The sequence below is a fragment of the Streptomyces sp. SDT5-1 genome (assembly GCF_052245995.1).
Classification (GTDB): Bacteria; Actinomycetota; Actinomycetes; order Streptomycetales; family Streptomycetaceae; genus Streptomyces.
Map to the genome: position 1 here is coordinate 2795716 of NZ_CM125963.1, position 110602 is coordinate 2906317.

At 70.7% G+C, this 110602-nt stretch carries 105 protein-coding genes and 2 pseudogenes (1 of these 107 cut by a window edge); 67 read left to right on the forward strand and 40 right to left on the reverse strand.

Annotated elements, in window-relative coordinates; genetic code table 11:
• The 4 genes from aceE to ACTWJ8_RS13060 all read left to right on the forward strand — a co-directional run.
• Positions 1-223: the 3' end of a pyruvate dehydrogenase (acetyl-transferring), homodimeric type gene (gene aceE, locus ACTWJ8_RS13045; protein ID WP_356388647.1), read on the forward strand. It extends 2480 nt beyond the left edge of the window; only the last 223 of its 2703 coding nucleotides appear in the window; its start codon lies beyond the left edge, outside the window; the stop codon is at positions 221-223.
• A 128-nt stretch (positions 224-351) separates the two neighbouring features.
• Positions 352-1116 (forward strand): VOC family protein, encoded by a 765-nt coding sequence (locus ACTWJ8_RS13050; protein ID WP_356388645.1) that lies wholly within the window; start codon positions 352-354, stop codon positions 1114-1116.
• A 39-nt stretch (positions 1117-1155) separates the two neighbouring features.
• On the forward strand, positions 1156-2136 hold the full coding sequence (locus ACTWJ8_RS13055; RefSeq protein ID WP_443263882.1) for a helix-turn-helix transcriptional regulator: 981 nt from the start codon (positions 1156-1158) through the stop codon (positions 2134-2136).
• A 96-nt stretch (positions 2137-2232) separates the two neighbouring features.
• On the forward strand, positions 2233-2748 hold the full coding sequence (locus ACTWJ8_RS13060; protein WP_443264881.1) for a DUF4240 domain-containing protein: 516 nt from the start codon (positions 2233-2235) through the stop codon (positions 2746-2748).
• 22 nt (positions 2749-2770) lie between these two features.
• On the opposite strand, the gene ACTWJ8_RS13065 is transcribed toward ACTWJ8_RS13060, so the two are convergent.
• Positions 2771-3658, reverse strand: coding sequence for a TIGR01777 family oxidoreductase (locus ACTWJ8_RS13065; RefSeq protein ID WP_443263883.1), 888 nt, complete (start codon positions 3656-3658; stop codon positions 2771-2773).
• A 32-nt stretch (positions 3659-3690) separates the two neighbouring features.
• On the opposite strand from ACTWJ8_RS13065, the gene ACTWJ8_RS13070 reads away from it, so the two are divergent.
• From ACTWJ8_RS13070 to ACTWJ8_RS13080, 3 genes are all read left to right on the forward strand, one after another.
• Positions 3691-4191, forward strand: coding sequence for a GNAT family N-acetyltransferase (locus ACTWJ8_RS13070; RefSeq protein ID WP_356388639.1), 501 nt, complete (start codon positions 3691-3693; stop codon positions 4189-4191).
• Positions 4192-4281: 90 nt separating this feature from the next.
• On the forward strand, positions 4282-5430 hold the full coding sequence (locus tag ACTWJ8_RS13075) for a PP2C family protein-serine/threonine phosphatase (RefSeq protein WP_356388637.1): 1149 nt from the start codon (positions 4282-4284) through the stop codon (positions 5428-5430).
• 17 nt (positions 5431-5447) lie between these two features.
• The gene (locus ACTWJ8_RS13080) at positions 5448-6785 is read left to right on the forward strand and encodes a hypothetical protein (protein ID WP_443263884.1); all 1338 of its coding nucleotides are present in this window, start codon (positions 5448-5450) and stop codon (positions 6783-6785) included.
• An 11-nt stretch (positions 6786-6796) separates the two neighbouring features.
• Here ACTWJ8_RS13080 and ACTWJ8_RS13085 read toward each other — a convergent pair whose 3' ends face one another.
• The gene (locus ACTWJ8_RS13085; protein WP_356388633.1) at positions 6797-7588 is read right to left on the reverse strand and encodes a peptidoglycan recognition protein family protein; all 792 of its coding nucleotides are present in this window, start codon (positions 7586-7588) and stop codon (positions 6797-6799) included.
• 93 nt (positions 7589-7681) lie between these two features.
• Here ACTWJ8_RS13085 and ACTWJ8_RS13090 point away from each other — a divergent pair, with 93 nt between their 5' ends.
• Positions 7682-8878, forward strand: a complete 1197-nt coding sequence (locus ACTWJ8_RS13090) for a MarP family serine protease (protein ID WP_356388631.1) — start codon at positions 7682-7684, stop codon at positions 8876-8878.
• A 3-nt stretch (positions 8879-8881) separates the two neighbouring features.
• Here ACTWJ8_RS13090 and ACTWJ8_RS13095 read toward each other — a convergent pair whose 3' ends face one another.
• Entirely contained in the window at positions 8882-9475 is a 594-nt protein-coding gene (locus ACTWJ8_RS13095) for a cysteine hydrolase family protein (protein ID WP_443263885.1), read from the reverse strand.
• An 85-nt stretch (positions 9476-9560) separates the two neighbouring features.
• On the opposite strand from ACTWJ8_RS13095, the gene ACTWJ8_RS13100 reads away from it, so the two are divergent.
• Positions 9561-10562 carry a GlxA family transcriptional regulator gene (locus tag ACTWJ8_RS13100; protein WP_443263886.1) on the forward strand — a complete coding sequence of 334 codons (1002 nt, stop codon included), beginning with the start codon at positions 9561-9563 and terminating at the stop codon, positions 10560-10562.
• On the opposite strand, the gene ACTWJ8_RS13105 is transcribed toward ACTWJ8_RS13100, so the two are convergent.
• Positions 10556-11350 carry an SDR family NAD(P)-dependent oxidoreductase gene (locus ACTWJ8_RS13105; RefSeq protein ID WP_356388625.1) on the reverse strand — a complete coding sequence of 265 codons (795 nt, stop codon included), beginning with the start codon at positions 11348-11350 and terminating at the stop codon, positions 10556-10558. The two genes, ACTWJ8_RS13100 and ACTWJ8_RS13105, sit on opposite strands and share 7 nt — an antisense overlap.
• A gap of 120 nt (positions 11351-11470) precedes the next feature.
• Here ACTWJ8_RS13105 and ACTWJ8_RS13110 point away from each other — a divergent pair, with 120 nt between their 5' ends.
• Positions 11471-12103: a TetR family transcriptional regulator gene (locus ACTWJ8_RS13110; protein ID WP_443263887.1), complete on the forward strand. Its 633-nt coding sequence runs from the start codon at positions 11471-11473 to the stop codon at positions 12101-12103.
• Positions 12104-12276: 173 nt separating this feature from the next.
• Entirely contained in the window at positions 12277-13608 is a 1332-nt protein-coding gene (locus ACTWJ8_RS13115; RefSeq protein ID WP_356388621.1) for an NAD(P)/FAD-dependent oxidoreductase, read from the forward strand.
• A 1216-nt stretch (positions 13609-14824) separates the two neighbouring features.
• Here ACTWJ8_RS13115 and ACTWJ8_RS13120 read toward each other — a convergent pair.
• A complete protein-coding gene (locus ACTWJ8_RS13120) occupies positions 14825-16291 on the reverse strand; it encodes a regulator (RefSeq protein WP_443263888.1) in 1467 nt (488 codons plus the stop codon).
• A gap of 298 nt (positions 16292-16589) precedes the next feature.
• Here ACTWJ8_RS13120 and lipB point away from each other — a divergent pair, with 298 nt between their 5' ends.
• From lipB to ACTWJ8_RS13140, 4 genes are all read left to right on the forward strand, one after another.
• Positions 16590-17393 (forward strand): lipoyl(octanoyl) transferase LipB, encoded by an 804-nt coding sequence (gene lipB, locus ACTWJ8_RS13125; RefSeq protein WP_356388617.1) that lies wholly within the window; start codon positions 16590-16592, stop codon positions 17391-17393.
• Positions 17394-17505: 112 nt separating this feature from the next.
• Complete coding sequence (gene lipA, locus ACTWJ8_RS13130) at positions 17506-18471, forward strand: lipoyl synthase (RefSeq protein ID WP_356388615.1); 966 nt, start codon at positions 17506-17508, stop codon at positions 18469-18471.
• A 234-nt stretch (positions 18472-18705) separates the two neighbouring features.
• Positions 18706-18900 (forward strand): SCO2195 family GlnR-regulated protein, encoded by a 195-nt coding sequence (locus ACTWJ8_RS13135; RefSeq protein WP_356388613.1) that lies wholly within the window; start codon positions 18706-18708, stop codon positions 18898-18900.
• Positions 18901-18970: 70 nt separating this feature from the next.
• Positions 18971-19681: a DUF4191 domain-containing protein gene (locus tag ACTWJ8_RS13140; protein ID WP_356388611.1), complete on the forward strand. Its 711-nt coding sequence runs from the start codon at positions 18971-18973 to the stop codon at positions 19679-19681.
• Between the two features lie 98 nt (positions 19682-19779).
• Here the strand turns inward: ACTWJ8_RS13140 and ACTWJ8_RS13145 are convergent, their stop codons facing one another.
• Positions 19780-20247 (reverse strand): RDD family protein, encoded by a 468-nt coding sequence (locus ACTWJ8_RS13145; RefSeq protein ID WP_356377875.1) that lies wholly within the window; start codon positions 20245-20247, stop codon positions 19780-19782.
• A gap of 165 nt (positions 20248-20412) precedes the next feature.
• Here ACTWJ8_RS13145 and glnA point away from each other — a divergent pair, with 165 nt between their 5' ends.
• A complete protein-coding gene (gene glnA, locus ACTWJ8_RS13150) occupies positions 20413-21822 on the forward strand; it encodes a type I glutamate--ammonia ligase (protein ID WP_356377872.1) in 1410 nt (469 codons plus the stop codon).
• A 168-nt stretch (positions 21823-21990) separates the two neighbouring features.
• Complete coding sequence (locus ACTWJ8_RS13155) at positions 21991-22503, forward strand: DUF1269 domain-containing protein (RefSeq protein WP_356377870.1); 513 nt, start codon at positions 21991-21993, stop codon at positions 22501-22503.
• A gap of 22 nt (positions 22504-22525) precedes the next feature.
• Here ACTWJ8_RS13155 and ACTWJ8_RS13160 read toward each other — a convergent pair whose 3' ends face one another.
• From ACTWJ8_RS13160 to ACTWJ8_RS13185, 6 genes are all read right to left on the reverse strand, one after another.
• On the reverse strand, positions 22526-23248 hold the full coding sequence (locus ACTWJ8_RS13160) for an ANTAR domain-containing protein (protein ID WP_443263889.1): 723 nt from the start codon (positions 23246-23248) through the stop codon (positions 22526-22528).
• Between the two features lie 12 nt (positions 23249-23260).
• Positions 23261-24115 (reverse strand): ANTAR domain-containing protein, encoded by an 855-nt coding sequence (locus ACTWJ8_RS13165; RefSeq protein ID WP_356377864.1) that lies wholly within the window; start codon positions 24113-24115, stop codon positions 23261-23263.
• A 24-nt stretch (positions 24116-24139) separates the two neighbouring features.
• Entirely contained in the window at positions 24140-26008 is a 1869-nt protein-coding gene (locus ACTWJ8_RS13170; protein WP_443263890.1) for a CheR family methyltransferase, read from the reverse strand.
• 13 nt (positions 26009-26021) lie between these two features.
• Positions 26022-26618, reverse strand: a complete 597-nt coding sequence (locus tag ACTWJ8_RS13175) for a chemotaxis protein CheB (protein ID WP_443263891.1) — start codon at positions 26616-26618, stop codon at positions 26022-26024.
• A 72-nt stretch (positions 26619-26690) separates the two neighbouring features.
• Positions 26691-28037 carry a DUF2252 domain-containing protein gene (locus ACTWJ8_RS13180; protein ID WP_443263892.1) on the reverse strand — a complete coding sequence of 449 codons (1347 nt, stop codon included), beginning with the start codon at positions 28035-28037 and terminating at the stop codon, positions 26691-26693.
• Between the two features lie 18 nt (positions 28038-28055).
• Positions 28056-28532 carry a hypothetical protein gene (locus tag ACTWJ8_RS13185; RefSeq protein WP_356377854.1) on the reverse strand — a complete coding sequence of 159 codons (477 nt, stop codon included), beginning with the start codon at positions 28530-28532 and terminating at the stop codon, positions 28056-28058.
• Positions 28533-28657: 125 nt separating this feature from the next.
• Between ACTWJ8_RS13185 and ACTWJ8_RS13190 the strand changes: the two genes are divergently transcribed.
• A complete protein-coding gene (locus ACTWJ8_RS13190; protein ID WP_443263893.1) occupies positions 28658-29860 on the forward strand; it encodes a winged helix DNA-binding domain-containing protein in 1203 nt (400 codons plus the stop codon).
• Between the two features lie 18 nt (positions 29861-29878).
• On the opposite strand, the gene ACTWJ8_RS13195 is transcribed toward ACTWJ8_RS13190, so the two are convergent.
• Positions 29879-30160, reverse strand: a complete 282-nt coding sequence (locus ACTWJ8_RS13195; protein WP_443263894.1) for a hypothetical protein — start codon at positions 30158-30160, stop codon at positions 29879-29881.
• A gap of 137 nt (positions 30161-30297) precedes the next feature.
• Between ACTWJ8_RS13195 and ACTWJ8_RS13200 the strand changes: the two genes are divergently transcribed.
• Positions 30298-30660, forward strand: coding sequence for an arsenate reductase family protein (locus ACTWJ8_RS13200; RefSeq protein ID WP_356377849.1), 363 nt, complete (start codon positions 30298-30300; stop codon positions 30658-30660).
• Here ACTWJ8_RS13200 and ACTWJ8_RS13205 read toward each other — a convergent pair.
• The gene (locus tag ACTWJ8_RS13205; RefSeq protein ID WP_356377975.1) at positions 30657-31484 is read right to left on the reverse strand and encodes an alpha/beta hydrolase; all 828 of its coding nucleotides are present in this window, start codon (positions 31482-31484) and stop codon (positions 30657-30659) included. The two genes, ACTWJ8_RS13200 and ACTWJ8_RS13205, sit on opposite strands and share 4 nt — an antisense overlap.
• A 135-nt stretch (positions 31485-31619) precedes the next feature.
• Here ACTWJ8_RS13205 and ACTWJ8_RS13210 point away from each other — a divergent pair, with 135 nt between their 5' ends.
• From ACTWJ8_RS13210 to ACTWJ8_RS13230, 5 genes and pseudogenes are all read left to right on the forward strand, one after another.
• Positions 31620-32234 carry a hypothetical protein gene (locus ACTWJ8_RS13210; RefSeq protein ID WP_443263895.1) on the forward strand — a complete coding sequence of 205 codons (615 nt, stop codon included), beginning with the start codon at positions 31620-31622 and terminating at the stop codon, positions 32232-32234.
• 133 nt (positions 32235-32367) lie between these two features.
• The gene (glnII, locus tag ACTWJ8_RS13215; protein WP_356377843.1) at positions 32368-33399 is read left to right on the forward strand and encodes a glutamine synthetase; all 1032 of its coding nucleotides are present in this window, start codon (positions 32368-32370) and stop codon (positions 33397-33399) included.
• Between the two features lie 83 nt (positions 33400-33482).
• Positions 33483-33611 carry a hypothetical protein gene (locus ACTWJ8_RS13220; RefSeq protein WP_356377840.1) on the forward strand — a complete coding sequence of 43 codons (129 nt, stop codon included), beginning with the start codon at positions 33483-33485 and terminating at the stop codon, positions 33609-33611.
• A 111-nt stretch (positions 33612-33722) separates the two neighbouring features.
• A pseudogene (locus tag ACTWJ8_RS13225) lies at positions 33723-34016 on the forward strand (winged helix-turn-helix domain-containing protein); the annotation flags it as partial.
• Positions 34017-34071: 55 nt separating this feature from the next.
• Complete coding sequence (locus tag ACTWJ8_RS13230; RefSeq protein WP_443263896.1) at positions 34072-35592, forward strand: DUF1996 domain-containing protein; 1521 nt, start codon at positions 34072-34074, stop codon at positions 35590-35592.
• A 34-nt stretch (positions 35593-35626) separates the two neighbouring features.
• Here the strand turns inward: ACTWJ8_RS13230 and ACTWJ8_RS13235 are convergent, their stop codons facing one another.
• Positions 35627-36088 (reverse strand): hypothetical protein, encoded by a 462-nt coding sequence (locus ACTWJ8_RS13235; protein ID WP_356377834.1) that lies wholly within the window; start codon positions 36086-36088, stop codon positions 35627-35629.
• 73 nt (positions 36089-36161) lie between these two features.
• Between ACTWJ8_RS13235 and ACTWJ8_RS13240 the strand changes: the two genes are divergently transcribed.
• The 6 genes from ACTWJ8_RS13240 (at position 36162) to ACTWJ8_RS13265 (ending at position 44757) form a co-directional block, all read left to right on the forward strand.
• On the forward strand, positions 36162-39290 hold the full coding sequence (locus tag ACTWJ8_RS13240) for an alpha-N-acetylglucosaminidase (RefSeq protein ID WP_443263897.1): 3129 nt from the start codon (positions 36162-36164) through the stop codon (positions 39288-39290).
• Between the two features lie 54 nt (positions 39291-39344).
• A complete protein-coding gene (locus tag ACTWJ8_RS13245) occupies positions 39345-39851 on the forward strand; it encodes a tetratricopeptide repeat protein (RefSeq protein ID WP_356377828.1) in 507 nt (168 codons plus the stop codon).
• Positions 39852-39930: 79 nt separating this feature from the next.
• Positions 39931-41859 carry a hypothetical protein gene (locus ACTWJ8_RS13250; RefSeq protein WP_443263898.1) on the forward strand — a complete coding sequence of 643 codons (1929 nt, stop codon included), beginning with the start codon at positions 39931-39933 and terminating at the stop codon, positions 41857-41859.
• An 87-nt stretch (positions 41860-41946) separates the two neighbouring features.
• Positions 41947-42852, forward strand: a complete 906-nt coding sequence (locus ACTWJ8_RS13255; protein WP_356377823.1) for a metal-dependent hydrolase — start codon at positions 41947-41949, stop codon at positions 42850-42852.
• A complete protein-coding gene (locus ACTWJ8_RS13260) occupies positions 42849-43928 on the forward strand; it encodes a PDR/VanB family oxidoreductase (protein ID WP_443263899.1) in 1080 nt (359 codons plus the stop codon). Before ACTWJ8_RS13255 ends, ACTWJ8_RS13260 begins: the two co-directional genes overlap by 4 nt.
• A gap of 79 nt (positions 43929-44007) precedes the next feature.
• Positions 44008-44757, forward strand: a complete 750-nt coding sequence (locus tag ACTWJ8_RS13265) for a TetR/AcrR family transcriptional regulator (protein ID WP_443263900.1) — start codon at positions 44008-44010, stop codon at positions 44755-44757.
• Here ACTWJ8_RS13265 and ACTWJ8_RS13270 read toward each other — a convergent pair.
• A complete protein-coding gene (locus ACTWJ8_RS13270; RefSeq protein ID WP_356377814.1) occupies positions 44733-45080 on the reverse strand; it encodes a 5-carboxymethyl-2-hydroxymuconate Delta-isomerase in 348 nt (115 codons plus the stop codon). The genes ACTWJ8_RS13265 and ACTWJ8_RS13270 overlap by 25 nt on opposite strands.
• A 71-nt stretch (positions 45081-45151) precedes the next feature.
• On the reverse strand, positions 45152-46786 hold the full coding sequence (locus tag ACTWJ8_RS13275) for a SpoIIE family protein phosphatase (protein ID WP_443263901.1): 1635 nt from the start codon (positions 46784-46786) through the stop codon (positions 45152-45154).
• Positions 46787-46987: 201 nt separating this feature from the next.
• Between ACTWJ8_RS13275 and ACTWJ8_RS13280 the strand changes: the two genes are divergently transcribed.
• Together ACTWJ8_RS13280 and ACTWJ8_RS13285 are read left to right on the forward strand one after the other, a co-directional pair.
• Complete coding sequence (locus tag ACTWJ8_RS13280) at positions 46988-48034, forward strand: LacI family DNA-binding transcriptional regulator (RefSeq protein ID WP_356377808.1); 1047 nt, start codon at positions 46988-46990, stop codon at positions 48032-48034.
• A 75-nt stretch (positions 48035-48109) separates the two neighbouring features.
• Complete coding sequence (locus ACTWJ8_RS13285) at positions 48110-48946, forward strand: phosphatase PAP2 family protein (RefSeq protein WP_443263902.1); 837 nt, start codon at positions 48110-48112, stop codon at positions 48944-48946.
• Positions 48947-48997: 51 nt separating this feature from the next.
• Here ACTWJ8_RS13285 and ACTWJ8_RS13290 read toward each other — a convergent pair whose 3' ends face one another.
• Positions 48998-50572, reverse strand: coding sequence for an amidohydrolase (locus ACTWJ8_RS13290; protein WP_443263903.1), 1575 nt, complete (start codon positions 50570-50572; stop codon positions 48998-49000).
• A gap of 88 nt (positions 50573-50660) precedes the next feature.
• The gene (locus ACTWJ8_RS13295; protein ID WP_443263904.1) at positions 50661-52100 is read right to left on the reverse strand and encodes an APC family permease; all 1440 of its coding nucleotides are present in this window, start codon (positions 52098-52100) and stop codon (positions 50661-50663) included.
• A 148-nt stretch (positions 52101-52248) separates the two neighbouring features.
• Between ACTWJ8_RS13295 and ACTWJ8_RS13300 the strand changes: the two genes are divergently transcribed.
• Positions 52249-52863 carry a TetR/AcrR family transcriptional regulator gene (locus ACTWJ8_RS13300; protein WP_356377796.1) on the forward strand — a complete coding sequence of 205 codons (615 nt, stop codon included), beginning with the start codon at positions 52249-52251 and terminating at the stop codon, positions 52861-52863.
• Positions 52864-53084: 221 nt separating this feature from the next.
• On the opposite strand, the gene ACTWJ8_RS13305 is transcribed toward ACTWJ8_RS13300, so the two are convergent.
• Positions 53085-56111: a bifunctional [glutamine synthetase] adenylyltransferase/[glutamine synthetase]-adenylyl-L-tyrosine phosphorylase gene (locus ACTWJ8_RS13305; RefSeq protein ID WP_443263905.1), complete on the reverse strand. Its 3027-nt coding sequence runs from the start codon at positions 56109-56111 to the stop codon at positions 53085-53087.
• Positions 56112-56242: 131 nt separating this feature from the next.
• Between ACTWJ8_RS13305 and ACTWJ8_RS13310 the strand changes: the two genes are divergently transcribed.
• The 3 genes from ACTWJ8_RS13310 to ACTWJ8_RS13320 all read left to right on the forward strand — a co-directional run bounded on the left by ACTWJ8_RS13310 (position 56243) and on the right by ACTWJ8_RS13320 (position 57737).
• On the forward strand, positions 56243-56770 hold the full coding sequence (locus ACTWJ8_RS13310; RefSeq protein WP_443263906.1) for a pyridoxamine 5'-phosphate oxidase family protein: 528 nt from the start codon (positions 56243-56245) through the stop codon (positions 56768-56770).
• A 62-nt stretch (positions 56771-56832) separates the two neighbouring features.
• Positions 56833-57264 carry a VOC family protein gene (locus tag ACTWJ8_RS13315; protein WP_356377787.1) on the forward strand — a complete coding sequence of 144 codons (432 nt, stop codon included), beginning with the start codon at positions 56833-56835 and terminating at the stop codon, positions 57262-57264.
• A gap of 56 nt (positions 57265-57320) precedes the next feature.
• Positions 57321-57737 carry a VOC family protein gene (locus tag ACTWJ8_RS13320; RefSeq protein WP_443263907.1) on the forward strand — a complete coding sequence of 139 codons (417 nt, stop codon included), beginning with the start codon at positions 57321-57323 and terminating at the stop codon, positions 57735-57737.
• Positions 57738-57755: 18 nt separating this feature from the next.
• Here the strand turns inward: ACTWJ8_RS13320 and ACTWJ8_RS13325 are convergent.
• Positions 57756-57842 (reverse strand): annotated as a pseudogene (locus ACTWJ8_RS13325) (glutamine synthetase); the annotation flags it as partial.
• Positions 57843-58244: 402 nt separating this feature from the next.
• Here ACTWJ8_RS13325 and ACTWJ8_RS13330 point away from each other — a divergent pair.
• Together ACTWJ8_RS13330 and ACTWJ8_RS13335 are read left to right on the forward strand one after the other, a co-directional pair.
• A complete protein-coding gene (locus ACTWJ8_RS13330; RefSeq protein ID WP_443263908.1) occupies positions 58245-59105 on the forward strand; it encodes a DUF6551 family protein in 861 nt (286 codons plus the stop codon).
• A 144-nt stretch (positions 59106-59249) separates the two neighbouring features.
• Positions 59250-60374 (forward strand): hypothetical protein, encoded by a 1125-nt coding sequence (locus ACTWJ8_RS13335; RefSeq protein WP_443263909.1) that lies wholly within the window; start codon positions 59250-59252, stop codon positions 60372-60374.
• On the opposite strand, the gene ACTWJ8_RS13340 is transcribed toward ACTWJ8_RS13335, so the two are convergent.
• A complete protein-coding gene (locus ACTWJ8_RS13340; RefSeq protein WP_443263910.1) occupies positions 60371-61177 on the reverse strand; it encodes a DUF6602 domain-containing protein in 807 nt (268 codons plus the stop codon). The two genes, ACTWJ8_RS13335 and ACTWJ8_RS13340, sit on opposite strands and share 4 nt — an antisense overlap.
• Before the next feature lie 256 nt (positions 61178-61433).
• On the opposite strand from ACTWJ8_RS13340, the gene vsr reads away from it, so the two are divergent.
• Complete coding sequence (gene vsr, locus ACTWJ8_RS13345) at positions 61434-62846, forward strand: DNA mismatch endonuclease Vsr (RefSeq protein ID WP_443263911.1); 1413 nt, start codon at positions 61434-61436, stop codon at positions 62844-62846.
• Positions 62847-62887: 41 nt separating this feature from the next.
• Here vsr and ACTWJ8_RS13350 read toward each other — a convergent pair whose 3' ends face one another.
• Positions 62888-63751: an ATP-dependent DNA ligase gene (locus ACTWJ8_RS13350; protein ID WP_443263912.1), complete on the reverse strand. Its 864-nt coding sequence runs from the start codon at positions 63749-63751 to the stop codon at positions 62888-62890.
• Positions 63752-64159: 408 nt separating this feature from the next.
• Positions 64160-64531, reverse strand: a complete 372-nt coding sequence (locus ACTWJ8_RS13355; RefSeq protein WP_443263913.1) for a hypothetical protein — start codon at positions 64529-64531, stop codon at positions 64160-64162.
• 186 nt (positions 64532-64717) lie between these two features.
• On the opposite strand from ACTWJ8_RS13355, the gene ACTWJ8_RS13360 reads away from it, so the two are divergent.
• Positions 64718-64870, forward strand: a complete 153-nt coding sequence (locus ACTWJ8_RS13360) for a hypothetical protein (protein ID WP_443263914.1) — start codon at positions 64718-64720, stop codon at positions 64868-64870.
• Positions 64871-64894: 24 nt separating this feature from the next.
• On the opposite strand, the gene ACTWJ8_RS13365 is transcribed toward ACTWJ8_RS13360, so the two are convergent.
• From ACTWJ8_RS13365 to ACTWJ8_RS13375, 3 genes are all read right to left on the reverse strand, one after another.
• Positions 64895-65374, reverse strand: coding sequence for an NUDIX domain-containing protein (locus ACTWJ8_RS13365; protein ID WP_443263915.1), 480 nt, complete (start codon positions 65372-65374; stop codon positions 64895-64897).
• A gap of 19 nt (positions 65375-65393) precedes the next feature.
• Entirely contained in the window at positions 65394-66617 is a 1224-nt protein-coding gene (locus ACTWJ8_RS13370) for a helix-turn-helix domain-containing protein (RefSeq protein WP_443263916.1), read from the reverse strand.
• Between the two features lie 214 nt (positions 66618-66831).
• The gene (locus tag ACTWJ8_RS13375; RefSeq protein ID WP_443263917.1) at positions 66832-67215 is read right to left on the reverse strand and encodes a GntR family transcriptional regulator; all 384 of its coding nucleotides are present in this window, start codon (positions 67213-67215) and stop codon (positions 66832-66834) included.
• A gap of 1024 nt (positions 67216-68239) precedes the next feature.
• Here ACTWJ8_RS13375 and ACTWJ8_RS13380 point away from each other — a divergent pair.
• The 16 genes from ACTWJ8_RS13380 (at position 68240) to ACTWJ8_RS13455 (ending at position 82268) form a co-directional block, all read left to right on the forward strand.
• Positions 68240-68506: a DUF6284 family protein gene (locus tag ACTWJ8_RS13380; RefSeq protein WP_443263918.1), complete on the forward strand. Its 267-nt coding sequence runs from the start codon at positions 68240-68242 to the stop codon at positions 68504-68506.
• Positions 68503-69612: a hypothetical protein gene (locus tag ACTWJ8_RS13385; RefSeq protein ID WP_443263919.1), complete on the forward strand. Its 1110-nt coding sequence runs from the start codon at positions 68503-68505 to the stop codon at positions 69610-69612. The genes ACTWJ8_RS13380 and ACTWJ8_RS13385 overlap by 4 nt, the downstream gene beginning before the upstream one ends.
• 34 nt (positions 69613-69646) lie before the next feature.
• The gene (locus ACTWJ8_RS13390; protein ID WP_443263920.1) at positions 69647-69889 is read left to right on the forward strand and encodes a hypothetical protein; all 243 of its coding nucleotides are present in this window, start codon (positions 69647-69649) and stop codon (positions 69887-69889) included.
• Positions 69882-71558, forward strand: coding sequence for a hypothetical protein (locus ACTWJ8_RS13395; protein WP_443263921.1), 1677 nt, complete (start codon positions 69882-69884; stop codon positions 71556-71558). Before ACTWJ8_RS13390 ends, ACTWJ8_RS13395 begins: the two co-directional genes overlap by 8 nt.
• 148 nt (positions 71559-71706) lie before the next feature.
• Complete coding sequence (locus ACTWJ8_RS13400) at positions 71707-72696, forward strand: C40 family peptidase (protein ID WP_443263922.1); 990 nt, start codon at positions 71707-71709, stop codon at positions 72694-72696.
• A 16-nt stretch (positions 72697-72712) separates the two neighbouring features.
• Positions 72713-72976, forward strand: a complete 264-nt coding sequence (locus ACTWJ8_RS13405) for a hypothetical protein (protein ID WP_443263923.1) — start codon at positions 72713-72715, stop codon at positions 72974-72976.
• A 2-nt stretch (positions 72977-72978) separates the two neighbouring features.
• Complete coding sequence (locus tag ACTWJ8_RS13410) at positions 72979-73347, forward strand: hypothetical protein (protein ID WP_443263924.1); 369 nt, start codon at positions 72979-72981, stop codon at positions 73345-73347.
• A gap of 1 nt (position 73348) precedes the next feature.
• Positions 73349-74518 (forward strand): hypothetical protein, encoded by a 1170-nt coding sequence (locus tag ACTWJ8_RS13415; RefSeq protein WP_443263925.1) that lies wholly within the window; start codon positions 73349-73351, stop codon positions 74516-74518.
• Positions 74442-75764, forward strand: a complete 1323-nt coding sequence (locus ACTWJ8_RS13420) for a hypothetical protein (protein WP_443263926.1) — start codon at positions 74442-74444, stop codon at positions 75762-75764. Before ACTWJ8_RS13415 ends, ACTWJ8_RS13420 begins: the two co-directional genes overlap by 77 nt.
• Positions 75758-77182, forward strand: coding sequence for a hypothetical protein (locus ACTWJ8_RS13425; protein WP_443263927.1), 1425 nt, complete (start codon positions 75758-75760; stop codon positions 77180-77182). Before ACTWJ8_RS13420 ends, ACTWJ8_RS13425 begins: the two co-directional genes overlap by 7 nt.
• Before the next feature lie 84 nt (positions 77183-77266).
• Positions 77267-77491 carry a hypothetical protein gene (locus ACTWJ8_RS13430; protein ID WP_443263928.1) on the forward strand — a complete coding sequence of 75 codons (225 nt, stop codon included), beginning with the start codon at positions 77267-77269 and terminating at the stop codon, positions 77489-77491.
• A 21-nt stretch (positions 77492-77512) separates the two neighbouring features.
• Positions 77513-77776 (forward strand): hypothetical protein, encoded by a 264-nt coding sequence (locus ACTWJ8_RS13435; RefSeq protein WP_443263929.1) that lies wholly within the window; start codon positions 77513-77515, stop codon positions 77774-77776.
• A gap of 89 nt (positions 77777-77865) precedes the next feature.
• Positions 77866-78729 carry a bifunctional DNA primase/polymerase gene (locus ACTWJ8_RS13440; RefSeq protein ID WP_443263930.1) on the forward strand — a complete coding sequence of 288 codons (864 nt, stop codon included), beginning with the start codon at positions 77866-77868 and terminating at the stop codon, positions 78727-78729.
• 2 nt (positions 78730-78731) lie between these two features.
• The gene (locus tag ACTWJ8_RS13445) at positions 78732-80207 is read left to right on the forward strand and encodes an ATP-binding protein (RefSeq protein ID WP_443263931.1); all 1476 of its coding nucleotides are present in this window, start codon (positions 78732-78734) and stop codon (positions 80205-80207) included.
• Positions 80208-80695: 488 nt separating this feature from the next.
• Entirely contained in the window at positions 80696-80941 is a 246-nt protein-coding gene (locus tag ACTWJ8_RS13450; RefSeq protein WP_443263932.1) for a helix-turn-helix domain-containing protein, read from the forward strand.
• An 88-nt stretch (positions 80942-81029) separates the two neighbouring features.
• Positions 81030-82268, forward strand: a complete 1239-nt coding sequence (locus ACTWJ8_RS13455) for a tyrosine-type recombinase/integrase (protein ID WP_443263933.1) — start codon at positions 81030-81032, stop codon at positions 82266-82268.
• A gap of 265 nt (positions 82269-82533) precedes the next feature.
• Here the strand turns inward: ACTWJ8_RS13455 and ACTWJ8_RS13460 are convergent, their stop codons facing one another.
• From ACTWJ8_RS13460 to ACTWJ8_RS13470, 3 genes are all read right to left on the reverse strand, one after another.
• Positions 82534-85011, reverse strand: a complete 2478-nt coding sequence (locus ACTWJ8_RS13460) for a tetratricopeptide repeat protein (protein WP_443263934.1) — start codon at positions 85009-85011, stop codon at positions 82534-82536.
• Positions 85012-85022: 11 nt separating this feature from the next.
• The gene (locus ACTWJ8_RS13465; RefSeq protein WP_443263935.1) at positions 85023-85442 is read right to left on the reverse strand and encodes a hypothetical protein; all 420 of its coding nucleotides are present in this window, start codon (positions 85440-85442) and stop codon (positions 85023-85025) included.
• Between the two features lie 488 nt (positions 85443-85930).
• Positions 85931-87292, reverse strand: a complete 1362-nt coding sequence (locus ACTWJ8_RS13470; RefSeq protein WP_356377782.1) for a glutamine synthetase family protein — start codon at positions 87290-87292, stop codon at positions 85931-85933.
• 415 nt (positions 87293-87707) lie between these two features.
• On the opposite strand from ACTWJ8_RS13470, the gene ACTWJ8_RS13475 reads away from it, so the two are divergent.
• The 3 genes from ACTWJ8_RS13475 to ACTWJ8_RS13485 all read left to right on the forward strand — a co-directional run bounded on the left by ACTWJ8_RS13475 (position 87708) and on the right by ACTWJ8_RS13485 (position 91898).
• The gene (locus ACTWJ8_RS13475; protein ID WP_443263936.1) at positions 87708-89642 is read left to right on the forward strand and encodes a S53 family peptidase; all 1935 of its coding nucleotides are present in this window, start codon (positions 87708-87710) and stop codon (positions 89640-89642) included.
• A 116-nt stretch (positions 89643-89758) separates the two neighbouring features.
• Positions 89759-90235, forward strand: coding sequence for a DUF6153 family protein (locus tag ACTWJ8_RS13480; RefSeq protein WP_443263937.1), 477 nt, complete (start codon positions 89759-89761; stop codon positions 90233-90235).
• Positions 90236-90293: 58 nt separating this feature from the next.
• The gene (locus tag ACTWJ8_RS13485; RefSeq protein WP_443263938.1) at positions 90294-91898 is read left to right on the forward strand and encodes a multicopper oxidase family protein; all 1605 of its coding nucleotides are present in this window, start codon (positions 90294-90296) and stop codon (positions 91896-91898) included.
• 62 nt (positions 91899-91960) lie between these two features.
• Here ACTWJ8_RS13485 and ACTWJ8_RS13490 read toward each other — a convergent pair whose 3' ends face one another.
• From ACTWJ8_RS13490 to ACTWJ8_RS13505, 4 genes are all read right to left on the reverse strand, one after another.
• Positions 91961-93178 carry an MFS transporter gene (locus tag ACTWJ8_RS13490; RefSeq protein ID WP_356377770.1) on the reverse strand — a complete coding sequence of 406 codons (1218 nt, stop codon included), beginning with the start codon at positions 93176-93178 and terminating at the stop codon, positions 91961-91963.
• Positions 93179-93350: 172 nt separating this feature from the next.
• Positions 93351-94370 (reverse strand): endonuclease/exonuclease/phosphatase family protein, encoded by a 1020-nt coding sequence (locus ACTWJ8_RS13495; RefSeq protein WP_443263939.1) that lies wholly within the window; start codon positions 94368-94370, stop codon positions 93351-93353.
• 211 nt (positions 94371-94581) lie between these two features.
• A complete protein-coding gene (locus ACTWJ8_RS13500) occupies positions 94582-95193 on the reverse strand; it encodes a TetR/AcrR family transcriptional regulator (RefSeq protein ID WP_356377972.1) in 612 nt (203 codons plus the stop codon).
• A gap of 133 nt (positions 95194-95326) precedes the next feature.
• The gene (locus tag ACTWJ8_RS13505) at positions 95327-96934 is read right to left on the reverse strand and encodes a DHA2 family efflux MFS transporter permease subunit (RefSeq protein WP_443263940.1); all 1608 of its coding nucleotides are present in this window, start codon (positions 96932-96934) and stop codon (positions 95327-95329) included.
• Positions 96935-97115: 181 nt separating this feature from the next.
• Between ACTWJ8_RS13505 and panB the strand changes: the two genes are divergently transcribed.
• The 3 genes from panB to ACTWJ8_RS13520 all read left to right on the forward strand — a co-directional run bounded on the left by panB (position 97116) and on the right by ACTWJ8_RS13520 (position 100209).
• Entirely contained in the window at positions 97116-98012 is an 897-nt protein-coding gene (panB, locus tag ACTWJ8_RS13510; protein ID WP_356377761.1) for a 3-methyl-2-oxobutanoate hydroxymethyltransferase, read from the forward strand.
• A gap of 326 nt (positions 98013-98338) precedes the next feature.
• The gene (locus ACTWJ8_RS13515) at positions 98339-99373 is read left to right on the forward strand and encodes an ATP-binding cassette domain-containing protein (RefSeq protein WP_443263941.1); all 1035 of its coding nucleotides are present in this window, start codon (positions 98339-98341) and stop codon (positions 99371-99373) included.
• Positions 99370-100209, forward strand: coding sequence for an ABC transporter permease (locus ACTWJ8_RS13520; protein ID WP_443263942.1), 840 nt, complete (start codon positions 99370-99372; stop codon positions 100207-100209). Before ACTWJ8_RS13515 ends, ACTWJ8_RS13520 begins: the two co-directional genes overlap by 4 nt.
• Positions 100210-100271: 62 nt before the next feature.
• On the opposite strand, the gene ACTWJ8_RS13525 is transcribed toward ACTWJ8_RS13520, so the two are convergent.
• Complete coding sequence (locus tag ACTWJ8_RS13525) at positions 100272-103658, reverse strand: AfsR/SARP family transcriptional regulator (RefSeq protein ID WP_443263943.1); 3387 nt, start codon at positions 103656-103658, stop codon at positions 100272-100274.
• Positions 103659-103662: 4 nt separating this feature from the next.
• Complete coding sequence (locus ACTWJ8_RS13530) at positions 103663-104040, reverse strand: DUF6578 domain-containing protein (RefSeq protein ID WP_356377749.1); 378 nt, start codon at positions 104038-104040, stop codon at positions 103663-103665.
• Between the two features lie 105 nt (positions 104041-104145).
• Here ACTWJ8_RS13530 and ACTWJ8_RS13535 point away from each other — a divergent pair, with 105 nt between their 5' ends.
• Complete coding sequence (locus ACTWJ8_RS13535; RefSeq protein WP_356377746.1) at positions 104146-104946, forward strand: site-2 protease family protein; 801 nt, start codon at positions 104146-104148, stop codon at positions 104944-104946.
• Here the strand turns inward: ACTWJ8_RS13535 and ACTWJ8_RS13540 are convergent.
• Both ACTWJ8_RS13540 and npdG read right to left on the reverse strand, forming a co-directional pair.
• Entirely contained in the window at positions 104936-105127 is a 192-nt protein-coding gene (locus ACTWJ8_RS13540) for a hypothetical protein (RefSeq protein ID WP_356377743.1), read from the reverse strand. The genes ACTWJ8_RS13535 and ACTWJ8_RS13540 overlap by 11 nt on opposite strands.
• Positions 105128-105218: 91 nt before the next feature.
• Positions 105219-105932: an NADPH-dependent F420 reductase gene (npdG, locus tag ACTWJ8_RS13545; RefSeq protein ID WP_356377740.1), complete on the reverse strand. Its 714-nt coding sequence runs from the start codon at positions 105930-105932 to the stop codon at positions 105219-105221.
• Between the two features lie 93 nt (positions 105933-106025).
• On the opposite strand from npdG, the gene ACTWJ8_RS13550 reads away from it, so the two are divergent.
• Positions 106026-106637, forward strand: coding sequence for a hypothetical protein (locus tag ACTWJ8_RS13550; protein ID WP_356377737.1), 612 nt, complete (start codon positions 106026-106028; stop codon positions 106635-106637).
• A gap of 31 nt (positions 106638-106668) precedes the next feature.
• On the opposite strand, the gene ACTWJ8_RS13555 is transcribed toward ACTWJ8_RS13550, so the two are convergent.
• Positions 106669-106893, reverse strand: a complete 225-nt coding sequence (locus ACTWJ8_RS13555; protein ID WP_356377735.1) for a hypothetical protein — start codon at positions 106891-106893, stop codon at positions 106669-106671.
• A 57-nt stretch (positions 106894-106950) separates the two neighbouring features.
• Here ACTWJ8_RS13555 and map point away from each other — a divergent pair, with 57 nt between their 5' ends.
• Both map and ACTWJ8_RS13565 read left to right on the forward strand, forming a co-directional pair.
• On the forward strand, positions 106951-107823 hold the full coding sequence (gene map, locus ACTWJ8_RS13560) for a type I methionyl aminopeptidase (protein WP_356377732.1): 873 nt from the start codon (positions 106951-106953) through the stop codon (positions 107821-107823).
• A gap of 119 nt (positions 107824-107942) precedes the next feature.
• Positions 107943-108593 (forward strand): biliverdin-producing heme oxygenase, encoded by a 651-nt coding sequence (locus tag ACTWJ8_RS13565; protein WP_443263944.1) that lies wholly within the window; start codon positions 107943-107945, stop codon positions 108591-108593.
• A 20-nt stretch (positions 108594-108613) separates the two neighbouring features.
• Here ACTWJ8_RS13565 and ACTWJ8_RS13570 read toward each other — a convergent pair whose 3' ends face one another.
• On the reverse strand, positions 108614-109267 hold the full coding sequence (locus ACTWJ8_RS13570; protein WP_443263945.1) for a PhzF family phenazine biosynthesis protein: 654 nt from the start codon (positions 109265-109267) through the stop codon (positions 108614-108616).
• Positions 109268-109425: 158 nt separating this feature from the next.
• Between ACTWJ8_RS13570 and efeO the strand changes: the two genes are divergently transcribed.
• The gene (gene efeO, locus ACTWJ8_RS13575) at positions 109426-110568 is read left to right on the forward strand and encodes an iron uptake system protein EfeO (protein ID WP_356377724.1); all 1143 of its coding nucleotides are present in this window, start codon (positions 109426-109428) and stop codon (positions 110566-110568) included.
• The last annotated feature ends 34 nt before the right edge of the window (positions 110569-110602 follow it).

Sequence of the window (110602 nt, forward strand, 5' to 3'; positions counted from 1 at the left end):
CTACATGCGCCAGGTCCCTGACCAGATCGCGCAGTGGGTCGAGCAGGACTACACCTCGCTCGGTGCCGACGGCTTCGGCCTCTCGGACACCCGCGAGGACGCCCGCCGCCACTTCGGCGTCGACGCCGAGTCGATCGTCGTCGCGGCCCTCGCCCAGCTCGCCCGCCGCGGCGAGGTCAAGGCGACGGCCGTGAAGGAGGCGCGCGAGCGCTACGGCCTGTAGTACCTGGAGTTCATGGGCTCCGCGTGCCCCGTCCCGATTGCCGGGGCGGGGCACGCGTGCGTGAATGGACGCGTCCGCTCCGGGGACCCGTTCGCGTCCGTTCGCCGTCTTGGGAGGCGTACCTCCACATGAAGATCTCCAAGACCCCCTCCGCGCCCTGCTGGGCCGAGCTGTCGACCACCGAGCCGGAGGCGGCCAGGTACTTCTACGAGGCCCTGTTCGGCTGGCGCACGCGGTCGAGCGACGACCCGACGGTGGGCGGGTACGGCAGGTTCTCGCTCGACAGCCCCGACGGCCCGAAGGTGGCGGGGGTGGGTCCCGTACTGCGCCCCGGGCAGCCCGCGGCCTGGTTGCCGTACTTCCAGTCCAGCGGCATCGACGCGGTCACCGCGCGGGTGAGCGGGAACGACGGGCGGGTCGTGTCGGGGCCGATCGGCGTCGAGGAGGAGGGCAGGCTCGCGGTCTGCCAGGATCCGGCGGGCGCGGCGTTCGGCCTGTGGGAGCCGCAGGAGCACGCCGGGTTCGAGGTGGTGAACGTGCCGAGCAGCTTCTGCTGGTTCGAGCTGCTCACGCGGGACGGGCCGGGATCGGTGGACTTCTACCAGTCGGTGCTCGGCTGGGGCGCCCAGCGGCGCGAGGGCCACACGGAGTGGAGCGTCGCCGACGAGCCCTTCGGCGGCATGGTCGACATGTCGACCGGAGAGTTCCCGCCCGCGGTCCCCTCGCACTGGAATCTGTACGTGGCCGTGGACGACCCGGACGCGGTGGCGGAGCGCTGCACGGAGCTGAACGGGCAGGTCCTGGTGGCGCCCACGACGATCACGCCCGGCCGGTTCGCGATGCTCGCCGACCCGCAGGGCGCTGCGTTCTCGGTGATGCGCTTCGCTGCCTGAGCGGGGTCCGTTGTCAGTGGGGCGGTTCATGATGGCCGTATGCGTGCTGCCCGCCTGATCAAGATGGTGCTGTTGCTCCAGTCCCGGCCGTCCATGACCGCGGCCGAGCTGGCGCGCGAGCTCGAGGTGTCCGAGCGGACGGTCACGCGGGACGCGCAGGCGCTGTCCGAGGCGGGCGTTCCGGTGTACGCGGACCGGGGGCGGACCGGTGGGTACCGGCTGATCGGCGGGTACCGGACGCGGCTCACGGGGCTCGCGCGCGGCGAGGCGGAGGCACTGTTCCTCTCGGGGGTGCCGGGGGCGCTGCGCGAGATGGGGCTCGAGGACGCGGTGTCGGCGGCGCACCTGAAGGTGTCGGCGGCGCTGCTGCCCTCCTTGCGGGACGCGCCGCGGACGGCGGCGCAGCGGTTCCATCTGGACGCGCCGGGCTGGTTCAAGGAGCCGCAGACGCCCGAGCTGCTGCCTGCGGTGGCGCGGGCGGTGTGGGAGGACCGGGTGGTGCGGGTGGCGTACCGGCGCCAGGACACCGAGGTAGAGCGGGAGTTGGAGCCGTACGGGCTCGTGCTCAAGGCGGGCGTCTGGTATCTGGCGGCGGCGGTGCGCGGGACCGACACGTTCCGGGTGTACCGGGTCGACCGGTTCACCGCGGTGACGCCGGGCGACGAGCGGTTCGAGCGGGCCGAGGGGGACGGCGCGTTCGACCTGCCGGCGTTCTGGGAGGAGCGGGCGGCGCAGTTCGCGCGGGCACTGCTGCGGGCGGAGGTCGTCGTGCGGCTCACGCCGTCGGGCGTCCGTCAACTGCCGTACGCGACGGATCCGGCGTCCGCGCGCGAGGCACTGGAGTCGGCGGGGCCGGCGGACGCGGAGGGGCGGGTGGAGGTGACGCTGCCGGTCGAGTCGGAGGACGTGGCGTACACGCAGCTCATGGCGCTCGGCCCGGAAGCGGAGGTGGTGGCTCCGGAGGCGCTGCGGGAGCGGTTCGCGGTGGCGGCGCGGCGGATGCGGGGGTGGTACGGCTGACGGGGCGTGCCCTCGGCATGTGCATGCATAACGAAGTGGGGCAGCTCGTGCGCTCGGCGTGCGCCCTGTCGGTACAGGGCCGATGCTGGTCCCGTGATGGACGAGACGGAGTTCTGGGAGATCGTGGACAGCACGCGTGAGGCCGCGGGTGGCGACCCCGAGGATCACGCCGAGCTGCTCGTCGAGCGCCTGCTGCGCTCCGATCCCGACTTCGTGCTCGACTTCGCCCGGCACTTCGAGTCCCGGTACAACCGGGCGTACCGGTGGGACCTCTGGGGCGCGGCGTGGGTGCTGCTCGACGGGGCGAGCGACGACGCGTTCGACTACTTCCGGTGCTGGCTGATCGGTCAGGGCCGGGAGGTGTTCGAGGGCGCGCTGCACGACCCCGACTCCCTCGCCGAACTCCTCGACGACTTCGACGACGAGGTCGACGGGGACGGCGAGGAGATCGGCTACGCGGCGGACGAGGCGTACGAGCAGCTGACGGGCGTGGTCGCCCCCGACCTCGGCATCTCCCCCGCGCCGCCGGAGCCGGAGGGCACCCCGCTGGACTTCGAGGACGAGGGCGTCCTGGCCCGCACGTATCCGCGTCTGACGGCACGGTTCGGTTAGCTCAGGCCGCCCGGATCGTAGCTCAGGCCGCCCGGATCGCCTGGTCCACTCCCGGGTGGGCGAACTCGAAGCCGGACTCCAGCAGCCGCGTGGGCACGGCTCGGGTCGACCCGAGCACGTCCCCCGCCATCTCGCCCAGGACCACCTTCAGCGCTGCGGCGGGAACCGGAAGCAGCGTGGGCCTCCGCAGCACCCGCCCCATCGCGGCCGTCACCTCACGGTTCGTCGCGGGCTGCGGCGCCGTCAGGTTGACGGGCCCCGCCACGTCGTCCGCGTCGAGCAGGTGCCGCAGCGCCGCCACGTGGTCGGTGAGCGCGATGAACGACCAGTACTGCCGCCCGTCCCCCATGCGCCCGCCGAGCCCCGCCTTGAACAGCGGGAAGAGCTTGCCCCACGCTCCCCCGCCGCGGGCCACGACGAGCCCCGTGCGCGCGAACACCGTGCGGATGCCCGCCTGGTGCGCGGGCGCCGCCGCGGCCTCCCACTCGACGCACACCGACGGCAGGAACCCGTCACCGGCGGGTGCCGTCTCGTCGACGGTGCGGGCGCCGGTGTCGCCGTAGTAGCCGACCGCGCTGCCGTTGAGGAAGACGCGCGGCGGGGTGTCGAGGGAGGCCGCGGCCCGCGCGAGCGTGTCGGTGCCGCGCACCCGGCTGTCCCGGATCTCCCGCTTGTACGCCGCCGTCCACCGGTGGTCCCCGACCCCGGCCCCGGCGAGATTCACGACGCCCTCGCACCCGGCCAGCCGCGCCGTGTCGACGTACCCCTCCTTCGGGTCCCACCGCGCCTCGTCCGCCGCCCGCGGCTCACGCCGCACCAGGCGCACCACGTCGTGCCCGTCGTCGGTCAGGGATCGGACGAGGGCCGACCCGATGAGTCCGGACGCACCCGCCACCGCGAAACGTGTCATACGCCCATCCTGCCCGTCGTACAGTCGCCCGCATGTCAGCCCCCGAGGGCTCGGAGCCCCGCATACGTTCCGCCGTGGCCGAGGACGGCGCCGCGCTCGACCGCATCGACCGGGACACCTGGTCGCATCTGCACGCGGTGAAGCCGCTCGCACCGGAGCCCGCGCCGTTCTTCAACGAACGGTTCGGCCCGCGCGACCACCTCGTCGCGGAGCTCGACGGCCGGCTCGTCGGCTACGTCCGCCTGGGCCTGCCCACACCACTGGAGTCGAACGCGCACGTCCGCCAGATCATGGGGCTCGCCGTCTCCGACGAGGCCCGCGGACGCGGCGTCGGCCGGGCCCTGGTGCGGGCCGCGGTCGAGCTGGCGCGGCGGCAGGGCGCGCGCCGCATCACCCTGCGCGTCCTCGGCCACAACACCCCGGCAAGGAGGCTGTACGAGGCGGAGGGCTTCGTCGTCGAGGGCGTGCTGCCCGAGGAGTTCCGCCTCGACGGCGCGTACGTGGACGACGTGCTGATGGGTCGGGCGCTGTAGCGCGAGGCGGTCCTGTCACGGCGTGCGACGGGTGGCGAGTCATAGCAGGCTGAAGTGACACCGCTGTCGCGCGAAGGGAGGCAGGACCGGATGTCCTGGCCCGTCGCGCGTCGTACGGACGAGTCGCAGCGTGCCTGGCTGCGTGGGGCCCCGCCGCCGCGGTGGGTGCGGTGGCTGCCCGTGGTGCTTCTCGTGGCGTTGTACACGCTGCAGGCCGTGACGCGGCACCGGTTCGAGCTGGCGTTCCTGCTCGGGGCCATCCCGCCGCTCGCGGCCCTGACGTACGGTCCCGCCGTCACCGCGCTGTTCGGCGGCTGCGTGGTGCTGCTCCTGAACCTGCCGCGGATCGGGTTCGGGCGGCCGGGCAACAGCGACGTGCTGACCGTGACCTTCGTCGCCGTGCTCAGCGTCGTCATCGCGTGGGTCCGCAGCCGCAGGGACGAGCAGTTGGTCACGGTGCGCACGGTCGCCGAGGCCGCCCAGTTCGCGGTGCTCCCGCCGCTGCCGGAGCAGGTGGGCGGCGTGCGCTGCGCGGGCCTGTACCGGGCGGCGCACCGCGGCGCCCTGGTCGGCGGCGACCTCTTCGACGTGCGCAAGGGCCCGACGGGCGTACGGGCCGTCGTCGGCGACGTACAGGGGCACGGTCTGTCGGCGGTCGGCACGGTGGCGGGGCTGCTCGGCGCGTTCCGGGAGGCGGTGCTCGACCAGCGGGATCTGGAGGGCGTGGCGGCGCGTCTGGACCGGCGGCTCGTCGTGGACACGGCGCAGGACGAGCACGCGGAGCTGTTCGCGACGGCGGTGCTGCTCGAGTTCCCGGACCCTGAGCCCGGTGAGCCGCCCGTCGTGCACGTCGTCAGCTGCGGCCACCCGCACCCGTTGCTGCTGCGCGAGGGCCGGGTGACCGAACTCGACGTGCCGTCCGGTGCGCCGCTGGGGCTGGGCCTCGCGGAGGTGGCGCCGCCGCAGCGGCTCACGGTCGAGCTGCGGCCCGGTGACCGGCTGATCGCCGTGTCGGACGGGGTGACGGAGGCGCGGAACAAGGACGGCGCGTTCTATCCGCTCGGTGAACGGCTCCCGCAGTTCGCGGCGGAGGAACCGGCGGCGCTGACGGACGCGGTGTGGCGGGACGTGCTCCGGTTCGCGGGCTCCGTGCGGGACGATCTGACGCTGCTGGTCTTCGCCCCGCTCGTGCGCTCTCCCGACGCCACGCGGACCCCGGGCGTGCCTCGCGGGACGTGAGGTGTGAACGTAGGCGCATGAAGAACCCGGGACTCCCGCGCCGCCAGGGACACCGCCGTGCCGCGGCCACCGCCTCCGTACTGCTGCTGCCGCTCGTCCTCACCGCCTGTTCCGACGACGACGGGGCGACCAATCCGCCGCCCGCCGCGTCGCCCGCCGCGACGGCGACCGGCGCGCGCTGTGTGACGGACCGGCCGGCCGACGACCACGGCCCCGACGCGAAGCCGCGCGCGTGGGCCGGGTACACGGTCGACGACAAGTCCGTGGAGACGGAGGCCCAGGAGCGGTTCAAGCGGACCTCGCGCGACAAGTCGGTGCTGCTCGTCTCCGGATCCGGGAAGCTCACGACGCGCGACGCGAAGATCATCAAGCACGGCGGCACGTCGTCCGTCACCGCGTCCGACGGGCACGGCCTGAACGCGGCGGTGCTCGCCCGCGACGGCGGCACCCTCACGATGTCCGGCGGCCGGATGTCCACCCAGGACAAGGGCTCGACCGGCGTGTTCGCCTCCGGCAAGGACACGAGGGCCACGCTGCACTCGGGCGGCATCAGGACGCACGGCTCCTCCGCGCGCGGCGTCACGGCGGCGCACGGCGGCGAACTCGACCTGACGTACGTGGAGATCGACACGGCGGGCACGCAGGCGGCGCCGGTGGCCGTCGGGCCCGGCGGCGGGAAGGTCACGGTGTCGGGCGGCACGATGACCTCGGCGGGCTGCGGTTCGCCCGGCGTGCAGACGGCGGGCGAGGTGTCCCTCTCGCAGACGCTGTTCGACCTGGCGAACTCGGAGGCGTTCACGGTGGAGGCCGGGGGTTCGCTGAAGCTGAAGGACGTACGGGCGTCCGCCGCGGCGGGCGGCGTGGTGCTGCGCGGCGACGGCCGGGCCTCGTACCGGATGACGGGTGGCGCGCTCCAGGCGTCCGACGGCGACATCTTCTCCGTCCAGGGCGCCGACGCCGACATCACGCTGGACGGCGGCGCGGACGTGCAGACGAAGGACGGCAAGCTGCTGCGGGTCTCGGACGGCGGGAAGGCGGCGTTCAGGGCGAGCGACGAGAAGCTGAAGGGCAGCGTCGCCGTCGCGAAGGGCGGCTCCGCGACGCTCGACCTGACGGGCTCGACGAAGCTGGACGGAAAGATCGTCGGCGCGGCGTCCCTGACGCTCGGCCCGAAGACGGAGTGGTCCGTGTCGGGCGACTCGCCGCTCAAGAGCATCGGTCTCGCGGACGGCGCGAAGGTCTCCGACGTGATCGTGGGCAACGGTCACACGGTGACGTACGACAAGGCGTCGAGCCCCGATCTGCGCGGCAAGAAGTACCAGCTGGCGGGCGGCGGCGTGCTCAAGCCGGCGTAGGCGGACGGCGGCTACCCGCGGTCCTGGAGCGCGGCGGCGCGCTCCCTGATCCGGGGCAGCTCGCCCATCAGGGCCAGGCCGGGGCAGAACGTCTCGTAGCCGTCGCGGTGCCCGGACACGGCGAAGAACTCGTGGGCCTGGCCCGTCCGGTAGCGGGCGAGGTCGTTGGTGGACACGAGGCGGACGTGGGAGCGCGGGTCGATCCCGGACAGGCCCAGCTTCCAGGCGGCGACGGCGGCGATCGCGTCGGTCATCTCCTTCGGCACGGGGGTGCCCTCGGTGAACGTGCCGATCGCGGCGATCCCCGCCGTGTTCCGGTTGAAGCCCTGGGTGTGGGCGCCGATCACGGGACGGTCGGTGCCGCCCGCGCGCCCCTCGTAGACGGTGCCGCAGCGGTCGACGAGGAAGTTGTAGCCGATGTCGTCCCACTCCTTGCCGCCGGCCTGGCCCGCGTACAGGTAGCGGATGATGCGGGGCGCGTCCGCGCAGTCGTAGTCGTTCGGCGAGTCGGTGTGGTGCAGGAAGACGGCCTCGACGCGGTCGCCGTAGCGGATCGGGTCGCGGTGGTACGTGTCGGCGTCCTTCAGCCACCGGGAGCGGGGCACGATCCGGGGGCGCACGGCCGATGTCCGCCCCGGGGTCGCCGCGGCCTGCTTCACGGGCACGGCGGCCGGCAGCTCGCCGCGTGCCGTCGCCGCGAAGCGCTGCGGTCCCGGTCTGTCGACCGCCGCCGCGCACACCACGAGGAGCCCCAGGGCCACGGCCCCGGGCAGCCAGCACACCAGTCTTCGTACGACGCGCACGCCTCCAAGACTCCGCCCGGCGCGGCCTGTGCGGTCAGCCACAGTGGGCCAGGTGGCGGAACCATCGGGGTCCGGTGGGCGTTTCTTACCGGTATGGACCTCCACCTGCTCGACGTGCTGCTGGTCGTGGTGGCCCTCGCCCACGCCGTCTCGGGCTACCGGCGCGGACTGCTCGCGGGCTGCGTCTCGCTGGCCGGGTTCGTGGGCGGCGCGGTCGTCGGCGTCTGGCTGCTGCCGTTCCTGATGGAGACGGTCACGCCGGGCACCACCTCGGCCACGGTCGTCGCCGTGCTCACGGTTCTCGTGCCGGCCGTCGCCGGGCACGGGCTCGCCGGGCTGCTCGCGGCACGGGTGCGCGGCGGCATGTCGCACGCGCCGGGGCCGCTGCGGGTGGCCGACGGGGTGGGCGGCGGCGCGGCGAGCGCGCTGGCCGTCCTGGTGGTGGCGTGGGTCGCGGGCAGCGTCCTGGTCGCCTCCTCCTCGACGGTCCTCAACCAGGCGATCCGCAATTCGACGGTCCTCGGGGCCGTGCAGGACACCATGCCGTCGACGACGCCCTCCTGGTTCTCGCAGGCCACGGGCGCGCTCACGTCGGCGGGCTTCCCGCAGGTCTTCGACCCGTTCGCGAGCGAGCCGCCCGCCGAGGTGGCCGAGCCGTCGGGTGACAACGTGACGGCGAGGGCCACCAGCGCGGCACAGCGCAGCAGCGTCAAGGTGGAGGGCGCGTCCGGCACGCAGGGCCGCGAGGGCAGCGGCTTCGTGTACGCGTCGCAGCACGTCATGACGAACGCGCACGTGGTCGCGGGCATCGACGACCCGACGGTCCGGGTGGGCGGCACGGGACGCGCGTACGAGGCGAAGGTGGTTCTCTTCGACCCGGACAAGGACGTCGCGGTCCTCTACGTGCCCGGGCTCGACGCCCCGGCCCTGCGCTTCGACGACTCCGCCGCGCGCGGCGACGCCGCCGTGGTCGCGGGCTACCCGCAGGACGGCGGCCTCGACCTCCAGGCCGCCACGGTCGACGACACGATCAAGGCGGCCGGGCAGGACATCTACGGCTCGGGCAATGTCACCCGCGACATCTACTCGATCCGCTCCACGGTCCTGCCCGGCAACTCCGGCGGCCCGCTCCTGGACACCGACGGCGAGGTGTACGGGGTGGTGTTCGCCCGGTCCACGACGGACGACGGGACGGGCTATGTGCTGACCGCCGACGAGGTGGCGCCCGACGCGCAGCGGGCGGCTTCGGCGACGGCCCCGGTGGACACCGGCCGGCTGGTCGAGTCGTAGGGCTCAGGAGAGGTCGGCGCCGGTCGGGACGACGACCCCGTACAGGTCGGTGATCGTCGCCATCGCCCCGAGGTGCACCTGCTCGGCGGGCAGCTCGACGCCGCCGACCGAGGTCAGGGGCCGGGTCGCGCAGGCGTCGGCGACGACGGTCGGCCGGTTCCCGCGCAGGAAGGCGCCCTGCGCGGTGAACTGCACGCACATGTGCGACATGAAGCCGATGACGACGACGTCCTTGTGGCCCGCGGCGTCGACGAGCTTGCCGAGGTCGGTGCCGACGAAGGAGTCCGGGGCGGGCTTGACCACGACGGCCTCGCCCTCGACCGGCGCCACGTCGGGGTGGATCGCCCCGATCTCGGCGCGGACGTCGTACGCGGAGCCCTCGCCGCCGTCGTGCTGGACGTGCACGACCGTCGAACCGGCCGCGCGGGCGCGGGCGAGGAGCTCGGCGGCGTTGTCGAGGGCGGTCCGCCAGCCCTCCAGCTCCATCACGCCGCGGGTGTAGGTGTTCTGGTAGTCGACCAGGATCAGCGTCGCGTCGGCGAGCGAGGCGGGCGTCTCGTCGAGTCCGTTGAGGGTGCGCAGAGTCGTTGTTGGCATGTCTGGAACGCTACGAGCGGCGCCGCCATGTCGGCAATGACGCCTAACATGCAGATCCGGACATGCCACCGTGAGAGGGGCCCCTGTGAGCGCGACCGACGCGACCGAACGACTCGTCGTCATCGTCCTGTTCGACGGCGTCGACACGCTCGACGTCACGGGCCCGCCCGAGGTGTTCGCGCTGGTCCGACGCGAGGGCGACGCCGACTACCGGGTGCTGCTCGCGGCCGAGACCCTGGACCCGGTCACGACATCGGCGGGCGTACGCGTGCTGCCCGACGTCACCTTCGACGACGCGGCCCGCCTGTCCATCGACACGCTCCTGGTGCCGGGGTCGGTGGAGGCCGACGCGGAGCGCGGGGTGCGGGCGCTCGCGGAGCCCGCCGTGGTCGACCGGGTGCGGACGCTCGCGGGGCGGGCGCGGCGGGTGGCGTCGGTCTGCGTCGGGGCACATCTGCTGGCGGCGGCCGGACTGCTCGACGGGAAGCGGGCGACCACGCACTGGTCGACCGCGCGCCAGCTGGCCGAGGAGCACCCGGAGATCGACGTCGACCCCGACCCGATCTTCATCCGTGAGGGAGACATCTGGACGGGGGCGGGCATCAGCTCCTGCCTCGACCTGTCGCTCGCGCTGGTCGCGGACGACCTCGGCGAGCGGACGGCGCTGCGGGTGGCGCGGCAGCTGGTGATGTACCTGAAGCGGCCGAGCGGCCAGAGCCAGTTCAGCGTGCCGCTGGCGCAGGCCGCCACGACCCGGCGCGTCGACGACCTGCGCCAGCACATCACCCGGAACCTCGCGGCGCCGCTCACGGTCGCGGAGCTCGCCGCGCACGCCCACGTCAGCGAGCGCCAGCTCACCCGGATCTTCAAGTCCGAACTGGGCACGACCCCGAGCGCGTACGTGGAGTCGGCGCGCGTCGAGCGGGCCCGCCAGCTCCTCGAGTCCGGCGACGACACGCTCGACCGGATCGCCTCCGCGTGCGGCTTCGGCACGACGGACACCCTGGTGCGGGCGTTCCGCCGCCGGCTCGACACGACACCGACGGCGTACCGGCACCGCTTCAGGGTGGTTCCCGCGGCTCAGTAGTGCGTGCCGCCATCGATACGGATCTCCGTACCGGTGATGAACTTGCCGTCGTCCGAGGCGAGCATCGCGACGACGCCGGCCACGGACTCGGGCCCGGCGAACCCGTCGCCGAGACCGGGCGCCAGCTTCGTGAACAGGCTCCAGTCGGTGTCCTCCGGCAGACCGGGGCCCTGGCTCTGCTTGCTCTCGCCCGAACCGTCGGTCATGCCGGACGAGATCGAGCCGGGCTGCACGGCGGTGAACCGGATGCCCTGCTTGCTGTACTCGGCGGCCAGCGCGTGCGTCATGGACTGGATGCCGCCCTTGCTCGCCGCGTACGCCGCCATGTACGGGTGGGCGAACATCGCGGACGTCGAGCTGAAGTTGACGACGGCGGGGCCGTCGCCCTGGAGCAGGGCGGGTATCGCCTCGCGGATCATCAGGAAGGTGCCGGTGAGGTTCACCGCGATCACCTGGTTGAACTCGGCGAGCGTGGTCTTCTCGGTGTGCGAGGAGCGCAGGATGCCGGCGGCGTTGACGAGCACGTCGAGCCCGCCGAGCGTCTGCACGGCGGCGGCGACGGCGTCGCGCACGGAGGCCTCGTCGGCGATGTTCACGACGACCGTGGTGAGGCGCTCGGCGGCGGCGCCGGCCTTGGCGACGGTGTCCTTCAGGCCGGCCTCGCTGACGTCGGCGGCGACGACGCGGCCGCCCTCCGCCAGCATGCGCAGCACGGTGGCCTGGCCGATGCCGGAGCCACCACCGGTGACCAGCGCGCGGCGCCCCTCGTAACGGTTCAGGTGGTTCATGGCGTCTCCTCACGTTCCTGTGTGCGTCCTCGCACGCTGCTCACCGTACGCTTCGGTGGCACGTTTTGCCATAACGGCGTTCCGTGCCAATTCATTCCCGGTGCGGCTACGCTACGTCGGGTGAACGAGTCCAGAACGCCCTCTTCGTCGCCTTCGCAGCCGTCGCTCACCGAACGCCGCAAGGCGGCGACCCAGCTCGACATCGCCCGCGCGGCGATGGAGCTGTTCACCGAGAAGGGGCCCGACGGCACCACGGCCGAGGAGATCGCGCGCGGCGCGGGGGTCGCGCTGCGCACCTTCTACCGCTACTTCCGCAACAAGCAGGACGCCGTCGGCCCGCTCCTCGCCTCCGGCGGCGCCCGCTGGCGCGAGCTGCTGGCCGCGACGGAACCGGGCACGCCCCTCCTCCAGGCCCTCGAAGCGGCCGCGGTGACCTCCCTCTCGCCGCAGGACGCGGCGGCGGAGGAGGCCCTGCACGGCACGCGGACGCTGCTGCGGGCGGCCCAGGAGGACCCGGCGCTGCGGGCGGTCTGGTACCGCGTGAACCAGGAGTCGGAAGAGCAACTGCTCCCGGTGATCGCCGACTTGACGGGCCCCGGGGCGGACCCCCTGGAAACCCGCCTCACGGCTGCGGCCGCCACGGACGCGATCCGTGTGGCCCTGGAGCTCTGGTCCACGACCGACTCCCCCACGTCGGGGCCGGGTTCGCCGTCCGCGTTGGCGGCGAGGGGGTTGCGGCATCTGGTCGGGTAGACCCTTCGCGGGGTGTGCGACCGGTGTGCCTCCGTGCCGCCCCCGCGCGCGACTGACCGGGGCGGTGGGCGGGCCTAGTCTCGAGTTCCCTGAGGCCGAACTCAGGTATCCCGAAGGCGCGTTGAGGGCATGAGGCCCCCGGACGCCAGCCACCGACTCGCCGGAGGCACACCGTGCTCGACCCCGCAGACACACCATCGGGAGCCATCGTCGTCGTGGGCGCCGGAGTCGCGGGACTCGCGGCGGCCCAGCACCTGACCAGGGCGGGCCTGCGCCCCCTGGTCCTGGAGGCCGCCACGGGCATCGGCGGCCGCATGACCACCGAGAAGGTCGACGGCTTCCGCCTCGACCGGACCGGCCGGCCGCTGTGCACCGCGTACCCCGAACTGCGCCGCACGCCCGCCCTCGCGCCCCTCGTTCTGCGCCCCTACTCCCCCGGCGCGCTCGTGCACAGCGGCGGCCGACGCCACCGGGCCGGCGAACCCGGCGGCCCCCGGCGCACAAGGGGCGCACTCAGTGCGGCGCGCGCCATGGCGAGCGCCCCCAGAGCTCCGCGCGGTACGCGCCCCACCCTCGGCACCCCGCTCGACCACGCCCGCCTCGGCGCGGCACTGGCACGCATCGCCTCGACCTCGCCGCCCCGCCTCCTCACCCGCCCCGAACTCCCCGCCCACCAGGCCCTGCTGGACCGCGGGATACCGCCCGCCACCCTCCACGGTTTCGTACGCCCCCTGCTCTCGGCCCTGCTCTGCGACCCGGACCTGACGACCTCCAGCCGCTGCGCCGACCTGGCCCTGCACGCGTACGCCGCCGGCCGGCTCGCCGTGCCGGAGGGCGGGGCGGACGCGCTGCCGGAGCTCCTCGCGGCGGGGCTCCCGGCGGGGACGGTGCAGACCGGCGTACGGGTGACGGCGATCGCCACGACGTCCGTCACCACCGCCGAACTCGGCGAAATCCCGTGCCGGGCCGTGGTGTTGGCGACCGGGGCGCACGAGGCGGCGGCGCTCCTTCCCGGACTGCGCCTCCCCGACTTCCACGAGGTGACGGTGGTGCACCACGCCGTGCCCGAACCACCGCTGGCGGAGCCCGCGTTGCTGCTCGACGCCGACCGTGGCGGGCCGGTCGCCCACACGTCGGTGATCAGTCAGGTCGACCCGAGCCGCGCCCCCGCGGGCCGTTCCCTGGTCTCCTCGACGATCCTCGGACCGCCGCCCACGGACCGCGAACTCCGCGCCCACCTCGGTGTCCTCTACGGGACGTCGACGGCGGGGTGGGAGACCCTGTCCGTACGTCACGACGCCCACGCCGTCCCGGCGATGCGACCCCCGCACGACCCGCGCCGTCCGGTGCGGCTCCTCGACGGCCTCTACGTGTGCGGGGACCACCGGGACACCAGCACGGTGCAGGGCGCCCTCCACTCGGCCCGCCGGGCGACCCGGGCACTCCTGAGGGACCTGGGCGTCTCCACCCCCACGTCGCCGCACGCCCTCCCGAACGCGGCCTGACCCCCTCGACCGCGCCCGCCTCCGTGGCCCATTCCGGGGGCGGGCGCCCCCACCCTCCGGGCCCCACCCGCCCGCTCCGCCGGTCCCCCGCCACCTACGGCCTGTTGCCCGGGGGAGCCGAGGCCCCCGGCACCCCCGAGCCAAGGCACCCAGCCGCCCCGAGCCGAGCCGCTCGACTCCCCCGCGCCAGTCCGCTCGGCGCCCCGCACCGGAGCGCCCTGTCACCCTGCCCACCCGGGCCCCGGCACCCACCCATCTCCCACCCACCCGCCCCCTCCGGAGGCTCGGCCCGTCGGCTGGGGCTCGCATCGGCGCGCGGCACCGCGACCCTGAACTTCACCAGGGTCGACGCCTGCCGTCCCAGTTGCACGGCACCCGCCCTGCCGTCCTGGGCTCCACTGACGGTCGGGAAGCCGTTCCGGCGGCCGCCTGCCCGGGGCGTGGCACGGTCTGCCGCAACAGGTAAGGAGAGCCGTGTTGGCGACGCTTGCCGGAGGCGGGTTGTTGCGGCCATCCGCAGCCGTTGCGGCACCCCCGTGAAGGCCGGCGGGTTCTCGGGCGGCGGGCGGCCCGAGACGGGTGGGGGTGACCGCAACGGGGGCGAGGCGCCCCAGCGAGAGCCGCCTCGCGGCGGGGCAGTCGGCCGTGCCAGGTAGGGAGGCGTGTCAGTAACAGGCCGCCCAAGGCGGTCTTGCAGACAACCGCAACGGCAGCGAGCCGCCGGGACGGGTGCGGACGACCGCAGTGGGTTGCGGCACCCCGCGGGGCCTACGCCCCCGGAGGGGGGCGGTGGGCGGGACATTGGGCGGCGGCAGCGGCCCCAAGGCGGGCCGAGGCGCGATCGCAACGGGTGGCGGGGCGCCCCGGCGAGAATCGCCTCTCACCAGGGGCGGTCGGCCATGCCAGGTCGGGAGGCGGCGGCAGGTTGTGCGAACGGCCCCTGCTGCGGCGAGCCGTCTCCCGGGGCGCGGGCGACTGCATTAGGTTGCGGCACCCCGCGGGGCCTACGCCCCTGGAGGGGGCGGGTGGGTGGGAGATTGGGCGGCGGAGCCAAAGGGCCAGGCGGCGGGGTACCTGGTGGGGACGGTGCGGCAGGTACATCGAGCCCCTGCGGCGATGGAGCAGCGGGGACCGGGGCGGAGCCCCGAGGCGTAGGGGTGGGTAGGCCAGGAGGGCGGCCCGCCGACGTCACACGCTCAGCCGCCCCACCGCAACCTCACCCCAGTGCCGCCACCCGCTCCCGGTACCCCCGGACGGGCCCCGCGTCGCGGTACGGCTCCAGGCGGCGCTCGAAGTCGCGGACGTACTCGTGCGCCCGCACCGACCTCATCTCCGCCGCCGCCACCGCCGCCTCCGCCCCGATCGCACACGCGGTGTCGAGTTCGCCGAGGCCGAGTCGTGCCGACGCCAGGACCACCCGGCAGAAGAGGCGGCTGCGCGCGAAGCCCGGTGACCGCAGCTGCAGGGACCGCTCCGCGTGCTGCGCCGCCGCCCGGTACTGCTGAAGATCCCGGTGGCAGTGCCCGAACTCGTCCGCCAGCTGCGCCTCGTCGAAGAACCGCGCCCACGGCGGCACCTCGTCCCCGGGCCGCACCGCCCCGAGCGCCCGCTCGGCCCGCACGAGGGACGCCGTGCACGCCCGCACCTCGCCCAGCACCCCGTGCCCACGCGCCTCGACGGCGTGCAGCAGCGCCTGCACGGTGGGCGGCGCCGCCGCGCCCACCCCCTGCTGCGCCACCCGCGCGAGCTGCACCGCTTCCCGCCCGTGCCCGAGGTAGACGGCCTGCCGGCTCATGGTGACCAGCACGTACGACCCGTACATCCGGTCCCCGGCCGCCTGCGAGAGCCGCAGCGCCTGTACGAAGTACCGCTGCGCGAGGCCGTGCGCCCCGATGTCGTACGAGGTCCAGCCCGCGAGCCGGGTGAGGTCGGCGACGGCGCTGAACAGGCGCCGCCCGTGCTGCTCCCCGTACGCCCCGCGCAGCATGGGTTCCGCCTCGTGCTCCAGGTACCGCACGAGGGCCTGCCGCGCGTGCCCGCCCCCGTACGCGTGGTCGAGGGCGCGGAAGAGTTCGCCGACGGAGCGCAGCGCCGCGATGTCACCGCTCGTGACCCGGTGACCCGGGCCGCGCTCGGTCTGCCCGCGCTGGCGCGGCACGGAGGCGACGGCCGCCTCGACGGTCGCGCCCGCGGCCCGTCCCTGTACGGGCACCCGCTGCGGCTGCTCCCCGTGCGCGACCCGGTCGTCGGCCCGCCCGATCAGCCAGTCGCGGCTGGGCACCACGAGTCCGGCCGGGGTGAACGCGATCTTGCGGAGTTCGGCGTGGCTGCCGGAGTCCTTGCGCCACAGGCCGCTGACGATGTCGACGGCCTCCTCGGGCGAGCCCGCGAACTCCAGGCCCGCGTACACCGGCGCGCACGCGTCGAGCCCGAGGTCCTGTGCGGAGAGCCGGCGGCCGAGGCGGCGCGTGAAGACCTCGGCGATCAGCGCGGGCGTGGTCCCTCTGGGCTGCTGCCCCCGCAGCCACCGGGTCACGGATGTCTTGTCGTACCGCAGGTCGAGCCCGTGCTCGAGCCCGAGCTGGTCCACGCGGCGCGCGAGGCCCGCGTTGGAGAACCCGGCCTCCGCGATGAGCGCGGCGAGCTGGCGGTTCGGGGTGCGCTGCGGAGGTCGTTCCGTCATGCTGTGCGATTGCCTTCCGGGCCCTGGGAAGCGATAAAGGGGGGCCATGGACTGCCCCCCTTTGGTCGCGGCTCCTTAATGGAACGGCGTGTGCCGTGACCGGTTCCCGCTCACGGACGGCGCCGAAATTATCACGGAGCGCACACGGCGTCCCCCAATCAGCCGAGCCGAACCCCTCCTTCATCCGATCGTGTGACAAACCGCGTAAGGGGTGGACGGCGGCGGCGTCACCCCGGAGCCGTACAGTTGCTCCGGGCGCGCTATATGCACGGTGAAGGTTCTTAGGGAGGCACTTGCCGTGAGTGAGTTCCGGTTCGTCCGCATGGGTTTCGGTGCGGACATGGTCGATTACCAGGTCGCCTGGGACGAGCAGCGCCGGGTGCACGCCGCCCGGTTCGCGGACGAGGTGCCGGACACCTGTCTGCTGCTCGAGCACCCGCCGGTCTACACGGCGGGCCGCCGCACCTCCCCCGAGGAGCGCCCGCTGGACGGTACCCCGGTCATCGACGTGGACCGCGGCGGCAAGATCACCTGGCACGGTCCCGGGCAGCTCGTCGGCTACCCGATCCAGAAGCTCCCGCGCCCCGTGGACGTGGTCGCGCATCTGCGCCGCCTTGAGGACGCGATGATCGCGGTCTGTGCCGAGTTCGGCATCGAGGCCGCGCGCGTGGAGGGCCGGGCCGGGGTGTGGGTGCTCGGTGACCCCATCGAGCAGCGGACGAACCTCGGCGGGCTCTCGCTCGACTTCAACCCGCGGCTGAGCAGTGAGGACGAGGAGTTCGACCACCGGCTCGTCGGCCCCGAGTACGCGCCGTCGAACGCGGGCCAGCGGCACGAGGACCGGAAGATCTGCGCGATGGGCATCCGCGTCGCCAAGGGCGTCACGATGCACGGCTTCGCGCTGAACGTGAATCCGGACACCTCGAACTTCGACAAGATCATCCCGTGCGGCATCCGCGACGCGGGCGTGACCTCGCTCTCGTACGAGCTGGGGCGCGAGGTCACCATGGACGAGGTGCTGCCGATCGCGGAGAAGCATCTGCAGGACGTCCTGGGGAACGCGGACCTGAAGCCGCGCGTGGTCGAGAAGGCCTCGGTCTAGCCCGTACGGGGAATGCACCCCGCAGGCCACCGGTTGGCCACCCGTGAGGGCCATGAACATCACGGGCGTACCCTGATGTACGCCGAGGAATCAAAGCTTTAGGGAGCCGGTCGTGTCCGCAGTCGCACCCGACGGACGCAAGATGCTGCGCCTGGAGGTCCGCAACAGCCAGACCCCCATCGAGCGCAAGCCCGAGTGGATCAAGACCCGGGCGAAAATGGGTCCCGAATACACCAAGATGCAGAACCTCGTGAAGTCCGAGGGCTTGCACACGGTCTGCCAGGAGGCGGGCTGTCCCAACATCTACGAGTGCTGGGAGGACCGCGAGGCCACGTTCCTCATCGGCGGCGACCAGTGCACCCGGCGCTGCGACTTCTGCCAGATCGACACGGGCAAGCCGGAGCCGCTGGACCGTGACGAGCCGCGCCGCGTCGGCGAGTCCGTCGTCACGATGGACCTGAACTACGCCACGATCACCGGCGTCGCCCGCGACGACCTGGAGGACGGCGGCGCCTGGCTGTACGCGGAGACGGTCCGCCAGATCCACCGCCAGACCACGAACCGGCCCGAGGGCCGCACCAAGGTCGAGCTCCTCGCCCCGGACTTCAACGCGAACCCGGAGCAGCTGGCCGAGGTCTTCTCCTCCCGCCCCGAGGTCTTCGCGCACAACGTCGAGACGGTTCCGCGGATCTTCAAGCGGATCCGTCCGGGCTTCCGCTACGAGCGCTCGCTGAAGGTCATCACCGAAGCCCGCGACTTCGGCCTCGTCACCAAGTCGAACCTGATCCTCGGCATGGGCGAGACCCGTGAGGAGATCAGCGAGGCGCTGCGCCAGCTGCACGACGCCGGCTGCGAGCTGGTCACCATCACGCAGTACCTGCGCCCGTCCGTGCGCCACCACCCGGTGGAGCGCTGGGTGAAGCCGCAGGAGTTCGTGGAGCTGAAGGACGAGGCCGAGCAGATCGGTTTCTCCGGTGTCATGTCGGGCCCGCTGGTCCGCTCCTCGTACCGTGCGGGCCGCCTCTTCCAGATGGCCAAGGAGAAGCGCGGCTCGTTCAGCGCCACGCAGGCCGTGTGAATTCGCGCACAAGAGATTACTGACCGGTAGTGGCCGGTATGACGCGGCCCCGGCCGTCCCCGCAGATGAGAGGGACGACCGGGGCCGCTTCCTCGTTCAGGACCCGCGCATCGGGGCTTCATGGGTGTTTGACCGTCCGGTCACGCCCTGGTAACACCAATCAGTGACTCTGGAATCACGCCCCGTACATCCCGTGCCACTGCCGTGATCAGCCTTCTAGGGGGGACCCCGACCATGCAGGCCGCGCCCGTCCGCGCCACCGCCATCCCGACCGTCACCGACGCGCTGCGCGCCGTCGAGTCGCTGCTCATGAGCGGCGGCCAGCGCACCGCCCGCCGCAACGCCTGGACGTCCGTCCTGGAGGACCGCCGCCGCGCCAAGGATCGCGTCGAGGCCCAGCGCGTCCTGGAGGCCGTCTCTCAGGGCTGAGCGAACCTCTGAACGAACCGGAACCCGATGCGGGTTCTTCCCGCCTCCCCGGCCACGTAGACTTCAAGACATGGCGAGGAAGGAAACTGCAGCGGACGCTGCTAACACCGGGCGACTCAAGCAGATCGCCCAGACCTACAAGATGACCCGCAGGGTCGATCCCAAGATCGGTCTTGTACTCGCGGCTGTGGGAATCGTCACCCTTGGTGTCTTCCTCGCGATCGGCTTCTTGATCGGTCACCCCATCTACCTCGGAATTCTCGGCCTCCTGCTCGCTTTCCTCGCGATGGCGATCATCTTCGGGCGCCGGGCCGAGAAGGCGGCCTTCGGGCAGATGGAGGGACAGCCCGGCGCGGCGGCGGCCGTGCTCGACAACATCGGACGTGGCTGGACGACGACCCCCGCGGTCGCGATGAACCGCAGCCAGGACGTGGTGCACCGCGCGGTCGGCAAGGCCGGCATCGTGCTCGTCGCGGAGGGCAACCCGAACCGGGTGAAGTCGCTCCTCGCGGCCGAGAAGAAGAAGATGGCGCGCATCGTGGCGGACGTCCCGGTGCACGACTTCGTGGTGGGCACGAGCCAGGGTCCCGAGGGAACGGTTCCGCTGAAGAAGCTCCGCACCACCATGCTGAAGCTGCCGCGCGTGCTGACCGGTCCCCAGGTGACCGCGACGAACGACCGGCTGAAGGCCATGGGCGACCTCATGTCGAACATGCCGCTGCCGAAGGGCCCGATGCCCAAGGGCATGAAGATGCCGAAGGGCGGCGGCCGCATGCGGTGACGCTCCGCTGTTGCCACGTCAATGAGGCGGGCCGGAACCCGAGGGTTCCGGCCCGCCTCATGTGTGTACGGCTCGCTGCGCGCCCGCGCCCCCAGTGCCTAGATGCGGACCTCGACCGACTTCGCGAGGCGGTCGTGGAGGCCGCGGCCGTCGCGGTCCCAGATGAGAGCCGGGATCGCGACGCAGAGCAGGACCGTGCGGACCAGGACCCGGCCGGGGCCGATGCGGCCGCCCGCCTCGGAGACGACCCGCAGGCCGAAGAGGCGCTTGCCGGGGGTGCAGCCGATGGTGCCGACCGTGAGCACGCTCAGGACGAAGAAGATGAGCAGCGCCCAGTTCCCCGTCGCCTGGTTGTAGCCGTGCGTGAGCAGGCCGTACGCAATCAGCATGCACAGCGCCCAGTCGACGGCGATGGCCCCGATGCGGCGCCCCGGGCGGGCGATGGAGCCCGGCCCGTGCTCGGGCAGACCGAGCTGTTCACCGCGGTAGCCGAAGTCGGCCCCGGCCCGTTCCATGGCCTCGCGGGGCCCGGACAGCCACGATCCCATTGCTTCCCTGTTGTCCACGCATCAACGGTACTGCGCCGCGCCCCTGGCCCCGTCCCGGCCCCCGCTCCGGTTAACTTGGGCGAAACAAATGGGTCATGCTTGAGAAATCACGCCTGCATATCGTCGTGCAGAACCGAGCTGCAACCCCGCCCCTCCCCAGGGTGTGGGAGTAGGAGGAGTTGGATGTTCCAGAACGCCGATGACGCCAAGAAATTCCTCGCGGACGAGGACGTCAAGTTCGTAGACGTTCGCTTCTGCGACCTGCCGGGCGTGATGCAGCACTTCACGGTTCCGGCCGAGGCGTTCGACCCGACGGAGGAGCTGGCCTTCGACGGCTCGTCGATCCGCGGCTTCCAGGCCATCCACGAGTCCGACATGGCGCTGCGCGCGGACCTCTCCACCGCCCGCGTGGACCCGTTCCGCCGCGACAAGACGCTGAACGTCAACTTCTTCATCCACGACCCGATCACGGGCGAGCAGTACAGCCGTGACCCGCGGAACGTGGCGAAGAAGGCCGAGGCGTACCTCGCCTCCACCGGCATCGCCGACACCGCGTTCTTCGGCCCCGAGGCCGAGTTCTACGTCTTCGACTCGGTGCGCTTCGAGACGTCCGCCAACAAGTCGGTCTACGAGATCGACTCCGAGGCGGGCGCCTGGAACACCGGCGCCGTCGAGAACAACCGCGGCTACAAGGTGCGCTACAAGGGCGGCTACTTCCCGGCCCCGCCGGTCGACCACTTCGCCGACCTGCGCGCCGAGATCTCCCTCGAGCTGGACCGCCAGGGCCTCAAGGTCGAGCGCCAGCACCACGAGGTCGGCACGGCCGGCCAGGCGGAGATCAACTACAAGTTCAACACGCTGCTCGCCGCGGCCGACGACCTGATGCTCTTCAAGTACATCGTGAAGAACGTCGCGTGGCGCAACGGCAAGACCGCGACCTTCATGCCGAAGCCGATCTTCGGTGACAACGGTTCGGGCATGCACGTCCACCAGTCGCTGTGGCAGGGCGGCGAGCCGCTCTTCTACGACGAGCAGGGCTACGCGGGCCTGTCGGACACCGCCCGCTACTACATCGGCGGCATCCTCAAGCACGCCCCGTCGCTGCTCGCCTTCACGAACCCGACGGTGAACTCGTACCACCGCCTGGTCCCGGGCTTCGAGGCGCCGGTCAACATGGTGTACTCGCAGCGCAACCGCTCCGCCGCCATGCGCATCCCGATCACGGGCTCGAACCCGAAGGCCAAGCGCGTCGAGTTCCGCGCTCCGGACCCGTCCTCGAACCCGTACCTCGCCTTCTCGGCGCTGCTCATGGCGGGCCTCGACGGCGTCAAGAACAAGATCGAGCCGGCCGAGCCGATCGACAAGGACCTGTACGAGCTTGCTCCCGAGGAGCACGCCAACGTCCAGCAGGTCCCGACCTCGCTCCCCGCGGTCCTCGACGCCCTCGAGGCGGACAACGAGTACCTGCAGGCCGGCGGCGTCTTCACGTCCGACCTGATCGAGACGTGGATCGACTACAAGCGCACGAACGAGATCGCCCCGATCCAGCTGCGCCCGCACCCGCACGAGTTCGAGCTGTACTTCGACATCTAAGCCGTCCCGTACACCCGGACGCGCTCGTGACCGAGGGCCCGGTCTCCCGACAGGGAGGCCGGGCCCTCGGCGTGTGCGGGGTGGGTGGGGCTCGCCGGGCACAATGCGGGCAAACGACTTAAACTCGGGCAGATCGCACACGCTTTCCCGTCTCGGAGGAGTGCCGCCATGAGCAATCTGTTCGTCGTCGCCTACAACGATCTCGCCACCGCCAACCAGGTCCGCGAGCGGCTTCTCGAGATGTCGAAGGAGCACCTCGTCGAGCTCGAGGACATCGTCGTCGTCGAGCGCCGTGAGGGCGACGGGAAGATCAAGCTCCACCAGGCCGTGAACCACACGGCGATGGGTGCCACGGGCGGCGCGCTGTGGGGCAGCGTCATCGGCATGCTCTTCCTCGTGCCGTTCCTGGGTGCCGCCGTAGGCGCCGCCGCGGGCGCCGCGGGCGGGGCCGTCACGGACACCGGCATCAACGACAACTTCATGAAGGAGCTCAGCCAGAACCTGCGGCCCGGCGCCGCCGCGCTGTTCGTCCTCGTGAAGCAGGCCGCGAAGGACAAGGTCGTGCCCGAGATCGCCACGTACGGCGGCCAGCTGGTGCAGACCTCGCTGAGCAACGACGACGAGGAGGCCCTGCGCGAGATGCTTCAGGAGGGCCAGGCGAAGGCCCAGGCCTCCGCGTAACCCCCACGCGGCCGAAGCGAGGTCAGGCGGGCAGCTCCAGGCCGCCCTCCGTGACCTCGCGGGCCACGTCCGCCAGCTTGCGCTGGTGCGAGCGCGCGTAGCCGCGCAGGGCGTTGAAGGCCTCGTCGAGGGAGAGGCCCCGGCGGGCCGCGAGCATGCCCTTGGCCTGTTCGACCACGATCCGGCTGGACAGAGCGTGCTCCAGCTGGCCCGTCAGCACGCGTGAGGCGCTCAGCTCGTGCTGGAGCGCGAGCGTGTGCCCCGCTGTCTCCGTGAAGATGCGCGCCATGGCGAGGGCCTCCTCGTCCAGGGTGCTCCCGGGTGTGCAGAACAGCACGAGCGCCCCGGTCGCCCTCTCCCCCGCGCGCAGCGGCAGCGCGGTGATCCGGCCGTGGCCGAGGGCCCTGGCGCGCGGCGTCCAGCGCGGCCAGCGCTCGTGGGCGGCCGGCGCAGTGATGTCCACGTCGATGAGGGCACAGCCGGTGGTACGGGCGTCGTGCCCCGGCCCCTCCTGCCAGTGGACCCCCGCGTCGGCCAGGGCGCGCAACTGCGGATCCGTACCGCCGCACCGCACCGGGGTGCGGACGTCGGGCGCGTAGTCGACCTTCGCCCCGCTCGCGCCGAACAGACTGCGGCCGCCGCGCGCGAGGGTGGCCAGCAACGCGCCCACGTCGCTCGGCTCCCGGGCGGCGTCCGCGGACAACCGGGCGAAGAACGCCGCGACTTCCTGCTCCTGCAACGCCACGGTGGAGACCTCTCAACCGAGTTTCAGATGGCCCTCGACGATATCGCGGGCGATGTCCCCGAGGGGACGCCCGTCGGCGAAGGACCGTGCTTTGACCAGTTCCAGTGCGTCCACGACGCGACAGCCGAGCTGGACGGCCACCATTCCGGCCGCCTGATGGACCTCGGCCCGGTGGTCGACGTCGCCGAACAGGTCGAGTACCGCGTCCTGGCCGAGGAACACGGTGCGGGTCAGCGCGGCGGCCACATTGCTGACGATCGGGGTGGACGCGGTCTCGGACACGGGGGTGAAGACGGCGAGGGCGCCGATGCAGGCCTCGGCCGTCCGCAGCGGTACGGCGACCACCTGGCCGAATCCGAGCTCCTCGAAGGCCGGGCCGAAGCCGGGCCAGCGTTCGCCGACGTCCGCCCCGGCCGCCGTGACGGGGGCGAGGTCCCGCACCGAGTCGTGGGCGGGGCCCTCGCCGAGCACGTACTCGAGATCCTGCGCCGCACGGGCCGGCTGGTCGGAGGAGGCGGTCGCCAGCTGATTGCGCTGGGAGTCGACGAGGGTGACGGCGACACTGTCGAAGCCGCAGGCCTCGGCGACGCCGGTCATGAACAGCGGTGACAGTCCGCCCGACCGCACCGAGTCGGACGCGCGTCGGGCGTGCCCCGCGAGCAGTTGCGCCGCGATCTGATGGCGCGTGGCGGTGGACCGGTGCAGCGCCGCCAGCCTGACGTGGGTGTCGTCGCCCGAGTACGCCGCGAGGTCCTCGTACCTTTCCGCGAGGCGGAACTCCCGGTCGGCACGCTCCTGCGCACTCACCGAGCGCTGCCAGGCGGCTGCCGCCTGTTCCGGCGACGGCGACCGGCCCCTGGGTTCCATGTCTCTCAGCGTACGCCCGCCGGGTCAGGCCGCGCCGTCGCTCCGGCCTTCTTCCATCAACAGGACGACTCCGCCGCGGTGTCCGTCGAACGGGCTGCACTGCACGGTGCAGCTGATGCTGCGGCCGAGCCGGTTCACCGCGGCGATCACCACGGGGGCGCCCCGCTTACGGTCCCTGATGCACGCCTCCACAGCCTCCCGCAGCTCCTTGGTGGGCAGCCCGAAGTCGAGTCCGAAGAACGCCTCGTTCAGGACCTCGTCCTGGCGCAGGCCCCACAGGTCGGCGGCTCCCCGGTTCCAGCTCTTGACCCTGAGGTCCTTGTCGAGGACGACGACGGCCGCGGCGATGGAGGTGAGCACGCCCTCGAGGAAGGCGCGGGTCTCGTCCAGCTCCTCGCTGCGGATCCGCATCTCCTCGTTCATGGTCTCCAGTTCCTCGTTCCCCGACTGGAGCTCCTCGTTGGTCGTCTCCAGTTCCTCGTTCGTGGACTGGAGTTCCTCGTTGGTGGTCTCCAACTCCTCGATGGAGGACTGGAGTTCCTCGTTGGTCGTCTCCAACTCCTCGTTCGTGGACTGGAGTTCCTCGTACGCCGTCTCCAGGTCCTCGCGTACGCGCTTGACCTCGGCCTTGAGCTGGGTGGCCACGGTGACGTCGGTGAACGTGATGTTGGTGGCGGCGGGCATGCCGCCCGCGCCCACGAGGGGCTGGACCAGGATGTCGTAGAACTGGACGTCGTCGCCGACCCTGCGCTCGGCGCCGTTCACCCGCAGGGAGCGGCGCTCGTGCGTGGCCTGGTCGATCAGAGAGCGCAGCTCGACCGGCCGGTAGGAGATCTCCAGGTCCTGGAAGGGCCGCCCGATGTCGCTCGAGGTCAGTCCGAACTGGACGCGGGCGTGGTGGTTGATGAGGACGACGACGCCTTCGGCGTCCACCGCCACGGCAGCGCCGGGCGAGGCGTCCAGGATCAGGTCGCGCAGCTGCCGGTTGCGCGCCATGTTCTGCATCTCGCCGCCGATGTTGGCGCGCAGCTTGACCGGGGCCGGCTGGTAGGGGGCCTGCGCGTCGCCGGGGCGGCGGCGGAAGATGCGCTGGCGCATGCTGATGACGTCGAAGCGGTCGGCGTCGTTGAGCAGCATCTCGGCCTTGCCGAGGAAGAGGAAGCCGCCCTGGCGCAGCGCGAAGTGGAACCGGTCGACGATCTGGGTCTGCGCCTCGACGTTGAAGTACATCAGGGTGTTGCGGCAGAGCAGCAGGTCGAGACGGGAGATGGGGGCGTCGCGGGTGATGTCGTGGCGGCCGAAGATGACGCGGCGGCGCAGGTCGGAGCGGAAGCTGTACTGCGAGCCGTTCTGCTCGAAGTACTTCTCGCGCAGCTCCGGGGAGAGCGGCTCCAGGGTCTTGGCCGGGTAGAGGCCCGAGCGGGCGTCGCGCAGCGCCTCGTCGTCGACGTCGGTGCCGTAGATCTTGACGCGGTTGAGTGCCTCCTGGAGGCCGAGGGCCTCCGCGAACATGATGGCGAGGGAGTACGCCTCCTCGCCGCTTGAGCAGCCCGCGCTCCACACCCTGATGTCCTCCTCGGGGCCGAGCTGGGCGAGGATCTCGGGGATGACCTCGCGCTGGAGGTACGTCCAGGCGTCGGCGTCGCGGAAGACGGAGGTGACGTTGATCAGGATGGTGTTGAAGAGGGCGCTGAACTCGTCGGCGTTCGTCTCGAGCTGGTCCCGGTAGTCGGCGTACGAATCGATGCCGACGTCGGTCATGCGCTTGCGGATGCGGCGGCCCAGGGACGAGCGCTTGTACCCGGTGAAGTCGAATCCGCGGGCGTCCCTGAGGAACCGGAGCAGCTCCTCCAGCTCCTCGTCGGTCTCCACATCGCGCGGCGCCTCGCTCATCGTCTTTGCCTACCTACTGCCTCTTGCTGCCGACAAGTCCGCGGAGGACCGCGGGGATTTCTTCCAGAGGTAGCACGAAGTCCACCGCCCCCGTACCCACGGCCGCCTCCGGCATGCCTTTGAATTCCGCGGTGCGGGGGTCCTGGGCGATCACGGTACCGCCCCGGGACTTCACGGCGTCGACACCCATGGCCCCGTCGCTTCCCGTGCCGCTCAGGACGATGGCGATGGTGCGCTCGTCGTACGCCCCGGCGACGGACTCGAAGAGCAGGTCGGCGGAGGGGCGCAGGAAGTGCACGAGTTCGCTGCGGGTCAGGGTGAGGGTGCCGTCGGATCCCACGAGGAGGTGGCGGTCGGGCGGGGCGATGTGGGCGGTGCCGGGGCGGGCCGTCTCGTCCTGCTCGGCGAGCTTGACGCCCAGATCCGTGCGGCGGTCGAGGATCTCGGCGAGGACGGTGCGGTGCCGGGGGTCCAGGTGCTGGACGACGAGGACCGGGACGGGGAAGTCGGCGTCGAGTCCGCCGAGCAGCGTGGCCAGGGCGTGGATGCCGCCTGCGGACGCGGCGACCGCGACGACGGCGTAGCTGTCCGGGGGCGCGGGGTGCGGCATGGCGTCTCCCTCGGGAGTGGGGTGCCGGGTCCGGTCATTGTCGTCGACTGGGGCGGCGGACGGAGCCGTCGCTCACGCACCCGGCGCGGCGGTCAGGACGCCGGAGGCGATGGCTCTGCGCAGCGCCCGGTGGTCGTCGAGGGTCCGGTCGGCGTAGTGCAGGGCGAACGCGGCGACGGCCCGGTCGAAGCCGTCCTTGCCGCCGAGGTAGGCGGCGATGGCGATGCGGTCGCCGGAGCGGGCGTGCGCGCGGGCGAGGGCGGTGCCGCAGAGGCGGGCGTAGGCGAGGAGTTCGTCGGGCGGCATGGTGGTGACGTCGGCTGAGCCCTTCATGTCGCGCAGTTGGCGCCAGTAGAAGGAGCGGCCCTGCGGCCCCGTCATCCAGCCGAGGAAGATGTCGCCCGCCGCCTGGAGCAGGCGCTGGCCGGACACGACGCGGTGGCCGGGGTGGATGTACGGGCCGTGGTACGGGACGTGCTCCTCGACGACGGACCGGCCGGCCTCCTTGATCTGGAGGAAGAGCGGGTCGTCGGCGTCGCGGCCCGCGAGCAGCACGATGAAGCAGCGGGTGCCGACGCTGCCGACGCCGACGACCTTGCGGGCGGCGTCGACGAAGCGGTAGCGGTCGAGCAGGCGGCGGCGTTCCTCGGCGAGCGTGGAGCGGTAGTCGCCGAACATCTTGCGGACGGCCGCGGCGTCGGAGATCCCGGCCGGTTCGAGGAGCGGCGGGTCGTGGGCGATGCGGCGGCGGCCGTCGGGGGTGGTCTCGGTGAGCTTGGCGAGGGCGTGCAGGCTGGTGCGCCGGGTGGCCTGGGCGAGGGTGTTCTCGGCGCGGTGGCGGGAGCGGGACGAGCGGATGAGCGGGAGCAGCGCGTGGGCGTCGATGCGCTCGTACCAGACGGCGAGTTCGCCGAGCCCCGCGAGCCTGCGCATGTTCGTGCGGTACGCGGTGACGGCCGTGCGGGCGGCGCGGTGGGCCTGCTTGTCGGAGTGGCCGTTGTCGCGGGCGGCGACGGCTATGGAGGCGGCGAGCCGTTTGACGTCCCACTCGAAGGGGCCCGGGTACGTCTCGTCGAAGTCGTCGAGGTCGAAGAGGAGGGCGCGGTCCGGCGCGGCGAACAGGCCGAAGTTCAACAGGTGCGCGTCGCCGCAGAGTTGGACGGTGAGTCCGGTGTGCGGGACGGCCGCGAGGTCGCCCGCCATCACGGCGGCGGCGCCGCGCAGGAACGCGAAGGGGCTCGCCGCCATCCGTCCGTAGCGGATCGGCAGCAGGTCGGGGAGCCGGTCGGCGCCCTGCCGTTCCAGGGTGACGACGGGGTCGGGGCGGTCGGCGGCGGGGATCCACGGGCCGTGCGAGGAGCGGGGGCTGTGCTTGCGGGCCCTGCGGCCCTGGGCGGCGCGTTCGGCGGGGCTGCTCATGGCGGGGCGCCCCGTCGGTCAATGGCGCAGGGCGCGGGAGACCTCGGCGGTGATGTCGCCGTCGAGGGAGTGGGTGCTGCGGGCGGTGGCCTTCTTGGAGTCGCCGCCCTTCACGTCGTCGACCTTGAGCACGGCGGTGTCGACGAGCTTGCCGTCCCCATTCTTGAAGTCGACCTCGATCATGTACGACTTGGTGTCCGACGCGCCGTTGCTGACGGTGACGGGGACCGTGCTGCGGTCGCCGTCGGCCTTCACGTCGCCGACCTCGACGTCGCCCTTGGCGTCGACGCCGTCCTTGAACTCGTCGAACTTCTTCTGCGCCTCCGCGGTCGCCGACGCCACCACGTCCGACGCCTTCGACGCGGCCTTCGACGCCACGCCGGAGGGGGTGTCGCCGTCGTCGCCGCAGCCGGCGGCGGTCAGGGCGAGGGCCGCCACGCACAGCGCCGCGCCCACCGCCCGGACGCCCCGCGCGCCTCGTCGTACGTCCGCCATCGCCGGCACCTCCGCTCGACCGCCACTCCAGGTCGCTTCAGTCAACGGTGCGCGCGTACGGGCCCGCATGCCAAGGGGGCCAAACAGGTGACCGGTCCCGCGGGGCGGTGGGCATGATGAGCAGCATGACCTCGAACACCACAGGGACCGTCCGGCACATCGGTGACGACGAGCGGCGGCTGCGGCTGGCCCGCGCCCACCTCCTCTCCCCCGCGGACCGCGCGGCGGCCGCACAGGACGTGGCGCGGGCCCTGGTGGCGCTGCACGGCACGGATCCGGCGACGGTGTATCTGGCGGTGGGGGCGCGGCTCGCGGACGCGTCGGGGACCGTCGCCGACGTCGAGCGGGCGCTGTACGAGGACCGGACGCTGGTGCGGATGCACGGCATGCGGCACACGGTGTTCACGTTCCCCACGGAGCTCGCGGCGACGGTCCACGCGTCGACGGGCCTCGCGGTGGCGGCGAAGGCGCGGGCCGCCCTGCTCAAGGACATGGTGAGCGGGAGCGACGGGCGGCTCACCCCGGAGTGGCTCGCGGAGGTGGAGGCGTCGGCGCTGGCCGCGCTGGAGCGGCGCGGGGAGGCGACGGTGTCCGAACTGACCGTGGACGAGCCCCGGCTGAAGGAGCGGTTCACGTACAGGCGGGGCAGGAGCTACGAGGCGCCGCACACGGTGTCGTCGCGGCTGATGCGGGTGCTCGGGGTGGAGGGGCGCGTGGTGCGGGGCAGGCCGCTCGGCTCGTGGACGTCGACGCAGTTCCGGTGGGCGGTGGCGCCGCCGCATCCGGAGCTGCCGGTCGCCGAGGCGCAGGCGGAGCTGCTGCGGCGCTGGCTGGGGGCGTGCGGTCCTGCCACGGAGGGGGACCTCAAGTGGTGGACGGGGTGGAAGGTCACGGACGTGCGCAAGGCGCTCGCCTCGGTGGGGGCGGCCGCGGTGTCGCTCGACGGGGGCGGCACGGGGTACGTGCTGCCGGACCGGGTGGACGCGCCGGACGGCGGCGTGGAGCCGTGGGCCGCGCTCCTTCCGGCCCTGGACCCGACGGCCATGGGCTGGCAGGAGCGCGACTGGTACTGCCCGCCGGAGCTGCGCCCCGCGCTCTTCGACGGCAGCGGGAACATCGGTCCGACGGTGTGGTGGAACGGCCGGATCGTGGGCGGATGGGGTCAGGGGGCGGACGGCGAGGTGGTGTGGCGACTCCTGGACACGTCGGGCGGCCGGAAGGCGGAGCGGGCCGTCGCCGCGGAGGCGGAGCGCCTCGCGGCGTGGCTCGGTACGACCCGTGTGACACCGCGCTTCCGTACGCCCCTGGAGAAGGAGTTGAGCAGCTAGGGGGCGCCGAAGCCGGGCCTACCGGCTGTAGCGCATCAGCGCCCGCACCATGTGACACGTCGTGTCGGACGGCGGGTGGATCCCGACGAGCTCGGCCGTGGCGCGGATCCGCCCGTTGTGGGCCTGGTTGGGGAGGTAGACGCCGGAGTCGAGCAGGGCTATCGCGAGCCGCATGGCCTTCAGGCGGCGGTTGTGGGTGATGTACCAGTCGCGGGGCCGCCCGGCGGGCAGCGGCCTCTTCGCGAGTGGCGTGTACGGCAGATCGATCAGCATCGGAGCGGCGGCAGCGGGCACAGGCATCCTCCTGTCGCGAACGTCCGAGAGCCCCCGTAGCCCTCGAACACTGCTTCTATTCTACTGCCGACCACTGACAAAAGCCGCTGGCCAGACGCCGGTTGAGGGGCTTCGCGCGGCGTCACTCGCGTACCGTTGTCCCCATGGAGATCTGGATCAACCCGGCCTGCTCGAAGTGCCGCAGCGCACTCACCCTGCTCGACGCGGAGGGCGCCGACTACACGGTGCGCCGCTACCTGGAGGACGTCCCCTCCCCCGACGAGATCCGCGCCGTGCTCGACCGGCTCGGCCTGGAGCCGTGGGACATCACGCGCACCGGGGAGGCCGACGCGAAGGAGCTCGGCGTCAAGGACTGGGCGCGGGACGCGGACAGCCGGGAGCGGTGGATCGAGGCGCTCGCCGCGCACCCGAAGCTGATCCAGCGCCCGATCATCACGGCCGACGACGGCACGGCGGTGGTGGGCCGCAGCGAGGAGGCCGTACGGGAGGCGCTGAAGCGCGGCTAGACCATCAACTCGGCGAGCCCGGCGCCGAGTTGCACGGGCATCGCGTGGTGCGAGACGCCGGGGACGGTGAACGCGGCCGACCCGGCCCGCTCCGCGATCCGCCGCACGTCGTGCGCCCTGCTCTCCCCCGCGAGCACGACCCGGACCCGCGTAGGCCCCTCGTGCAGGGCCCGCAGCGTCTCCCGCGACGGGATCCGACCGGTCACCGGGCGCGCCGCGGGGAAGCCGGCCGCCGCCTCCTGCAGCGCCAGCCAGTCGCCGTCGAGCGCGGCGCCGCCGGACTCCCACGCCAGGAACCGGCGGGTCCTGGCGGGCGAGGGCCGCAGCAGGGTCGGCAGGGCGTGCAGCAGATATCCGGGGCGCAGCCCCGCGTAGCAGCGGGTCGGGTCGAGCAGGGTGAGCCGGCCGACCCGCTCCGGTGCGCGCAGCGCGCAGTGCAGCGCGATCCAGGCGCCGTACGAGTGTCCGCACAGGTCGACGGGTGCGGTGATGTCGAGCCCTGCGAGGAGCGCGGTCAGCCAGCCGTCGAGGTCGGCGACGGTGCGGATCGGGCGGGCGGGCTCGGCGACGCTGCGGCCCGGTTCGCCGACGAGGTCGACGGCGTGCACCCGGCGGGAGACGGCGAGCGCCGCGACGTTCGCGAACCAGCTCGCGCTCGTGGCGCCGCCGCCGGGCAGCAGGAGCAGCGGCGGGGCGTCGAGCGGCCCGAGGCTGTGGACGTGGGTGGAGCCGTACGGGGTGGGGACGTCCCGGTGCTCGGTGGTGTCCGGCCACTTGGCCAGCACTTTGTCGTACGCCTCGTAGAACCCGCCGTCCGCGGCCATCACGCCCCCGTATGCCGTCAACTCTCCTGTGAGACACGTTACTTGAGTCGCCCGAGTGGTCGTTGAGCGCACCGGTTCGGTCGCTCGTACGTAACGGCGTGCGCAACAACGTGCATCTCACGACAGGAGGCGCGCATGTCACGCAGGAGGACTCTCGGCCCCGGCAAGCGTCTTGCCCTGACGGCGGCGGCCGCGGTGCTCGCGGGCGGCGGGGCGTTCGCCCTCGCGGCGACCGGAAACGCGGCGCAGGCGGGGGACGCGACCGTGTGCGAAGGGCTCGCCACGGCCGCGGCCAACAACCAGAAGTTCATCGACGCCCAGCGGGCCGCCCCGGACGCCCGGTCCGAGGCCCGTATCGCCAACCGCGAGGCGGTCCTGGCGGAGATCGGACGCAAGCAGGAGGCGTCGGGCTGCGCCACGGGCGCGACCGCCCCTGCGGACGACGCCGCGCCGTCGGAGAGCGCCGCCGCGGAGGCCACCCCCGACGCCCCGGCGGACGCCGGCTCCCAGGTCTGTGCCGGGCAGCAGGTGACGCTCTCCGGTGAGGGCGGGGCCCCTGCCGCGTCCAGCGACCGGTTCCCGGCGGGCACCCGGCTGAAGGTGACCAACCTCGACAACGACAGGTCGACGACCGTCGAGGTCACCTCCACGTCCGGTTCCTGCGTGCTGCTCAACAACGCCGCGTTCGAACAGGTCAGGGAGCCCGGGAAGTTCCTGATCCGCAATGCGCGGGTCGAGAAGGTGGGGTGAGGGGCCGATTGCATACGGGATCACGGGCCACGCCCCTCAGGTAACACGGGGTTCACAAACGAGCAACGGCCGAGAAATGCCCTGGTGACAGGCTTCCGGTCAGTTCGAGACCCGCGTGATGAGGAAGTGGCCCGTGACCTTCAAGGCTGAGTACATCTGGATCGACGGCACCCAGCCGACGGCCAAGCTCCGTTCGAAGACGAAGATAATCGCGGGCACCCCGCAGGGCCTGGACACGCTGCCGCTCTGGGGCTTCGACGGCTCCTCCACGAACCAGGCCGAGGGCCACGCCTCCGACCTCGTGCTGCGCCCCGTCGCCCAGTACCCGGACCCGATCCGCGGCGGCGACGACATCCTCGTCATGTGCGAGGTCCTGAACATCGACCTGACGCCGCACCGCTCCAACACGCGTGCCGCGCTCGCCGAGGCCGAGGAGAAGTTCGGCTCCCAGGAGCCGATCTTCGGCATCGAGCAGGAGTACACCTTCTTCGAGGGCGAGCGCCCGCTCGGCTTCCCGGTCGGCGGCTTCCCCGCCCCGCAGGGCGGCTACTACTGCGGTGTCGGCGCCGACGAGATCCACGGCCGCGAGATCGTCGAGAAGCACCTCGAGCACTGCCTGACCGCCGGTCTCGCCATCTCCGGCATCAACGCCGAGGTCATGCCGGGCCAGTGGGAGTTCCAGGTCGGCCCCGTCGGCCCGCTGGACGTCTCGGACCAGCTGTGGATCGCCCGCTGGCTGCTCTACCGCACCGCCGAGGACTACAACGTCTCCGCGACCCTCGACCCGAAGCCGGTCAAGGGCGACTGGAACGGCGCGGGCGCGCACACCAACTTCTCCACCAAGGCCATGCGCGAGGGCTACGACGCGATCATCACCGCGTGCGAGTCGCTCGGCGAGGGCTCCAAGCCCCTCGACCACGTGAAGAACTACGGCGCCGGCATCGACGACCGCCTCACCGGTCTGCACGAGACCGCCCCGTGGGACGAGTACAAGTACGGCGTCTCGGACCGCGGCGCCTCCGTCCGCATCCCGTGGCAGGTCGAGCGGGACCGCAAGGGCTACATCGAGGACCGCCGCCCGAACGCGAACGTCGACCCGTACGTCGTGACGCGGCTCCTCGTCGACACCTGCTGCTCCGCGCTCGAGAAGGCCGGCCAGGTCTGATTCCGGCCAACCGCCGTCCGGGAGGGTGTCCACTTCGTGTGGGCGCCCTCTCGTTCGCGTTGCGCATCTGTTTCAATGAGGACATGGCCAGCATCGACCGGAACAGCAGCTCGTGGGGGCGCCCCCACGACCTCGAGCCGTTCTGGCCGTCCCGGCAGCACCACGACTTCGACCGGGTGTGTCGCCGCGTGAGGAACGCGCGGGCCCTCTAAAGCCGTCACGCCGAAGCCGTCCCGGCCTTCGGTCCGCGCGCACGACGTACGTCCTTCTTCCGACGACTCCTCGCGCGAAAAGAGCCGACCATGGCGCACGCCCTTCTGACCGATCCGCTCGTCTCCGTCGACACCGCCTGCCGCACCGTGCACGTCGCGGGCCGCCCGCTCGACCTCACGTACCTGGAGTTCGAGCTGCTCGCCCATCTCGTCGCGCACCCGCACCGGGTGCACACCCGCGATCAGCTCGTCCACACCGTGTGGGGCTACGGGCACGTGGGCGACGGCCGCACCGTCGACGTGCACATCGCCCGGCTGCGCCGCAAGCTGGGCGCCGAGTTCCGCGACACCATCCGCACGGTGCGCCGCGTCGGCTACAAGTACACGCCGCCCACCACCGGTTGAGGTGAAATCCGGGGGCCGATTGAACGGGGTCGGCCCCCGTTGCGTACGTAGTCCCATGGGACGCACCTCACGGAAACGGCGTTCAACGCTGGCGACGCGCATGACCATCGCGTCGGCCGCGCTGCTCCTGGGCGGAGGTGGGCTGGTCGCGGTCAACGTGTACGCGTCGGCCCACGAGGACTCCGCCGAAGGACAGGGCGCGGGCAGCGGGACGCAGACACAGCAGACGCAGCAAGTGGCCACCATCGACTGCCCGGACGTCGGCACACAACTGTCCGACGTGCCGGACGGCGCGCGCGACGAGGTCGACGGTGAACTGGCCACCCTGGACAGCCAGGTCACGCAGGCCTATCAGCGGCTCGCCGCCTCGCGGGACGCGGCGGCGCGGGACCCCCGGTTCGTGCAGAACAGCATCCTGGACCCGCTGAAGAAGAACCGGTCCGCGATCCTGGACCGCATCCGCCTGGAGATGGAACGCCGCGGCGGACAGGCCCCCGACGGCATGAACGACATGGCGGAGTGCACCGCGCAACCGCCGAAGGACCAGCCGCCGCAGGAACAGCCGGGCGGCGACGGCTCGCAGCCCTCCCCCTCGTCGTCCAGCGGCGACGGCGGTCAACAGCCCGGAAACGGCGGACAGCAGCCCGGAAACGGCGGGCAGGCGGGCAACGGCCCCGTCGCCGCCGACTTCGCCGACATCACCAAGGTCCAGCCGAACGTCCAGAAGCCCCGCAACGGCCGCGGCGCCTCCACCGGCACCTTCACCACCCGCTGCGGCGTGAACGACAACAAGAAGTTCAACACCGACAACATCATCGTGGCGCCCGGCGTCGCCAACGGCGCCCACCACCTGCACGACTACGTCGGCAACCAGGACAACGACGCCTTCTCCAGCAACGACGACCTGGCCAACGCCGACACCAGCTGCCGCAACCAGAAGGACAGGTCGACCTACTACTGGCCGGTGCTGCGCGTCCAGGACGGCTCGCAGGACTTCGACGCCGACAAGGACGGCGGCGGCAAGGAGGGCAACGTAGGAAAGATCCTTCAGGCGGAGAAGGCCCAGATCAAGTTCGTCGGCAACCCGCGCGGCAAGGTCGTGGCGATGCCGAGGTTCCTGCGCATCATCACCGGCGACGCCAAGGCCTTCACCAACGGCACGGCGAACGCCAACGCGCACTGGAGCTGCACCGGCTTCGAGGACCGTCAGCTGACGGACAAGTACCCGCTGTGCCCCGACGGGTCCAAGGTGGTGCGCAGCTTCGCGTTCCAGAGCTGCTGGGACGGCCAGAACATCGACAGCGCCAACCACCGCACCCACGTGGCGTTCGCCGACGGCAACGGCAATTGCCCGGCCAACTTCAAGGCGATTCCGCAGCTGACGATGCGCCTGGTGTACGACGTGCAGGCGCCGACGATCGAGAACGGGCAGGTGAAGAACCCGTTCGCGGTGGACGGCTTCCCCGAGCAGCTGCACAAGCCGATCACCGACCACGACGACTTCATCAACGTCTTCGACGACGCCGAGATGAAGCGCGTGGCGAACTGCCTGAACCGGGGCGATCGCTGCAGCTGAGCGACCGCCCCGCCCCGGCCGCTGCGCGGCCGGCTCAGCGGCGACCCTCGTGCCCGGAGAGCGCACCGTCCTCGTGACCCCCACCACCGCTACTCCCCGAGTGGTGCGAGGCCGGCCTCTCCAGGGTCCCGCCGAGCCGGCCGCGCAGCTTCGTCAGCTGTGCGGCGCCGCCGACGGCGATCCATTTGGGGCCGACGAGGTAGACGCCGCCGTAGTCGTTGGCCTGGTCGAACCACTCGGCCTGGCCCTTGTCGGTGGTGAAGGTGGCCAGTACGTAACGGCCCTTGCCCGTTCCGCAGTTGGCCTGGCGGATGTCGGCGGCGTCGGTCTGGATGTCGGGACGGCAGCCGGCGCGGTCCGCCAGGTGTTCCAGGCTTCCGGAGGCCGTTCGGGGGATCTTCGGTGTGTCGTCCTTCGGGGCCTCGTCGGCGCCTCCGGAGCCGCAGCCCGTCGCGGCGGCGACCAGCAGGGCCCCCGCCGCCAGCAGTTTCCTCATGCGCGCTCTCCTGTCGCGTCGCTTCCGTTGGTACCGTGCGCCGCACGATCCGCCGACGCAGGGGGGTACACGTATGTCCGCACCATCGCGACGCACGGTTCTCGGTACGACGGGCGCCATCGGGCTCGGCACGGCCCTGGGGGTGGGCGTGCCGGCCGCTCAGGCGGCTCCGCGCGCGGTGGCCGCGCGTCCTGTGGCTGTTGTTGATACGGCTGCGGCCGACGCGGCGCTCAAAAGACAACTGCCGCACCACGCGGACCAGTTCCGGCTCAGACTGGAGGCCGCGAGCGGCACGGAGGACCGTTTCCGGGTGACCGGGACGCCGGGCCGCATCACGGTGTACGGGACGACCCCGGCGACGCTGCTCGCCGGGGTCCACTGCTATCTGAAGTACGTGTGCGGGGCGCACATCGCCTGGAACGGCTCGCAGCTCGACCTGCCGGACCGGCTCCCGGCGCCCTCGGCCCCGCTGGAGCGCCGCACCGCGCTCCCCCACCGCTTCGCCCTGAACGACACGAACGACGGCTACACGGCGCCGTTCGCCGACTGGTCGTACTGGGAGCGCGAGATCGACATCCTGGCGCTGCACGGCTGCAACGAGGTGCTGGTCATCGCCGGCATGGAGGCCGTCTACCACCGGGTCCTGAAGGACTTCGGGTACAGCGACGCGGAGGCCCGCTCCTGGCTGCCCGCCCCGTCCCACCAGCCGTGGTGGCTGCTCCAGAACCTGTCCGGGTACGGGGGCCCGCTCTCGCCCGAACTCATCGCGCGCCGCGCCGCGTTGGGGCGCAGGATCGTGGACCGGCTGCGGGCGCTCGGCATGAAGCCGGTGATGCCCGGCTACTACGGGCATGTACCGAAGGGCTTCGTGGAGCGCAACGGCGGAGACGCGCACGTGGTGCCGCAGGGGGTGTGGCACGGTTTCGAGCGGCCGGACTGGCTCGACCCGCGCACGACCGCGTTCGCGCAGGTCGCCGAGGCGTTCTACGGACACCAGAAAGACCTGTTCGGTGAGGTCGACGCCTTCAAGATGGACCTGCTGCACGAGGGCGGCACCGCGGGCGACGTGCCCGTCCCCGACGCGGCGCGCGGTGTCGAGGCGGCGCTCCAGAAGAACCGTCCCGGCGCGACGTGGGTGATCCTCGGCTGGGAGGCGAACCCGCTGCCCGAGCTGATCGACGCCATCGACAAGAAGAAGATGCTGATCGTCGACGGCGTGTCCGACCGCTTCACGTCGGTCACGGACCGCGAGAAGGACTGGGGCGGCACCCCGTACGCGTTCGGCACGATCCCGAACTTCGGCGGCCGGACCACGATCGGGGCCCGCGCGCACATCTGGCAGGAGAAGTTCTTCGCGTGGCGCGACAAGCCGGACAGCGCGCTGGCCGGTACGGCGTACATGCCGGAGGCGACCGACCGCGACCCCGCCGCGTTCGAGCTGTGGTCCGAACTCGCCTGGACCGAGGGGACGTTGGACCGGGCCGCATGGTTCGCCGGGTATGCCGACTTCCGGTACGGGCGCCGCGACAAGGGGGCCCGCGCCGCCTGGCAGGCGCTGCACGAGACGGCGTACCAACAAAAGGCGGCGGAGCGCTCCGACCCGCACGACTCGCTGTTCGCGGCCCGGCCCGACCTGTCGGCCGACCGCGCCGCCTACTACGCGCCGCGCGCCCTCACCTACGACCCGGCCCGCTTCGACGCGGCGTTCGCCGGGCTGCTCGCCGTGTCGGGGAAGCTGCGGGGCAGTGCGGCGTACACGTACGACCTCGTGGACGTGGCACGGCAGGCGCTCGCGCACCGCAGCCGGCAGCTGCTGCCGCAGCTCGAGGCGGCGTACGCGGACAAGGACCGGGACACGTTCAAGGCGCTGTCGGCGCTGTGGCTGAAGCTGATGCGGCTCTCGGACGACGTGACGGGCACGCACCCGGCGTTCCTGCTCGGGCCGTGGATCCGGGACGCGAGGAACCTCGCCACGAACGACGCCGAGCGCGCCGAGTTCGAGCGCTGCGCCAAGACGCTGATCACGGTGTGGGGCGACCGGGCCACGTCCGACCCGGGCAACCTCCACGAGTACGGCAACCGGGAGTGGCACGGCCTCATGGCCGACTTCTACCTGCCGCGCTGGCAGAAGTGGCTCGACGAGCTCGACGACGCGCTCGCGGCGGGCCGGGAGCCCGCGAAGGTCGACTGGTTCGCCTTCGAGGAGCCGTGGACCCGCGAGCCCAAGGACTATCCGCTGCGCCCGTACGGTGACCCGTACCGGACCGCGTCGAAGGTGCGCGACGTCCTCGCCCGCGCCCCGTACCAGGGCGCGGTCACGGTCACCGCGGAGCCGCCCGCCTTCCCGCCGGGCGGGCACGCGCGCGTGACGGCCACGTTCCGCAACGTCAACGGCCTGCGCGCCACGGGCCGCGTCGACTTCGCGCTCAAGGGCATCACCGCCGAACCGGAGGGCGCCACCCGCCTCGACAGCGTGCCGCCGGCCGGCGAGGGCGAGGTCGCGTGGCGGGCGAGCGCGCCCGGCACCCCGCTCGACGAGCCGCTGCGCCCGCTGCCGTACACGATCGACGTGCGGTACGGCCCGGCGGGCGAGGAGCGGGTCACGTACGTCCACAAAGGCACGCTCTTCGAGGCGGGGCCGCTCGCCGACAGCTGGCGGACGTACAGCAACAACGCGGCCGTCTTCGGGCAGCTCGACGACCGGTACGCGATCGACGGCGGCGGCGCCGACCTGTGGAAGGGCACGGCGGAGTTCGGGGCGCTCTACCGGGCGAACGCGTTCCGGGACGGTTCGGTGGCCACGGTCCGCGTGGACACGCAGGCGGTCACCGGCCCGTGGGCGCGCGCAGGGATCATGGTCGCCAACTCCATCGGCGGCTCCGGCACGATGGGCTTCGCGAACCTGGCGGTCACCCCCGCCAACGGCGTCGTCCTGTCGTACGACAGCAACGGCGACGGCACCCTCGACACGTACAAGCGGATCACCGGGATCAAGGCGCCGGTGCTGCTGCGGCTCTCCCGGGCGGGCGACTCGTACACCGGGGAGTGCTCCACGGACGACGGCGCGACGTGGCGGACCGTGGCGACGGTGCCCGCGATGCGGCTGGCCTCCGCGCAGGGCGTCGGCATGTTCATGAGCGCGACGAACGGCGGGAACGGTACGCGGGGCACGGTGGAGTTCAGCGGCTGGAAGCTGAGCTGACCCCGTCCCCGTATCTCCGGTGACACCGGGGCGCGGCTGTGTGAGAGTGCCCCGGTGAGCACCGAGAGCAGTGACTGGGAAGAGCGGATCGCGGCCGCCTGGGCGACGATCGACGACTACGACGAGGCGACGGCCGGCGAGTTCCGGGCGCTGATCGACGGGCTTGCCGCCGAGCTGCCCGCCGACAGCCCCGTCGCCGCGTTCGAGCGGGCCTGCGCCTTCGACTCGACCGGGCACTCCGACAAGGCGGTGCCGCTGTACGAGGAGGCGCTGCGGCTCGGCCTGAGCGGGTACCGGGCCCGCCGCACGAAGATCCAACTGGCCAGTTCACTACGGAACATCGGGCGCCCCGAGGACGGCGTGGCCCTGCTGGAACCGGAATTGACCGCTCCCAGCGACGAGTTGGACGACGCGGTGCGCGGCTGCCTCGCGCTGTGCCTGTCGAGTCTCGGCCGCGACCGGGAGGGCCTCGCCCTGGTCCTCGGCGCGCTGGCGCCGCATCTGCCCCGCTACCAACGGTCGATGGCCAACTACGCGAAGGCGCTCCTCGTGGCCGAATAGGGCCGTGCGGGCCGGCCGTGGCACGGGGCGGCTGTGACCATCCCACCATTCGCTCGTTCTGCTGAACGTGCAGTCAAAGGTGCAGCAGCAAACCCCGCCCCCGTCCGAAGCGCCGGCCGCCGTCATCGACGTCGAGCAGGCCGAGGCCGCCCTGGTCGAGCACTACCCACGGCTGGTCCGACTGGCCTATCTCGTGCTGCCGCCGGGCCTCGGCCGCAACCGCCGCGTGCTGACCGCCCACGCGATCGCCCAGCGGGCCCTCCCCCGCGGCCGCACCGCCGACGCGCCGACGCGCGTCCCGGCCCAGCGCGGCGCCGCCGACCCGGGCTACGCGTACGTACGCCTGAAGGTGCTGCGCAGCGCGCTGGAGGCGGGGCTGCCGCTCAAGCGCCTGGCCTGGCCCAAGCGGGCGCAGCTGCCGCCGCTGCTGCCGCAGGTGTGGGGCCTGCGGCTGTTCCCGAAGTCCGGGGGCGCCGACGAACTCGCCCTCGACCAGCGGCTCTCCGCGCTCGACGGGCCCGCCCGTGCCGCGTACGTGCTGCGCGGCCTGGAGCGGCTCGATGAGGCGGCCGTCGCCGCGGTCCTCGTCGAGGCGGGTTGCTCGGAGGAGGACGCGACCGCCGCGCTCGTCGAGGCGCGGGTGACGGCGGCCGACGACAGCACGGCCGCCGAGGACGACGCGGACGGAACGTCACTGCTGGAGTCCCCCGAGTTCGACCCGTGCTCCCTGCACGCACGGCCCACCGATCTGATGCGCCGCCGCCAGCACCTGAAGGCGGCGATCGCCGCGGTCGCCGCGACCCTCGTGTGCGGCGCGCTGCTCGGACTGCCGGGCGACGGCTGGGCCCCGGACGGCGCGGCGGCCCCGCCGTACGCGAAGAACCCGGCGGCCCAGGCCGCCCTGAACCCGGCGAAGCTGCGGAAGGCGTCGCCGACCGCGTGGAAGACGTCGGACCGCGAGGACTTCTCGGTGTGGCCCGCGCGCGGCTCGCTCACCGGCGACAAGGAGCTGCTGCGCAGGGCGCTCGCCGTGTGGGCGCGGCCCGGCGGCTCCGTCAAGGTCTCGGCGACCCCGGGCACCCCGGCGGGCGCGCCGCCGGGACCGCCACAGCTGCTGTACGCGGGCGACCTCGACCAGGCCCGTGTCGTGCTGCTCTACGACGGGATGCGGGTGGTGCGCTACGCGGAGCCGAAGAGCGGCACGAGCGGCGCCGCGCTCGACTTCGCGCGGGTCGACGGCGCGTCCGGCGCGAACGCCGGGGCCCTGGTGATGGACAGGGCCGACGGCAACGTCCGCTATCTGACGGCGCCTTGGGTGACCTCGGCCGCCACCCGGGACCTGCTGAAGCCGGAGGCGGGCGCGCGGACCGTGTCCCGTACGAAGGACGGGATCACGGCTCCGTTCCCGAGCCCCGCGCTCGCCACCTCCTGCACGTCGTGGAACGCGCTCGCGCTCACCGACGCGAGCGGCACCCGGCTCACCACCGACCTCGGCGAGCTGGTGCCCGCGCACCTCACCGCGGGCAACCCCCGAGCGCCCCGCGAGGCGCGGCCCACGGACTGGGCGTCGAGCGCCTGCTCGCTCGCGGCGGCCCGCTCGCACGGCGTCAGCACCGTCAACTCCTGGGCGTACGCGCGCCAGCAGCTGCCCGAGGCGAACGGGATCGCGCAGTGGTCGTGCACGCGGGCGCAGACGTGGCGGGGCACGGGGCCGCGCACGCTCGCCCTCTTCCAGGCCTCGGGCGCCGACGCGGCGGTCGTCGCGTCGACGTCGCAGTCCTCGCCCGCGTGCGGGCCCCGGGAGCCGCGGGTCCTGTCGGGCGTGCGATGGAAGTCCCGGGCGGGCACGTGGTACCTCGTGGCGGCGGGCAGCTCTCAGGTGAACTCGGTGACGGCGGCGGGCCGTTCGGTCACGGGGAACGTGCTGGCGGTGCCGGTGGAGCGCGGGACGAAGGTTTCGCTCAGCGGCCGGACGGCGCGGGGCGCCGCCGTGCACACGCTGCGGTAGCCCGCGCCCGGCCGCCCGGGTCGGGCTGATCCACAAATTCGTGCACAGGGGGTGTCCAGCGCACCTACTCGTCAGTACATTGACGCCATGTCTAATACGCGCGTCCCGTTGAAGGCACGCCAGGTCTCCTTCGCCTGGGACAGGACACCCCTGCACTGGCTGCCGGACGACCCCTTCACCACGCACACCATCAACGTCCTGCACCTCCTGCTGCCCGCGGGAGAGCGCTGGTTCGTGCACGTCTACAAGCAGGTCCTGCCACTCATCACGGACGAGCGGCTGCGCGAGGACGTCATCGGGTTCATCGGCCAGGAGGCCATGCACTCGCAGGCGCACGACGAGGTCCTTCCGCACCTGCGCGAACAGGGCCTCGACCCGACGCCGTACACCGCGCAGGTCGACTGGTTCTTCGAGAAGCTGCTCGGCGACCGGACGCTGCCGCCGGGCAAGGCGCGGCAGTGGTGGCTGATGGAGCGGGTCGCGCTGATCGCGGCGATCGAGCACTACACGGCGTTCCTCGGCAACTGGGTGCTGAACGCGGACGAGCTCGACCGGCGCGGCGCCGACCCCACCATGCTGGACCTGCTGCGCTGGCACGGAGCGGAGGAGGTCGAGCACCGGGCCGTCGCCTTCGAGCTGTTCGAGCACCTCGACGGCAGCTACCGGCGCCGAGTGCGCACCTGGGCCACCGCGTTCACCGCGCTCGTCTTCCTGTGGCAGCGCGGCGCCCGGTTCTTCATGGAGAACGATCCGACGCTCGTCGACGGCAGGGCCTCCTTCAAGGAGTTCTACCGGGGCGGCAAGCGGGGCGTGCTGCCCGCGACCGGCGACATGGTGCGCTCCATCCCCCGTTACCTGAGCCGGAGCTACCACCCCGACCAGGAGGGCGACACCGACCAGGCCGTTGCCTACCTCGCCTCGTCGCCGGCCGCGACCGCCGCGGACGCGCGCTCCGCCGCCCGTACGTCCGCCCGCGCGGAGGCCGGCCGATGAGCGCGCGGGCCGTGCGCAAGGCGGTACTGGTGGCAGGGGCAGCGGTCGTCGTGCGGCGCGCGCTGCGCCGGCGGGTGCGGCGCTCGCCGCTGTGGCCGATGCCCGCGCTCGAGGAACCGACGTCGGGCCGCCCCCGGGCCAGGGCGCTGCGCCTCCTCGTCTCCGGCCACGAGACGGTGGCCGACGGGGTGGTCCAACTCCGCCTGGAGGGACACGACTTGCCGTCGTGGCGCCCCGGCGCCCACCTCGACCTCGTACTGCCCTCGGGCCTCGTCCGCCAGTACTCGCTCTGCGGCGACCCCGACGACACGTCCTCGTACACCGTCGCGACGCGGCTGATCCCCGAGGACGAGGGCGGGCGCGGCGGTTCGCGGGAGGTGCACGAGGCGCTGCGCGCGGGCGCGGAGGTCGAGGTGCGCGGGCCGCGCAACCGCTTCCCGCTCGACGCGGAGGCGCCTGCGTACGTCTTCGTCGCGGGCGGCATCGGGATCACGCCGATCCTTCCGATGCTGCGGGAGGTCGCGGCGCGAGGAGCGGACTGGCGGCTGCTGTACGGGGGCAGGACGCGGGCCTCGATGCCGTTCGTGGAGGACGTGGAGAAGGTGGGCGGCGAGGTGCCTGGCCGGGTCACGGTCGTCGCCGAGGACGAGTCCGGGCGGCCCGACCTGGTCGCGGCGCTCGCGGACACGACGCCGGGCACGGCCGTGTACTGCTGCGGGCCGGAGGGGCTCATGGCTGCCGTGGAGGCGGCGCTGCCCGAGCACTGCGCGCTGCACAGCGAACGGTTCACGCCACGGAATTCGGCCGAGGGCAACGGGCCTTTCGAGGTCGAGCTGCGGCGCAGCGGGGCGGTCGTGGACGTCGCCGCCGACACGACGGTGCTCGCGGCGGTGCGCTCCGCGGTGCCGGGGATCTCGTACTCCTGCGAGCAGGGGTTCTGCGGAACGTGCCAACAGCGCGTCCTGGAAGGGGAGATAGAGCACCGCGACGAGTTGCTCACGGACGCGGAGCGCGCGGACTCGATGCTGATCTGCGTCTCGCGGGCGCGCGGCGAGCGGATCGTGCTCGACCTGTAGGGGCGACGTCCGGGGCGCTGTACGGGGCGCTGTGCGGGGACCGGTTGGCAGGCCGGTTTCGCTCGGTAGAGTGTTCGGCATGACTACCGGGGTGCGGCGCAGGATGGGAGTCGAGGAGCGTCGGCGGCAGTTGATCGGGGTCGCACTCGAACTGTTCAGCCACCGCTCCCCCGACGAGGTCTCCATCGACGAGATAGCGGCCGCCGCGGGCATCTCGCGGCCGCTGGTCTACCACTACTTCCCGGGCAAACTCAGCCTGTACGAGGCCGCGTTGCGGCGGGCGGCGCAGGATCTGGCGGAGCGGTTCGAGGAGCCGAAGGAGGGGCCGCTCGGGGCGCGGCTGCTGCGGGTGATGGGCCGCTTCTTCGACTTCGTCGACGAACACGGCCCCGGGTTCTCGGCCCTGATGCGCGGCGGCCCCGCGGTCGGCTCCTCCACGACCAACGCCCTGATCGACTCCGTGCGCCACGCCGCGTACGTCCAGATCCTCGGGCACCTCGGCGTGACGACACCGTCCGCGCGGCTCGACCTCGTGATCCGCTCCTGGATCTCGCTGGCGGAGTCCACGGCGCTGATCTGGTTGGACGGCCGGCGCATCCCGCGCGAGGAGCTCCAGCTCCAACTGGTCCACGACTTCGCGGCGCTGGCGGCGGTGAGCGCGACCCACGACGAGTCCCTCGCGTCCCTCCTCCACACCCTCCTCCGCGACGAACCTCCGTCGGGCCCCTTCACATCCCTCGTGAACCGCCTGACGGAGCTTTCGCCTGCGGGGGCGGGTGGCGGAGGAACGGTGCGGCAGCCGGGCTACGACGTGACCGTCGACCGGTAGGACGGGGTCAGGTCGCGGATCTCCGTGGAGAGGTGGACCGGCGTCGCGGACTTGATGTGGTGCGGCAGCGCCGCGAGGACCGCCTCCGCCAGAGACGCCTTCGCCTCCTCCGTCCGGCCCGCCAACAGCCCGATCTCGACGTGGACGAGGGACGCCGCCCCGTCCCCGACCACCGTGGCGTCCACCCGCCGGAACCGCGTCTTGCACGCCGGGATCCGCGCGGCCACCGTGTCCACCGCGGCCTGGTGCACCGCCGCGGCGAGCCCGTCCCGGTCGATCCGGTCGTCGAGGTCCGCGGAGTGGTCGACGGTGATCTGAGGCATGGGCCCTCCCAAGGGACGTAGGTGACGTATGACGTACGCGTGCCTGTCGGCGATCACACCCTCGCCCGGAGTCACCCCACCGCACAATCACGTTCCGCCCAGCGGACACCGCGTCTCACGGCGAGCAGCGCGATGTCGTCGGCCCGGTCGAGCCCGAACCGTTCGAGGAGCGCGTCGCACAGCTTCCCCGGCGCGGCCGGCGCCGCCCCCGCCGCCCGTCGCAGCTCCTCGAGGGACACCGCCAGATCGACGCCGCGCGTCTCGACGAGCCCGTCCGTGACCATGAGCAGCCGGTCCCCGACCCCGAGGTCGACCGGGGTCGGCTCGGGCCGCGGCAGCCCGAGCCCGAGCAGCGACCCCGCCGCCTCGACGTACCGCCCCGCCCCGCCGACCGGCACGACGAGCGGCGGAATGTGCCCGGCGTTGGCCACCTTCGTCCGCCCGGTCGCCGGGTCGACGAGCGCCAGGCACAGCGTCGCCGTGAGCTGCGGGTGGTAGTGCTGGAGCAGCCGGTCGAGCCGGGCCACGAGGTGCGCGGGGCGCGGGTCCTCCAGGCAGTAGGCGCGGAGCGCGTGCCGGAGCTCGACCATGACCGTCGCCGCGTCGAGCGAGTGCCCCACGACGTCCCCGACGCCGACGAGCACGCCGTCGGGCGTGGGCAGCGCCGCGTAGAAGTCGCCGCCCATCTCGGCCTCCTGGGAGGCGGGTTCGTAGCGGAAGTCGATGTCGAGGCCGGGGAAGCGGGGCAGTTCGGAGGGCAGGAAGTTGTGTTGCAGCGTGTGGGCGACATGGCGTTCCTGCTCGTACAGGACGAGGGGTTCCGCGGCGAGCGCGGTGGCGCGGGCGAGCTGCGCGACGAGCGGCCCGATCCGCCCCTCGGGGTCGGCGAACCCGGGGGTGGCCAGGCACACGGGCAGCCGCCCGTCGCGGGTCCTGGCGAGCGTGAGCCGCGCGCCGCCAGGACCGAAGTAGGCGCGCGGCCATACGGCGGCGGGCTGCAGCGTGGTGCGGACGCCGCCAGGACCGCAGTTGACCTGCCGCACCAGCTCGACGGCCCGCTCGCGCGCCGCGGCGTCCGGCGCGTGCGCCGTCGGGGAGCGCCGGGACAGTCCGGTGTGCACCGCGCCGTTGTCCCCGAGGACGAAGACGGCGGCGTCGCCGTCGGTGAGCCGGGCCGTCGCGGTGGCGGCCGCCCGGGCGAGTTCGGCGAGTCCGCGGGCGCCCTGCACATCGACGACGGCCCGCGAGAGCAGCGTGAGGTGCTCGAACTGGCTCTGCGCGTCGGTGAGTTCGCGCACGCCGCGCAGCGCGGCCCGCACCACCGCGTGGATCTCCTCGGGTTCGGCCGGCACCGTCAGATACGCCTCGCCGCCCGCGTCGAGCGCCCGGCAGCGGTCCGCGGGCACGGAGGGCCGCGCGGAGAAGTGCACGACGGGGATCCCGGCGAGGGTGGGCAGCGCCTTGACCCGGCGGCACAGCTCGAACCCGCTGAGGTCGGGCAGCCCCACGTCGACGAGCGCCACATCGGGCAGCTCCCCCGCGCGCAGCCGTACGTCGAGTTCGACGAGGGCCTCGCCGGCCGAGCGGACGGGCACGACGACGTGTCCCGCCCGGCTGAGGACGGCCCCGAGCGCGTACCGGTTGGCGGCGCTGTCGTCGACGACCAGGACGGTGCATCCGGTGCCGGTCGCTGTTCCCTGAGCCATGGCGTCCACGAGAGGCCCCTCGCTGCGACGGAGCTGGACGAGCCCCCTCGGCCCGCCGCACCACGCTACCGCCGGGCACCGGTGCGGCGACTCGCGCTTCGCCCGGTTCACCGTCCCGGGTGGCCGACCCAACCGGGCTTGCCGGTACGGCACTTCCCGCTCGGTGGGCAATGCGGCGAGTGACGGGTAAGGTCGCGTTTCGTGACCGCACGCCTTGCCGACATCGCAGCACAAGCGGGGGTCAGCGAAGCGACCGTCAGCCGCGTGCTCAACGGGAAGTCGGGGGTCGCCGCGGCCACCCGTCAGTCCGTCCTCGCCGCCCTCGACGTGCTCGGCTACGAGCGCCCGGTGCGCCTCAAGCAGCGCAGCGCGGGCCTGGTCGGCCTGATCACCCCGGAACTCGAGAACCCGATCTTCCCCGCGCTCGCCCAGGTCGTGGTGCAGGCCCTGACCCGGCAGGGGTACACGCCGGTGCTGGCCACGCAGACGCCGGGCGGCTCCACCGAGGACGAGCTGACCGAGATGCTGGTCGAGCGGGACGTCAGCGGCATCATCTACGTCTCCGGGCTGCACGCCGACACGACCGCGGACACCGGGCGCTACGAGCGGCTGCGCGGCCAGGGCGTCCCGTTCGTGCTCGTCGACGGGTACGCGCCGGCGGTCGCGGCCCCGTTCATCTCGCCGGACGACCGGGCGGCGGCCCGGCTCGCGGTGACGCATCTGCTGTCGCTCGGCCACACGCGGATCGGCCTGGCCGTCGGGCCGCGCCGCTTCGTGCCCGTACAGCGGAAGATCGAGGGTTTCGTACGCACGATGGCGGAGCGGCTCGGACTGCCGGAGGGCGAGATCGAGCGGGACCTCGTGCAGCATTCGCTCTACACCTTGGAGGGTGGTCAGGCCGCGACGGCCGCGCTGCTCGACCGGGGCTGCACGGCGGTGGTGTGCGCGAGCGACATGATGGCGCTCGGCGCGATCAGGGCGGTGCGCGAGCGCGGCCTCGACGTGCCGAAGGACGTGTCGGTGGTCGGTTTCGACGACTCCCCGCTCATCGCGTTCACCGATCCGCCGCTGACCACGATCCGCAAGCCGGTGCACGCGATGGGTCAGGCGGCGGTGCACACGCTGCTCGAGGAGGTGGGCGGCACGCCCGCGCCGCCGAGTGAATTCGTGTTCATGCCGGAGCTGGTGGTTCGGGGTTCCACGGCCGCGTCGGCAGCGGTTTCCGTAGGGGTTCGGCCTCGTCCGTAGGGCGTAGCGGGTGCGCCCGTGACCCGCCCAGGGGATGATCGGACGTGGGGTCGCAATCTGGCAGACTCTGTGCCTATGGGTGAAACGACCGTGACAGCACGTGAAGGCCGCAAAGGGGCCACTTCATCACCCATCGCGGAAGACCGCGCCGGGCGTCGCCTTCGGGTGCCGCGGCGCCCGCGGCTCTGGTTCGAGATCCTGTTGATCGCGGTGAGCTACTACACGTACTCGCTGATCCGCAACGCGGTCCCGGAGCAGAGGACGCAGGCGCTGCGCAATGCCGACTGGATCTGGCGGGCCGAGCACAGTCTCGGGATCGCCGTCGAGCAGACGATCAACCATGCCGCGAATTCGGTGTCGTGGCTGATCGTCGGCATGAACTACTACTACGCGACACTGCACTTCGTCATCACGTTGGGCGTGCTGGTGTGGCTGTTCCGCTGCCATCCCGGCCGCTATGCGGCGACCCGTCTCGCGCTGTTCGCGACGACGGCGGTCGCTCTCGTCGGTTACTACTTCTATCCGCTGGCGCCGCCGCGGCTGATGAACGGCGGCCACTTCGTGGACACCGTCGCGGTGCACCAGACCTGGGGCTCGATGGCCTCGGGCAATCTGAAGAGCATGTCGAACCAGTACGCGGCGATGCCGTCGATGCACATCGGCTGGTCGCTGTGGTGCGGCCTGACGATCTTCGCGCTCGCCTCGGTGCCGTGGGTGCGCGTGCTGGGGCTGCTGTACCCGGCGCTGACCCTGGTGGTCATCGTGGCGACGGCGAACCACTTCTGGCTGGACGCGGTGGGCGGCATGCTCTGCCTGGCGTTCGGGTTCGCGGTGGCGAGGGCCTGGTACGGGGCGCTGCCGTACGCGCTGCCGAAGCTGGTGACGCCACCGCTGTTGCCGGCCAAGGTGTAGGCGGCGTGCGCAGGGGCGGCACCGGTCGGTGCCGCCCCTGCGTCGTGTGCGTCAGGCGCCGCGGTGGGTGATCCGGCCGTCGGTCACCGTGAGGGCGACGGGGGCCTCGGCGATCTCGTCGGCGGGCGCGGTGACCGGGTCGAGTCCGAGCACGGTGAGGTCGGCGCGCAGGCCGACCGCGATCCGGCCCGCGTCCTCGGACTGCCCCGCGGCGATCGCGGCGTGCGAGGTGACACCCTCCAGCGCCTCCAGGCCGGTGAGCCCCTGCGCGGGTCCCGCCGCGCCGCGCGGCACGCGGGCCGTGGCGAGCACCTGCCGGGCGTCGTAGTGGGCGATCGGCCAGTCCGAGCCGAGCGCGAGCACGGCGCCCGCGTCCCGCAGGTCGCGGGTGCGCCAGGCGCGGCCCGCCCGCTGCTCGCCGAGCCGCTTGGACCACTCGTCGCTGTGGTCGCCCTTCGTGTACGCGGTGTGCGGGGGCTGCATCGACGCGGCGACGCCGAGCGCCGCGAACCTCGGCAGCGTGTCGTCCGGCACCGACTCGATGTGCTCGATGCGGTGCGCGTCGCGGCCGCTCGCGCCGAGCGCCTCGATGGTGTCGAGGGCGTGCCGCACGGCGGCGTCGCCGATGGCGTGCGTGGCGGTGCGGACTCCGGCCGCGTGCAGGTGTCGTACGGCCGCGCTGTACGCCGCCGGGTCGGGCCAGAACGCGTCGGTGCCCTGCCCGTGGCAGTCGGCGTGCTCCAGCCAGGCGGTGCCGCCCTCGACGGTGCCGTCCATGAAGAACTTCACGCCGCCGACCGTCCAGCGCCGCCCGCCGAGCTTCTGGAGCGCGACGAGTTCGTCGAGCCCGTCCCGGTCCACGCCGGGCATGCACCACGGCGAGACGGTGAGCCGCATCGGCAGCTCCGTCTCCTCCTCGACGGCGGCCAGCAGGTCGAGCCCCGAGCCGTCCATGACGTGCGCGCCGGTGAGTCCGGTCGCGGCCATCGTGCTCAGCAGGTCGACGAGCCCGGAGCGGCGGTCGGCGGCCGACGCGCGGGGCGCGACCTCGTACACCAGGTCCATGGCGGCATGCTCGACGAGGTGCCCGGTGGGCCGTCCTTCGGTGTCGCAGACGATCTCGGCGCGCTGGGCGAAGGAGCGCGGCCCGGTGATCCCGGCGGCGTCCAGGGCGGCGCCGCTGACCAGGGCGGAATGGCCGTCGTAGAGGCGCAGGAAGGCGGGTGATCCGTCGAGCACGTCCTCGATCAGCTCGCGGTGGATGGGCCGCCCCTCGAACGCGTTGTGGTCGAGCCCCCACCCGACGACCCAGCCGCCGAGCCGATCTGCTGTGCGCAGGGCTGCGCGGAGTCCGTCGAGGTCCCGCACACCGCTGAGGTCGACGCCGGTGGCCATCTCCAGGCCCCAGACGGGGTGCGCGTGGGAGTCGACGAAGCCGGGGAGGACGTGGGCGCCGGCGAGGTCGATCCGTTCGGTGGTCGGCCCCTGCCAGTCCCGTACGAGCTCGCGGGTGTCGCCGACGGCCACGATCCGGCCGTCGGCCACGGCTATGGCGCTCGCCTCCGGCCGAGCGGGATCGAGCGTGCGGACACGGGTGCCGGTGAGGAGGAGGTCGGCGTGTGACATGAGGTGGGGGTGGCTCCGTTTCTGCAGATCAAGCCCCTGCGGCGATTGAGCAGCGGGGTCCGGGGCAGGGCCCCGTGACGTCGGCCCGTTACTGGCCGAACCTTTCGTACGTCTCCGGGCGGGAGCGCTTCAGGCGCCACGCCAGCGCGAGGCCGAGGACGAAGACCGCCGGGGCCACGGCCATCAGGATCCAGTTGACCAGCGGGGACGCCCCCGTGAAGAGGTCGATGTGGGTGGCCACGAGGCCGATCGCGACGGCCAGGAGGATCGTCGCGGCGATCGGCGCGACGACCGTCCGGAGCGTGCCCTCCTGGTGCGTGATCCGCCGGAAGAAGAACGGCACGGCGAGCGCCGCGAGCAGCTGGAGCGCCATGAGCCCGATCATTCCGGGCGTGTTCACCCACAGCAGCAGCTGGTCGTACGGGTCGGCGCCCGCCGCCCAGAACCCGAGCACGACGACCGCGCCGAGGACGGTCTGCGCGATCCCGGCGACGTACGGGGAGCGGTGCTTGGGGTGGATGCGGGCGACGGCGCGCGGCAGGACGCCCTCGTCGGCGAGGGCGAGCGCGTACCGGTTGATGGCGTTGTGGAACGCGAGGAGCGAGGCGATGACGCTGGTGACGATGAAGACGTGCATCAGGTCGGCCGCCCAGCCGCCGACGAAGGTGGTGATGGCGGTGAAGAAGAGGTTCGCGGGATCGTCGCCCGCGGCCTTCACGACGGCGGCGTCGCCGAAGGACTGGATGGCGATCCACACGGTGAACGCGTAGAAGAGGCCGAGGAAGGCGACCGCGATGTACGTCGCGCGGGTCACGGTGCGGTTCGGGTCGCGGGCCTCGCGGCGGTAGATGACGGTCGACTCGAAGCCGGTGAAGGCGGCGAACGCGAAGGCGAGGACGGCGGCCGTGCCGGGCACGAGCACGTTGCCCGGCGCGAAGGAGGTCAGGGTCAGGCCGTGCGCGCCGCCCCTGAGGAGGACGCCGCCCGCGAGCAGCAGCAGGATGCCGGTCTCGGCGACGAGCAGGACGCCGAGCACCTTGGCGCCGAAGTCGATCGAGCGGAAGCCGCCGTACCAGATGACGGCCAGGCCGAGCAGGGCGACGGGCAGCCAGGGCACGTCCGCGCCGAACAGGGCGTGCACGGTGTCCTGGGTGGCGGAGCCGAGGAGTCCGTAGACGCCGATCTCCATGCCGTTGTAGCCGACCATCGCGAGCAGCGCGGCGCCGATTCCGGCGGGGCGGCCGAGGCCCTGGGTGATGTACGAGTAGAAGGCGCCGCCGCCGGTGACGTGGCGGCTCATCGTGGTGAAGCCGATGGCGAATACGGCGAGGGTGATGCCGGCGAGCAGGTAGCCGGCGGGGGCTCCGACGCCGCCGAGGGCGATGGCGATGGGGGCGACGCCCGCCATGACGGTGAGCGGGGCGGCGGCGGACACGACGAAGAACGCGATGTCGGACGTGCCGAGGGTGCCGGTGCGGAGGCCGGGTGGTGCGCTGGGCGGGGCGGTCTTCGGGGAGGTCACGGACATGCGGCAGGGAGCCCTTCTGGCGGCTGGCCCGAGCTGCGGACGGGCGTAAATCTAAAGGCTTTTGGTTTTCGCAATGTAACCTCCCGTTGGGCATACGGGAAGACCCGATTTTTCGAAGATCGGGCGCAGGCACGGAGAAGGGACCTCGATGGGGCGGCCGCGCACACCTCTCCTCGACCGGGAGCGGATCGCCACGGCGGCGCTGGAGATCGTCGACGAGAAGGGCGAGTTCAGCGTGCCGCAGGTGGCGCGCAGGCTCGGGGTGCAGGCGGGTTCGCTCTACCACCACGTGGACGGGCGGGACGGCATCGTCGAGCTGCTGCGCGAGCGGATCTGCTCCGCGATCGACGAGACGCCGTTGACCTCCGGGCTGCCGTGGGACGAGGCGATCGCGGGGTGGGCGCGGTCGTACCGTGCGGCGTTCGCCGCGCATCCCAGGGCGATCCCGCTGCTGACCACGCATCCCGTGCGGGCGCCGCGGGTGCTCGCGCAGTACGAGTTGGGGGTGGCGCTGCTGCTCGAGGCGGGGTTCGCGCTGCCGGACGTGATGCCGGTGATCATCGCGCTGGACAACGTGGTGCTGGGGTCCGCGTTGGACGTGGCGGCGCCGGACACGATGTGGGAGCCGTCGGAGGAGGGTGCGACGCCGCATCTCGAGCGGGCGCTGGCGGCGGGTCCGGACGCCCGCACGGACGCGGCGTTCGAGCTCGCGCTGACGGGGTTCGTCACCCAGTGCCGCACCCTCCTGGACACGTACACCTGACGCACCCCGCCCCTACGCCACGGGCAACCGCAACGGCTACGGGTAGCCGTCACCGCCTTGGGCAATCTGCCTCCCCCAGACTCCGTCCGGGGCCCCCAGGGCGGCAGGGTGGGCAAGGCGGCCCCCCCCCGGTGCAGGCCGAACCCGCGAAGGGCGCCGGCCACGGCACAGCACAGGCGCCCCGGGGCCGCGCAACGGACGACCGGTCGAGCCCCGCAGGGTTACGCGTCGTAGAACAGCGCCTCCATCACCGCCCGCGCGCGGCGCGTGGTGCGGCGGTAGTCCTCCAGCATGTCGCCGACGTGACCGGGGTCATAGCCCAAGTAGCGCCCCACCGCGCCGAGTTCACGCGCGTCGGACGGGAACGTGTCCCCCGGGCGCCCACGCACCAGCATCACCGCGTTGCGGACCCGCGTCGCCAGCACCCACGCCTCGTCGAGGATCGCCGCGTCCTCCGCCGGAATCAGCTCCGCGGCACACGCGGCGGCCAACGCCTCACGCGTACGCGTCGTCCGCAACCCCGGCTCCGCCCACCCGTGCCGAAGCTGCAGCAGCTGCACCGTCCACTCGACGTCCGACAGCCCGCCACGCCCCAGTTTGGCGTGCAGCGTCGGATCTGCCCCGCGCGGCAACCGCTCCGACTCCATCCGCGCCTTGAGCCGCCGGATCTCCCGCACGGCGTCGTCCCCAAGCCCCTCCGCCGGATACCGCAACGGATCGACAAGCTCGATGAACGCCCGCCCCAACTCCTCGTCCCCGGCGACCGGTTGCGCCCGCAGCAGCGCCTGCGACTCCCACACCAACGACCACCGCCGGTAGTACGCCTCGTAGGACTTGAGGGTCCGTACGAGCGGCCCGGACTTCCCCTCGGGCCGCAGATCGGCGTCGATCAGGAGCGGCGGGTCGGAGCTGGGCAGCGCGAGGAGCCTGCGCATCTCGGAGACGACCTTGTTGGCGGCCTGCGTGGCCTCGTGGTCGCTGACGCCCTCCCGGGGTTCATGCACGAACAGCACGTCGGCGTCGGACCCGTAGCTCAGCTCGTGCCCGCCGAAACGTCCGAGCGCGATGATCGCGAACCGGGTCGGGAGGGTGTCGCCCCAGCCGTCGCGGACCACGGCCCGCAGCGTCCCGTCGAGCGTCGCGGCCGTCAGGTCCGACACGGCGGCGCCCACCTGGTCCACGAGGGCGCCCTGGTCGGCGACGGCGGGCGTGTCCTCGGTGCCGTACGAGGCGATGATGTCGGCGGCGGCCGTGCGCAGCAGCTCGCGGCGGCGCACCGCGCGCACCGACGTGACCGCCTGCTCGCCGCCGTCCGCGCGCCGCACCGCGGCGAGCGCCTCCTGCGCCAACTGGGCGTGCCCGCGCGGCTCCAGGCCCCGCTCGTCGCCGAGCAGCGCGACCGCTTCGGGGGCGCGCATGAGGAGGTCGGGGGCGAGGCGTCCCGCGGACAGGATGCGCGCGAGGTTCTCGGCGGCGGCGCCCTCGTCCCGCAGCAGCCGCAGGTACCAGGGCGTCTTGCCGAGCGCGTCGGACACCTTGCGGAAGTTGAGCAGCCCGGCGTCCGGGTCGGCGGAGTCCGCGAACCAGCCGAGCAGCACCGGCAGCAGCGTCCGCTGGATGGCGGCCTTGCGGCTGACGCCGGAGGCCAGGGCCTCCAGGTGCCGCATGGCGGAGCTGGGGTCGGCGTAGCCGAGCGCGACGAGCCGTTCGCGGGCGGCGTCGGCGCGCAACCGGGTCTCGCCGGGGGCGAGTTGGGCGACGGCGTCGAGCAGCGGCCGGTAGAACAGCTTCTCGTGCAGGCGGCGGACCACGGACGTGTGCCGCTTCCAGGCCCGCTTGAGGTCGGTGATGGGCTCCGTGCGCATCCCCATCGAGCGGCCGATGCGGCGCAGGTCGGCGTCGTCCTCCGGCACGAGGTGGGTGCGGCGCAGCTTGTAGAGCTGGATGCGGTGTTCGAGCGTGCGCAGGAACCGGTAGGCGTCGTCGAGCTGCACGGCGTCGACCCGGCCGACGTAGCCGCCCTCGGCGAGCGCGGCGAGGGCGTCGAGGGTGGTGCCGCTGCGCAGCGCGGTGTCCGAACGGCCGTGCACCAACTGGAGGAGCTGCACGGCGAATTCGACGTCGCGCAGCCCGCCGGGCCCGAGCTTCAGCTCGCGGTCGACGTCGCCGACGGGGATGTTGGCGACGACCCGCTTGCGCATCTTCTGCACGTCGGGCACGAAGTTCTCGCGCTCCGACACCTGCCACACCATCGGCGACACCGCGGCGACGTACTCCTCGCCGAGGTCGAGGTCGCCCGCGACCGGCCGGGCCTTGAGGAGCGCCTGGAACTCCCAGGTCTTGGCCCAGCGCTGGTAGTAGGCGAGGTGGGAGGAGAGGGTGCGCACGAGCGGGCCGTTGCGCCCCTCGGGCCGCAGGTTGGCGTCGACGGGCCAGATGGTGCCCTCGACGGTGGTGTCGGAGCAGATCCGCATCATGTGCGAGGCCAGTCGGGTTGCGGCCTGCACGGCCTTCCCCTCGTCGGCCGAGGTGTCGGAGGCCTCCGCGACGAAGATGACGTCGACGTCGGACACGTAGTTCAGCTCGTGGCCGCCGCACTTGCCCATCGCGATGACGGCGAGCCTGCACTGCGCGGCGTCGGCGGGCGCGGCCGTACGGGCGATGGCGAGGGCCGCGCGCAGCGTCGCGGTCGCCAGGTCGGCGAGCTCTGCGGCGGTCTCGGTGATGTCGGTGGTGCCGCAGACGTCGCGGGCGGCGATGGACAGCAGGCAGCGCCGGTAGGCGACGCGCAGCGAGTCCTCGTCGACGGCGTCGGCGAGCTGCCGCTCGAACTCCTCCACGCCCGGATGCAGATCACCGGCCTCGTACGTGACGAGGGCCCGCCAGTCCGTGGCGTGCCGGGCGAGGTGGTCGGCGAGGGCCTCGGAGGCGCCGAGGACGCCGAGCAGCCGGTCGCGCAGCGGCTTCGCGGCGAGGAGCGTGTCGAGGAGTTCGCGGCGGTCCGTCTCGTCGTCCTGGGCCTCGACGAGCCGGACCAGGCCGAGCAGCGCCAGGTCGGGGTCGGCGGTGGCGCCGAGCGCGTCGAGGAGCAGCGGGTCGGTGCGCAGCGCGGACAGGGCGGGGGCGTCGAGCAGCCGCTCGGCGGCGGACGGGTCGGTGAAGCCGTGACGCAGCAGCCGGGTGAAGGTGCTGCTCCTGCGGCCGCCCGTCTCCCACCACCGTCCCCCTTCGTGCGGCACCGACGTCATCTGTGCGGCCTCCTGTTCGATCAACGGTGGCCTTGAGCCTACTGCGCTCCGGCCTCGACCGATGAGTTGTGGTGGCGTGCGGGGTCACCACCTGTGGACGAGAGGCCTCGTACGCGGAAAGGAAGCCCGCGATGCCGCACGAACCCCGCTCCGGTCCGCCACGGACGTCGATCGATCCGCGCTACAGCTCCCCCGGCGCGGAGCCCGTGCCGTGGGCGGCGGCCGAGCGGCTGCTGACGGGCGCCGAGCTGTTCTGGATCTCCACGGTGCGCCCCGACGGCCGCCCGCACGTGACCCCGCTCATCGCCGTGTGGCGGGACGGCGCGCTGAACTTCAGCACCGGCGCCGACGAACGCAAGGCGCTCAACGTCGCGGAGAACCCGGAGGTCGTCCTCACCACGGGCACGAACACCTGGGCCGCGGGGTTCGACGTGGCGGTGGAGGGGCGGGCGGTGCGCGTCACCGAAACGGAACGGTTGCGTTCCCTCGCCAAGGCGTGGGAGGCGAAGTACGGTCCGGCTTGGCACTTCGAGGTCCGTGCCGACGGCGCGTTCCAGGGCCGCGAAGGGCCGGCCCTGGTCTTCGCGGTCGCGCCGCGCACGGTCTTCGGCTTCAGCAAGGGAGACCGGTTCGCCCAGACCCGCTGGCGGTTCGCATGACGCCGCGACAGCGCCGAATCGTGACAGCGCCCGTGAGTGGCACGAGAGGACGGACACAGACCATGGAATGGACCCTCGAGGTGATCGTCGTCCCCGTCTCGGACGTGGACCGCGCGAAGGACTTCTACGCGAACAAGGTGGGCTTCAAGGTCGACCTGGACAGCCAGGTGGCCCCCGGCATCCGCATCGTGCAGCTGACCCCGCCGGGCTCGCGCTGCTCGGTGTCCCTGGCGGAGGGCCTGCCGGGGGCTCCCGGGCAGCCGCGGATGGCGCCGGGGTCGCTGACCGGGCTCCAGGTGTGCGTCACGGACATCGCGGCGGCCCGCGAGGAGCTGGTGTCGCGGGGCGTCGACGTCAGTCCGGTGCAGCACGCGGGGCCCGGCGGCTGGGAGGAGGGGCCCGGCGAGGTGTGGAACTCGTTCATGTTCTTCACCGACCCGGACGGCAACGGCTGGACGGTCCAGGAGGCCCCCGCGCCCCTCTCGGAGCGCTGAGCCGGCAGCCGCGCCGAACCGGCCCGGAACCCGGCATTCGCCCCTATCTTTCCCCCATGGACATGACCCTGGAAGTGATCGGCCTGCCCGTCTCCGACGTCGACCGCGCGAAGGCGTTCTACGTCGACAAGGTGGGCTTCCGCTGCGACGTCGACCGCGAGGTGATGCCGGGGGCGCGCATCGTCCAGCTCACGCCGCCCGGCTCCGGCTGCTCGGTCACCCTCGCCACGGGCGTCCCGACCCCGACGGGCACGGCGACCCCCGGCACGTACCACGGCCTGCAACTGTGCGTCGCCGACATCAAGACGGCGTACGACGAACTCCGCGCCCGCGGCCTGGACGTCTCCGAGCCGGTCCAGTACGGCCCCGGCGACGGCGGCACCTTCATGCACTTCACGGACCCGGACGGCAACGGCTGGTCCATCCAGGAATACCGCAAACGCGGGACGGTGCCGCTGCGGGACGCCCTGTAGCCCTACGACACCGGAGCCCTACAGCACCGGCAGGTTCTTCCGCAGCTCGAACGCCGTGACCTCGCTCCGGTACTCCTCCCACTCCTGCTTCTTGTTGCGCAGGAATTGATGCCCCTCTGGGGCGGCCTGCCGCGTTCCGCCACAACCCCCGTCTGACCTGCGGTGCTGCGGCCGTTGATGGTCGTTGGTGGTCACTGTGGGCCACCCTCCGACGGCCCAGCGACGGCCCGGCGACTAGCCCCCTGCGCGGCCGGCCGAGCTGCCAACTCGGGACTGCGAGTGAGCCCTGTCCCGACCGAACGTTGCGGCATCAGCCCGCGCCTTGAGCCCCCACTGCCATCGCGGCGCACAGCAGCTAGATACAACGCACTTCACCAAATCCCCACTAGTTGAACACGCTTCCCCTATAACCTGATCACCGCCAGGTCGACGTCTCCCGCAAACGGGAGCTGACATGTGTCGCCGTCACCCCCACCGGGGTGCTGACACACGCACGAGGGGGAGCTCATGTCTGACAGGAACTACAGCTACGGCATTCCGGACCACCCGATCGGCTACGTCAAGGTGGATCCCAGGTCGATCAAGTTCGACCCACGCGCCCAGCGCAACCTCAATAAGTCCCGAGCCCAGGCCATCGCTGAGAAGCTGATCCCTACCGCGCTCGGGACGCCCATCCTCTCTCAGCGTGAAGACGGCCTGTATGCGGTCGACGGCATGCATCGCGTGTACGCCTGCCAGCTCATCCTTGCCGGCAAAGTCACGGTCTCGGAGGAAGTTCGCCGGGCCATCGAGGACAAGATCTCCTGTGAAGTTCACTCCGGTCTTTCGATGGCCAATGAGGCTTCGCTGTTCATCATCAAGAACAAGGAGTCCTCGAAGGTCGGTCCGAACGACGAGTTCAGGATCGGCGTGCTCGCGGGACACCCGCTCTTCGTAGACACCAACGCGGTGCTGGAGAAGCATCAGTTGAAGGTTGGCAGCCGGACCACCAACGGCGTCAGGGGCATCAAGGGGATCCTGAGCATCGTTGAGGAGTATGGCCCCGAAATTTTGGACCAGTCGCTCGCCATCGCCGAGAGCGCTTGGGGCCGCACGCCGGACACCTGGCACTCCGTCACCATCGGCGGTATCGCCATCGTCCTCAACAAGCACCCTGACCTGGTCAAGCCTGTGGAGCTGGCACAAAAGCTCAAGCGCCAGGGCGACCCTCTCTCCTTCAAGGCCAAGATTCAGACCACCGCCACGAACAACAACACTCGGGCCGATGGCACCAAGGGGCGCCTCAAGGCCGCTCACCTGGCTGTTGCCTCCGCCTGGAACGCTAACCGGCGCGTGAACCGCATCCCCGTCCCCAACATCTTCGAGTAGACCCCACACGCACGGCCGAGTGCCCCGCCCCGTACCCACGACGTGGGGCACTCCCAGCGCCCTCCAACTGACCATCCGTTACTCACCCTTGGCCTCGCACATGGGCTGGGACCGACTGTCAGTCCCGTGATCTAGGGTCACCTCATGGCCACAAACGTTGAGGTGATCAACCCCGGAGATGTCCGTAGTCGGGCCCAGATCCGCCCAGTCTTCGGGGGGAGCCCCCAAGGCGGGATCTGCGCCTCCGTCGAGAAGAAAAGCGTCAACCTCTACTCAGATCCTGACGCGGGCGAACAATACGGCTACTACGACGGGTGGCTAGCCGAGGAAGACGACCTTGGGGCCGTATTCGAGTACACCGGCGCAGGCAGATCTGGCGACCAGACCTTCGAAGGTGTGGCCGGCTCGGGAAATCGAGCGATTCTGCGCCACGCAGAGCAAGGTCGGGTGCTGCGCGTCTTTAAGGCAGCAGGGAGGGCCCCGGGGAGCGACACAATGAACCACCGCTACTTGGGTTCTTTCACTCTGGACAGCCTGGAACCTTATGTCTGGCGCCGGGGCCCTGGCGAAGACGGTTTGGAACGCAACGTCATTATCTTCAGGCTCCGCGCCGCGGGAGAAGTACTCCGCGACGAAAAGGATGTTATCCCACCTGCCCAGGAGACTGACGGAGAGTTCATTCCGTTCAAGCCGGTTACAGCAGCCACATTCCAGTGTGATCCCGCCACAAGCGGAAACCTGCCGTTGCCGACGCAGCGCATCCGATCTGGCAAGAAGAGGCGAAAGCCTGCACCTAATTCCGAAACTAGTGGGTCCTTCGTGCTCCCTGAAGCCTTCGGTAATCAACTCAGCCTCAGAGCTGCAACAGCTGCCACGGTAGCCATCAGGCGCGAGGCCGAGTTGACTCAGTCATATAAGGAACACCTCGACAGGGCTGGGCATCGCACCGGGGCGTATCAGATCAAGGTGAAAGGTCTCACATCCACTCTCCGCGCAGATCTCTACGATGCCACAGCTCACGTTTTGTACGAAGCTAAGGGATCAAATTCTCGTGAGGATGTGCGAATGGCCCTAGGGCAGGTCCTGGACTATAGCCGTTACGTTAAAATGCCCGAACATGAGGGCGAGCCCCGTCGCGTCATCCTGCTACCGGACGCACCTACCCCGGACATGTACTCCTTGCTGCAGAGGTACGAAGTGCAGGTCGTTTATCGTGCAGACGATGGCCGATTCGTCGGACCAGCAGTACCGCAACTGCAATCCTCTTAGACATTCCATGCCCTAGCGTACTTTCCCAGCGGCCTATCTCCGGCATAGTTTGCCAAATTGAGCGGGTGCATCCAAGCTTCAGAGAAGTGGATGTTCAGATGGATCGCCAAAGGGAGAAGTACGTCCTGGTCGGGGTCTGCGTCGATTTGAAAGAGCGCAGCCCCGGCCCTTGGGGACCGATAGAGGACCCCAGTTTGCGGATCTCCCCACTGTAGATACCCCTTCCCCACTACCCAAACGCTATCCGGCCATTCGCTCGGATTTCGAGTCTTACACCATTCCATCAGGTGCTTCCCGATCGTGCACAGGTCAAGGCTATCGAAAGCAACCACTACCCCCGACGTGGGAAAATGATCGTACGTATCCCCGTAGGCTGCTGTGGTTCGCGCGATCACACCAGGGATGGGGCGATACGCATTTTTAGGCATCCTCCGCAACCTGCTGATCTTTTCACACGAGTCCAGAAGCTGCTGCTTATCGAGCTTCGTCTTGACTTCGACCATCCCGTAAACACACTCATTGGGGATGATGCGAAATCCCGCTAGGCTGGTAAATGGCGGCGTGCCGCGATCAATGATGACAATGTCTGACTGTGGTGACACCTCTCCATCAGTCGAAATTACCTCCACGTTGTGGACCGCTTCAACGTGAGCTGGAAGGTAGCCGGAGAGAAATTGTTGAATTAGGACTTCGCGCGATGTGCCAGCCTCGCCATTATGATTGAAGTTCCGCGACTGCTCAAAATCGGCTCGCATTCTCTTGGCTACAGAACTGAGAATATTTCCCAGCTTGTCAGTCGCCATGCCAAAGCTCCTCAATTCATCAATCGGTGCGGACAGTGCGCCTGGCGACCTCCACTACCAGAGGCCAACGACGCCCACCGCGGCTGCTTTGCGGACCGGCTGTCCGCGTGGCGCAATCGCGCCCTGGGCTCCGTGGGTGGTTTCGCCACCACAAGTGCAGCCTCCCATGAGGCACTGACACCACCCCGAGTGCAGCTCATCCCTAGCCGACAACTACCGTTACACCGGGCCTAGTTAGCGCGCGAAGGGGTGCATCATGGACGACTACCAGCTCGTTACCCTGTTCGCTGGGGCAGGCGCGCTGGACCTGGCTGCTCAGTGTCTAGGCCTTTCAGCCGTTGGCATCGACTGGGACCCGGGTACGTGTGCCACGCGTCGGGCGGCTGGGCTCGCGACCATAGAAGGCGACGTCAGGGACCACGCGCCGAGCGAGTTCCCTGTGGCCAACTTCCTTGCAGCTGGGCCGCCGTGCCCAATATTCGCTACCGCAGGAACCGGTAAGGGGCGGCGCGCCCTCGACGGTGTTCTGGCAGTGATGCAGCGGATGATCGCGCGCAAAGACGTCACGGAAGCTGTGACTCAACTCCCCGACGTGCGGGCCGGATTGGTACTTGAACCACTCAGGTGGGCACTTGCAGCCATAGACAATGGTCGCCCGTATGAAGCCATCGTTCTGACGCAGGGGCCCAGCGCGCTGCCGGCCTGGCGGGCCATCGGTGATGTTCTGTCGAACGAAGGGTACTTCGTCGCCAGTGGAGTATTGAGAGCTGAGCAGTTTGGCGACCCTCAGACCCGCAGCCGAGCCGTGTTGATCGCGCGGCGTCAAGGCAGGGCGCGCCTCCCCGAGCCGACGCACCAACAATTCAAGGGCACCCGGAACGATCCATCAGGCCTCCCCTTACTCCCGTGGGTCTCCATGGGGGAAGTGTTGGAGCGGCCTGAGCCCTTCCACTTGGTGTCCCCCTACGGCTCTGGTGGCAATCCAAGAGCTCGCGGACGGCGCAGCTCCGAGGAGCCAGCCCCCACCGTTACCGGCAAGGTTCACCGCCATCGGGTCGTGTCTGATGGCGTCACCCAGCCAGAACGTTTGACCGCCGCAGAAGCAGGTCTACTTCAGAGCTTTCCCGCTGACTACCCATGGTCTGGCCCATGCCAAGCTCAGCAAATCGGTAACTCCACTCCCGTGCTGCTGGCTACGCAGATCGTCGCTGCCGCTATGGGCGGAGAGGTTCCTGGGCCCCCTCAACACTCTGATGCTGCTGTCGCCGCCCGTATGAGCCGGCAGATATCCCGCGACACGAGGGCCGAGCTTTCACTTCGACGAGACCTACATGCGGCGGGCCTGCGCTACCGGATCGAACTTCCAGTGCCAGGCATGCCCCGTCAGCGGATCGACATCGCTTTCCCCAGGGCCAATATTGCCGTCTTCGTAGACGGCTGCTTCTGGCACGGGTGCCCGGACCATGCCACGAAACCCCGGGCTAACGCGGGGTGGTGGCGCACCAAACTGGACAGGAACATGGCGCGCGATAGAGAACTGACAGAACACCTGACGGGCCGGGGGTGGACCGTTCTGCGCTTTTGGGAGCACGAAGAGCCCGGGCATGCCGTCCGCCAGATCAAGGAAGTCCTTGCACGAAAGCAGCTACCCCTAAATGAAACAACCTAGGTCTAAAGTCTCTGGCTTGCTCCACGCACGGCGCCTCTCAGTCATCGCACGCGGGTGACGGTGACAGTCGCGTGTCGTGTCGTCCCTGCCGCGACCTCGACCACGGGACCACGAGGAACCGTCGCGTACTCCTCACCATTGTCAGTTACCGCCCGCAGGCCGGGGTCCGCCTCCGCGACATACCGCGCCACCTCCGCCGCGATGGGAGCGGTCAGCGACCGGGACAAGACCCGCCGCCCGTTTGGCAGTTGCACAGCCACTCGGCGGGGACGGGACGGCGGCCCAACGTAGCCGACAACGTGAGCGTCGACGGTCTCGCTGTGGCGGACCTTCTTCCAGATGTGGCCAGCGCGATACGGGCTGCTTGCGCGTTTCGCCACGATGCCCTCGATTCCCTGCGCCTGGAGCTGCTCGAACCAGACGCGCGCGACCGTGACGTCATCCGTGGCGGGCACGGCCTGGATCGGCGGAGGCACGTCAACGAGCACGTTCAGGAGGGCCGCGCGCCGCTCGGTGTACGGACGTCCGCGTAGGTCTTGGCCGTCGACCGCGAGACAGTCCCACGCGGCGTACGAGGCCGGGTACTCGGCGGCGAGTGCCGCCGCTCGGCGCACAGTGGAGTTTGCGCGGGCCTGCGCCGCCGAGAAGTCCAGGCATTCCTCGGCCCACACAACCGCCTCTCCGTCCAGGACAGTGCCGGGACGCAGCGCCGCTTGGCCGGCCACAGCGAGGTCCATCCAGGCGGCAGTGACGGTGCGACCGGAACGTGCTTGGCACACGACCGTTTGGTCCGTGCGCAGCATGACCATCCGGTGCCCGTCGAACTTTGGTTCGTACCACCAGCCCGGACCCGCGGGCAGCTCGGCGACAGCTTCGGCAAGGGCGACTTTGACGGGTTGCTCCACCCCGTCAGCCTGCGGTGATGCCGCCGCCTGCGCGCGCTGAACTGCGGCGCCCGGACGACAGGCCCGCAGCGGCAGCCCCACGAGCCCGCGGCCTGTGCGGCGGGCACCCGATGTTCCACCGTTTGTTCGAGTACAGGCGTATCATCTCGCTGAAATCCGGACAGAGAGGGATACGCCGCCATGACAACGCCCGCCCCCGACGAGGTCGCGTACGAACCCCCGGTCTCGGGAGCGGGTCCCTGCGCAACGGCACGGTGCCCGAATCAGGCTCAGAAGTACGGGCCGGCGACTACAGGGCGACCGTCGAGCCCACTGTGCAATGTATGCCTGGCCAAGGCCGAGGCGCAGCGAAAGCGCAGCAGCTCGTAGTCGCGCTGCACCGACAGGCGACCAGCGGCTCGCCAACCTTCAGGCGTCCTCGCCGAAGTCCGGTGTGGGGATCCACGTGCCCCGGAGCCCGGGCATCGGATTGCAGATCGGGCAGGGAGAAGCGTTCCGCCCGCGCATCATCATGACCAGGTCGGGCGCCTCGTAGTAGTCGAGAGGGTTGGGGTTCTTCGTGCAGCCTCCCCGGTGGATCACGTACGGGGCCGCTTCGTGGGGCGGCTCCTGAACCGTGAAGCGGGACTGCTTCCAGGCGACCTTGCGTCGGCGCTCCTGCTCGACGGCCTCACCTTCCAGGCGCTGGATCGTGGCCCGCTCCTGCCCGAGCTGGTACTCCAGCCAGGCCGCGACCGTGCGGTGCTTCTCGATGCGCTCCGGCAAGCTCGATTCGGTCATGTTTTCGATTTTATCGGCGACACTCTCGCCGGGGCCGAGGCGTCCGTGGAGCGAGGTAGTGTCCCACAAGATCAGCAAAACGCCTGGCCGGCGCGGGTATTCTGTCCAATTTCCAGTCGTTGTTCCTCTGTGTCAGCGGTCACCAGGTCTCAGCAGAGACGACGCAGACACAGGGAGGCCCCTCGAATGAACAGCCAGATAGACCAGCGGACGGCACTGCTTCTGCTCGTGGGCTGCGGCACGGTCTACGTCGCTCTTGAGCATCCATCGTTCGGAGCCGCCCTCGTTGTTGGAGTCGGGGTGATGACGCTGCTCCATCTACTGATGCAAGGTCGCTGACCTGCGCCTTGTAGCGGCGAGAGGTTACTCCGGTGGCAGCCCATGTTCGAGGTACGCCACGTTGCCGGCGCCCCGCGCAGCCACACCCGCTCGGATACGGCGTGCGAGGCGCGGAATCGTGAAGCCGTCGACGGCATCCATGGGGTGGAAGTCGTATGACTTGATCTCGGACGCCTGCAAGACGATCTCGGCCTGGAGCCGCTCGGGCAGAACACCGCCGTCGAAGAGGTAGAGCACCTTGTCGCCCTCGGCGGGGCTCGGCGCCCAGTCGACGACGAGAAGGCGTCCGACTGCCGGGGCGATGCCGAGTTCCTCTCGGACCTCGCGGACGCAGGCCTGGAACGGAGACTCGCCCGTCTCGACGTAGCCACCGGGGATATCCCGGTAGTCCTTGTACGTCGGCTCAAGGAGCATGACGCGGCCCTGGGCATCAAAGAAGAGCGCGCCCGAGGCCATGCGCGGGCGCGCCATCTTCGCTTCGTGTTCGTTCTCGGTCTCGCTCATCCGACCGAGCCTAACCAGATCAGATCACTCGAAGCCTCTCGGCCAGGTCTGCCACCGAACGCGTCGGCCGGCCACGGGTCCCGCGTACCCAGCCGAGCACAATCTCTCGGCTCATGTAGTGGTGGCGGACCTGCTCGGGAGCCATTTCCTCGGCGTCCAGGACCACGCTGAGAGCGTCATCCGTGCGGTTCCAGGCCGTGAGCGCTCGCGCCACTTCGAGGTTGTGCCGCACCCGGCGCTCGACGGGGAGCCCGCTCGTGTCGACCTGCGGCCCCAGCTCCGCCGCCACCTGGAAGTCCCCCAGCTCCCCCGCGGTCGCCACCTTGTGGATCGCGACGTTGGTGGGCCCGAAGGCCGTCCACATGTGGTTGCCGTCGGCGCCCAGCCGTGTGGCCATCGCGTCGGCCTCACGCAGGAAGGCCTGCGTCGTGGCGCGGTCCTCGGCACGAGCCGCTGCCATCGAGCCCGTTAGGAAGAGAGTTCCGTAGACGGACAGGTACGCGGGAGTCGCCTCGCCCAGGCCCGGCTCAAGGAAGCCGGCCGCGTCGCTCACGAGCTGCACCGCGGTCTCGTATCGCCCGGTCGACAGGAGGCAGTGCGTGACCGATCGGAAGAGCGACCCGACGACGACGTTGTTTCCGCTCTGCTGGGCGGCGGCGAGTCCGCGATCCGCGGCCATCCAGGCGAGTTCGTTCTCTCCGAGCTTGCCGAGCACCATCGCGGCACCCTGGTAGGTCAGGGCGAGTAGTGCGTTGGCCTCTTCCCTCTCCTCGCCCGCATACGTACGCGCCGCGAGCAGGGCATCCGAGAGGATCAGGGGCAGTTGGCGCGTCGCGAAGCCGTACTGGGATGCCTGGTAGGCGTCCCAGACCTCACCCACGTCGGACCTCAAGGCGGTCAGCGACGGGGGTTCTCCATCCGCCGGCACCCCGAGGAGCGGGGTCAACTGGCGGTAGTCCATGAGTGCTTCGCGCAGCGCCGGGACCGTACGGCGTCCACTGTCCGCCGACCACTCCAGCAGGGTCGGCTCGCCGATGAGGTCGCCGATGGACACGTCCAACGCGTGAGCCAGGGAACGGATCACGGAGAGTCGGTCCAGCTCGATGCGGTTGTTCTCCGCTTTGCCGAGCCAGTCCGCGGTGCGGCCGACGAGTCCGGCCAGCACGTCTTGGGAGATTCCGCGGCGATGGCGGTACCACGCGACCCGCTCGCCGATCGTCAGTTGCTGCGTCATTCCTCGCATGACTTCAGCCTCGTCTCGGTTCGCAGAGAGACCCCGGAAAGATTTTCCGGGGTCTACTCGTGAGCGGCTCATAGCGTCGTGGTTGTCGGGAGCCAGACACCCGGAACGACCACGAAGGAGCACGTCCATGTCTCTGGCGGCAGGTGAGCGGCATCAGTTGATGATGACGCTCGATGCGCCCTCCACGGAAGTGGGCCAAGGTGTTGGGCCAGGCCTACGTGCCCGGCGTCTCTCGGATGGAGTTCACGACGTCTTCAAGCTGCTTGACGCGCTCGACAAGGCCGGCGAGTTCGGTCGACATGCGCGCCACGTCGGCCTGAAGGTCGATGACGCTCTGGGCGGCCTCGCGGGGCCCCTGCTTACCTGCGGCGGGGTCGCGGACGTAAGTGCCGCTCCCCGGGACGCCTTCCGTCAGCCCCTCGGTATTGAGCTGCGAGTAGGCAGTCTGCACCGTCATGACGGCGACGCCGAGCTTCTGCGCGTGCCCCTTGGCTCCAGGGAGCTTGGCCCCAGGGCTGTACGTCCCTGCGGCGATCTCGGCCCGGAAGTGGGCCGCGATCTCCCGCGACGTGGGCTTCCTCTTCGGCTCTGACTCCATCCCGAAAGCGTACTTGACCTAGGTCGTTTGCGGCCCGAGGTGCATTGCGCTTGACGACCAAAAGCAACCTAGGTAGCTTTCAGTCGTCAGCAAGCAACCTAGGTTGCTTGCCGGTTCGCTTGGGTGCGGCATGGCCGTGCGCAAGCGCCTCGCCGGGCCCGCTTACACGCGGCCTGAGCGGCAGCAGCACCGCCCTACAGCCAGTAGGGGAGCGGCAGAACAGCCCGTCGGCTGTCAGATCCGGTGCGAACAACCTGGACAGCGGTCCACGAGCGCGGAACCGAACTTCGCAGGCTCGTGAGTGCATTGGCACTGAGACACCGAATCCCGAGCGGGGGCGACTCCCTGCGATGACCGGTCGGTGGATAGGACGGCGGCGGCACGTTTTCCCACTGTCGCCACGGACGGACTAGGCGAACCCTCACGTTGGGCGTGAGAGCCGAAACGGACGATGTCGCGGGATGCACGGCCGCAGCGTCGGAGACGATCTGCGGCTGGACAAAGCACGAGGGCGGGCCCGCCATGGGCCCGCCCTTCGTCATGCGGGCAGGGCGCCGGCGTTACCTCGGTGGCCTGCCCGTTTGATGAGGAATCGGAGCGGTCTCCCCGGGTGGCACCCCGAGGAGACCGCGTACAGGCACCTATGTGGGAGGCACCTGTGATCACGAGTCTGACAGATGCGGAGCGCGCCGAGCTGGACCGGAAGGTTCACGAGGCGAACCAGCGCAGCCAGGCCGACGCCCGTGCGCGGGGCGGCCGTTGATGGCCGGCGACGAGCACGAGCGCACGAAGCCGCCGCTGCCGGTGCGACCGCCGCGGCCTCATCCGCACGTGGCCTGAGCGGCCGCTGATCCAACAGCCCTGATGGTCGTAGGCGGGTTCGACTCCCGCCGGGGCACTCCGGTCGCCGTCGGCGACCGCGCCGCCCGCGTGGGCGGCCTTCGTCTCGTACGGCGCGAGCCCCCGGAGCGGCAACTCCGGGGGCTCTGTTGGGGCCGTACCTGTTCCTAGGGAGACACGACCCATGAAGCTCATCGTTGCTGTTCAGGCGGCCGTTACCGATGATCTGGCCGACGCGGAACCCTCCTGGCAGGACCTGCACGCCATCGAGCTGGAGCGTCCGCTGATCGACGCCGAGGTCGACCTGCTCGACGTACAGATCAGCCTGTTGGACCGACCGGTGTCGGAGCTGGGGCAGCGTCGGCTGCGACGGGCCACGAACAAGGTCCTGGCCGAGCGTCGCAAGGCGTCCAACCGGGGTGTCGCGGTGCGTGCAGGTGACGCCGCATGACCAGGACCTCTGCGACGGTGTCGACGCGCAAGCTGACTCGTGGTCAGGCAGGCGTACTGACAGCGGCATTCGTGCCAATGGCCGCGACCGGCGGCTTCGGCGCCATCGGCACGTTCTCCAACATCAGCCACATGTACGGCAAGGGCACGGCGGCCGGTGCGGTCGCGGCCGGTGAGGGTGCCACCGCGGTGCTCGCGCTGGTCCTGCTCGGGCTGACGATGCTCGGCCAGGCGTCCCCATGGCCGGTGCGCGCTGGTCTGTGGGCACTGCCGGCCGCGGCGTCGGCAATGTCCGCGATGGCCGCACCGGATGCGGCCCGGATGGTCATCTACGCGCTGACGCCGATGGGCATGTCGGTGTCCGCCGAGGGCGCCGCGTTCCTGGCCCGCCGCATCGTCGTCCACCGTGACGGCCGCGACCCGGAAGCCGAGCGCAAGTCGGCCGAGCTCGTGCAGGCCCTGGCGTATCACCACGCGCGGGCCGCGAACCACCCCGACGAGAAGGTGCAGGCGGCTTCGGAGCGGGAGTCGTGGAAGCTTGCCGAGAAGGTCGGCGTCGGTGACGTCACGCTCGGCGCGCGACTGGTGAACGTACAGCGTGAGCGCGTGACCGAGGGCGCGGACGCGGCTCTGGCCGCCATGTTCGGCACGCCCGTCACGCCGACCGTCACGCCCCTGGAATCCGCCCCCGTGACGGCGGCGGCCCTGCCGCCATCGGACAGTGCCGACGTCACGGAAGACACGCAGGTCAACGCCCTGTCGCATGGTGCCGCCGGGGAGTGTGACGAGGGGCGTGACGCCCCCGTGACGACGGCCGACAAGCCGCCCGCCGAGGACGCCGAAGAGGCGTGGGACGAGGAGGTTCACCTCCCCGCCGTCACGCTCGCCGACGTGGCGATGGTCGCGGGTGTGACGGTTCCCGAGCCCGGCGCGACGCTCACCGACGAGCAGCTCGTCGTGGTGCTGCGATTCCTGCGGCACTCGCACAACCCGCCGCTGTCCTACCGGCAGGCCGCCGCCGAGTTCCGCGGCCAGGGCTTCAAGGGCGCCGAGGACCGCGTCCGGGAGGCCTGGACGGCGCTGATGGCGACGGAGAGCACCCCGTGACGCAACACCGTTCTAGAGCAACGGGAGTTACTCGATGAATCCCAACTCGACGCGGACTCCCCGAGAGGTGGAGTACCACTACGTGCTGACCATGAAGCTCGACAACGGCTCGCTCGTCTCGGCCGACGGAAACGTCCTCGTGCCGCCGGACGGAGACCGCGCGGGCATCCTCAACTACGCCCGCCAGGTGATCCGCAAGGACACCGGCATGGACGGCATCGTCACCTTCTTCACCTGCGGCCCCAGCAAGCTCCGGGAGGGATGCGCCCATGGGTGACTCCCCCGGAATCGCACTCTCCAAGGACCGGGAAGCCGAGCAGGTCAGCACGGCCCCGAAGAAGCAGAAACGGCCAATGCGGTCGCTGTCCGAGGAGGAAAAGTGGGTCGTGGGCGGCCTGGCCGTCATGGTGCCGGCTGCAGGCCTGCGCTACCGCGACGAGATCGAAGCCTGGGTCGCCGTCAACAAGGTCTGGCTGATCGGCCTGACCGTGCTCTTCCTCGGCTCCTGCGTCGTCGCCATGGTCCGTGCGGCCCGCCGCAAGCGACCGCGCGACGAGAAGCAGCCCACCGCGCAGCCGACCGCCGTGTTCGGCTCGGAAGGGCTCGCCTCGCCCTCCCCTGATCCTGTTCCGGCGCTGGGCGAGCCGATGCCCGCTGATGAGGCGCCCGCCCTCGCCGCGGCGCTGAAGCTGGACTACTCCGGCGGCAAGCCCCGCACGGTCCGTCGTGGACCGGTCGAGCTGGGCGAAGAGTGGGTGATCGAGCTGCCGCCCGCCGGGGTGTACGGCGACGTGGCCACCAAGGCTCCCCGGATCGCCTCGTGGCTCGGCGTCCCCGACGACCAGTTCACGATGCGCCCCGGATCCAGCTCGCGCGAGGTCGTCCTGCTCGTCCTTGACGAGCCGCTCTACAGCCGCGTTCCGGCGCTGCCGGACCCGGCCGAGGCCCTCGCGCGCGGCATGCTGCCGCTCGGCTACGAGATGAACGGCCGCATCGTGGAGATCCCCTCACCGGTCGGGAAGACGCAGATGCTGGTGGCGGGCTCGACGGGCGGCGGCAAGACCGAAGAGCTGAAGTGGCTCGCCTACGTCGCCCTCATCCTCGGCTGGGACCTGATCATCGTGGATGCCAAGGGCGACGGGGACTTCGCGTACCTCGAAAAGGCCTGCCTGATCTACGAGGAGGTTCCGGACCACCGGCGGATGATGGAGATCAACGCCTACGTGGAAAAGGAGCACCTGCGGCGGGCCGCCGCGAACTCGGAGTCCGTTCGCTCGGGCGCCGGGAAGGCGAAGCACCGGCCGCTGCTCTTCATCCTCGACGAGGTCAGCACCTACACGGACGAGGCCGACTCCAAGAAGGAGGGCGCCGAGTTCGAGACGAGCATGAAGACGCTGTCCCGCAAGGTCCGCTCCTCGCAGATCCTGATCGTGCTGGCGACGCAGAACCCGAAGGCCGAGGTCATCAACACGTCCATTCGCGGAAATCACCGCGTGCGGATCGCGTTCGGCTGCGCGGACCGTGACCAGTCGGAAGTGATCCTCGGGGGCGGCACCGCCAAGGCCGGATACGACGCGTCCAAACTCCCTGGAATCGCGGGCGCCGCTGTTCTTCAGGTCATGGACAAGAACAGCGAATTCCGTGGCTTCATGGTCAGTGACGAGGAGATCAACGCGGCCGTGGATGCGCGACTCGATGAGCCGCGCGAGGACGAGCCGGAAAGCGTCGCTCTCGTCCGCAAGGCCTACGGCGACGACGATTTCCTTTCCACCACGGAATTCGCGTCCCGGCTGCGCGCCCTGGGTGTGAACATTGCCGACGGCGACGACGCGGCCACCGGAAAGGCGGTCTCCGCCTGGCTGGCCGAGGCCGTCGGCCGGCCGATCCCGGCGACCCAGGAAGGCCGCGTGCGCGGCCGTCATCTGCGGGACATCGTCGCCCGCTAGCCACCGTGCAACCCACCGTGCGGGCACCGTGCGGCTCCTGTGCAACCACCGTGTGCCGCACGGTGCTTCACGGTGCCCGCACGGTGCCTCGCACGGGCCCCTGCACGGTTCATGACCTGCATGAACACAGGAGAAGGGGGAGTGAGAGATGAAAGGGTCCGGGATCGGGATCCTGGTGGCCGGATCGTCCCTGATCGCCATCACCGCGATGAGCCTTCAGGGCAACCCCGCCGTGCGCGGCAAGCAGACCGCGGTGGGCGACCGGGTCAAGCCCGGATCGGTGCCCGCCCAGTACGAGCGGATCATCAACGCGTGGGGCAACGAGTGCGACGCCATTTCGCCGCGCATTCTCGCCGCGCAGATCAAACAGGAATCCAACTTCAACCCCAAGGCCACCTCGCCGGTCGGCGCCAAGGGAATCGCCCAGTTCATGCCGGGCACCTGGCAGTCCTCCGGAATCGACGGCAATGAGGACGGAAAGCGCGACATCTGGGATCCCGAGGACGCGATCCCGTCGGCGGCCCGCTACATGTGCTCCGTCTCCAAGAATCTGAAGGGTGTTTCCGGAGACAAGACGCGCCTTGCGCTTGCCGGATACAACGCCGGTACCGGCGCCGTTCAGAAATACCGGGGAATCCCGCCCTACAAGGAGACCGAGAACTACGTCGCGACCATCATGAAGTCGGCCGCGAGCATGGGCCAGCCCGTCGCGAACCAGTCCCGCATCGCCGTCGACGCCGTGAACTACGCCTCCCGCCAGATCGGCAAGGACTACGTCTGGGGCGGCAACGGCGACCAGGACGGCGGCTTCGACTGCTCGGGCCTGACCAAGGCCGCTTTCGCGCAGGCCGGAGTAACGATTCCCCGCGTCGCCAACGACCAGTACGCCTACCTGGAACAGCAGGGCGCCCTCGTCGAGAAGGACGAACTCCAGCTCGGCGACCTCGTGTTCTTCAGCCAGAAGAAGAAGTCCGGCAAGGCCGGGCCTCGCGATATCGACCACGTCGGCATCTACATCGGCCGCGGGCACTTCCTCGACGCCCCGCGCACCGGCGCAAAGATCCGCATCGAGCCGATGTGGTGGGACACGTTCATGGGCGCCGGACGGGTCCACCCCGACAACGCCCAACAGGCCTGAGAGGGGAGGGCAATTGATGTGCTACGTGACCGACGAAGGCGCGGTCAATCTCGTTGAAGCGGCCCGGAATTCCGACACCCTCGCCGCGCTGTCCGCGCTGGTGATCCTGCTCCTGATCGTCGCCGGACTCTCGTCCTGGTCGGCGCTGCGCGCGGCCCGCGAGATGCGCAGGCTCCGCGCCGAAACCAGCGCACACCCGCAGTACGAGGCCGGGCCGTTGGCGGGCCCGAACAGCTCCGACGCCAATTCCAGCAACACCTACCCCGGTTGGGAGAACTGACCATGAGCAAGTACTCCGACACGTTCATCTGGGCTGCCGAGGGCTGCATCAAGAAGGCCGACGGCACCCAGGACTGCTCGAAGGGCGCCAAGACCGTCCTGAAGACCATCAGCGACACCGGCCCCGACCTGGAGCCGGTGGCCGGCCTGCTGCCGCTGTACCAGATCGTCGCCGGGGTCCTGCTCGGCGCGGCCCTGCTGGTCATCTTCGGCGGCGCGATCGTCACCGTGACCCGCGGCGGGTTCGCCGCCGGGTTCAAGAAGGACGGTGGAGCCCTGAAGAAGACCGTGATCACGGTCGGCGGGCTGATCCTGCTGGCGCTGGGCGTGCTGTTCCTCGGCCCGGCCCTGACGACCGCGCTGGGAGGCTGACATGGCTGACCCGTGCGCCGAGATCTACGGCCGAGCCAAGCAGTACTGCGAGCGCGGCGAGAGCGGGAAGCCGCCCAGCGACGGTGATTCGTCGCTGGGCGGCATGTTCGACCCGGTCAGCAGCGCCGCCGACTGGCTGTCGGATCAGGCGGCAGCCCTGTACCGGCAGATGGACCGCCTGATGATGTCCGGGGCGTCGCCGCTGGACGGGTTCGACGCCCACGGCGTCGCGGGCGTCTACAACCCGGTGGCGGGCCTGAGCCTGCTCATCGGAACGATCGTCCTGTTGGGCGGGATCATCTTCTGGATGGCCCGCCCTTCGGGGCCCAACTTCCGCAAGGCCGGACAGGCCGGAGGCCGCTACCTCGGGCTGATCCTGCTGGCGACCGCGGCCCCGATCGTCATCGCGTTCGCCGCCTACGGGCTCGGCCAGCTCTCCACCCTCGTCTACGCCGACATCGCCGACCACCCCTTCAAGGGCATGGAAAAGACGCTGATCGGCTCCGACGGCAACCCCTGGGGCCGCATCGCCCAATCGCTCGTGGTGGTCGGGTCGGTCGGCCCGCTGTGGCTGATGTGCCAGCTCACCAAGGTCGGTGTGCTGGCCGCGATGGTGTTCGTGCCGCTGGTCGCCGCGTTCGGCGTGAGCCGCGGTTGGTTGCAGTCGACGACCCTGCGGCGCCTGCTGCACCTGGTCTGCGTCGTCTACCTCGCGCGCATCCCGGTCGCCATCGTGCTCATGTTCCGGCCCCTGATGCCCAAGGGCGCCGTGACCGACCTGCTGCTGACCGCCTCGACCGGCCTGGTCTGCGTGTATGTGCTGGTGAACCTGCCGTCGGTTGCTCAGAAGGCCACGGCGCGGATCACGCGGATGCCGAAGGTCAAGGCGCACACCCAGGGCCGCACCACGGTCACGAAGATGCCCGCCGACCGCGAGCGCACGATCCACGCGAAGAACCTGTCCGCCCTGCATACCCCCGGCAACCGGCCCTGGAACAAGCCCACCTCGGGAGAGGCCGCCAAGCCGCAGCGTGCCGCCGAGCCCCGGCCGCGCGTGAACCGGCCAACCACGATCACTGAAGAGAGGAGCCGACGTGTCCGAGTCCCGGACGTACCTGCTGGACCCGCTGTACGAGACCGAGACCCTCAAGCTCCCGCCCACCGCGGCTGACTACATCGTCATGGGCTCGGGCGCCCTGCTCAGCTTCACCGGCATGCTCGCCGCCTCCGGCAGCATCGCCGGGATGCTGGCGAGCCTGGCCCCCGGCGCCATCACCGGGGCCGGGGCCCTGATCAAACTCGGCGACGCCACGGCCGTGGAACGCATCGGCCGGCGCCTGGGCCACAAGTCCCGCACCCGCGCACTCAACCCGCGCGGCGACGAGAAGCACGCCAAAGTGCCGAGCCCGCACCACGCGGCCTTCACCGGCGTGCAGGAACTCCGCTTCCACCCGCGCGAGCGCGCCGCCTTCCCACAGGCCCACGGCCGCACGCTCGCCGCGTTCACGTGGATCACCGACGGCGCCGCCCTGAAGGACCCGGCGCGGATGTACCGGGCCCATGACGAGCTGGCGGCCTTCCTGGAGTGGGTGGCCGCCACCTGCCCCGGCGCGTGCGTGCGGATCGTGCACGAGGTCACCCCCTACGGCACCGACGAGGACGAAGCCCGCACCGCCGAAACGAGCGAGCTGGGCGACTCCTACCGGCAGCTCGTCGACATGGTCGGCGAGGCCTGCGACTTCCACGCCACCGTGATCGTGCTGTCCGTGCCCGCACACGGCGACGAACTGGAAGAAGAGCACGGCTGGCTGGAGGCGGCCCACGAGCACGCGGGCGCCTGCGGCATGGAGACCGGCCCTCTGTGGGGCATGTGGGCCTGGTCCCAGGCCCTGCCGCCCGAGCTGACCGACGGCCCGTTCGAGGTCCACGAGGACCACTTCCGGGCCGCCGGTCTGCTCCACGCCACCGCCGACGTGAGCGACTTCCGCCGCGGGCAGCGCTCGGCATCGTTCTGGCGGCCGATGGTCACCACCCTGCCCCGCGTGCGCCGCACGACGGTCGTCGAGTACCTGCCGCAGGACCGCCGCCGCGCCGAGAAGCGCCTGGAGACCGGCGAGATGCTCCGCACCGCGACCGCTCGCAGCGCGGACGACGCCCGCCGCGAGAAGACCTCGACGCGGACCGGCCGCAGGGCCGCCGATCTGCACGAGGAGGACCTGGAGAACGGCGCCACCTATGTGCAGGTCGCCGCCCGGATCACCGTCCACGCCGCGACCGAGAAGGAGCTGAAGGCCTTCCGCTCGCAACTCGAGCAGACGGCGGTGTCTGCCGGCGCCCGGCTCACGTGGATGGACCGCGAACACGAGACAGGGTGGCGGTCCTCGCTGCCCCTGCCCGGAGGGGAGTTCACATGCTGACGACCACTCGGCAGGCCATCGGGCTCTTCCCTGGCTACGCCTGCCAGCCGGTCACCGACGGGGCCCTGATCGGGGCCTCGCTGCTGGACGGCTCGCCGTTCCGCTTCACCGCCGTCGACTGCGACCAGGAAGTCCTGCCGAGCACCGGGGCGGCTCTGCTCGGCACCCTCGGCGGCGGCAAGTCCACCAACAGCAAGGTGCTCGCGCTGCGCGACCTGGCCCGCACCGGCCGCCGCTACGCGGTCCTGGACGCCAAGGGCGAAAACGGCGTCGGCGAATGGGACTCCATCGCCGTCGCGCTCGACGTGAAGCCGGTCCGGTTCGGCGAGGGCGTGTGCATGAACCCGCTCGACGAGCGGATCCCGCCCCTGCACCGCGTGCAGCTGGTCGCCGCCCTCGCCGAGCTCGGCGGCCAACAGCCGCTGTCGTCCGGTGCCCGCATGGCACTGGACGCCGCCATGGACAGCCCACAGGCCACCACGCTGTCCGGGCTGATGCACGCGGTCACCTCGCTGTCCCACGACGCGATCCCCGGCCGGTTCACCGACGAACAGCTCCTCGGCTTCGGCCAGGAGGTCGTCAAGGCGCTCTCCGTGTTCGTGCAGTCCGCGACCCGCGGCATGCTCGACGGCCCGACGTCGCTGTCCCTGGACGAGCGGCTGACCATCTTCGACTTCAGCCGCATCGACCGCACCTCCGTCGCGCTGCCCGCGCTGATGGCCGTGGTCGGCGTGTTCCTGGAATCGGTGTGGCTGGCCCAGGGCGGCGCCGCGTACGGCATGCACTCCACGCTGATCGTGGAAGAGGCCTGGCAGCTCCTCAAGCACCCGGCCACCGCCGCGCTGCTGCAGCGGATGATGAAGTACTCCCGCCGCGAGGCCCTGTCGGTGATCTCCATCGCGCACTCCGCGAAGGACGCCAAGTCCGAAGAGGCCAAGGACCTCATGCGGCTCGCCTCCACCCGGGTCTTTCACCAGATGGACCCCGAGGACGCCGAGCTGTGCCGCAGCATGTTCGGCCTGCCCGACTGGGCCGTGCACGAGATCCCGCTGCTGGGACGCGGCCAGGCCATCTGGCAGACCGGCCGCCACATCAACCTCGTCCAGACCCTCGTCACGGACTTCGAGCGCAAGCACTGCTACACCTCCAAGCGCCGCGACGCCGCCCAGCGCATCCCGGCCGAGGCTGATGCCGAGCTGGCCGGGGAATGGGCCTGGCCGATGCCGCCGAACGTCATCGACGCCCGGCACGATGAAGCCATCCAGGCCGCCCGCGAGGGCCGCCACGCGGAAGCCTCCGCCCTCGCCGCACTCGGCGAAAGCCAGGACATCAAGGCCCACGGCATGGGCTCCGACCAGGTCGCCCAGTGGCGCCACACCTGGACCCAACTCGCCGACCTGTCCAAGCGCCCCGCCTAAGCGGCCGGCCGCTGACACGCACGACCCCACTCCCGCCCCGTAGCGCAGACCCCGCCTGCGCTCCTCGCTGAGGAGGTCCCTCTCATGGCAAAAGGTCCCGCCGTCATAGGCGTCCTGACCGAACCGCCCCGGCCGACCTGGTGGAAGGCCAACCGGCACATCGTCCTGCTGATCCTCGGCCTCATCGTCGGCTTCCACCTCGCCAGCCCCGGCAGCGACGCCAAACCGCACCACCCCAAACCCACCCCCGCCAGCACCGCGCCCGCTGCCCCGACCGGCAACTCGCCGTCCCCGAGTCCATCTCACTGACACCTGAAAGAGGAGCACCGCATGCGGCTGCGCGTTCAACGCACCAGCTGGCCCCGCCCCGGTCTGCTGCTGACCGACACCCCCGACCCCAACTGCCAGCAGTGCCTGGGTGATGGGTGGTTCGAGGAGGACTACGCCGACTACGCGACGGGCGACTACGCCGGCACCGACTGCTGGCCGTGCACCTGCTGGCACGAGGAGTACCGCTGGCTGATCCTGCCACTCCCGAGCCGCCGTTTGCCTCGCCACACCACCGATCCGTGGATCGACGAGCCCCCGTTCTAGCTACGCCAAGGGCGGCCCCTCCGTCTCGCCAAAGTCGCGGGGCCGCCCTTGCCCACCTGTCCTCAACAGACCTGTGGAGGTCTCTAAGCATGACCCAACCGACCACGACCCTGCGAGAGCACCTGCATACGGCTCTCGACCTGGCTGCGAATGGCCTGCCCGTGCTGCCGCTCCGTGCCGGGAAGGTTCCCTTCGCGAACTGCCCCTCCTGCCTCTACAGCAGCTGCGGCGGCCGGCCGAACATGAAGACCCCCGGCCCCTGCGCCTGCACCGCGCCGTGCCACGGCTGGGCCGCCGCCACCACCGACCCGGACGTCATCACCTCCGAGGCCTGGAGCAGGGCGTGGCTGTGCGGGGCCGCGGTCGCCTACCACCCCGGCGGCGCCGGACTGACCGTCGTCGATCTCGACGACGCCGACGCCATCGCCTGGGCCCGCCAGCACCTGCCCACGACGCTGACCGTGCCCACCACACGCGGGGAACACTGGCTCTACCTCGGCACGATGCCCTCAGCTAACGGCGTACGGCCCGGCGTGGACATCAAGTCAACGATGTCCTACGCCCGTTGGTTGGGGCCCGGCACGGGCACCATGGCCGACCTGCCCGAGGCAGTGCGCGCCCTGGCAGTGAAGGAGCCCACCCCGGCCCGGCCCGTGGCGCCCGCGGCCCTCACCGTGCCCGCGGGCTCCGGGAGCGGGCAGTGCCGCCACCGCAGCCCGGCCTTCCTTCAGCGCGGCATCCACATGGCAGAGCAGCGCATCCGCACGGCGACCAGTGCCGTGCACAGCACGGTCTACTCCACGTTCCTGGCCGTGCTGTCCACCCACGGACGCTGCGGCTGCCTCACCGAAGCCCACGTCGCCACCTTGTTCGCCGCCGCGCAGGACAAGGGCGAGACCGTACGCCACTGCACCGAGGCCTGGGCCAACGCCCGCGCCACGTTGGGACTCTGAGCATGCCCGAGGACGACAAGACCCCGGCCCGCGCGGTCATCACCGACTACGCCAAATCGCACTTCCGCTACTTCCGCACCGCCGACGGCACTGTCTACGCCCAGCAAAAGGGCCACCCCATCGCCCGACCGATCCGTTCCCAAGGCACCTCGGGCAGCCACCGCCAAGAACTCATGGTCGGCCTGTTCGAGGACGGCCACGGCGCATTCAGCGGCACCGCCTTGAAGGAGGCACTGGACATGATCGAAGCATTGGCCATGCGCGAGGAAGTCGAGCGCGTACACGTCCGCGTCGCCCCCGGATTCGACGGCGCGACCTGGCTCGACCTCGGCCGCAACGACGGCAAGTCCGTACGCATCCACCCCAACGGCTGGGACATCGCCGTACCCGACCCGCACGAGGTCCGCTGGCGCCGCACCCAGCTCACCGGCGAACTCCCCATCCCGGCCAAGGACACCCAGGGCAAGGGCATCGACAAGCTGCTCAGCCTGTGCAACTTCGCCGACGCCGCAACCGAATCCCTGGTCATCGCCTGGCTGATCGGCTGCCTCAGCCCGACCTCGCCCGTCCCGGCACCGTTCCTCACCGGCCCCCAGGGCGCGGGCAAGTCCACGGCCGGCCGCATGCTCACCCGGATCATCGAGGGGATGAGCGGCGACCTGCGCCGCGCCCCGCGGGACGAGGAGAACCTGATCGCGGCAGTCGCCGCCGGATGGGTCACCGCCCTGGACAACCTCTCCTACCTGACCCCGGACATGTCGGACGCGATGTGCTGCATCGTGACCGGCGCCGAGACCGTCAAGCGGGCGCTCTACACCGACGGCGACGTCTCCATCGCCCGCTACCGCCGCCCCCTGCTCATGACCGGCATCGACGTCGGCGTCATCCGCCCCGACCTCGCCGAACGCCTCCTGCCCCTGCGCCTGGAGCGTCCCAAGGTGCGGCGTACCGAGGCAGAGCTGTGGGCCGAGTACGAGCCGGTCCTGCCCGTGATCCTCGGCTCTCTGCTGGACCTGACCGTGACCGTCCGGGCCACGCAGGCGGAGACCCCGACGGACCTCCGGATGGCGGACTTCGCGCACCTGTGCGCGCAGCTCGACGCGTCGACCCACCTCGGCTCCCTGGCCGCCTACCGGGCCAGCCTGGACGACCTCACCGACGACGTCATCGAGGGCGACCTGCTCGCCCAGACCGCCCTCAGGCACGCCGAGACCATGGAAGCGGGGCAGGCCGACCAGCTTTCCTCGACGGAGTGGCTGGATAAGCTCACCCGCCTCTACACGGGCGAGGACTGCCGCCCCCTGCCCAAGGGGTGGCCCACCACCGGCAAGGTCCTCTCCGACCGCCTCAAGCGCATTCAGCCCACCCTCGCCGCACGCGGCGTCCTCGTCGACTGGGGCCGCACGAGCAAGGCCCGCTACATCGAGATCACCCGCGCCCGACCTGCTGAGCCAGCCCCGCGCGCCCCGCTGTTCTGACTCGCCGGGCGACCGGCGGAACAAAAAGGCAAGAAGAGCACCCGGTAGTGCGAGCCGAGCGCCGAGCAGGGCAGCCGCGGGTGCTCTTCTTGCTGTTTGGCGGCTTCGCCGCCCTCAATGGTCGCGCCGCGAAGCGGCACCTTCTCTGCTCTTCGACCGCAGACAAAAGATCACCGCTCCCTCTCTCTTGTCCTAAGGAGAGGGAAACTCCGTCATCCACGACACCCGGCCCCGGAAACCGGGTCTCACCTGCCAAAACAGATGTGACGCAGTGTCGAAGGCCTGCGTCCTCACGCGTCATCCGCGTCACCGTCCAACCGTCGCGCCGTGTGACACACCCGATGACGTTCCCCGACACCTGCTGTCATCCAAAACCGCAGGTCACACCCAGCAGCGAACGCAGATGACGTGATGACGCAGAAATCCCCAGCTCGGACACACGCGGACTCCGGAGCCGACGACAACGTAACTCGATTCGCGAGGACTTCATGAGCCGACCCCGCTCCGCTCAACCTGACCTCCGCGCGACCCTGCGCGGCGGCCTCCCTGATCGGTACCTCACCCCCGACGACATTGCCGAGATCTTCGGCGTCCCCCTCGAAACCGTCTACCAGTGGCGCAAGAAGCGCACCGGGCCGCCCGGCTTCCGTATCGGTAAGCACCTGCGCTACGACCCCTCCGACGTACAGACATACGTCACTGAACTCCGCCGCATCGACGCCGACGCCGCCTGACATCACCAGGCCGAACCGCAGTTCAACTTCCCAGGGAGGGCCACAAGGTGGCCCTCCCTGCATGCTGTCGAGAAGGGACCACCAGTTCATGGCAGGCCACATCCAAGACCGATGGTTCAAGACCGAGCCCGACGCCAACGGCAAGGCCACCCGCGTCAAGACTGACCGTCACGGCACGGGCATGCGCTATCGAGCGCGCTACATCGGCCCCGACGGAACCGAGAAGTCCCAGAGCTTCCCTGACGGCAAGAAGCGGCTTGCCGAGAAGTGGCTGACGAAGATCGAGGCCGACATGGACAGCGGCCGGTACGTCGACCCCAAGGCAAGCCGCACCACGTTCCGCCAGTACGCCGAGAGATGGCTCAAGTCGCAGACGACCGACGCGACTACACGAGAGCCCGTTTCCGTTCAGATCAGGCGCCACGCCATCCCCTACCTGGGGACACGTCCACTTGGTTCGTTCAAGCCGGAGCACATTCGAGAGTGGCTAGCGGAGCTGGAACGAGCAGTACCCGCGTCCTCGTACCGCCGTGTCATCTTCGCCAGCGTCTCGGCTGTGTTCACGGCCGCTGTGGAGGACGACCACCTTCACCGAAACCCCTGCAAGGCCAGCACGGTCCGCGCGCCAGGCCCGAACAACCGTCGTGTTGTCCCATGGACCACGGAGCGCACGTTCGCTGTGCGCGCCGCGCTCCCCGAGCAGTACCGCGCGACAGTCGACCTGGGCGCGGGGTGCGGCCTGCGACAAGGCGAGATCTTCGGTCTTCCAGTAGATGAAATCGGATTCGATACTGGCTGGCTGCACGTCGGGTACCAAGTGAAGGTCGCGGAAGGCCAGCTCGTTTTCGCGCCGCCGAAGCGCAACAAGGAGCGCGACGTGCCGCTCGCCGATTCGGTTGCGCACGCACTCAAGGAACACATGGACACCCACCCGCCCGTCGACGTCACGCTGCCTTGGCTGCGCCCTGACGGCGAGCTACTCACCAAGCGGCTCTTGTTCGTCCGCCCAGACGGTGACGGCGCCGTGCGGCGTACGGACTTCAACACGCGCTTCTGGAAGCCCGCCCTCGTAACGGCCGGCGTCATCCCCGAGCCCAAACCGGGCGCCCGCCATCAGGCAGCACGCGAACACGGCATGCACGCGCTCAGGCACTTCTACGCGTCCGTACTCCTGGACGCAGGCGAGAACATCAAGGCCCTGAGCACGTACCTGGGACACACAGATCCAGGCTTCACGCTCCGCGTGTACACGCATCTGATGCCGAGCAGTGACGGACGGTCCCGTAAGGCCGTGGACAGCATGTACAGCAGCACAAAAACCCTGTAGCGCCTGCCGCGGTAGAAACTACTCCATCAAGGCCCGCGCACAGCGCGGGCGCGCATGCGGGCGAGGTCAGGAAACACCCTCTGTGGCTGGGGCGGTCGGCTCCACGGCTTTAGGCAGCCACTTTGGGGCGAGCCTCTAAGATCATGGCCCAACGTCGTGCTTTAACGGGCAGGTCCACAGACTGCCCGACTCGCCAGGAGCTTAACGGGCCATGATCACTCGCCCCAAAGCCGCTCCGCCGACCTTGATGGCACACCTCCGCTGACTACCGCTTCTTCTTCCCGCGGCGCCCTTTAGTCGACTGAGCCCGCCTAGCAGGAATAGGAGGAAGCCCCTTCGAAAGTCGCAACCAGTGAGCAGCCTCTTTACCCCTACCGAGTTCGATCATCATGTGCGTCATCCTCTCGGCCGCATGACCATGACCGCCATTGAATGAGGCACGATAATATCGTTCAGCATCATCAAAAATACCGTCCTGGAATGCCATTTCTCCAAGCCAGCATCCGGAATGGGAATGACCAGCCTCCAATGCGACACCAAACCAATATTTAGCCAAATCGCGCGCACGAACGAGATAGAACGTAGAACCCAGGGCGCAAAACCCCTCTGGCGTAATCTGCGCCCGGACTCGCTCTAGGAACTGCATGGCTTCATCGGTTTGCCCATTCGCAGCCAAAATGAATCCGAGATTCTCGGCTGCGTCATCGTTGAAATCGGCGATTCTGCGATATAGCTCCGCAGCCTTATCGATAAAGCCTTCCAATTCGAAATCAAGGGCTAGATTATATATCGACCATTGATCCTCATTTTCCGCCCCCAAGATCCAGGCCGCCTTAGCCTGATCACCCTTTCCCTGCCTACGATAAAGCGAACCCAGAATAGAATTCGCCTCGTGATATCCAGATGCGACTGCCTCTTTAAGAAGAGATTCGGCTTCCGCGTATTCCCCTCTATCAGCCAAAGCGACAGCTAGGTTCGTGCTCGCATACCGGGATCCTCCTTCATGACCTGCCCGAAACCACTTTTCCGCTTCTGCGGGATCTTCGTCAGCGATCATCGCGCCGTAGTTATTCATCGCCTCAACGACGCCAGCCTCTGCGGCCTGAAGGTAATTCTCGCGAGCCAGATCCTTACGATCGGTCCTGAAGTAATAGACGGCGAGATTGTGCCGATCGTCGGCGTCGTTCTCCGCCTCTATCAATTTAACCCACCACTGCTCAGCCTCGCTGGCAAATTCTAGCGACTCAGCTAGGCCGCGGATGGCGAAGATGTCGCCGTTATTGGCTCCCTTTCGGAATACCTCCACGGCCCTATCAGTATCACCATTAGAGCGGTACCAAATCCCCAGCGGGACGTAAGCTGAAACTTCACCACTCTCTGCTGCTTTAACCCAAGCCTCTACGGCTTCACTTTCCCGATCCGTGTTGATGTACAGAATACCTAGATGTATAAGCGCTCGCCCGGATCCCCGCTTAGCGCTTTCCCTCCAGGCTTCTTCAGCTATTGCCGTTTCCCCATTAGCCTCGGCTGCCAAACCAACCAAGTACGTCGAATTCTCTCGCTTGGCGAACTCAAGAATTTGGCGCCACGAGTTTCCTGGAATCGGTTGCCTAGCATTCGAGCGCGTGAACTCGTCCGCAAGGTAGTCGAATACTTTTAGGCGCTCCGGGTCCTCAACGGCCGGCATGAGCAGGCTCGTCACGCCAAACCGCAGACATGTCGCCCAAGCAAAGGCTTCTTCGATCGTCTCAGGGCGCGAGGCGGCCCCACCAACACGAGCAAGGTAGGACTCGTGCATGTTCACTAGGAGCTCGCGGGTGACTGAATGGGTTATGCCAGCACGCACACAATCAACAGCAGCGGCCACGAGCGCTGCACCGCGGGGATTAATCCCAGGACCCCATGCCAAAACCCATTCCTGATAGAGACGAGGGCCAGCCGCAAGGTACTCAGCTACACCGTAATGCATGCTGAATGCAACCGCTCCTTGAACTCGAAGGTCGCTAACCTGTCGAGCTCGTTCAATCTCCTCAGGAGCCCACATGCGTGGAAGAACAATTACATTGATTTGCTCTAGAATGCGTCGCCCGAGATTATCACTCTCGTCATTTCCAACTGGAGCATTTGAGGCAAGGGAGGGATTGAACTGTCGGTATTGCTCTGCCCGCATCGTGGACAAGATTGGCAGTCGAGCTCTACGCAACAGACCAAGGATCTGCGGCGTGAGGCCCTCCGGGCCAATATATCTTTCAAGATTGTCGAGCCATAGGACGCAATTTTCTCTATTCTCAACCAATGCAGGCAGGGCCGATACCAGATCATTACCGTCGTAGGGAGCAAAAACACTATGCTCACTGAAACATTCCTTGAGGGCTTCAAAGGCCGCCCTCGTCTTTCCGGCCGTGGAATCCCCTACTATCAGGATTGGATCTCCACTCCGAGGGATTCTACCTATTCGTATGCGCAGCTCTGCGTCAATTTGGCGGCCAACATAGGGCGGTAGTTCACCTTCAACATCAGTAGCGGCATGATGCACACCGAGCTCAGTTGGCGTAACTTCCGATACCGGGACGGCTGTAAACGGGAAGGATACCTGCTCAGCATCAGCAGCTCCCGCCAAATTGGCAAGGATGAGCGAATCGGCATTAATTTGAACGCCCGATTGCTGCTGGAATACTCTTCCTTTTTTCTGAGCGCGACCGGAAAAGAATTCGCGATGAACGGAGTGCTCGAAATGCTCCACGCCAGATCGCCTCAGTAGTTAATTTGCGTACCGGTTCCCTGCTGATAGACGCGACCACTATCCCTAGCAGTGGCGGTCTGCTGGACGCCCGGGGCAATGTCCCCTGCAGCCGGTACCAGAGAAGACCAACTACTGAGGAGCGACTCCAGTTCGGCGATCAACTCCGGCTCTTCGCGAATAAGACGCCTCAGTTTTCCGCGCCATTGTTGAGAGAGTTCTTCTCGTGTGTCTTCGTCGCCGTTCTCCAGCGATTCCCTCAGTTCACGCGCGGACTCGTCTAGCGCGTTTTCAACTGAGGCGACCTCAGATGCACGACCTCGCCGGAAGAGGGCCACAATGCCACTCTTAACCTGTTCCCACACTTCGCTTGTCATCAATGAAACGAGAGAATTGGCACCCGTAGTAACCAGCGCCAGAGCTGCAGCGTCCATCGAACCCCCCACCAGAACTTACGGCCAGGATGGAAGCCTACGAGACCGCGACAAGCTAGCGCAGCCGATTCAACAAAACCACTGCATCGACCATGCATGGCCCCCTGTGAACGGGAACAGATCCACCACGACGAAGGGGAAGTGAGCACTTAGCAGGCTGCTCAGCACAAGCGCCCTCCCGGGCCGTCCTGGGGCCGTGGAAGGGCGCTCGTTGGTGACCAGCGCTGACAACTGGCGACGGGTGCGCCGCAGTTCAGAGCGTTGATCACGGACGGCCGCAGGTCACGGCCGTCCGTGATCAGTTGTGGCTGTGCAGCGCCCGCCCAATCTTCAGCGTCGGATCTACATCCGACCGCCCGCTGCAGCCACCTCGGGCCGGACTTCACGGCCCACACACGGCCCAGCCCCCACCGCACGCGACGGGGCCGCCGGTCCCCGACCAGCGGCCCCGAAAGCCTGATGCGGTGCGAAACCGCTCTGACCTGCGCCTACAGCACGGGAAGATTCTTCCGCAGCTCGAACGCCGTGACCTCGCTGCGGTACTCCTCCCACTCCTGCTTCTTGTTGCGCAGGAAGAAGTCGTAGACGTGTTCGCCGAGGGTTTCGGCGAGGAGTTCGGAGCGTTCCATCAGGGCGATGGCCTCGCCGAGGTTCTGGGGCAGGGGCTCGATGCCCATGGCGCGGCGTTCGGCGTCGGAGAGGGCCCAGACGTCGTCGTCGGCGCCGGGCGGCAGCTCGTAGCCCTCCTCGATGCCCTTGAGGCCGGCCGCGAGGAGGACGGCGTACGCGAGGTACGGGTTGCAGCCGGAGTCGAGGGAGCGGACCTCGACGCGGGCCGAGCCGGTCTTGCCGGGCTTGTACATCGGGACGCGGATGAGGGCCGAGCGGTTGTTGTGGCCCCAGCAGATGTAGGACGGGGCCTCGCCGCCTGCGCCCGCCGTGCGTTCGGAGCCGCCCCAGATGCGCTTGTAGGAGTTCACCCACTGGTTGGTGACGGCGGAGATCTCCGCGGCGTGCCGCAGCAGGCCCGCGATGAAGGAGCGGCCGACCTTGGAGAGCTGGTACTCGGCGCCGGACTCGTAGAAGGCGTTCCTGTCGCCCTCGAAGAGCGAAAGGTGCGTGTGCATTCCGCTGCCCGGGTGTTCCGAGAACGGCTTCGGCATGAACGTGGCCTGCACGCCCTGCTCCAGCGCCACCTGCTTCATGACCAGGCGGAACGTCATGATGTTGTCCGCCGTGGACAGTGCGTCGGCGTAGCGGAGGTCGATCTCCTGCTGGCCGGGCGCGCCCTCGTGGTGGCTGAACTCGACCGAGATGCCCATCGACTCCAGCATGGTGATCGCCTGGCGGCGGAAGTCCATGCCGACGTTCTGCGGGGTGTGGTCGAAGTAGCCGGAGTTGTCGGCGGGCACCGGGCGGGAGCCGTCGAGGGGCTTGTCCTTCAGGAGGAAGAACTCGATCTCGGGGTGGGTGTAGAAGGTGAAGCCGAGGTCGGAGGTCTTGGCGAGGGCCCGCTTGAGCACGTAGCGCGGGTCCGCGAAGGACGGCGAGCCGTCGGGCATCAGGATGTCGCAGAACATCCGGGCGGTGCCGGGGGCCTCCGCGCGCCACGGCAGGACCTGGAAGGTGCCCGGATCCGGCTTGGCGATCATGTCGGACTCGTACACCCGGGCGAAGCCCTCGATGGCGGAGCCGTCGAAACCGATCCCCTCGTCGAACGCCTGTTCCAGCTCGGCCGGGGCCACGGCCACCGACTTCAGGAAGCCCAGCACGTCCGTGAACCACAGACGTACGAACCGGATGTCGCGCTCCTCAAGGGTGCGGAGCACGAATTCCTGCTGCTTGTCCATCTCTCGCTTCCACCCATCCTTGCTGGTCAGGCCTACTGCTCCCACGTCGGCCCGTGACTGACAGGGGACGTGGTCACATCCCACCACACGCCGGTTTCCGGCGCGTTGCCGACCTTGATCGTGCTTGATCGGCAGGTGTTGTGTTCATAGTGCCCGCTGAACCCCTTCAGGCCATAGTGCCTGCCGTCCGGCCCGTACCGCCGGACCGTCGACAACGGGGCCGCGCCGCGGGCACCCCAACGGCCCTCGACGTGCCCAAATCGGCCTATCCCGACCGTAGTTGAGCCGACTTGACGTCTTCTTGATCGACCCATTTCCCCCGCGTGAACGGTTGTTGGCAAGAGTGGGGCTCCTCTGCGTGTGCATTACACATGCACCGCGGCACAGCCAGCACCTCTATCCAGGGGGGTTCCACATGAGATCGAACCGCGGCACACGCCGCTCACGGGCCGGCCTGAGCATCGCGGCCACCCTTCCGCTGCTCGCCGGCGCGCTCGCGCTGGCCGCTCCGGCCCACGCACAGCCGCACGACCGGGACACCCTCAGCGGCACCAAACCGCTGTGGGCCACCGGCGCCGCCGACAAGGGCGACACCGCGGACAGCGGCAGGGTCACCGCGCGCGTCTACCTCGCGGGCCGGGACGCGAAGGGCCTCGCCGCCTACGCGAAGGCCGTGTCCGACCCGTCGTCGAAGCGGTACCAGAAGTATCTGAGCGCCAAGGAGGCGCACAGCCGCTTCGGGGCGACGAAGGAGCAGATGGCCGAGGTCACGGCCTGGCTGAAGTCCTCCGGCCTGACCGTGACCGGCTCCACCGCGCGCTATCTGTCCGTGTCGGGCGACGTGGCCGCCGCCGAGAAGGCCTTCGGCACCCAGCTGCACGACTACAAGAAGGGCGGGCACACCTACCGCGCCCCGTCCGCCGCCGCCACCGTCCCGGCCTCCCTCGACGGCGCCGTGCTCACCGTCACCGGCCTCGACAGCGCCCCGCACAAGGCGACGAAGCAGGACCAACTGCCGCCGCCGAGCGCCGTGTTCCGCAACGCCGGCCCCTTCTCCACGTACTACGGCTCGAACATCGCGACCACGCTCCCGGACGCGTACGGCACCAAGGTCCCCTACGCCCCGAGGGGCTACACCGGCAAGCAGCTGCGGGCCGCGTACGGCGCGGGGAAGGCGACCGGCAAGGGCGTGAAGGTCGCGATCACCGACGCGTACGCCTCGCCGACCATCGCCAAGGACGCGGCGACGTACGCGAAGAAGCACGGGGACGCGGGCTACAACACCGGCCAGTTGAAGCAGGTGCTGCCGAAGAAGTACTCGAAGATCAAGGAGTGCGACGCGGCGGGCTGGTACGGCGAGGAGACCCTCGACGTCGAGGCCGTGCACGCGATGGCGCCGGCCGCCGACATCACGTACGTGGGCGCGGCCTCCTGCTACGACGACGACCTGCTCGACTCGCTGGGCACGATCGTCGACAAGCACCTCGCCGACATCGTCTCCAACTCCTGGGGCGACATCGAGGCCAACCAGACGCCCGAGCTGGCGGCCGCGTACGACCAGGTGTTCCAGCTGGGCGCCGTCGAGGGCATCGGCTTCTACTTCTCGTCGGGCGACAACGGCGACAACGTCGCGTCGACGGGTACGAAGCAGGTCGACACGCCCGCCAACTCGGCGTGGGTGACGGCCGTCGGCGGCACCTCGCTCGCCGTCGGCAAGGGCGACACGTACCAGTGGGAGACCGGCTGGGGCACGCTGAAGTCGAACCTCGCGGCCGACGGCAAGAGCTGGACCGACTTCCCGGGCGCGTACACCTCCGGCGCGGGCGGCGGCACCAGCAAGACCGTCGCGCAGCCCGACTACCAGAAGGGCGTCGTGCCGGACGCGCTGGCGGGCGCCAACGGCGGCAAGAACCGCGTCGTCCCGGACATCGGCGCCATCGCCGACCCGAACACCGGCTTCCTCGTCGGCCAGACACAGACCCTGCCCGACGGCTCGCTCGGCTACGACGAGTACCGCATCGGCGGCACCTCGCTCGCCGCGCCGGTCATCGCCGGTGTGCAGGCGCTGGCGCAGCAGACGGGCGGCGGCAAGGCGCTCGGCTTCGCGAACCCGGCGATCTACGACCGGTACGGCACCGCCAAGTACCACGACGTCGTCGACAAGCCGACCGGCAAGGACCTCGCCGTGGCCCGCGTCGACTACGCGAACAGCTACGACTCCTCCGAGGGCCTGCTCACGTCGGTGCGCAGCCTCGGCAAGGACGCCTCCCTGAAGGCCGTCAGGGGCTACGACGACGTGACGGGGGTCGGCTCACCGGCTCCGGGTTACGTGAACTCGTACCGCCGCTGACGTCACGGACGCCCCGGTGGTCCGGGCGGGCGCTCGCCCCGGACCACCGGGGCTCACGTGTGTCCGGGTGTGCCCTCGGGGCCGGATGGATACCGGGCGGGGGTAGGGTGCGGGGCATGGCGAGGGCGAGGAGCGCGGCGGGGCGGTGGCAGCGGCTGCTGCTGTTCGCCGGGCTGCTCTTCGGGATCGTCTGCATGCATACGTTGGGGCATCCGTCGGGGCACGGGGCGGGCTCGGGCTCGGGCCACGGGACGAATGCAGCGCCCATGACGGCTCTCATGTCGACTCCCATGCCGGCGCCCATGTCGGCTCCCGTGCCGGCGTCTGCGGCGCACGACGGTTCGCCGCACGCGCCCGCCGTCCACGAGCACGCCCCCGACTCCCCCGGCCACGGCGGCATGGACCCGCTGAACGTGTGCCTGGCCGTGCTCGGCTCGTTCACCCTGCTCGTCCTGCTCACGGCGGTCGTGCTGCGCCCGCTGCTCGCAGCCGTGGCGCCCGGTCCGCGTACGCGCGGGCTCTCCTTCGCCCAGCGGCCCAACCCTCCCCCGCCACGAAGAGTCCTGTCCCTGCTGTCGGTGCTGCGCATTTAGGCCTGCGCCCGTTTCCGCACGCCTTGATCCACCCTCATCGACAGCGAGGTACACACGCATGCGCAAGGAGACTCCGCGCACCCCCACTCGACGCACCCTGCTCGGCGCGGCGATCGCCGTGGCGGGGACGGGCACGCTGGCCGCGTGCTCGTCGTCCGCCGGCTCCTCTTCGGGACACGGCGGGCACGGCGGGCACGGCTCGGCCGGGAGCGCGCCCGGCGGCTACGTCGACCCGGCGGGCAAGGAGGTCGCCGCGGCCGAGAAGAAGCGCGGCGGCACCGGCAGGACCAGGAAGGTCCGGCTCACGGCAGCCGCGACCCGGCTCGACCTGGGCGACCGCACGGTCACGTCCTGGTCGTACGGCGGCGAACTGCCCGGCGAGGCCGCCCGGGTCACGGCCGGCGACACGCTCGACCTCACGCTCGCCAACCACCTGCCCGAGCCGACGTCCCTGCACTGGCACGGCATCGCGCTGCGCAACGACATGGACGGCGTACCGGGCCTGACGCAGAAGTCGATCGCGCCGGGCGCCGACTTCCGCTACCGCTTCACGGTGCCGCACCCCGGCACGTACTGGTTCCACCCGCATTCGGGCACGCAGCAGGACCGCGGCCTGTACGCGCCGCTGATCGTGGAGGACCCCAAGGAACCGCTCTCCTACGACAAGGAGTGGGTGGTCGTCCTGGACGACTGGGTCGACGGGGTGGACGGCTCGACGCCGGACGCGGTGCTGAAGGAGCTCCGCGCGGGGATGGACCACGGGGGTGGCCACTCGGGCCACGACATGTCGAACATGTCGAACATGTCGATGACGTCGTCGTCACGGGAGGAGAAGAGCCCCTCCCGCATGATGATGGGCGCGAAGAGCGACCTCCTCGGCGGCGACGCGGGCGACGTGAAGTACCCGTACTACCTGGTCAACGGCCGTACGTCGCAAGCCCCTTCGTCCTTCGACGCCCGCCCTGGCGACCGCATCAGGATCCGGTTCGTGAACGCGGGCGGCGACACGGCGTTCCGCGTGGCGCTCGGCGGCCACGAGATGACGGTGACGCACACGGACGGCTTCCCGGTGCGGCACTCGAAGACGGACGCGCTGCTGCTCGGGATGGGCGAGCGGTACGACGTGCTGGTGACGGCCGGCGACGGGGTGTTCCCGCTGACGGCGCTCGCGGAGGGCAAGAAGGCGTCGGGGATGGCGGTGCTGCGCACGGGTACGGGCGCGCCGCCGAAGCCCTCGACCCGTCCGAAGGAGTTGAACGCCCGCCTCCTGACAGCGGACAAACTGAAGGCCGACGACTCGGTGTCCCTCCCCTCCCGCAAACCGGACCGCACGATCGAGCTCGAGCTCACGGGTGGGATGGCCAAGTACGACTGGGCGTTCAACAAGAAGCCGTACGACCCCGACCAGCGGTACCCGGTGCGGGCGGGCGAGCGGGTCCGCCTGGTGTTCACCAACACCACGTCGATGTGGCACCCGGTCCATCTGCACGGCCACACGTTCACCCTCGGCGACGGCCCCCGCAAGGACACGGCCGTGGTCCTCCCGAACACCACGGTGACCGCCGACTTCGACGCCGACAACCCCGGCCTCTGGATGCTCCACTGCCACAACGTCTACCACTCGGAGGCAGGCATGATGACGGTCCTGGGCTACCGGGCCTGACACACGCAGGGGCGGGGCACACCGACGTGTGCCCCGCCCCTCTGTCCGCTGTCACGCACGCGTCAGCGTCGCGCCGGTTCCTGTTCCGTCGGGACGTGGGATGCCACCAGGCGGCCCGGGGTCGAGGGGGTGCGGCGGCGGTCCACCGTGTAGGCGAGGGTGGCGACCGCTACGCCGAGGACGGCCAGGGTGGCGCCCGCGAGGGCCGGGGACGTGGTGCCGAAGCCGGCGGCGAGGGTGAGGCCGCCGATCCAGGCGCCGCCGGCGTTGGCCAGGTTGAAGGCGGCCTGGTTGGCGGAGGAGGCGAGGGACGGGGCCGCGGAGGCCTTTTCCATCACGATCAGCTGGAGGGGGGAGCCCGTCGTGAACGCCGCCATGCCCAGGAGGAAGACGGCGAGCGCCGCGCTCCACTCCGTACGCATGAGGAGCGGGAAGAGGGCCAGGACCGCGGCCAGGGACGTGAGGCCGCCGAAGAGGGTGCCGCGCAGGGAGTGGTCGGCGAGGCGGCCGCCCATGAGGTTGCCGATCGTGGCGCCGAGGCCGAAGAGCGCGAGGAGCAGCGTCACGGAGGCGTCGGCGTAGCCCGCGGCGTCGGTGAGCATCGGCGTGATGTAGCTGTACGCGGCGAAGAGCGCGCCGAATCCGGCGACGGTCGTGCCGAGGGCGAGCCAGACCGGGAGGGACTTGAGGGCGCGGAGTTCGCCCCGCAGACCGGCGGCGCTCTCGCCGTGGCCGTGGTCCGCGGGGACGAGGGCCACCAGCGCCGCGATGGCGAGCAGGCCGATCGCGCTGACCGCGAGGAACGTGGCGCGCCACCCGAGCTGCTGGCCCATCGCGGTCGCGGCGGGCACGCCGACGACGTTGGCGATGGTCAGGCCGAGGAACATCAGGGAGACGGAGCGCGCCTTGCGTTCCGGGGCCACGAGGGACGTGGCGACGACCGCGCCGACGCCGAAGAACGCGCCGTGCGGCAGTCCGCTGACGAACCGGGCCAGCAGCAGCGAGTGGTAGTCGGGGGCCGCCGCCGACACCGCGTTGCCGACGACGAAGAGGGCCATCAGGCCGATCAGGACGCGGCGCCGCGGCATCCGCGCGGTGACCGCGGCGAGCAGCGGCGCGCCGATGACGACGCCGAGCGCGTACGCGGAGACGAGGTGTCCGGCGTCCGGGATCGAGATGCCCAGGTCGTCGGCGACGTTGGGCAGCAGGCCCATGATGACGAACTCGGTCGTGCCGATGCCGAAGGCGCCCACGGCGAGCGCGAGCAGGGCGAGGGGCATGGAGCAACTTTCGGGTAGCGACGGCGGGAGTGCGTGCGTACGTGAACGCGTACGTGCGGAGTACGTAAGTTTACGTGCGGAACAAAGCCTCGTCCGTCGACTATTCCGGGAGGTTAAAGCGCCGTGACGAACGGCGAACCGATGGCCGTCGGCCCGCCGACCCCCGCTGACCTCAGATGTCGACCCGCGCCGCGATCGGCAGATGGTCGCTCCCGGTCCTCGGCAGCGTCCACGACGTGACCGGCTCCACACCCTTGACCATGATCTGGTCGATCCGCGCCATCGGGAATCCGGCCGGCCAGCTGAACCCGAACCCGGAGCCCGCCGCGCCCTGCGTGGACCGCATCTGCGAGGTGACGCCCTTGAGCGCCCGGTCGTTCATCGTCCCGTTCAGGTCGCCGAGCAGCACGACCTTGTCCAGCGGCTCGTCGGCGATCGCCTCACCGAGCGCGTCCGCGCTCTTGTCGCGCTGGCTCGCGGTGAACCCGGAGTTCAGCTTCACCCGCACCGACGGCAGATGCGCCACGTACACGGCGACCTTGCCGTGCGGCGTCGCGACGGTCGTGCGCAGCGCCCGCGTCCAGCCGAGCTTGATGTCGACGGACTGCGTGTCGGAGAGCGGGTACTTGCTCCACAGCCCGACCGTGCCCTTCACCGCGTGGTACGGGTACTGCCGTGCGAGCGCGTCCCGGTACGTCGGCAGCGCCTGCGCCGTCACCTCCTCCAGGGCGACGACCTGCGCCCCGGACGCGGAGACGTCCTTCGCGGTGCCGGCCGGATCGGCGTTCTCCGCGTTGACGTTGTGCGTGACGACGGTGAGGTCGCCGCCGCTGCCCGTCTTGTCGGTGAGCAGCCCGCCGAAGAGGTTGAACCAGACGATCGCGGGGGCGAGCACCGCGATCACCGCGGTCGCCGACCTCCGTACGAGACCGAGCACGAGCAGCACCGGCACGAAGACGCCGAGCCACGGCAGGAACGTCTCGGTCAGCGATCCGAGGTTGCCGACCGTGTTGGGGATCTGCGCGTGCAGCACCATGACGAGCGCCAGCAGGATCGCGAGCACCGCGAGGACGATGCCGCGCCGCCAGTACCCGCGGTCGCCGCGCAACGGGCCGCCCTGGCGTCGCAGCCGGGTCCCCGGTCCGGTGGTCCCGGAACCGTTGCCGCCGCCACCCTTGTACGCCTGCGCCATGCCGTCGTCGCCTCACTGCCTGCCGTGCCCGCTGCCCCCGCCAAACAGTAGGCGATGAGCAGCGGCTTTCCATGTCTCTACGACCACGGGGACGTACACGGTGGTACGTGGAGTTCCGCGAGCCTCCCCCGGAACGCGCGCTGTGACAAAACCCGCACATCGACGTCCCCTCGTCGGCACGCGCCACACCCGCGCGCGGCACCACGCGGCGTCAGCGGCCGGCGCGCAGCCCCGCGAGCACCGTGTCGACGATCCGCTCGGCGAGGTCGTCGGCCAGCGGCGCGTCGGACCGCATGACGGTGCGCAGCAGCATCGGCCCGGTGATCAGGTCGGCCGCGAACTCGACGTCCGTGTCGGGCGGCAGCTCACCGCTCTCGACGCCGCGCCGCACCACGTCGTGCGTGGCCCGTCGCCGCGGGTCCACGACGAGTTCCTGGTACGCGTCCCAGAGCCGCGGCAGGGTCTTCATCTGCGCCAGGACGTTGTGCAGCAGCGCGGAAGTGCGCATGCTGAGGCCGCGCCTGCGCATGTGCTCGAGGAGCCGCACGAGGTCGTCGCGCACGGACGTGCCGGGCAGCTCGGGGTCGGGTTCCTCGATGGTGGCGACGACGTCGACGAACAGCGCCTCGCGGCCGCTCCAGCGCCGGTAGATGGTGGCCTTGCCGACGCCCGCGGTCCTGGCGATGCGCTCGATGGACAACTCCGTGAGCGGCACGCCCTGTTCGAGGAGGTCGATGACGCCCTCGATGATCGCCTGCTCGACGGCCTCGCTGCGGGGGCGGCCCCGCGCGGGCGCGGCGGACCGTGCCGCGTGCCCGGCGATCCGTCGCCGCCGGGTCCGCCGCTCTGCCGGTTCGGTGCCCGCGTCCACGCCGTCCGCCTCTCTCCGCGCCCGGGGTCGGCCGTTCCGCCGGCCGGCCCCGGCGCATTCTCTCAACCGGCGGGTCGGCGGCGGATCAATGGCCCGCCCCGACCTTCTCCGGCTGTTCACCGCTCTGCTCGGCCGGCGGGTCCTTGGGCTTGCGCGGCAGGAACAGGCCGGTGAGCACCGAGCTGAGCACGGCGACGCCCGCGCCGCAGAGGGCCGTGACGTGCATGGCGTGCACGAACGACCCGTTGGCGACGCCGACCAGGGGCTCGCCGCGCGGCCCGAGCTTCTCGGCGACGCTGAGCGTGGCCTCGATGGAGGCGCCCGCCGCGTCCTTGAGCCCGGCGGGCAGGCGCTGGAGCTGGTCCTCGATCCCGTTCCGGTACACCGTGGACAGCACCGAGCCGAGCACCGCGATCCCGAGCGCGCCGCCGACCTGGCGGAACGTATTGCTGAGCGCGGACGCCGAGCCCGCCTTCTCGCGCGGCAGCGCCTGCATGATCACGACGCTGGTCGGCGTCATGACGTGGGCCATGCCCGTACCCATGAAGAAGAAGATGACCTCCATGACCCAGATCGGGGTGTCCTCGTCGAGGAGGGTGAACGCGGCGAGCATCGCCGCGAGCAGCAGCAGTCCCCCGGTCGTGGTGACGCGCACGCCGAGCCGGTCGACGACGAGCCGGGCGCGCGGCGCGAAGATCAGCTGGGCGGCGGCGAGCGGCAGCAGGAACGCGCCGGTCTGGAGCGGCGAGTAGCCGCGCACGCTCTGGATGTAGAACGACGCGAAGAACGTGACGCCCATCATCGCGAAGAAGACGAGCGCGATGCCGGCCATGGCGGCCGAGAACACCTTGTTCTTGAAGTAGTTGATGTCGAACGACGGGTGGTCGCTGCGCTTCTCGTACAGCACGAAGGCCACCAGGACGGCGAGGCCCGCGGCGATCGTGGACAGCACTTCGGCACCGGTGAAGTCGCCCTCGTCGCCGCCCTTGATGATCCCGTAGACGAGCAGTACGAGTCCGACGATCGACAGGAGCACCCCGACGAGGTCGACTCGGCCCGGCTTCGGGTCCCTGGAGTCGGGCACGAGCGCGAGCATCAGGACGATGGCGATGATCACGATCGGCACGTTGACGAGGAAGACCGAGCCCCACCAGAAGTGGTCGAGGAGCAGTCCTCCGGTGATCGGGCCGATCGCGATGGCGAGGCCGACGCCGCCGGCCCAGATGCCGATGGCCTTGGGCTGTTCGTCCCGCTCGAAGACGTTCATGAGCACGGCGAGCGTGGCGGGCATGACGAAGGCGGCGCCGAGGCCCATCACCGCGCGGAACGCGACGAGTTGGGCGGGCGAGCCGGACTCGGCGGCGAGCGCGGAGCCGATGCCGAAGACGACGAGCCCGCCGATGAGGACCTTCTTGCGTCCGATGCGGTCGCCGAGCAGTCCGGCGGTGAAGAGCAGGCCGGCGAAGACGAGCGTGTACGCGTTGATGGCCCACTCGAGCTCGCTCTGCGAGGCGCCGAGGCCCACGGGGGCGGGGGTCGAGATCGTCTTGATCGCGACGTTCAGGATCGAGTTGTCCAGGACGACGATCAGCAGGCTCAGCATGAGCACGCCGAGGATCACCCATCGGCGGCGGTGCACGGCCTCCGCCACGGCGGAACCCTGGGAGCCCTGAGGGGCGGCGGGAGTGGTCATGGGAACGACCCTAGACCCATTTCGATACGGAACCGTCTCGTATTGAAAGCCGTACGGAAAGCCTTGCCGAGGCTTTACCGGGCGTTGGGGGCCTGGCGCGAGGGCGGCACGCGGTGCCACCATGGAGGTGATCCGGGGACGCCGTGAGGGCGCCTCGAGACGACAAGAAGGAGCCGTTGCGATGACGCAACCCACAGAGCTTTCGGCTGCCCAGAACGCACAGAGCGCACCGAGCGAGCAGAGTGCCCAGAAGTCCACCGTGCTGTACGGGGGCAAGGGCTCGCGGCGGGTCTCGGTCCGGGACATCGGCCTCGCCAAGGAGCGCGGCGAGAAGTGGCCCATGCTCACCGCGTACGACGCGATGACGGCGTCGGTCTTCGACGAGTCCGGGATCCCCGTGATGCTGGTCGGCGACTCGGCGGGCAACTGCCACCTCGGGTACGACACGACGGTGCCGGTGACCCTGGACCAGATGGTGATGCTGTCGGCGGCGGTCGTACGGGGCACGTCCCGCGCGCTGATCGTCGGCGATCTGCCGTTCGGCTCGTACCAGGAGGGCCCGACGCAGGCGCTCAGGTCCGCGATGCGGCTGGTCAAGGAGGCCGGGGTCGGAGCGGTGAAGCTGGAGGGCGGCGAGCGCTCCCACGAGCAGATCAAGCTGCTCGTCGACGCCGGGATCCCCGTCATGGCGCACATCGGCCTGACGCCGCAGTCCGTCAACACGCAGGGCTACCGCGTGCAGGGGCGCGGCGAGGAGGCCGCGGCGCAGCTGCTGCGGGACGCGAAGGCGGTGCAGGACGCGGGCGCGTTCGCCGTCGTCCTGGAACTGGTGCCGGCGGAGCTGGCGGCCGAGGTCACGCGGGCGCTGCACATTCCGACGGTCGGCATCGGGGCGGGGGCCGGTACGGACGCGCAGGTCCTGGTCTGGACGGACGCGCTCGGCCTCACCGGTGGGAAGATGCCGCGCTTCGTGAAGAAGTACGCCGAACTGCGGTCGGTCATGTCCGACGCGGCGAAGGCGTTCGCGGAGGACGTCGTCGGCGGAACGTTCCCCCAGGAGCAACACTCCGTCCACTGACCGCACCCCGGACGGGACGGCCTCGTCCACTGGGCGCACCCGGGCGGGGCCGACCCGTCCGCTGAGCCAATTCGGTACGACCGCGGCCCGCCGTCTTCCCCCAACGGCGGGCCGCGCCTTTCGCTCCGCGGGGTTACGGGGGGGGTGTGCGCCCCACGCGCTCCCGGCTCTCCCTCTCCCCCGCCCATCTCCCACCCACCTCAGCCCACGTCGCCGCGCACCCCGACCCACCCGCCCCACCCCCTGTCGGCCCCCTGTCGGCACCGCCCACCCGCTGTCGGACGGATGTCGGTGGGTTGTCGGTGGGGGGTGGCAGCTTGGTGGGCATGACGCGAAACGACAAGAATCCCGAGATCGGTCCGGGCAGCCACCGCCCGGTCGCCGTGTCCGTGCGGGGGCTGGTCAAGCACTACGGCGAGACCAAGGCCCTGGACGGCGTGGACCTGGACGTGCACGAGGGCACCGTGATGGGCGTGCTGGGGCCGAACGGCGCCGGCAAGACCACCCTCGTACGCTGCCTCTCCACCCTGATCACCCCGGACGCCGGCACGGCGATCGTCGCCGGCTACGACGCCGTGCAGCAGCCCCGCCAGCTCCGCCGCGTGATCGGTCTCACCGGCCAGTACGCCTCGGTCGACGAGAAGATCAGCGGGCGGGAGAACCTGTACATGATCGGGCGGCTGCTCGACCTGTCCAGGAAGGAGGCGAAGGCGCGGGCCGACGGGCTCCTCGAGCGGTTCAGCCTCACCGACGCCGCCGCCCGGCCCGCCAAGACGTACTCCGGCGGCATGCGGCGCCGCCTCGACCTCGCCGCTTCGATGATCGGCCGCCCGCACGTCCTCTACCTGGACGAGCCGACGACCGGCCTCGACCCCCGTACCCGTAACGAGGTGTGGGACGAGGTGAGGAGCATGGTGCGGGACGGCGTCACCGTCCTGCTCACCACGCAGTACATGGAGGAGGCCGAGCAGCTCGCCTCCGAGCTCACCGTCATCGACCGCGGCCGGGTCATCGCCGCGGGCGGCATCGAGGAGCTGAAGGCGAAGGTCGGCGGCCGCACCCTGCGGATCCGCCCGGCCGACCCGATGGAGCTGCGCCCGCTCGCGCACGCGATCGACGACATGGGGCTCACGGGCCTCGCCACGACCACCGTGGACACCGAGTCCGGGGCCGTCCTGGTCCCCGTACTGAGCGACGAGCAGCTGACCGCCGTGGTCGGCGCGGTCACCGCGCGCGGCATCACCATCGCCTCGATCGGATCCGAACTGCCCAGCCTGGACGAGGTGTTCCTGTCCATCACCGGCCAGAAGGCCTCCGCCCCGGAGGACGCCCGGCCCGAACTCGAGGAGGCCGCCGTATGAGTGCCACCACCCTCTCCCCGACCGCCGCGGCCCCCACGATCACCGTCGAGGCCGACCCCAAGATCGGCCTGCGCGGCCACCTGCGCCATACGGGCGCGCTGATACGGCGCAACCTGCTGTGGATCCGCAACGACCCGGAGTCGATGTTCGACGCCGTGCTCATGCCGATCGTCTTCACGCTCCTGTTCGTGTACGTCTTCGGCGGCTCCATCGGCGCCTCGATGGGCGGCGGCCAGGACGCGTACGTGCAGTACGTGATCCCCGGCATGATCGCGATGATGAGCATGAACATCGCTCAGGGCGTGGGCACCGGCTTCAACGAGGACTTCCACAAGGGCATCATGGACCGCTTCCGCACGCTGCCCATCGGGCGCGGTTCGGTCCTCATGGCCAAGGTGTCCGTGGAGCTCCTGAGGCTGCTCGTCGCCACCACGATCCTGATGATCGTCGCGCTGCTCGTCGGCTTCGACATCACCAACTGGGTGGGGCTGCTCGCCGCGTTCGGACTCACCGCGTTCTTCGGATCCTCCATCATGTGGATCTTCCTGACGCTCGGCGTCACCATGAAGACCGCGCAGGCCGTGCAGGCCATGGGCTTCCTGGTGATGATGCCGCTGCAGTTCGGTTCGTCGATCTTCGCGCCGACCCAGTCGATGCCGGGCTGGCTCCAGGCCTTCACGGACTGGAACCCGATGTCGACCCTCGCGGACGCCTGCCGCGGCCTGATGGTCGGCGGCCCGGCCGCCCACGACGTGTGGGTGACGGTCGCCTGGTCGCTGCTGCTCACGGCCGTCATGGCGCCGGTCGCGATCCGCAAGTTCACCAAGAAGAGCTGAGCGAGCGGACGCGGGACCGCGCCGGGCGACGGCCTCCGTCGATCCGCGTCAGTCGTCGGGCGTCAGTCGCCCAGCAGGGCGGTGGCCTCCTCCAGGGAGAGGCCGCCGCCCTTCGCGTATTCCCGTGCGTACGTCGCCTCGTCGAGCAGCGCGCGGACCGCGGTCTCGGCCGCCTCCCGCCAATTCCGTTCGAGGCGGGCCGGCTTGTGGCCCTCGGGGGTGGTCGCGTCGGCGGCGCCGAGGAGCCGCGCCGCGGCCACCGCGTCCCCGTCGGCGGCGCGCTGGGCGAGGGCGTGTGCCCCGGTGCACAGGTGCATGCCGACGAGCTGCGGCATGACGAGCGCGGACAGCGGGTCCCGCGCGATGTCGAGACAGCGCCGTACGTTGCCGAGCGCGTCCTCGTTGTGCCCGTCGACGGCGTCGATCATCGCCTCCATGCCGATGGTCATGCCGTGGAAGAAGCCGATCTGCGCGACCCTGAACTCGCCGCGCAGCAGCTCCAGTTGGTGGCGGGCCTCGGCGGTGCGGCCGGTGGACGCCAGGTGGGAGACCAGGAAGAGGCGGGCGGCGGGCCGGGATTCGTTGGTGTGTCTGCGGCCGTCCTCCAGGGACTCCCACAGCAGCGCCTCGCCCTCCTCCGTGTACCCCTGCTCGATCCGCGCCTGGCCGAGCCTGACCTGGAGGATCGCGGCCTGGGAGTGGGCGCCCATGCTGTGCGCGACCTCGCGGGCGCGGCTGTAGTCGGCGGCGGCGCCCTCGAAGTCGCCGAGCTTCTCGCGGGCCTCGCCGCGCGCGGACAGCGCCTCGGCGGTGCCCCACTCGTCGCCGAGGCGGCTGAACAGTTCCAGGGACTCGTCGGCGTACGCGAGTCCCTCCTCGGCCCAGTCGCTGCGGTTCGCGAACACGTTGGCCCGCATCTGGAGGACGAGGGCGAGCTCCCAGTCGTAGCCGAGTTCGCGGCAGGTGCGGGCGGAGACCGCGGCGAGTTCCTGGAGCCTGTCCATGTCGCCGGTCATCAGGACGGCGAAGTACCAGATGTTGCCGGGCGGGCGGCAGGCCTGCGGGAGGTCGGCGCGGTACGTCTCGATGACGGCGCGCAGCCGGGCCTGGCCCTCCGCGCTCTGCCAGTGGTCCATCTCCATGTCCATGTAGCCGAGGCGGCACAGGTGGACCTGGCGGCGGGCCTCTTCGAAGAGTTCGCCGGTGAGCGGGGGCGGGGTGTCGGTGCAGCGCTCGTGCAGCGGCGGTGCGGGGCGGACGGGTCCCGCGAACGGGTCGGGGCCGAGCGCGGCGGCCTCGCCCGTCCACGTACGGGCGTCGGTGCGCAGGTCCCGCATCTGCCAGAACCAGGACAGGGACAGGACGAGGCAGAACGCCTCCTGCTCGTCCCCGGCGGCGACGGCGTGCCGCAGGGCCGTGCGCAGATTCTCGTAGTCCCGCTCGATGGTGGCGATGGCGGCGCGCTGGCCGCTGCCGCGGAGCAACGGGTCGGTGGTACGGGCGAGTTCGCGGTAGTACGTGAGGTGGGCGCGCTCGGCGTCGGCGCGGTCGCCGGACTCGTCGAGGCGGTCGGCCGCGTACTCGGAGACGGTCTCCAGGAGCCGGTAGCGCATGCCGCCCGTGTCGTCCTCGGGGGCGGCGACGACGAGCGACTTGTCGACGAGGGAGGCGAGGGTGTCGAGGGCGTCGGGGCCGCAGACGGCCTCGGCGGCGGGCAGGTCGCAGCCGCCGCTGAACACGGAGAGGCGGGCGAGGGTGGCGCGTTCGGGCGCGTCGAGGAGGTCCCACGACCAGTCGACGACCGCGCGCAGCGTCTGCTGGCGGGGCAGGGCGGTGCGGGCGCCGGAGGTGAGGAGGCGGAAGCGGTCGTCGAGGCGGTCGGCGATCTGGCGCGGGGTGAGCATGCGCAGGCGGGCGGCGGCGAGTTCGATGGCGAGCGGGAGGCCGTCGAGGCGGCGGCAGATCTCGCCGACGGCGTCGGGGTCCTGGTCCGGGGTGAAGCCGGGGCGGACGGCGGCGCCGCGCTCGCCGAACAGCCGGAGGGCGTACGGCTCCGGGAGCGGCTCGACCGGGTACAGCGATTCGCCCGGTACGCCGAGGGGTTCGCGGCTCGTGGCGAGGATCGTGAGGCCGGGGCAGTGGGCGAGGAGGTCGTCGGCGAGGGTGGCGGCGGCGTCGACGACGTGCTCGCAGTTGTCGAGGATGAGCAGGAGGCGGCGGTCGGCGCAGTGTTCGACGAGGCGGACGAGGGGGTCGTCGCCCTGGCGGTCGCCCGCGGCGCGGAGTTCCTCGGCGCCGGCGCCGCGGAGGACGGTTTCGCGGGCGCCGAGGGCGCTGACGACTGCCTCCGGCACGGCGGTGGGGTCGCTGACCGGGGCCAGTTCGGCGAGCCACACGCCGTCCGGGGTGTCGGTGAGGCCCTCGGCGGCCTCCTGGCTGAGCCGTGTCTTGCCCGCGCCGCCGGGCCCGAGCAGGGTGACCAGTCGTACGCGGCCGAGCTCGCGCCGAATGGCCTCGATGTCCCCCGCCCTCCCGACGAACGAGGTCAGCCGCGCCCTGAGGTTCCCCGGGGCGGAGGCCGTCATATCGGCGCGCCGCACCAAGGCGGGGGCGAGCTCGTCGGCCGGCTCCGGCAGAACGAGCCCCGCCGTCGATCGAGGCGCGGGGTCCGGGGCGGAGCCCCGTGGCGTGGGGGCGGTGGGGCCCGAGGACGCGGGGGACGCTGGGGACGCCGGGGTCAGCAACTCCGCGTGCAGCGCACGGAGTTCAGGCCCGGGGTCCGCGCCGAGCGTGTCCGCCAGGTCCCGGCGGAGCGCCTCGTACGCCGCCAGCGCCTCCGCCGCCCGCCCCGCGGAGCGCAACGCCCGCAGGCGCAGCACCTGCAACGGCTCGTCCAGCGGGTGCGTCTCGCAGAGGGACGTGAGCTCGGGCAGGGCCTCCGGCCCCCGTCCGAGGTCGAGGCAGGCGGCGAGCCTGGCCCGCCGCGCGTCCAGGTGCCGCGCCTCCCACCGCGTCGCCTCGGTCCCCCGGTCGGGCAGGTCGGCGAGCGCGGGCCCGTGCCACAGGGCGAGCGCGTCGTCGAGGACGTCGAGCGCCTTGGCGGGGTCGCCGTCCGCGAGCGCCCCGATCCCGTCGCCGGTGAGCCGCTCGAAGCGGAACAGGTCGACGTCGTCGGCGCCGGCGGCCAGCCGGTAGCCCCCGTCGGACGAGGTGACCGCGTCGGCGCCCAGCGCCCTGCGCAGCCGCCCGACGAGCGCCTGCAACGCACCGGCCGCGTCGGCGGGCGGCTCGTCGCCCCACACCTCGTCGACGAGGAGCGCGGCGGGCACCGCGCGTCCGGGCCGCAGCGCGAGCACCGTCAGCAGGGCGCGCAGCCGCGCCCCGCCGACCGGGACGGCCGTGCCGTCGTCGCGGAGTGCCTGCGTGGTGCCGAGGATGCGGTAGCGCACGGGCCTATTCTCCCCGCTGTCCCGCGGGCCCGGCGTCGGGTACCTCGAGGCCGACCAGGACGCCGTCGTCGCGGAGCGTGGGATCGGTGCCGGTGAACCACTTGGGGCAGGAGTCGACGGGCCGCTTCCGCAGCGTCCCGGGCACCGCCTCGTACGTGCGCGAGCCCGGCGCGGTCTGCCGGTAGACGCGGCTGACGATGTGCACGAACCGCACCCGCCCGCGCGTGACGGGCCAGTCGTCGCCGTGCGTCTCGACCCGGAACTCCCCGGGGTCCTCGCCGTTCTGGGGCCGCAGCGGCCACGCCACCTCGTCGCCCACGGAGAACGGTGTGCCGCAGCACTCCATCTGCCAGTCGTCGTACCAGACGTTCCACATCGTCATGCCCCCACCTTGTCCGGAACTCCCGCCGTACCGCGACACGTTTCCCGCGTACAGCGAGTACGTTCGGTGAGCCAGTCGACCAGCCAGACCCGGGAGTCCCACCCCATGACCACCGCCACCGCACGCCGCGGCGACAACAGGATCAGTCCCGTCTTCCTCGGCATCGCCGCGATCACGGCCGTGGCCGGGTGGGCGGTGTGGACGGACTTCGCGTCCCAGCCGGGCTTCGCGGTGTTCCTGTTCGTGACGGGCGCCTGGGTCGTCTCGCTCTGTCTGCACGAGTACGCGCACGCGCGCACGGCCCTGCACAGCGGCGACATCTCGATCGGCTCGAAGGGCTATCTGACGCTGAACCCGCTGAAGTACACGCACGCGCTGCTGAGCATCGTGCTGCCGGTGATCTTCGTGATCATGGGCGGCATCGGTCTGCCGGGCGGCGCCGTGTTCATCGAGCGGGGCCGCATCCAGGGCCGCTGGAAGCACAGCCTGATCTCGGCGGCGGGCCCGCTGACGAACGTGCTGTTCGCGATCGTGTGCACCGCCCCGTTCTGGCTGGACGCGCTGGACGGGGTGCCGGACACGTTCCGCTACGCGCTCGGGTTCCTCGCCCTGCTCCAGGTGACGGCGGCGATCCTGAACTTCCTGCCGGTGCCGGGCCTGGACGGCTACGGGGTGATCGAGCCGTGGCTGTCGTACAAGGTGCGGCGTCAGGTGGAGCCGTTCGCGCCGTTCGGTCTGCTCGCGGTGTTCGCGGTGCTGTGGATCCCGGAGATCAACCAGTGGTTCTTCGACGCGGTCGACTGGGTGCTCGGCGCGCTCGGCGTCCACGAGTGGGACACGTACTGGGGTCTGCAGTTCTACCGGTTCTGGCAGGGCACGCCGGAGATCCCGACGTTCACGCAGTAGCGCCCTTGGCGGCCTGCTTCTCGGCCTTGGCCCTGCGCACGTAGAACCACGTCATGTTCGACGTGATGCCGGCGATCAGGACCCAGACGATCCCGAGGAAGCTGCCCTCGACGAAGGAGACCACGGCCGCCGCGACCGCGAGGACGCAGACGACGAGGGCGAACAGTGCGATGCGGGGCATGGGGCTTCGGCTCCAGACGGCGGCACGACGGGTAGTACGCCGACCAGTGTCCCCCATGCCCCGCGAGCGCCGGAAGGCACCCCGTACGTGGCTATACGTCTGTTACGCGCAGTCCCGCGTGCGCCTTGTAGCGGCGGTTCACGGAGATCAGGTTGGCGACGAGGGACTCGACCTGGTGCGCGTTGCGCAGGCGGCCCGAGAAGATGCCGCGCATGCCGGCGATGCGGCCCGCGAGCGCCTGCACGATCTCCACGTCGGCGCGCTCCTCGCCGAGCACCATGACGTCGGTGTCGATCTCGTCGACCTCGGGGTCGGCGAGCAGCACGGCCGACAGGTGGTGGAAGGCGGCGGTGACGCGGGAGTCGGGGAGCAGGGCCGCGGCCTGTTCGGCGGCGCTGCCCTCCTCGGGCTTCAGGGCGTACGCGCCCTTCTTGTCGAAGCCGAGCGGGTTGACGCAGTCGACGACGAGCTTGCCCGCGAGGTCCTCGCGGAGGGCTTCGAGGGTGGCGCCGTGGCCGTCCCACGGCACGGCGACGATCACGACGTCGCTGCGGCGGGCGCACTCGGCGTTGTCGGCGCCCTCGATGCCGAGGCCGAGCTCGTCGGCGGCGGCCTCGGCGCGCTCGGCGGCGCGGGAGCCGAGGATCACCTTCTGGCCCGCGCGGGCGAAGCGGTAGGCGAGGCCCTTGCCCTGCGGCCCTGTGCCGCCGAGCACGCCGACGACGAGGCCGGACACGTCGGGGAGGTCCCAGGGGTCCTTGGCGGGGGCCTTCGGGCCGCTCTGGCTGCTATCGGTAGAGGTCATGCAGCGACCCTACTCAAGGGTATGTGGCTCGTACGGGCGGACTTCGCCCGAACGCGGCGAACGGGCCCGTGACTTGAGGCACGATGCGGGCCCATGGACGCCGTACGAGTGGCACTGCTGCGCGAGGTGCTCGCCGGGACCGAGTGGCCGTCGGCCACGCGCCGTTTCGCGGGGGCGCTGCGCTCCTCCGTCGCCGCGCACGGCGGCGGGCTCCTCCTGGTGGGCTCGCCGACGTACGAGCCGTGGCATCTCGCGGCGCATCTGGTGGACGAGGCGGCCTGGTCCGGGATGCCGGAGCTCGCGCCGACGCTGGTGCGGCACGCGGCGCGGCCCGACGACCCGGCGCATCTGGCGGTGGGCCTCGGGCGCCTGGAGGCGGCGCGGCGGGGCGAGACGCTGCTCGTGGTCACGCCGACGGATCCCGGGGCGCCGCTCCTGGAGCGCGTGCACGACGCGCGGCGGGCCGGGGCGCGGATCCTGGCGCTGGAGGCGGGTGCCTGCGGCGGGGGCGATCTGCACGCCATGGCGCACGACGGGCTGAGCGTGCCCGAGGACACGGATCTCGACCTGGACACGGTGCAGCATCTGGTCAGCGCGGCGGCCGGGGAGACGGCGGTGGGGGCGCCGCGGGGACGGCGCGGGTTCCGGGACCGGTTGTCCCGGCTCGCGGATCACCTGACGGCGCCGCCGCCGGCTCGCTGGTGAGCCGTCCGCCCGCCCGCGCCGCTCCGCGTGCCTACTCGTCCGAGCCCTCGGGCTTGTCGTGCCAGCGGGGATCGGACTCCCACTCGACGTTGCGCTCTCTCGCGGTCTCCATCGCGTGCTGCGCCTCCTCGCGGGAGGCGTAGGGACCGAAGCGGTCCTTGTTGGGGCACTCGGGCCCCTCCTCGACCTTCTTGTGCTCCAGGCAGTAGTACCACTCGCCCGGCTTTCCGACGGTCCGCTTCTTGAACAGTGCCACGGCGGCTCCTCTCCTCTCCGCCATGCTCCCCCACGCACGCTCGTTACACTCGCTGGCATGTCTGGCCAGTCGCAAGCGTCGCCCACCCTGCTCGTCCCGGGGGAGATCTCCCCCCTCCGTTCCGTGCCCGGGAACATCCGGCGCCCCGAGTACGTCGGCAAGCCCGCGCCGACCCCGTACACGGGCCCCGAGGTGCAGACCCCGGAGACCATCGAGGCGATGCGGATCGCCGGGCGGATCGCGGCGCGGGCCATGGCGGAGGCCGCGAAGGCGATCGCCCCCGGCGTCACCACGGACGAGCTGGACCGGATCGCGCACGAGTACATGTGCGACCACGGCGCCTACCCGTCCACGCTCGGCTACCGCGGCTTCCAGAAGTCGCTGTGCACGAGCGTCAACGAGGTCATCTGCCACGGCATCCCCGACTCGACCGTCCTCAAGGACGGCGACATCATCAACCTGGACGTCACCGCGTACATCGGCGGCGTGCACGGCGACAACAACGCCACGTACCTGGTCGGCGACGTCGACGAGGAGTCGACGCTGCTCGTCGAGCGGACCCGCGAGTCCCTCAACCGTGCCATCAAGGCCGTGAAGCCGGGCCGCCAGATCAACATCATCGGCCGCGTCATCGAGTCGTACGCCAAGCGCTTCGGCTACGGCGTCGTGCGGGACTTCACGGGGCACGGCATCAACTCGTCGTTCCACAGCGGCCTGATCATCCCGCACTACGACTCCCCGCACGCCACCACCGTGATCCAGCCCGGCATGACGTTCACGATCGAGCCGATGCTGACCCTCGGCACGCACGAGTACGACATGTGGGAGGACGGCTGGACCGTGGTCACGAAGGACCGCAAGCGGACCGCCCAGTTCGAGCACACGCTGGTCGTCACGGAGACCGGCGCGGAGATCCTCACGCTGCCGTAGCCGAGACCGCCCGAGCGCCGAGCCCGCCCCTTTCCGGGGCGGGCTTCTCCGTTTACGTTCCCTTGATCGGGACAGTGGGTACGCTTTTACCGACAGCCTGTCGGCAACCCGGAGGTCCCATGGACACCCCGTTCTCCACCCTGATCCGCACCGCCTCCCACGAGCAGCACACCGAGGCGGAGACCTCGACGTTCATGGGCGACCTGCTCGGCGGCCGGCTCGGCGTGGACGCGTACGCGCGGTACACGGAGCAGCTGTGGTTCGTGTACCGGGCGCTCGAGGACGGCGCCCGGCACCTCGCCGACGATCCGGTGGCCGGGCCGTTCCTCCGGCCCGAGCTGCTGCGCGTGCCCGAGCTGGAGCGGGACCTCGCGCATCTGCGGGGCACCGACTGGCGGGAGACGGCCTCCGCGCTGCCGCAGACGCGGGCGTACGCGGAGCGGGTCGCGCGGTGCGCGCGGGAATGGCCGGGCGGATATGTGGCGCACCACTACACGCGGTACCTGGGCGATCTCTCGGGCGGGCAGATCATCCGCGACAAGGCGGAGAAGACATGGGGCTTCGCGCGCAAGGGGGACGGGGTGCGGTTCTACGTCTTCGAAGGGGTGGGCAATCCGGCGGCCTTCAAGCGGGAGTACCGGGAGCTGCTCGACCGGATCCCCGTGGACGAGCTGGAGAAGCAGCGGGTGGTGGCGGAGTGCAAGGAGGCGTTCGCCCTGAACACGGCGGTGTTCCGCGGGCTGGGTGAAGAGTTCCGGTCGGCCGCGTAGGCCTTCGACCGGCCGTCGGCTCAGGTGAGCCGGACCCTGCCGCCCACCTCGATCAGGCCCGCCGGCTGGGGGGCCGTGAGGATCTGGGAGCCGGCGCCCTGGCGGATGTTGAGGGCGCGGTCGAGGTGGGCCGTGAGGGAGAGGGCGGCGGCGCCGGTGGCCTCGTCCTCCACGATGCCGTCGCCGCGGCCGGGGAAGGCGCGGGCGCGGACCCGGCCCGCGGCCTCGTCCTCCCAGGCCCAGGCGTAGATCCACTCCCCCTCGGGCGGCACCGGCAGCGCGTCGACCTCGGCGGCGGACCCGTACTGCCGCAGCGTCCGACCCGGCGCCCACTCGGCGCGGGCCTCGATCCAGGTGAACTCGCCGTCGAGGCGCGCGCCGACGATCCCGGCGGGCACGACGAGCTCGGGGACGTCGAGCAGCCAGGCCGCGCCGACGCACGGGTGCCCCGCGAACGGCAGGCGCGCGGACGGCGTGCAGATGTCGATGACGCCGCGCTCGGGGTCGTCGACGAAGACGGTCTCGCTGAAGCCCAGCTTGGAAGCGAATGCCTGCCGCTCGTCCGGGTCCGGCATGCGGGCGCCCTCGCGGACGACGCCGAGCGCGTTGCCGTGCCGGCCGGCGGCGTCACAGAAGACCCGCACCACGTCGTAGTCGCTGCCGTACTCGTTCATGGCGGCAGTCAACCACGCGACATACACCCCTTGACCAGTCCTTGACCCATCCCTGACTTGCCCATGGGCGGTACTGAGGTAAGCCTCATATAAGTTAGGCGCGCCTTAGTTGACCCTGTGCACCCTCTGTACCAATGCTGTACGCCCTTGGAGCCCGGATGCGAGCCGCCCGACTCACCTTTGCCACCGCCTGCGCGGCGGTGGCCGCCCTGACCGCCGTCACGGGCTGCACCCAGAAGAGCGACGCCAAGAGCGCCGGCTCCGGTGCGATCAAGGTGACCGCCGACGACGACAGCTGCAAGGTCTCGAAGACCTCGTTCCCCGCGGGCCACGTGGAGCTCGCGGTCGAGAACAAGGGCTCGCGCGTCACCGAGGTCGAGATCCTCTTCCCCGACGACCGGATCGTGTCCGAGCGCGAGAACATCGGCCCCGGCACCAAGCACAGCCTCACCGCCGAGGTGAAGAGCGGCGACTACCGGATCGCCTGCATCCCCGGCATGAAGGGCAAGGGCCACCGCCAGGACGTGAAGGTCACCGGCGGCAAGGCCGCCAAGCGCGACCCGCGCCTCGACAAGGCCGTCGCCGACTACCGCGCGTACACCCAGACCCAGGCCGACGAGACGCTGCCGAAGGTGAAGACCTTCACCGACGCCGTCCGCGACGGGGACCTGGAGGCCGCCAAGAAGGCGTACGCCCCGTCCCGTATCGGCTGGGAGCGCACCGAGCCGGTCGCCGAGTCCTTCGGCGACATCGACCCGAAGGTCGACGTGCGGGCCGACGGCCTCGAAGAGGGCCAGAAGTGGACCGGCTGGCACCGCCTGGAGAAGGCGCTGTGGCAGGACAAGAAGATCGGCAAGGAAGAGAAGACCCTCGCCGACAAGCTGGACAAGGACCTGAAGGACTGGCAGCAGCGCGTCGGCAAGGCGGAGATCACGCCCACGTCCATGGCCAACGGCGCCAAGGAACTGCTCGACGAGGTCGCCACCGGCAAGGTCACCGGCGAGGAGGAGCGCTACTCGCACACCGACCTCGTCGACTTCAAGGCCAACGTCGAGGGCGCCGAGAAGGCGTACGAGCTGCTCAAGCCCGTCGCGTCGAAGAACGACCCGGCGCTCGCCAAGGACCTCGACAAGCAGTTCGCCGCGCTCGACGAGCTGCTCGACAAGTACCGCGAGGGCAAGAGCGGCTACGAGTTCACCTCCTACGACAAGGTCGGCAAGGCGGACCAGAAGGAGCTGTCCGACGCGGTCAACGCGCTGGCGGAGCCGCTGTCGAAGCTGGCCGCCGCGGTCGTCGAGTAGTCGCGGACGTGACCACGCACCACCACAAGGAGAG

Excerpts from the sequence above, each read along its gene's own strand:
- ACTWJ8_RS13050 (WP_356388645.1), top strand. The coding sequence starts at position 352 with ATGAAGATCTCCAAGACCCCCTCCGCGCCCTGCTGGGCCGAGCTGTCG.
- ACTWJ8_RS13055 (WP_443263882.1), top strand. The coding sequence starts at position 1,156 with ATGCGTGCTGCCCGCCTGATCAAGATGGTGCTGTTGCTCCAGTCCCGG.
- ACTWJ8_RS13060 (WP_443264881.1), top strand. The coding sequence starts at position 2,233 with ATGGACGAGACGGAGTTCTGGGAGATCGTGGACAGCACGCGTGAGGCC.
- ACTWJ8_RS13065 (WP_443263883.1), bottom strand. The coding sequence starts at position 3,658 with ATGACACGTTTCGCGGTGGCGGGTGCGTCCGGACTCATCGGGTCGGCC.
- ACTWJ8_RS13070 (WP_356388639.1), top strand. The coding sequence starts at position 3,691 with ATGTCAGCCCCCGAGGGCTCGGAGCCCCGCATACGTTCCGCCGTGGCC.
- ACTWJ8_RS13075 (WP_356388637.1), top strand. The coding sequence starts at position 4,282 with ATGTCCTGGCCCGTCGCGCGTCGTACGGACGAGTCGCAGCGTGCCTGG.
- ACTWJ8_RS13080 (WP_443263884.1), top strand. The coding sequence starts at position 5,448 with ATGAAGAACCCGGGACTCCCGCGCCGCCAGGGACACCGCCGTGCCGCG.
- ACTWJ8_RS13090 (WP_356388631.1), top strand. The coding sequence starts at position 7,682 with ATGGACCTCCACCTGCTCGACGTGCTGCTGGTCGTGGTGGCCCTCGCC.
- ACTWJ8_RS13095 (WP_443263885.1), bottom strand. The coding sequence starts at position 9,475 with ATGCCAACAACGACTCTGCGCACCCTCAACGGACTCGACGAGACGCCC.
- ACTWJ8_RS13105 (WP_356388625.1), bottom strand. The coding sequence starts at position 11,350 with ATGAACCACCTGAACCGTTACGAGGGGCGCCGCGCGCTGGTCACCGGT.
- ACTWJ8_RS13120 (WP_443263888.1), bottom strand. The coding sequence starts at position 16,291 with ATGACGGAACGACCTCCGCAGCGCACCCCGAACCGCCAGCTCGCCGCG.
- ACTWJ8_RS13135 (WP_356388613.1), top strand. The coding sequence starts at position 18,706 with ATGCAGGCCGCGCCCGTCCGCGCCACCGCCATCCCGACCGTCACCGAC.
- ACTWJ8_RS13140 (WP_356388611.1), top strand. The coding sequence starts at position 18,971 with ATGGCGAGGAAGGAAACTGCAGCGGACGCTGCTAACACCGGGCGACTC.
- glnA (WP_356377872.1), top strand. The coding sequence starts at position 20,413 with ATGTTCCAGAACGCCGATGACGCCAAGAAATTCCTCGCGGACGAGGAC.
- ACTWJ8_RS13155 (WP_356377870.1), top strand. The coding sequence starts at position 21,991 with ATGAGCAATCTGTTCGTCGTCGCCTACAACGATCTCGCCACCGCCAAC.
- ACTWJ8_RS13165 (WP_356377864.1), bottom strand. The coding sequence starts at position 24,115 with ATGGAACCCAGGGGCCGGTCGCCGTCGCCGGAACAGGCGGCAGCCGCC.
- ACTWJ8_RS13170 (WP_443263890.1), bottom strand. The coding sequence starts at position 26,008 with ATGAGCGAGGCGCCGCGCGATGTGGAGACCGACGAGGAGCTGGAGGAG.
- ACTWJ8_RS13175 (WP_443263891.1), bottom strand. The coding sequence starts at position 26,618 with ATGCCGCACCCCGCGCCCCCGGACAGCTACGCCGTCGTCGCGGTCGCC.
- ACTWJ8_RS13180 (WP_443263892.1), bottom strand. The coding sequence starts at position 28,037 with ATGAGCAGCCCCGCCGAACGCGCCGCCCAGGGCCGCAGGGCCCGCAAG.
- ACTWJ8_RS13185 (WP_356377854.1), bottom strand. The coding sequence starts at position 28,532 with ATGGCGGACGTACGACGAGGCGCGCGGGGCGTCCGGGCGGTGGGCGCG.
- ACTWJ8_RS13190 (WP_443263893.1), top strand. The coding sequence starts at position 28,658 with ATGACCTCGAACACCACAGGGACCGTCCGGCACATCGGTGACGACGAG.
- ACTWJ8_RS13195 (WP_443263894.1), bottom strand. The coding sequence starts at position 30,160 with ATGCCTGTGCCCGCTGCCGCCGCTCCGATGCTGATCGATCTGCCGTAC.
- ACTWJ8_RS13200 (WP_356377849.1), top strand. The coding sequence starts at position 30,298 with ATGGAGATCTGGATCAACCCGGCCTGCTCGAAGTGCCGCAGCGCACTC.
- ACTWJ8_RS13205 (WP_356377975.1), bottom strand. The coding sequence starts at position 31,484 with ATGGCCGCGGACGGCGGGTTCTACGAGGCGTACGACAAAGTGCTGGCC.
- ACTWJ8_RS13210 (WP_443263895.1), top strand. The coding sequence starts at position 31,620 with ATGTCACGCAGGAGGACTCTCGGCCCCGGCAAGCGTCTTGCCCTGACG.
- ACTWJ8_RS13220 (WP_356377840.1), top strand. The coding sequence starts at position 33,483 with ATGGCCAGCATCGACCGGAACAGCAGCTCGTGGGGGCGCCCCCACGAC.
- ACTWJ8_RS13230 (WP_443263896.1), top strand. The coding sequence starts at position 34,072 with ATGGGACGCACCTCACGGAAACGGCGTTCAACGCTGGCGACGCGCATG.
- ACTWJ8_RS13235 (WP_356377834.1), bottom strand. The coding sequence starts at position 36,088 with ATGAGGAAACTGCTGGCGGCGGGGGCCCTGCTGGTCGCCGCCGCGACG.
- ACTWJ8_RS13240 (WP_443263897.1), top strand. The coding sequence starts at position 36,162 with ATGTCCGCACCATCGCGACGCACGGTTCTCGGTACGACGGGCGCCATC.
- ACTWJ8_RS13255 (WP_356377823.1), top strand. The coding sequence starts at position 41,947 with ATGTCTAATACGCGCGTCCCGTTGAAGGCACGCCAGGTCTCCTTCGCC.
- ACTWJ8_RS13260 (WP_443263899.1), top strand. The coding sequence starts at position 42,849 with ATGAGCGCGCGGGCCGTGCGCAAGGCGGTACTGGTGGCAGGGGCAGCG.
- ACTWJ8_RS13265 (WP_443263900.1), top strand. The coding sequence starts at position 44,008 with ATGACTACCGGGGTGCGGCGCAGGATGGGAGTCGAGGAGCGTCGGCGG.
- ACTWJ8_RS13270 (WP_356377814.1), bottom strand. The coding sequence starts at position 45,080 with ATGCCTCAGATCACCGTCGACCACTCCGCGGACCTCGACGACCGGATC.
- ACTWJ8_RS13275 (WP_443263901.1), bottom strand. The coding sequence starts at position 46,786 with ATGGCTCAGGGAACAGCGACCGGCACCGGATGCACCGTCCTGGTCGTC.
- ACTWJ8_RS13285 (WP_443263902.1), top strand. The coding sequence starts at position 48,110 with ATGGGTGAAACGACCGTGACAGCACGTGAAGGCCGCAAAGGGGCCACT.
- ACTWJ8_RS13290 (WP_443263903.1), bottom strand. The coding sequence starts at position 50,572 with ATGTCACACGCCGACCTCCTCCTCACCGGCACCCGTGTCCGCACGCTC.
- ACTWJ8_RS13295 (WP_443263904.1), bottom strand. The coding sequence starts at position 52,100 with ATGTCCGTGACCTCCCCGAAGACCGCCCCGCCCAGCGCACCACCCGGC.
- ACTWJ8_RS13300 (WP_356377796.1), top strand. The coding sequence starts at position 52,249 with ATGGGGCGGCCGCGCACACCTCTCCTCGACCGGGAGCGGATCGCCACG.
- ACTWJ8_RS13305 (WP_443263905.1), bottom strand. The coding sequence starts at position 56,111 with ATGACGTCGGTGCCGCACGAAGGGGGACGGTGGTGGGAGACGGGCGGC.
- ACTWJ8_RS13310 (WP_443263906.1), top strand. The coding sequence starts at position 56,243 with ATGCCGCACGAACCCCGCTCCGGTCCGCCACGGACGTCGATCGATCCG.
- ACTWJ8_RS13315 (WP_356377787.1), top strand. The coding sequence starts at position 56,833 with ATGGAATGGACCCTCGAGGTGATCGTCGTCCCCGTCTCGGACGTGGAC.
- ACTWJ8_RS13320 (WP_443263907.1), top strand. The coding sequence starts at position 57,321 with ATGGACATGACCCTGGAAGTGATCGGCCTGCCCGTCTCCGACGTCGAC.
- ACTWJ8_RS13330 (WP_443263908.1), top strand. The coding sequence starts at position 58,245 with ATGTCTGACAGGAACTACAGCTACGGCATTCCGGACCACCCGATCGGC.
- ACTWJ8_RS13335 (WP_443263909.1), top strand. The coding sequence starts at position 59,250 with ATGGCCACAAACGTTGAGGTGATCAACCCCGGAGATGTCCGTAGTCGG.
- ACTWJ8_RS13340 (WP_443263910.1), bottom strand. The coding sequence starts at position 61,177 with ATGGCGACTGACAAGCTGGGAAATATTCTCAGTTCTGTAGCCAAGAGA.
- vsr (WP_443263911.1), top strand. The coding sequence starts at position 61,434 with ATGGACGACTACCAGCTCGTTACCCTGTTCGCTGGGGCAGGCGCGCTG.
- ACTWJ8_RS13355 (WP_443263913.1), bottom strand. The coding sequence starts at position 64,531 with ATGACCGAATCGAGCTTGCCGGAGCGCATCGAGAAGCACCGCACGGTC.
- ACTWJ8_RS13360 (WP_443263914.1), top strand. The coding sequence starts at position 64,718 with ATGAACAGCCAGATAGACCAGCGGACGGCACTGCTTCTGCTCGTGGGC.
- ACTWJ8_RS13365 (WP_443263915.1), bottom strand. The coding sequence starts at position 65,374 with ATGAGCGAGACCGAGAACGAACACGAAGCGAAGATGGCGCGCCCGCGC.
- ACTWJ8_RS13370 (WP_443263916.1), bottom strand. The coding sequence starts at position 66,617 with ATGCGAGGAATGACGCAGCAACTGACGATCGGCGAGCGGGTCGCGTGG.
- ACTWJ8_RS13375 (WP_443263917.1), bottom strand. The coding sequence starts at position 67,215 with ATGGAGTCAGAGCCGAAGAGGAAGCCCACGTCGCGGGAGATCGCGGCC.
- ACTWJ8_RS13380 (WP_443263918.1), top strand. The coding sequence starts at position 68,240 with ATGAAGCTCATCGTTGCTGTTCAGGCGGCCGTTACCGATGATCTGGCC.
- ACTWJ8_RS13385 (WP_443263919.1), top strand. The coding sequence starts at position 68,503 with ATGACCAGGACCTCTGCGACGGTGTCGACGCGCAAGCTGACTCGTGGT.
- ACTWJ8_RS13390 (WP_443263920.1), top strand. The coding sequence starts at position 69,647 with ATGAATCCCAACTCGACGCGGACTCCCCGAGAGGTGGAGTACCACTAC.
- ACTWJ8_RS13395 (WP_443263921.1), top strand. The coding sequence starts at position 69,882 with ATGGGTGACTCCCCCGGAATCGCACTCTCCAAGGACCGGGAAGCCGAG.
- ACTWJ8_RS13400 (WP_443263922.1), top strand. The coding sequence starts at position 71,707 with ATGAAAGGGTCCGGGATCGGGATCCTGGTGGCCGGATCGTCCCTGATC.
- ACTWJ8_RS13405 (WP_443263923.1), top strand. The coding sequence starts at position 72,713 with ATGTGCTACGTGACCGACGAAGGCGCGGTCAATCTCGTTGAAGCGGCC.
- ACTWJ8_RS13410 (WP_443263924.1), top strand. The coding sequence starts at position 72,979 with ATGAGCAAGTACTCCGACACGTTCATCTGGGCTGCCGAGGGCTGCATC.
- ACTWJ8_RS13415 (WP_443263925.1), top strand. The coding sequence starts at position 73,349 with ATGGCTGACCCGTGCGCCGAGATCTACGGCCGAGCCAAGCAGTACTGC.
- ACTWJ8_RS13425 (WP_443263927.1), top strand. The coding sequence starts at position 75,758 with ATGCTGACGACCACTCGGCAGGCCATCGGGCTCTTCCCTGGCTACGCC.
- ACTWJ8_RS13430 (WP_443263928.1), top strand. The coding sequence starts at position 77,267 with ATGGCAAAAGGTCCCGCCGTCATAGGCGTCCTGACCGAACCGCCCCGG.
- ACTWJ8_RS13435 (WP_443263929.1), top strand. The coding sequence starts at position 77,513 with ATGCGGCTGCGCGTTCAACGCACCAGCTGGCCCCGCCCCGGTCTGCTG.
- ACTWJ8_RS13440 (WP_443263930.1), top strand. The coding sequence starts at position 77,866 with ATGACCCAACCGACCACGACCCTGCGAGAGCACCTGCATACGGCTCTC.
- ACTWJ8_RS13445 (WP_443263931.1), top strand. The coding sequence starts at position 78,732 with ATGCCCGAGGACGACAAGACCCCGGCCCGCGCGGTCATCACCGACTAC.
- ACTWJ8_RS13450 (WP_443263932.1), top strand. The coding sequence starts at position 80,696 with ATGAGCCGACCCCGCTCCGCTCAACCTGACCTCCGCGCGACCCTGCGC.
- ACTWJ8_RS13455 (WP_443263933.1), top strand. The coding sequence starts at position 81,030 with ATGGCAGGCCACATCCAAGACCGATGGTTCAAGACCGAGCCCGACGCC.
- ACTWJ8_RS13465 (WP_443263935.1), bottom strand. The coding sequence starts at position 85,442 with ATGGACGCTGCAGCTCTGGCGCTGGTTACTACGGGTGCCAATTCTCTC.
- ACTWJ8_RS13470 (WP_356377782.1), bottom strand. The coding sequence starts at position 87,292 with ATGGACAAGCAGCAGGAATTCGTGCTCCGCACCCTTGAGGAGCGCGAC.
- ACTWJ8_RS13475 (WP_443263936.1), top strand. The coding sequence starts at position 87,708 with ATGAGATCGAACCGCGGCACACGCCGCTCACGGGCCGGCCTGAGCATC.
- ACTWJ8_RS13480 (WP_443263937.1), top strand. The coding sequence starts at position 89,759 with ATGGCGAGGGCGAGGAGCGCGGCGGGGCGGTGGCAGCGGCTGCTGCTG.
- ACTWJ8_RS13485 (WP_443263938.1), top strand. The coding sequence starts at position 90,294 with ATGCGCAAGGAGACTCCGCGCACCCCCACTCGACGCACCCTGCTCGGC.
- ACTWJ8_RS13490 (WP_356377770.1), bottom strand. The coding sequence starts at position 93,178 with ATGCCCCTCGCCCTGCTCGCGCTCGCCGTGGGCGCCTTCGGCATCGGC.
- ACTWJ8_RS13495 (WP_443263939.1), bottom strand. The coding sequence starts at position 94,370 with ATGGCGCAGGCGTACAAGGGTGGCGGCGGCAACGGTTCCGGGACCACC.
- ACTWJ8_RS13505 (WP_443263940.1), bottom strand. The coding sequence starts at position 96,934 with ATGACCACTCCCGCCGCCCCTCAGGGCTCCCAGGGTTCCGCCGTGGCG.
- panB (WP_356377761.1), top strand. The coding sequence starts at position 97,116 with ATGACGCAACCCACAGAGCTTTCGGCTGCCCAGAACGCACAGAGCGCA.
- ACTWJ8_RS13515 (WP_443263941.1), top strand. The coding sequence starts at position 98,339 with ATGACGCGAAACGACAAGAATCCCGAGATCGGTCCGGGCAGCCACCGC.
- ACTWJ8_RS13520 (WP_443263942.1), top strand. The coding sequence starts at position 99,370 with ATGAGTGCCACCACCCTCTCCCCGACCGCCGCGGCCCCCACGATCACC.
- ACTWJ8_RS13530 (WP_356377749.1), bottom strand. The coding sequence starts at position 104,040 with ATGACGATGTGGAACGTCTGGTACGACGACTGGCAGATGGAGTGCTGC.
- ACTWJ8_RS13535 (WP_356377746.1), top strand. The coding sequence starts at position 104,146 with ATGACCACCGCCACCGCACGCCGCGGCGACAACAGGATCAGTCCCGTC.
- ACTWJ8_RS13540 (WP_356377743.1), bottom strand. The coding sequence starts at position 105,127 with ATGCCCCGCATCGCACTGTTCGCCCTCGTCGTCTGCGTCCTCGCGGTC.
- npdG (WP_356377740.1), bottom strand. The coding sequence starts at position 105,932 with ATGACCTCTACCGATAGCAGCCAGAGCGGCCCGAAGGCCCCCGCCAAG.
- ACTWJ8_RS13550 (WP_356377737.1), top strand. The coding sequence starts at position 106,026 with ATGGACGCCGTACGAGTGGCACTGCTGCGCGAGGTGCTCGCCGGGACC.
- map (WP_356377732.1), top strand. The coding sequence starts at position 106,951 with ATGTCTGGCCAGTCGCAAGCGTCGCCCACCCTGCTCGTCCCGGGGGAG.
- ACTWJ8_RS13565 (WP_443263944.1), top strand. The coding sequence starts at position 107,943 with ATGGACACCCCGTTCTCCACCCTGATCCGCACCGCCTCCCACGAGCAG.
- ACTWJ8_RS13570 (WP_443263945.1), bottom strand. The coding sequence starts at position 109,267 with ATGAACGAGTACGGCAGCGACTACGACGTGGTGCGGGTCTTCTGTGAC.
- efeO (WP_356377724.1), top strand. The coding sequence starts at position 109,426 with ATGCGAGCCGCCCGACTCACCTTTGCCACCGCCTGCGCGGCGGTGGCC.